Here is a 113,959-nt window from a genome sequence, read left to right as displayed (position 1 = left end):
AGAGCAAGTCCCCGAAAAGCCTCCACCCCAACGCAAGCGCTCTGAGCCTGCGCAGCCGGCACCGCCGCGGGTTCTCTCGTGGTGCTCTCGCGAGGAAGGCCCGACGTTGTGTAGGTGCCTACCCGATGTCGGGCCTCCCCGGAGCGAGAGCCCGCGAGAGGTTCCGCCACGCAACCACCCACGACAAGCCAGTCCCCGAAAAACCTGTCACTCCAACGCAAGCGCTCTGATCCCGAGCAACCGGCACCGCCGCGGGTTCTCAGTCGAGTGCCCGGCGAGGACGGCCCCGACGTTGTGTAGGTCGCTACCCGATGTCGGGGCACCCGCAGCCGGGCGCCGACTGAGGTTCCGCCACGCAACCACCCGAGCAACAGGACCCCCACACACCCGCGAACTCAAATTAGGCGGCGATCGGAGGCCCACTTCGACAACTCGTACCTGTTCGACAGCTGCGTCTTGCGCAGGACGCTGGAGACGTGGGTTTCGACCGTCTTCACCGAGATGAACAGCTCGGAGCCGATCTCGCGGTAGGCGTAGCCGCGCGCGAGCAGCCGCAGCACCTCGCGTTCCCTGCGGGTCAGCTGGTCCAGCTCGGGGTCGCCCACCGGGGCGGAGTTCGGGCCTTCCGCGAAGGCGTCCAGCACGAAGCCGGCCAGCCGGGGTGAGAACACGGCGTCCCCGTCGGAGACCCGGCAGATCGAGTCGGCCAGCTCCCGCCCGGAGATCGTCTTGGTGACGTAGCCGCGCGCTCCACCGCGGATCGTGGTGATGACGTCCTCGGCCGCGTCGGAGACGGACAGCGCGAGGAAAACCACTTCGGGGCACCGCTCGCGCACCCGCCGCAGCACCTCGACACCGCCGCCGTCCGGCATGTGCACGTCCAGCAGCACTACCTCGGGACGCAGGTGCTCGATCCCGGCCACGGCCTCGGCCACCGAACCGGCCTCGCCGATCACCCGCACCCTGTCGTCGGCCGTGCCCAGTTCGGCGCGAACCCCGGCGCGGAACAGCGCGTGGTCGTCGACGATGTAGACCCGCACCGCGGACCGCTCCTGCTCCGCCTCCCGGCTTTCCGGGGACTCGTCGTGCTCTTCGGTCATGGATCGAGCTCCTTCACTGTCACCTCTCGGGGGAGCGCGGGAGGTCGAGGTGTATCTCGGTCCCCGCTCCGGGTGAGGTGCGCAGGCGCACCCGCCCCCCGTTGCGTTCCATCCTGCCCCGGATCGAGTCGGCCAGACCGTGCCGATCCTCCGCGACCTCGTCCGGGTCGAATCCCGCTCCTCTGTCCCGCACGAACAGCTCGGCCCGTTCCGGTTGCAGTTCGGCGTAGACGCTGACCTCGTCGACCCCGGCGTGCTTGGCCGCGTTGACGACGGCTTCCCGCGCGGCCGCCAGCAGCGCCCGCAGCGAGTCGTCCAGCCGACCGTCCCCGACGACCACCGGTCGCACCGCGACGTCGAAGTCGTCCTCGATCTCGCCGCAGATGCGCCCCAACTCGGTCGAGACCGTCTCGGCGACCGCGGCTGGTTCCACGGTCTCCTCCGCCCCGGTGTCCGGGCCGGAGGAGGTGGGCATCGCCACCGGGGCCTCGGTCATGCGCCGGGAGGTCCGGCTGTAGCCGCCGGGACCGTAGAGCCACTGGCGCAGCTCCCGCTCCTGGCTCCTGGCGAGCCTGCGAACCTCCCGCTCCGAGGAGGCCTGCTTCTGGATCAAGGCCAAGGTCTGCAGCACGGAGTCGTGCAGGTGCGCCGCTATCTCGGCCCGCTCCTGCGATCTGATCCTGGTGGAGCGTTCCACGTCGAGGTCGCCGACCAGCCTCATCCACCAGGGCACGGTGAGCACGGCCATCCCGACCAGGGTGGCGCTCACCGCGGCGAGAACCACGGGAATCTCGCTGCCCGCCGCTCCCCGGACGAAGAAGAACAGGCCGATGACCACCAGCAGCGCCCCGGCCAGCACCCGGAGTCGCGCGGCGCGCCCGCCGTCGGCCAGCGTGCCGAGCACGCTCGACCTGGCCTCCCGGCGCCACTGGTCGCGCTGGGACTCGTCCGCCTCCCGCCAGAGCACGGCGCCACCGACGAGTATCGAAGCCAGGGTCCCGACCAGCCACGGGGGGACGGCACTGGCCGAGGCAACCACCACGGCCAGTCCGATGCCGAGGACCAGCAGCACCAGCCCCTGCTGACGTTCCCGCACCGAGGCCTGCCCGCCGGTGTCCGCGCGCTGGCGCACGAACACCCACAGCAGGCCGTAGGCCAGCACCCCGGCACCACCGAAGGAGGCCAGCACGGCGAACGCGGCCCGCACCCACAGCACGGGGAGTTCCAGGTGCCGCGCGATCCCCGCGGCCACCCCGGCCACGATCCGTCCGGAGCGCAGGCGGTACAGCCGGGGCTCTTCCTCCACCGAGGAGTGGTAGGGCCGGGTCCGTGCCTCCGGTCCGCTCGCGTCCCCCACACTCGGGGAGCGCTTCTTGGGACGTCTGGATCGGACCTGCACGACATCGATGGTTGCACGCGCTCCCACGGCCCGACATCGGGGAAGCGCGCGATCGTGTGCGGGGGATTTCAGGGGATTCCCCGAGGACGAGGGGACGGATGCGCACGCAGGGTGGAAGCATGAGCGGACCAGTGGGCGACGACGGGACCGAGGCCTCCGGACGGAGCGGCGGCCCCGGGAGAGGTGCCGAATCCGGCGGGGAGGGATTCCAGGACGTGCTGCGGCGGGTCTGGAGCACTCGCCCCACGCGCACGGACGGGAACCGCAAGATCGCCGGGGTCTCGGCCGCGCTGGGTGAGCGCTACGGAATCGACCCCGTGCTGTTCCGGGTCGGTTTCACGGTCGGCACCTTCTACGGCGGGGCCGGGCTGCTGCTCTACGTTCTGCTGTGGCTGGCCCTGCCGAAGCTGGATTCGAGAACGGGCAGGGTCCGGGACAACTCCCCGGTGCTGCTGGTGCTGGCCGCGCTGCTGCTGGTGCCGACCATGTTCGCGATGTTCGACCTCCCCAGCGTGTTCGGTCTGCTGCTCGGCCTGCTCCTGCTGTACCTGCTGCACCAGCACTACAGCGGTCGAACTCCCCCGTCCCCGCCGGCCGGGACGGCCGCGGCGCCGAGCGGTCGCACCACCACGAACGTCGCTCCGAACCCCGCGGCCGACGAACCCGCCACCGCCTGGGTCTACCCGGGCGGGGAAACGACGGAGACGACGGCCGCGCACAGCGCGGCGCCCGCCGCGGAGCCCCCAGCTCCCGCCGCGGCGCACACCCCTCCTCCGGAAGGTCCGCCCCCTTCCACGCCCCCGCCGGTTCCGGAGCCACCACGCTCCCGTCCGTCCGGGAACCGCTCGCGCCGCTCGGTGACGCTGATCACTCTCGGGGTCGCGCTGCTGGCTGGAGGCTTCGCGGTGGCGCTGAGCCTGTCCCCGGTGCAGGTGGGGGCGCTGATGCTCGGCGTGCTCGGTTGCGGAATGCTGGTGGGGGCGTTCCTGCGCGGAGGCAGGGGACTGATCGCCTTCGCGATCCCGCTGGCTCTGCTGAGCACGCTGGCCGGCTTGCTGCCTGCCGATCCGTGGCAGGGGGTCAGCAGGGTCACCGCCACTCCGAACACGGCTGCCGAGCTGGCGCCGAGGTACTCGGAACCGATGGGCAGCATCACGCTGCACCTGGACCACATGAGACTGCGAACGGACGAGCAGGCGCACTCCGCGGTGCACTTGGGTGCGGGAACCACGACCGTCTACCTGCCGCGGAACGCGGACGCGCACGTCACCTGCTCCGCGGACTTCGGTTCGGTGAACTGTCTCGGCCAGCACGGCTCCGGCCGCCACGTGCTGCTCCACAACACCGATCTCGGAGCGGACGGCCCCGGCGGGGGCACGATCGAGCTCGATCTGAGCACGAAGACAGGCACCGTGGAGGTTTTCCGTGACTGACGACCGACCTGACCAGCAGAGCGGCCCCGAGGCTCGGCCCACCGGAGCGCGGCGTTTCGGGCTGGACCCGATCGCGCTGACCGCGGGGATCCTCACCGTGGCGACTTCGGTCTACCTCCTGCTCGGAGGGACGTTGACCGCCCAGCGGATGCTCGCCTTCGGCGCCGTCGCCGTCGGGGTGCTCATGCTCGCCAGCGCGCTGCGGCGGCACTGACGCCGCCTGCCGGTGGTCCGGGCCCGTGCGAGCGGGCCCGAACGCCACCGGCGGTCACTCCCACTCGATCGTCCCCGGCGGCTTGGACGTCACGTCGAGGGTCACCCTGTTGACCTCGGACACCTCGTTGGTGATCCGGGTGGAGACGCGTTCGAGCACCTCGTAGGGCAGCCGGGTCCAGTCGGCCGTCATGGCGTCCTCGCTGGACACCGGGCGAAGCACGACCGGGTAGCCGTAGGTGCGCCCGTCCCCCTGCACGCCCACCGACTGCACGTCGGCGAGCAGCACCACGGGGCACTGCCAGATGTCGTGGTCCAGACCCGCGGCCGTCAGCTCCTCGCGGGCGATCGCGTCCGCGGCGCGCAGCGTGGCGAGGCGCTGCTGGGTGACCTCGCCGATCACCCGGATCGCCAGTCCCGGCCCGGGGAAGGGCTGGCGCTGCACTATCGTCTCCGGCAGGCCGAGCTCGGAACCGACCCTGCGCACCTCGTCCTTGAACAGGGCGCGCAGCGGCTCGACGAGGTCGAACTGCAGGTCCTCGGGAAGGCCGCCGACGTTGTGGTGGCTCTTGATGTTGGCGGTTCCGGTTCCCCCACCGGACTCCACGACGTCCGGGTACAGCGTTCCCTGGACCAGGTACTCGATCCGCTCCCCGGCCTCGCCCGCCTCGGTCTGCAGGTCCCGCGCGGCCTGCTCGAAGGTCCTGATGAACTCGCGACCAATGATCTTGCGCTTCTCCTCGGGGTCGGTCACCCCGGCCAGCGCGTCGGTGAACTGCTGCACGGCGTCGATCACGACGAGCCGGGCGCCCGTGGCGGCGACGAAGTCGCGCTCCACCTGGGTGCGCTCACCGGAGCGCAGCAGCCCGTGGTCCACGAAGACGCAGGTCAACCTGTCCCCGATGGCCTTGTTGACCAGCGCGCCCGCCACGGCCGAGTCCACCCCTCCGGAGAGGGCGCAGATGGCCCGCGCGTCACCGATCTGCTCCCTGATGGCGGACACCGTCTCGTCCACGATCGACGTGGTGGTCCAGCGCGGGCGGATCCCCGCGATCTCGTGCAGGAACCTGCGCAGCACCCCCTGGCCGTGCGGGGAGTGCGCCACCTCCGGGTGGTACTGCACCCCGGCCAGCCCGAGCTCGGGGTTCTCGAAGGCGGCCACCGGGGTGTCGGCGGTCTCGGCGATGACCCGGAAGCCGTCCGGGGCCTCGCTCACGGAGTCACCGTGACTCATCCAAACCGGGTGGTGCTCGGGCAGCTCCTGGTGCAGCGTGCCCCCCGCGGCGCAGACGGTGAGGTCCGTCCTGCCGAACTCCCTGGTCCCGGTTCGCTCGACCGTTCCGCCCAGCGCCTTGGTCATGGCCTGGAATCCGTAGCAGATCCCGAAGACCGGCACGCCCGCGCGGAACAGCGCGTCGTCCACCTCGGGGGCGCCCTCCTCGTGGACGCTGGCCGGACCACCGGACAGCACCACGGCGGCGGGATCCCTGCGCAACATCTCCTCGACCGGGGTGTCGTGCGGGACCACCTCGGAATATACCTGCGCCTCCCGTACCCGGCGGGCGATCAGCTGCGCGTACTGCGCGCCGAAGTCGACCACCAGGACGGGGCCGCTGCCGGATCGTCCTTGCGCGGAATCCTGTCCGGCGGGGTCGATGCCCCCTGCGGTGTCGGACACGACGTCGAACCTCCAGGTGAGAAAACTACGCTGGTCAGCGTATTGTCCCAGGTCCGCCGAATGTGGCGGCATCACCCCCTGCGGTCGACGCGTCCCGCGCGAAGCGCTCCTCCCGGAGGGGTTCCGGGAGGAATCGTTCCGCGCGGAACCGCGCTCAACGGCGCAGCGCGGCCGGCGCCTCGGCCGGCACTGCCGGGTGGCGCGGTTCCACCGGTTCCACCGGGCGGTACTCCGCGGACTGCGCGGCGCGCGGATCCGTCTCGCCCTTGTTCGGCCACATGGAGAAGGCTCGCTCCGCCTGCGCGGTGATGGTCAGCGAGGGGTTGACCCCGAGGTTCGCGGTTATGGCCGAACCGTCCACGATCGACAGATCGGGGTAGCCCCACGCGCGGTGGTACGGGTCGATCACTCCGCTGCTCGGGTCCGAACCGATCGGGCACCCTCCGATGAAGTGGGCCGTCAGCGGAATGTCGAACAGCTCGCCCCAGGTTCCCCCGGCGATCCCGTCGATCTTCTCCGCGGCCAGCTCGTTGGCGCGCTCACCGGCGGGGATCCAGGTCGGGTTGGGAGCGCCGTGCCCCTGGCTCGAAGTCAGCTTGCGCCTGCCGAACAGCCCCTTGCCCAGCCTGGTCCGCAGCGAGTTGTCCAGGCTCTGCATCACCAGCAGGATCACGGTGCGCTCGCTCCAGCGCCGCACCGACAGCAGCCGCAGCGTGGTGAGCGGGCGCGTGACCGCCGAGCGCAGCCACTGCCTCCAGCGCGGAGCGCTCTTCCCGCCGCTGGTCGGCAGGGTCTGCAGCAGCCCCATCGCGTTGCCGCCCTTGCCGTAGCGGACCGGCTCGATGTGCGTGTCCTCGTCCGGGTGGAACGAGGAGGTGATGGCGGTTCCCTCGGAGAAGTTCTGGTTCGGGTCGACCGAGTTCCGCTGTGCCCCGATGATGGCTTCCGAGTTGGTCCGGGTCAGTTCGCCCAACCTGGGGGACAGCGCGGGCAGGTCCCCGTTGTCCCTGCAGCGGTGCAGCAGGTTCTGCGTCCCCCACGTTCCCGCCGCGAGCACGACCTGGTCGGCGGTGAACGTGCAGGGGCGCTTCGCCAGCACGGCCCCGGTCCTGCTGGTGCGGACCCTCCATCGCCCGTCCGCGTCCTTGCGCAGCCCGTCGACCGTGGTCATCGGCCACACCTCGGCGCCCTTCGACTCGGCCAGGTAGAGGTAGTTCTTCATCAGGGTGTTCTTGGCCCCGACGCGGCAACCGGTCATGCAGGCACCGCACTCGGTGCAGCCGGTGCGCTCCGGTCCCGCTCCGCCGAAGTAGGGGTCGCTCGTGCGCTCACCGGGCTTTCCGAAGTAGACGCCCACGGGGGTGGGGTGGTACGTCTCCTCCGCTCCCATCTCCGAGGCGATCTGCTTGATTACGCGGTCGGAGGGGGTCACGGTCGGGTTCGTGACCACGCCCAGCATTCGGCTGGCCTGGTCGTAGTGCCGGTCGAGCTCCTTCTCCCAGTCGGTGATGTGGGCCCACTGGGAGTCGGTGAAGAACGGCTTCATGGGGCGGTACAGGGTGTTCGCGTAGACCAGCGAACCACCGCCCACTCCGGCACCGGCGAGGATCAGCACGTTCCGCAGCATGTGGATGCGCTGGATGCCGTAGCAGCCGAGCCGCGGGGCCCACAGGAAGCGGCGGAAGTCCCAGGAGGTCTTGGGGAACTCCTCGTCGGCGAACCGTCTGCCCGCCTCCAGCACGGCGACGCGGTAGCCCTTCTCGACCAGGCGCAACGCGGCCACGCTGCCGCCGAATCCGGAACCGATCACGACCACGTCGTAGTGCCCGCGAGCCGAGCTCTCCCCGCGAGGGTGTTTCCGATCACTCATGCCGGAGAGAGTAGAGCAACTTACTCGCTAGTAGCCATAGTTCGCGGCAAATGCGTTCACCCGTTGGACACTTCCCGAGGCAGGTTCGGTCACCGAACGATCGGTCCGGCCGCTCGCCACCCCGAGCAGCCGGACCGCCGAGCAAGGGACTCTCCCCCAAGAGCTCCCCACCGACGAAAGTGCTTACGAGCCTACGCAGTCGGCACCGCCGCAAGCGCCCCGAGCCGTCCTAAGCCCCGAACCAGGACTCCCACGCGAAGGGCGTCACCCCAACGCAAGCGCTCTGAGCCTGCGCAGTCGGCACCGCCGCGAGCCAACCAAGCCGACGCGAAATCCCCGACCAGGAACTCCCGACCAGGGCATCACCCCAGCCCAAGCGCTGCGAGCCCGAGCAATCGACACCGCCGCAAGCACCCCGGGCCGCCGGGTCCCCGGACGGGAACTCCCGACCAGGGCGTCACCCCAACGCGAGCGCTGTGAGCCTACGCAACCCAACCGACCGCGGGTTCTCTCGTGGTGCTCTCGCGAGGAAGGCCCGACGTTGTGTAGGTCGCTACCCGATGTCGGGCCTCCCCGCAGCGAGAGCCCGCGAGGGGTTCCGCCACCCGCACCGCCACGCAAACCGAGCCACCGAACCGCCCAAAAACATCAGCGGCACAGCATCAAACCGACCTTCTGAAACTCCTTGAGCTCCGAGTAACCGGTCTTGGCCATCGCACGGCGCAGCGCGCCGAACAGGTTCAGCGTGCCGTACGGATCGCTGCTCGGGCCGAACAGCAGCGTCTCCAGGTCCACGCCCGCGCTGTTGAACCCGACGACCTCGCTGCGCGGCAGGTTCGGATGGGCCGCCGCGGCGGTCCAGTAGTAGCCGTGCCCGGGGGCCTCCGAGGTCTCGGTGAGCGGCTCGCCGAGCATGACCGCGTCCGCGCCGCACGCGATCGACTTGGCGATGTCTCCCGAGTAGGTGAGTCCACCGTCGGCGATCACGTGCACGTAGCGGCCGCCGGTCTCGTCCAGGTAGTCCCGGCGCGCGGCGGCGGCGTCCGCCACGGCCGTGGCCATGGGCACGCCGATCCCCAGCGTCTGCGTGGTCGTCGCCGAGCGGGACTGCCCGAACCCGACGATCACACCGGCGGCTCCGGTGCGCATGAGGTGCATGGCCGTGCGGTAGTCGCCGACACCGCCCGCGATCACGGGGACGTCGAGGTCGCCGATGAACTGCTTGAGGTTGAGCGGATCGCCGTCCCGGGAGACGTGCTCGGCCGAGACGATGGTGCCCTGCACCATCAGCACCTCGACCCCCGCCGCCAGCAGGGTGGGCGTGAGCTCCTCCGCGTGCTGCGGGCTGACCCGCGCGGCGACCGTGACCCCCGAGTCCTTGATCTGCTTGACCGCCTCGGTGAGCAGGTCGGTGCGGACGGGGGCCGCGTGCAGCTGCTGCAGCATGGCGATCGCCGCCTCCGGACCCTCGCCCTCCTCGGCGACGCGCACGATCTGGTTGAGCTCGCCCTCGACGTTCTCGTGGCGCGCCCAGAGCCCTTCCGCGTTGAGCACCCCGAGACCGCCGAGCTCACCGATGCGGATGGCCGTCGCCGGGGACACCACCGCATCGGTCGGATGGGTCACCAGCGGAATGTCGAGTCGGTAGGCGTCGATCTGCCAAGACAACGAGACGTCCTTGGAGGAACGAGTACGCCGCGACGGCACGATCTCGACGTCTTCCAAGTCGTAACCGCGCATGGCCGTCCGGCCCATGCCGATTTCCACAAGATCCCGCACGTGTGTCCTTCCCGCGGTGCCGCTGTACTGTCCGAGGGGTCGGCCGCGCCCCGTCCGACCCGGCGAGGCACGCTACCGCGTCGTGTAGTTGGGGGCCTCAACGGTCATGGTGATGTCGTGCGGGTGGCTCTCCTTCATGCCCGCAGTCGTCACCCGCGCCAGGTACGCCTGCTGCAGCTCCTCGATCGAACCGGATCCGGTGAATCCCATTCCGGAGCGCAGTCCGCCGACGAGCTGGTGCACCACCTGACCGAGCGGTCCACGGTAGGGGACCCGGCCCTCGATGCCCTCCGGAACCAGCTTGTCCTCGGAAAGCACGTCGTCCTGGAAGTAGCGGTCCTTGGAGTAGGACTGCCCGTCGTCCTTGGAGGACATGGCTCCCATGGAGCCCATGCCCCTGTAGACCTTGAACTGCTTGCCGTTGACCAGCACCAGGTCGCCCGGGGCCTCCGCGGTCCCGGCGAAGAGGCTGCCCAGCATCACGCTGCTCGCACCGCTGGCGATCGCCTTGGCGATGTCGCCCGAGTACTGGATCCCTCCGTCCGCGACCAGCGGGACTCCCGCCGGGCGGCAGGCCTGGTCGGCTTCGTAGATGGCGGTTATCTGGGGGACGCCGACCCCGGCCACGACACGGGTGGTGCAGATCGAGCCCGGGCCCACACCGACCTTCACGGCATCGGCCCCCGCGTCGATGAGGGACTGCGCCCCGCTCCTCGTCGCGACGTTGCCCCCGATGACGTCGACCGAGTCCCCGAGCTCCTGCTTGAGGGTCGCCACCGTCTCGGCGACCGCCTTGGAGTGCCCGTGCGCGGTGTCCACGACCAGCACGTCCACGCCCGCCTCGACCAGGGCCATCGCCCGTTCGTGGGAGTCGGCACCCACACCGATCGCCGCGCCGCAGAGCAACCTGCCGTCGGAGTCCTTGGTCGCCTCCGGGTACTGCTCGGTCTTGACGAAGTCCTTGACCGTGATCAGGCCGCGCAGCTTGCCGCTACCGTCCACGATCGGGAGCTTCTCGACCTTGTTCTCCCGCAGCAGGTCGAGCGCCTCATCGGTGGTCACCCCGACCCTGGCCGTGATCAGCGGGGCCGTGGTCATGACTTCCCGGACACGCTTGGTGTGGTCGGTCACGAACCGCATGTCCCGGTTGGTGATGATCCCCACCAGGGCGCCGTCCGGTTCGGTCACCGGCAGCCCGGAGATCCGGTACCGCGCGCAGAGGGTGTCCACATCGGACAGGGTGTCCTCCGGCGAGCAGGTCACCGGATCGGTGACCATGCCGGCCTCGGACCGCTTGACGACCTCCACCTGCGCGGCCTGCTCCTCAGCGGGCAGGTTGCGCTGCAGGATGCCGACGCCGCCCAGCCGGGCCATCGCGATGGCCATCCGGGCCTCGGTGACCGTGTCCATGGCCGCGGAGATCAGCGGCGAGCGCAGCCGTATGTTCCGGGAGAGTCGCGTGCTCGTGTCCACGGCGCTCGGGACGATGTCCGACTCGCCGGGCAGCAGGAGCACATCGTCGAAGGTCAGCCCGAGCGTCGCGAACTTCGTCGGAAAGCCCGGGGCGGTGAGTTCGCTGGTCATAGCGCGAAGGAGTGCCTTCCTCGATCAGTTTGAAGTGCCTGGCGTCCCGTCCGGGAGTGGTCCGTGCCGCTCGGGTGCTCACAAGCGAAGCGGTGAGAACGTTTCACGTCTCACCGAGCATCCACACGAGGGCACTCCCTGAGGCGAGCGGAACCCGCGAGCCCTTCCGACGAAGACGCTCGGCGACCGCGGAAGGACTGCACCACAAACGCCTCGACACGACTCACGGGCGATGTCCTCCCATGGTATCGATTGCGCGCGCCCGGGAAGTCCCCGGCCACGGGACCGGAGGGGTGGACCGTACCGGTACCGTGCGGGTCGTGCCGCATGACCCATTGCCACCAGACCCGTTCGCGGGCGATCCGGAAGACCCGAGCATGGCCCTCGGCGATCAGGACGAGCAGGACCAACAGCTCGGCGACGAGGAACGGGCCGAACTGCTCTCGGACCTGGCCGACCTGGCCGTGTATCAGGCGCTGCTGGAGCCGCGCGGTATCCGCGGGATCGTCGTGGACTGCGCGGACTGCGGCGAAGCGCACTACCACGACTGGGAGCTGCTGCGGTCCAGCCTCGAACAGCTGCTCAACGACGGACGGATGCGCCCGCACGAACCGGCTTACGAACCGAACCCGGGCAACTACGTCAGTTGGGAGTACTGCCGTGGCTTCGCGGACGGAGTGATCGAGACCGAGGACCAGCGCAGCCGCTGATCGAGGTCGAGCACAGCCAGGGCGGCACCGCCACGCGGCGGTGCCGCCGTTCTGATCCTGGAAGGCCCGGCGAACCCGCCGGACGGGCGACCGACCACCGACCGGTGTTGTCGTGTCCCGTCCGACGACTCACAGCGGAACTTCGCGCCGCTGGTCGGCCGGCCCCGGGAACGTGAGCTTCGCCTCCCTGGCGGGCTCGAAGCGCTCGGGCCGCGAGCGGCTCCGTGCGACCCGCGCCGAGCCGCACGGAGCGTCGATCAGTCGAAGATCGAGTTCGTCGAGTCCTCGCTGCTGCTGCCAGAGGTGTTCTCCCCGTCGTCACTGCTCGGACTCTCGCTCCCGGTCGAGCTCGACTCCCCGGACGAGGAAGTGGGCGGCTGCTTCGAGGTACTGCTCGGCACGCTCGAACTCGTGGGCGGCGAGGTCGGCTCGGAGCTCGGGGAGGTGGTGCTCTCCGAGGACTCCTCGGAGGAACCGGACGGGGGCGCACCCTGCTGCTCCGAACTGCTCGACTCCGTGGAGGAGCTCTCCGGCGGTGTCGGCGGTTCCTGGAACTTCGCGCTCAGCGAGGCGTGCGCGGCACGGAGCTCGGAACGCCGCTCACCGGGATCGATGGTGCTGAACTGTTGCTTGGCCTGCTGCAGCGCCGTCTCCGCGGCCTTCTCCTGCCCCTGCTGCCAGGCCTGGCTGGCGTGCTCCAGCTGGGTTTCCGCGCGGGAGGCCGCCGCCGCGGAAGCGGCGCGATCGCTGTAGAGCACCTGGGTGACGCCCCACAGCGCGTCCCCGGGGCCCGCGTCCCGCGCCGCCAGCCCGACCCCGGTGAAGGTGATCATCAGCACGGCCGCGGCCGTGGCCACCGGCACCAGGTGCCTTCGCTTGCGAGCGCGGCGCTTGGGTTTGCCCTCCTCCAACGCAGCGACGGCGCTGTCCGTGTCGACGAGCTCACCGACGGGTGCGGAGTCGACATCGCGTCGCCATGCCAGCAACAGGGCCTCGACATCGACACCTGACTCGTCGGAGAGGGACTCGCTTCCGGACTCCACTCCACCGAGCGTGTTCAACAACTCGTCATCGGCTCGCAGTTGAGCGATGTCCAGCGGTTCCTCGTCCTCGTCGAGGTCCTCGGTGAGATCGAGGTCCTCCCCCGAGTCGACCTCGGCGCGATCCGAACCGTGCTCGTCCGGGGCACCGGACCGATCACCGGCGTCCTGGCGGGGCCGGAACTCGAGCACCTCGGCGCCTTCCGACTCCGGGACGCCCGCCCGGGTCGTGCTCTCCGTCCCACCGGACGAAGTCGTTTCGGCCCCGTCCGACCCACCCGCTCCGGACTGCTCCGAATCGGTTTCCGAACGGGAGAACCGGTCATCCGACTCGGAATCCCCGCCTGCGGGAGCGGTGGAGCTCGTTCCACCTTCCCCGACGTTCAACCGGTCGTCCTGCTGGCCGGGCTCGACGGAGTCACGCTCCTTGTCGTCTCCTCCGGAGCCTCTGTTTTCCGCCATTCAGACCACCTCCTCCGCGGACAGCGTCTTTCGCAGCCGGGCGAGCGCACGGTGTTGCGCCACACGCACAGCTCCCGGCGTCGAACCGACCGCTTCGGCGGTTTCCTCCGCGGACAACCCGACGACCACCCGGAGCAGCAGGATCTCCCGCTGCTTGGCCGGCAGCACACGCAGCAGTTGCGCCATCCTGCCCGAAAGCTCGCCCTGTATCGCTCGCTGTTCCGGTCCGGCCTCGGACTCCGGGGTGTCCGGAGGATCCGCGACCGGTTCGGACCGGTTTCGAGCCGATGCACGGTGCGCATCGGCCACTTTGTGCGCGGCGATGCCGTACACGAACGCCAGGAATGGACGACCCTGGTCCCGGTAGGTCGGTAGCGCCGTCAGCACGGCGAGACACACCTCCTGGGCAACATCGTCAGCCGAAGCGAACGAGCGTTCGTTCCGGCCCACCCTGGCGCGGCAGTACCGCACCACCAAAGGACGGATTTCGGCGAGTAAGCGCTCGATCGACTGGCGGTCGCCGTCGATGGAGGCGCTGACCAGAGCGTCCAGCCCGTCCCCCACGTTGCTCATCGCAGACGCCAGCCTCGGTGTTACGCGTTGACTCGAATCGAAGTTGCCCGGATCCAATGACGTGCCGAGCACGCCGATCCCGTGGTCACACTACCGGCCGGATGTAGCGACCCGTACACCGACTGGACATCATGCGGGGCCGGGGAAGCACCGCGACGTGCGGGCGGTCCCCCGCCCGCAGCCCGGTCCGCTCGACGCCCTCCCGGCGCTCCAGTCGCGCCGGAGGATGCGAAAAAATCCGCTGACCTGCCTCAACGGCAGACGAGGCAGCTCGTGGAGGCGCGCTTCCTGGCGCGCGCACGAGCGCGCGGGGCGCCGCGGAACGCCGCTGCTCCGACGGCCTTCCGCGCCCACCCTCGCTCAGCAAAAGTGAGTGACTTTCAGCACAGATCAGTTGTGCTGCGGAATCCCGCATCGGGAGACTCGTCACAAGTCTCGTCGGGTTTCGATGAGCGACCGAAACCCCACGAGGAGGACGCCCCGAGGAGCACGCGAGGCGATTCGCCCCCGGACGCGGGCGCCCGCGCGTCCCGAACGGAGGACCTCGCTCAGGCGACCAGTCCGCGCCGGAAACCGTGCGCGACGGCTTGAGCCCGGTCACGCACCCCCAGCTTCCGGAACAGCCGTCGCGCGTGCGTCTTGACCGTGTCCTCGGAGAGATAGAGCTCACGCCCGATCTGCCCGTTGCTCTTGCCCTGCGCCATCCCGCGCAGCACCTGGAGTTCGCGGTCGGTGAGCTGCACACCGGGGTCGGAGGGCTGACGCGGAGCGGGCACCGAGGTGCTCGCCAGGGTGTGCGCCAGGGCAGCGACCAGTTCGGGGCGGGAGGCGTCCCAGCGCAGATATCCACGGGCCCCACCGGCGATCGCCGCGGCTATGCTGCCCGCGTCGTCCGGTGCGCCGAAGACGATCACGTTGGCCTGGGGGTGAGCGGACACGAGCCTGCGGGTGGCCTCCACTCCGTTGGGCACCGCGCGCTGGGTGCCCACCAGAACGACATCGACCGCCTGCCGGGCGAACCGGGAAAGCAGCTCGTCACCGTGGGCCACACAATCGATTCGACTCACTCCCGGTACGGCCGACATCACGCGAGTGAGCCCCTCCCGGACGCTCCGCCGGTCATCGCAAATCAAGACCGTCGTCACGGGAACTCCCTTCCTACAGGCGAGTGAACGTTCCACCTCCCCCATCGGACACAAACCGGCGGAGCTTGACCCGCACGACGAAGTCTCTCTCCACTTTCGGTCGATACGCCCACCGCGCAGGCTTCACCGGAACGGAGTAACCGAGCCGTAAAAATTTCACCCGTTCCGGGGTAGGCAGCTCAACACGCCCGATAACCTGCGAGATTCCTCCGCACCACTTCCCATTGATCATCCCTTTAGGACAGAGCGAAGATCCCGAATCACCTCGAGCAGACCTTCGTGTGACTTACATCACCCCCCGGTCTCCTTTCGTCCCCAACGAGCCCGCGCCCCGAGAGGCCGACTCGAGCGACGACCGCCCGCCCCGCGAAGCAGCGCTCCGCCGCACGTCCTAGAAGTCGTCCGCGGGGGCCAAGCTCTCGAGCTGGGTGAGCGCCCCCTCCCAGGAGTCCAGGTGATCGACGTGCTCCGGCAGGGCCTCGGTCGACCATCCCGGTCCAGCGGCGAACACCCGCACGCGCTGCCGGGGACGGGGCAGCCCGGTGAGCACCTGGGGATCGGCGAAGACCGAGTGCGCGGACCAGACGAGCACGGCGGCCGGGGCCGCCCTCCGGATGGCCGCCTCCAGCCCCTCTCTGGGCAGCGCGGAGGCGAACAGGCGGTGCCCCACTCCTCCCCGGGCCAGTGCGGCCGCCAGCGCGACCAGGTCGAGGGACTGCTGCTCTCCCGGAGCGGTCGCCAGCAGCACGGGACGCGGATTGTGCGGCGGACCGGAGTTGGCGATCACCGAGCGCAGCACCGTCAGCGCCGAGTCCTCCAGCAGCTTCGGCATCTCGGCACCGGTCCCCGTGCGCTCCCGCAGCTCGGTCAGCGCCCTGCTCACCGGGCTCAGCACTTCCCGGCGCATCGCACCGACCCCCTGGTCGGTGACGCTTTCCAGCAGGATGCGCTGCGCGCCCGGGGAATCCAGTGCGAGCACGGCCCGCCCCAGTCCCCGCGCCAGCGGAGTCGCCCCCGCCAGGCGCAGGCCACGTCCACCGGTGTTGGCGGTGTCGACGGGTTCCTCCGCGGTTTCCCCGTCGCTGTCGAGCACCCCGGACATCAGCACGGCGCCCTCGGTGTTATCCACCGGGTGCTCCTGGACGGGCTCCCGCCTGGATCCGCGTTGAGCGGTTTCCCCTCCGGACGCCGCCTTCCCGTCCTCGTGCCGCGCGGAGGCCGCGTGAGCGTAGCGGGCCGCCTCCGCCGGGGAGGCTCCGCGCAGCAGGGCGTGCTGCATCAGCTCGAGACGGGCCACGTCCTCCGGTCCGTACCGCCGGTGACTCCCGGAGGAGTGCTCCGTGGGGCCGAGCCCGTACCGGCGATCCCAGGTGCGCAGTGTCGCGGGGGCCACTCCCAGCCGGCGAGCCACGGCCGCGACTGAGAGCTTCGGAGCGGTTTCCGACTCGGTTCCCTCCGAGCACGCACCCCCGTATCCAGCGAAATCACTGCCTTCGGGCTCGTTCGCTGTGGCGGAGCCCGTTCCGCACGCGGACGATTCGGCGTCCACAGCCGACCACCTCGTCACCTCGACCACATCATCACGGGACATGTTCGTGGTAGCGCACGCGTCGAGGCAAGCCGTGCCCGGCCAACTCATTGTCACTCCAACGTGAACCATCTTTACCAGCAAAAAGGGTTGAACAAGCTTTGACTCGGTTTTACTGTGATCCGTGCGAGGCCGCGGTGACACACCGTGGCAGGGAGGGGACCCACCGAATTGGAGGTGGTTGTCGCAATGGCGGACACACGACGTCTTCCGGGGCCGAACGCCGATATCTGGGATTGGCAGATAGAGGGGCTGTGCCGGGGGATGGACAGCGCGTACTTCTTCCACCCGGACGGAGAGCGCGGCCCTGCCAGGGCCCGGCGTGAGGCGAAGGCGAAGGAAGTGTGCCATCGCTGTCCGGTTCTGGAGCAGTGCCGAAAACACGCACTGACGGTTCAGGAGCCCTACGGGATCTGGGGCGGACTGTCCGAGTCCGAACGCGAGGTCATCATCAAGAACAACCGCAAAACGGACGCACCGATGCCCGCGTGATCGGACGCAGCCGGGCGGCACTACCAACTGTGATCGAAGTTGGCCCAGTACCGCTTGACGGTACTTCCAACACGGGGCTCGCCCGACTCGGGTGCTCCGCCGACGCGGTGTGAGCTTCTGGAGTGCGTGGGCTCGGCGGCCTCACGAGGCGCCGAGCGCGCGGGCGGTCACCCGGGCGGGGGCGAGCCGCTGCTGCGAGTTCCCCGGGCCACCGGGAAACGTCCGGTTCGAACCGGTGGCACCGCGAGCCGTGTCGCGGCGCGCAGGGTTTCCGACGTGTCGGAGTCAACGGGGGGAGCGCGTCGGAGACCACCCGAACCGCGACACGAAATCGGGGCGGCACCCACGAGGTGCCGCCCCGATTCTCATGTGTGGCTCTCACAGCCCGCCGAGCAAGTCAGTGGCTGTGGCCGCCGGAGGAGTTCTCCTCCTCTTCCGGCTTGTCGACCACGGCGCTCTCCGTGGTCAGCACCATGCGCGCGATGGACGCGGCGTTGGAAACCGCCGAACGGGTGACCTTCAGCGGGTCCACCACGCCGGGGCCGTTCAGGTCGCCGAACGTGAGGTCGGCGGCGTTGAAGCCCTGGCCCCACTGCATGTCGCGGACCTTGGAGACCACGACGGCGCCTTCCTCGCCCGCGTTGTTGGCGATCCAGAACAGCGGGGACTCCAGCGCACTGCGCACCAGCTGGACACCGGTGGCCTCGTCGCCCGAGAGCCCGAGGTTGTTGTCCAGCGCCTTGGAGGCGTGCACCAGGCTGGAACCGCCACCGGGGATGCTGCCCTCCTCCGCGGCGGCCTTGGCCGCGGAGACGGCGTCCTCGATGCGGGACTTGCGTTCCTTCATCTCGGTCTCGGTGGCCGCACCGACCTTGAGGACCGCGACGCCGCCCGCGAGCTTGGCCAGCCGCTCCTGCAGCTTCTCGCGGTCCCAGTCGGAGTCGCTCATCTCGATCTCGTTGCGGATCTGCTTGACGCGACCCTGGACGTCGTCCTTGTCGCCGCCACCGTCGACGATCGTGGTGCTGTCCTTGGTGACGGTCACGCGGCGGACCGAACCCAGCACCTCGGGACCGACCTCGGAGAGCTTGAGCCCGACGTCGGGGGAGATGAGCTGGGCACCGGTAACGGCGGACAGGTCCTGCAGGAAGGCCTTGCGGCGGTCACCGAAGTACGGGGCCTTGACGGCCACGACCTTGAAGGTCTTGCGCACGGCGTTGACCACCAGCGTGGACAGCGCCTCGCCCTCGACGTCCTCGGCGATGATCAGCAGCGGCTTGCCGTCGTTGGCCACGCGCTCCAGCAGCGGGAGCAGCTCCTGCATGTTGGAGATCTTGTCCTGGTGCAGCAGCACCTGGGCGTTCTCCAGCACGGCTTCCTGCCGCTCGGAGTCGGTGACGAAGTAGGGGGAGACGTAGCCCTTGTCGAACTGGACGCCCTCGGTGACCTCCAGCTCGGTGGCCAGCGTCGAGGCCTCCTCGACGGTGATGACACCGTCGTCGCCGACCCGCTCCATGGCCTCGCCGACCAGGGAACCGATGTTCTCGTCCCTGGAGGAGACCGTGGCGATCTGGGCGATGTTGTCCCTGCCCTTGACCGGAGTGGACTGCTCCTTGAGGGACTCGATCACCGCGTCGGAGGCCTGCTGGATGCCGTTGCCCAGCGAGGCGGGGTTCGCGCCCGCGGCCAGGTTGCGCAGGCCGCCGCTGACCAGCGCCTGCGCCAGCACGGTCGCGGTGGTGGTGCCGTCGCCGGCGACGTCGTTCGTCTTGGTCGCGACGTTCTTGGCGAGCTGAGCACCCAGGTTCTCGTACGGGTCGTCGAGCTCGACCTCACGAGCGATGGTCACACCGTCGTTGGTGATCTGCGGCCCGCCGAACTGCTTGTCCAGTACGACGTGACGACCACGCGGCCCCAGAGTAACCTTCACGGAGTCGGCGAGCTGGTTGACACCGCGCTCGAGCGCGCGGCGCGCCTCCTCCTCGAAGCTGATTTGCTTAGCCATGTTTCAACAGCCCTTCAGCGTGAATGCCAGGATGTCTGTTCGCCGAACGGGCGCGCAGTCGAACGCGAGCGCGCGGTCGTTCCCCGACCGCCTGCCTACGTCCGGCGAGCAGTGACTCGCAGGTAAGCCGCCCCGGAGGTCCGCACCTCGGGACCGCCGGGGCGGCACTTGCCCACGAGGACGTTCACGTCCCCCGTCGATTGGACGAGAAACCCTCGTCAGTCGGACGAGCCGGTCGTCAGTTGACGACGGCCAGCACGTCGCGGGCGGAGAGCACCAGGTACTCCTCGCCGTTGTACTTGACCTCGGTCCCGCCGTACTTGGAGTAGATCACGACGTCACCCTCGTTGACGTCGAGCGGGATGCGGTTGCCTTTGTCGTCCACACGACCAGGACCGACAGCCAGGACCTTGCCCTCCTGCGGCTTTTCCTTGGCCGTGTCCGGGATCACGATGCCGGACGCCGTCGTCGTCTCGGCCTCACTTGCCTGGACAACGATCTTGTCCTCAAGCGGCTTGATGCTCGCCACGGTCTTGACCTCCACCTTCTGGGGCCTTCGAAGCGTTGGCTGGATGTCTGACGGCTCCGTGACTCCCCGCCGTCGCGGGTGCCGGGGCGCTCCGGCGCCGTTCATCTAGCACTCTACCGATGAGAGTGCCAACGTTCAACACGACCCTCCCGAAAGCGCGAAAATTCGCCCGGCGGTGTTCAACCCGCCTGGACACGCGGCCATCCCCGGAACGTTCACCCCGTGCTCACGCAATACATGAACAGAGCTCACTTTTGTTCGGGATCGTGATCCCCGACGCTCGAGCCGGGAGGCCGCGCGGACCGGGCGATCACTGCTCGCTCGGTCGAGTCGTCCCCGGGAAGTCGGCTCCACGGCCTTCCACCCTTCCACCGCGCGACCACCCGCGCGAACCGAACCGCGCACTCTCCGAGGAGGACGCATGAGCGGGCCGCCACACCACCGGGAGCAGTCCCACCTCCCCGACCGCAGAACGCTGCTGAGCACCGCGCTCGGAGCCGCAGCCCTGGGCTCGGGAACGGGCAGGGCCGCCGCCCTCGCCCCGGGAGCGGGGCACGACGGCACCCGCGACCGCGGGAACCCCTTCAACCTGGGCATCGCCTCCGGAGACCCCTCCCCCGACGGATTCGTGCTGTGGACCCGCCTGGCCCACGAGCCGCTGGCCGAGGACGGACGCGGCGGAATGCCTGACCGGGTCATCGACGTGGACTGGCAGATCGCCGAGGACGAGGGGTTCCGGCGGGTCGTGCGCAGCGGAACCGAACAGGCGCTGCCCGCCCGCGCCCACTCCGTCCACGTCGAACCGACCGGACTCAAGCCGGACCGGGAGTACTACTACCGCTTCCGCGCCGGACGGCACACGACGCGGACCGGGCGAACCCGGACCGCCCCGGCCCCCGGCGCCCCGAGCTCCTCCCTGACGGTGTGCACGGCCTCCTGCGCCGCGTGGGAGCACGGCTTCTTCACCGCCTACCGCAGGATCGCCGAGGAGGAACCCGACCTCGTGCTGCACCTCGGCGACTACATCTACGAACTCGGCCACCTGCAGTACCCGGTGCTGTCCGGGATCGCGCGCGACGTCGCCGGCTCCGAGGCGCGGACCCTGGCCGACTACCGCAGGCGGTACGCGCAGTACAGGACGGACCCGGACCTGCAGCTCGCGCACGCGGTCGCCCCCTGGGTGGTGGTCTGGGACGACCACGAGCTCGACAACAACTGGGCCGGACAGCACCCCGAGCTCCCCCAGCTCGGGTTCGACGAGCGGCGCGCCGCCTCGTTCCGGGCCTACTACGAGAACATGCCGCTGCGCTCCGCAGCCAAACCTCAGGGCACGGACATGCGGCTGTACCGCCGGATCGAGTGGGGCGGGCTGGCCAACTTCCACGTGCTCGACACCAGGCAGTACCGCGACGACCAGGCCTGCGGCGGTCTGGTCGGGCCCTGCGGCGCGGAGTCCGCCCCGGAGCGCTCCATCACCGGTGACCGGCAGGAGAACTGGCTGCTGGACGGGCTGCGCCGCTCCGGGGCGCGCTGGGACCTGCTGGCCCAGCAGGTGATGTTCGCCCGGAACGACACTCTGGACGGTCCGCTTACCTCGACCAGCATGGACACCTGGGACGGCTACACGGCGTCCCGCAGGCGGATAACCCGGGGATGGATCGAGGCCGGAGTGCGCAACCCCGTGGTGCTCACCGGCGACATCCACGAGCACTACGCGGCCGACCTCAGGACCGACTACACCGACCCGGCCTCGGAGGTGGTCGGCTCGGAGCTCGTCACCACATCGGTCACCTCCGGCGGGGACGCGGAGGAGGACGAGTTCACCGGAGATCCGGACAACCCGCACATCCGCTTCCACAGTGGAATGCGCGGCTACCTGCGCACCAGGATCACCCCGGAGGAGCTCCGCGCGGACTTCCGCGTGCTGCCGTACGTCTCCCGCGCGGGCGCGCCGGTCGACACGAAGGCCTCCTTCGCCGTGGCCGACGGTGTTCCCGGCCTACAACACGGAACCGGGTGATCGGTATGCGAGAGATCTCATCGCCACCCCGGGTGCGTGCACCGTGATCAACTGTGTGCCCTAGGTTACCGGGTATGCCCGCACCGACCAGGCCGACGAACCAGCCCTGGAAGCGTCGTCCCCGTCCGTCCCGCCCGCCCGGTCCGTTCGGTCCACCCCGGAGGCCCACCAATCAACGAATCTGAGCCGCCGCACCGGAATTCCTCGGCTCGGTTCGCGGGGCGGTGCGCTTCGGGGCTTCGGGGAGGCTTCGGCGGTGCCGCTCCGCGAGGTATCCCGGAACTCGGAACGTTTCGCGCGAAACCGTCACCCCCGCAACCACTCCGGAGAGGACGTTTCGCGCGAAACCGTCACTGCCTCACACCATCGGGTGGCCACACTGCTCATCCTCACCCAAACAGGTGGTGACTTTCCCGTCTCCGAGAGTTAACCCGATGACCACCGGATCGCGGTGGCCCACCCCCTCGGCGCACGAGAGGGTGTCCGCCGGTTGGTTCTCGAACTGCTATCTGGAGGAGCGGGATGTCCGAATCCACCACGTCCGGTTCGCACAGTCCACTCGGTCGTCGCTCGGTGCTGCTGGGCGGGGCCGCCGCGGTCGGCGGTGCCGCGCTCGCGGGCACGACGGCGGGAATCGCGCACGCCGGAAGTCACGGCCGCCCCGGAGCGGGCGTGGGCAGACTGAAGGAACCGTTCGCCCTCGGGGTCGCCTCGGGCGACCCACTCCCGACCGGCATCGTGCTGTGGACCCGTCTCGCCCAGGACCCGACGGCCCCCGACGGCATGGGCGGCATGCCGAACAGGACCTACCCGGTGCTCTGGGAGATCGCCGAGGACGAGAGGTTCGCGCGCCCCGTGCAGCGCGGACGTGCCTGGGCCAGCCCGGAGCACGGGCACAGCGTCCACGTCGAGGTCGACGGACTGCGTCCCGGTGCCGAGTACTTCTACCGCTTCCGCGTGGGCAACGAGGTCTCGCCCACCGGGCGGACCCGCACGGCCCCGCCCCCGGGCCACCTGGGTGATCTGACGCTGTGCTTCGCCTCCTGCTCCCACTTCGGTCAGGGCTACTTCACCGCCTACCGCAGGATGGCCGAGGAGGAGCCGGGCCTGATCATGCACCTCGGCGACTACCAGTACGAGTACGCCGCCGCGGACGACGACGTGCGGACGGTGGCCGGCCCGGAGACGAAGACGCTGGCCAACTACCGGCAGCGGCACGCGCAGTACAAGACCGACCCCGACCTGCAGCTGGCCCACTCGGTGGCCCCCTGGCTGGTGGTCTGGGACGACCACGAGACCGAGAACAACTGGGCCGACGAGGTTCCGGAGGAGCCGCAGGAGAACTTCCTGAAGCGCCGCGCCGCCGCGTTCAAGGCCTACTACGAGAACATGCCCCTGCGCAGCGGTGCCCGGCCCGACGGCATCGACATGCAGCTCTACCGGCGGATCCGCTGGGGCGGGCTGGCCAACTTCCACATGCTCGACACCAGGCAGTACCGCGACGACCAGCCCTGCGGGGACGGTTACAACAAGGAGTGCCCGGAGCGCTTCGACCCGGACCGCACCATCACCGGGCAGCGCCAGGAGAACTGGATCCTCGACGGCTTCCGCAAGACGGACGCGCGGTGGGACGTGCTCGGCCAGCAGGTGTTCTTCTCCAAGCTGGACCTGACCGCAGGCCCGGGCGAGGGCTACAACATGGACTCCTGGGACGGCTACGTCGCCAACCGGGACCGGATCGCCCACGCCATGGCGGACAGCAACGTGCGCAACGGAGTGGTGTTCACCGGTGACGTGCACCAGCACTGGGCCGCCGAGATCCGCGACTCGCACGAGCACCCCGACTCGCCCCCGGCGGGCACGGAGTTCGTCACCACCTCGATCACCTCGGGCGGGGACGGCAGCGGCGAGCCCCAGCAGGGCGTGGTCGACGACAACCCGCACGTGAAGTTCAACCAGGACCTGCGCGGCTACGTCCGCACCCGGTTCAGCTCGGAGGAGCTGCGGGTGGACTACCGGACGCTGGACTACGTCTCCGAGCGCGGGGCTCCCGCCAAGACCGAGGCCACCTTCGTGGTCAACGACGGGGAGCCGAGGCTGAACCGGCGGAAGTGACACGACTCCGGCGGCAGTGACCGCGCTGGTCGCGGGTGCTTTCCGGTTCCGCTCGAGCCGGGAAGCACCCGCGGCGGGTCGAGGTCGCCGGTGCCCTGCGGACGAAGGTCCTGCCCGTCCGCGACGACCTCGCCGATGCCCCCCCAGCTGGGCAGCGACCTCGCTGCGTGCTCGGCCGGAGCGGACTACCCGGCGTCGTTGTCCTCGCGGCTGGCGGAGAAGGCCCCGAGCGCGAACGCGACCACGCCGAACACCACGGAAGTCAGCCAGTGCCCGGTCCACGGGAATCGCTCGGTGAAGCTGTCGGCGACACTCGCGCGGTTTATCACTATCATGAAGAGCATGCAGGCGCACGCCCCGACGAAGGCGAGCCTGCGCGCGAAAGTGGAACGCCGCCGGGGCTGACTCATGGGGTCCCTCCTGACCGAGGTCTTCTGCTCAGCTGGTCACGGGTGCTCACTCGGCGGGGCCTCGGACGTCCCCGTCAGGCACTCGATCGAGTCCCCCACGCCGCCGCGAAACCGCCGCCCGAGATCGGGTCCGCGCACGAACCGTGAGTCTTCACCACGCGAGCATCCGCGTCAACCGACCGGGGGACCCCGTCAGCGCACCACCGCGGTGTCCACCGGCAGGCCGGGCACGGCCGAGATGCCGAGCGGTGAGGGGTCGAGCTCCGTGGCCATCACGTGCGCTCCGACCGCGGCGATCATCGCCCCGTTGTCCGTGCAGAGCCGCGGGCGCGGCACCCGCAGCGTGATCCCGGCCTCCGAACAGCGCTCCTTCGCCAGCGCGGAGATCCGCGAGTTCGCCGCCACGCCGCCGGAGAGCACCATGGTGTCCAGCCCGAGCTCCGCGGCGGCCAGCACGGCCTTCCTGGTGAGCACGTCGGCCACGGCCTCCTGGAACGAGGCCGCGATGTCGGCGATCGGCAGCTGCATCCCCGCCTCGCGGGTCTGCTCCACCCAGCGGGCCACGGCCGTTTTCAGGCCGGAGAAGGAGAAATCGAACTTCGCGTCCCGCGGGCCGGTCAGCCCGCGCGGGAACGCGATCGCGTTCGGATCGCCCTCGCGGGCCATCCGGTCGATCGGCGGACCTCCCGGGTAGGGCAGCTCCAGGATGCGCGCGACCTTGTCGTAGGCCTCCCCGGCGGCGTCGTCGATGGTCGAACCGATCTCGGTGACCTCGCCCGCGATCCCGGACACCGAAAGCAGCTGGGTGTGCCCACCGGAAACGAGCATGGCCAGGCAGCGGGAAGGCAGCGGGCCGTGCTCGAGGACGTCCACGGCCACGTGGCCGAGCAGGTGGTTGACCCCGTAGAGCGGGACGTTCAGCGCGGCGGCGTAGGCCTTCGCCGCGGACACCCCCACCATCAGCGCACCGGCGAGCCCCGGACCGGCCGTGACCGCGACGGCATCCACATCGGACAGGCTCAGCCCCGCCTCGTCCAGGGCCCTGCGGACGGTCGGCTCCATCGCCTCCAGGTGCGCCCGGCTCGCGATCTCCGGCACCACGCCGCCGAACCGCGCGTGCTGCTCGACGCTGGAGGCCACCGAATCGGCCAGCAGCCGCATCGAGCCGTCCGGCTCCAACCGGACCAGCCCAGCCCCGGTCTCGTCACACGACGTCTCGATACCGAGCACGATCCGGCCGGGGCCACCCTTCGCACTCATACCGCTCCACCTTCCTGCTCAGCCGACTGCGCCGGGCGCCGCATGGTGTAAGCGTCGGCCCCGGACGGCTGGTAGTAGCGCTTGCGCACCCCGACCACCTCGAAATCGTGCCGCCGGTAGAGCGCTATCGCCGCTTCGTTGTCAGTGCGCACTTCCAGGAACACCTGCGCACGCTCCTCGTCGGCACGGTCGAGCAGCCTGCGCAGCAGCTTCTTCCCGACGCCCCCGCCCTGCACCTCCGGGGTCACGGCGATCGTGTGCACCTCGGCCTCCGCCCTGGGGCCCTTGGCCACGAAGGCCAGCCCGGCGTAGCCGATCAGGGCGTCGGCGGAGTCGTAGGCGCCGATGTAGAAGTCCCCGCGGTCGAGCGCCGCCGTGAAGGCACCCTCGGGCCAGGGATCGTCCGTGGGGAAGAGTCCGCGTTCCAGCTCGGCGCAACGCGCGACGTCCTTCCTGCGGAGCTTCGCCACGAAGGGGTCGATCCCGCCACGCGCCGTCGAGGTCCGGGCTCCACCGGTGTGCTGATTCTCGGTCACGTCTTCCCTCGCTCGACCGTCACCGTCTTGGGCGGGCCCGGCGTGGCCGCATCCGGCCTGCGCAGGTACATCGGCACCAACGGTTGCGGATCGGCCCCGGACCCGAGCTCCTCCCGCGCGACGGCCACCAGCCCCTCCGGCGTGGGATGGGCGGGTTCGACCACTTCGAGTCCCAGTTCCGCCGCGTGCGCGGCGGCCGACTCCCCCGCTGCGGAGACCACCGGGCTCCCGTCCAGCTTCCCCGGCAGATCGGAGGGGCTGTTCACTGCGGGCGCGGTCAGCCGTTGCCGCGCGCCGTGCTCCCCGGCGGATCCGTAGGTGGCCCAGTAGACCTCCTTGCGGCGCGCGTCGGTCAGCACCAGGACCGGGGAGGTGTCGGCGACCTGGGCCGCCATGGCGTCCAGGCTGCTCACGGGGTGGACCCTCTTCCCCGCCGCGTGGCCCAGCGCCGCGGCGGTGACCATGCCGACGCGCAATCCGGTGAACGGGCCCGGGCCCGCGCCGACGACGATCGCGTCCACATCGGCGAGGCCGTGCCCACCTTCCGCGAGCACCTCGAGCAGTTGGGGGGTCAGCAGTTCACCGTGGGCGCGCGGATTGACCGTTACGCGCTCGGCCAGGGAACGCGGCCAGGAGTTCGCGAGCTCGACCAGCCCCGCGGTTACCGCGGGGGTCGAGGTATCCAGCGCGATGACGAGCACGGTGCTCCAGAGTACTCCTACTCCAGGTCACCGAGGTAACGCGGGTCGGAACCCGGATGCGCCCGCACCGAACCGGCGCGGGCGGGTTCGGTGGGGCGATCGCGCCACCCCACCGAACCCGGCGGCTCACCACGTCCTCCGCTCGGAGTCCCCGCGACGAGGAGAGCGGAGAACCTCGATTACCGGGTGGGCCGCAGCGTCACCGAGTAGGTGTGCGGACGGTCGGCCCGCACCTTGTACTTGTCCATCACCGAGTTCGGCGTGTCACCGAGCCCGGTGACGTCGGCGGAGACGTGCAGGGTGACGAACGGATCGGTGCGCAGCTGGTGCGCGAAATCCGTGCGCTGGGCGTTGGAGTGCCGGTCGGCGGAGACCGCCAGGGAGTCGCCCTCGACGGAGATCCCACCGCTGCTCCCGGACAGCTCGACCCATTCGGTGTCCGTCTTCACACCGTTGTCCTGCGGGGGCAGGAAGTCGAACCACTGCTCCTCCACGCTGCCCGACCAGGTGCCCATGTGCTGCGCGTCCTTGCGATCGGGGTACGACTCGCCGGGACCGCGCCCGTACCAGGTCATCTCCCCGAAGGACTTCGGAACGCGCATCGACATGCCGACCCTGGGCAGCCAGGGCAGCGAACGCATCTGCTCCCCGTAGGCCTCGACCCGGTGCTCGAGCTTCACCCCGCCGGAACCGTCGATCCGGTAGGTCCAGCGGCTGTCGAAGCCGTTGCCCTCCACGTCCGGGGCCGAGGACCGCGTGTTGACCACGACCCGCACCCCGTCGGACGAGGACCGGTCCACCTCGAGGGAACGCACCTCGGTCTCCAGCCGGTCGAGACCGACCGAGCGGAACTTCGCCTCGGGGTTAACCCCGCTCCAGTTGCTCCACTCGTTGCCGAGCGGAGCGCGGAAGACGTCCAGCTTCGGCCCCTGCAGGACCCGTCGCTGCCCCTCCGCGTTCATCGAGCTCAGCGAGCCGGTGGAGCGGTCGAAGGAGTACGCGAAGTCCGCTCCCCGCACGTCGAGCTCGTCCGCGGAGCGCTCCACGGACAGCTCCTCGGTACCGGAGGCCGCTGCGTTGCTTCCCGGCGCGGCCGGCGTGACGCTGCCACCCGCGTCGAACTGCTCCGTGGAGACCGCGTGGCCCTGCGGGATGCTGCGGGACGACTCGGCGAGCCGGGCCCGCAGTTCGAGATGACGTTGCTTCTCGCCCGCTTCCGGCAGGTCGAGGTCGACCTCGCGGCTCTCGCCCGGGGGCACGGTCACGTCGACGGGCCCCTCGGCCACCTTCTTGCCGTGCTCGGTGAGCTTCCAGCTCAGCTCGTAGGCCGAGCTGTCGAGGGTGTGGTTGAAGTTGCGCACCACGAACCTCCCGTCGGCCGCGTCGGAGGCTCCCTCCACCTTCTCGAACCGCACCGGGGCGTGGCTGTAGGCCAGCTGCTTCAGCTCGGGCTGAGGCGTGCGATCGGCGTTGACCAGACCGTTGACCACGAACTGCGAGGAACCGTACGTCTGGTACCGCCCCTGGCGGCGCTGCTCGTCGAAGTTCAGCGCCAGCACGGCGTCCTCGGCCGGGTCCTTGCCCGCCACGATCTGCCCCGGCGGCAGCGCCCGGTCGTAGACGCGGGCGTTGTCCACCACGGCGTGCGCGGTGCGACCGGCGAAGCTGTCGTTGTGCTTCTCCTGGTTGCGGCCGACGGCCACCGTGTACATCGTGTTCTCGGCGATGCCGCCGTCGTAGGCCTCGGAGGCCACCCGCTCACCGTCGAGGAACAGCCGAACCTTGTTCCCGTCGTAGGTGCCGGTGATCCGGTGCCAGTTGCCCCACCAGTCCTCGGGGACCTTCACCTTGGCGGTGTGCCAGTCCCCCTCGCCGTAGACGAAGAACTCCACGTGCTCGCGATCGGACATCTGCAGCGCCCACTGCTTGTCCCCCTTGGCGAGGAAGGTGTTCGACCCCTCCCAGGAGAGCGGTTTGACGTTGATGTCCAGCGACACCGCGTCGCCGGATATGTCCAGCTTCGGATCGCGGTAGGCCTGGGCCCAGTCGTCCAGCCCGGACAGCTTCAGCCCTTTGCCGTCCACTCCCTCCACCAGGGAGGGATTTCCGTTGACGTGCACCGGGATGTCGTTGCCGGAGGAGTCGGGCAACTTGCGCAGGGGTCTGGACAGCCCCTGATCGACCCAGTCCCAGACGAATCCGCCCTGCAGCGCGGGTTCTCGCCTGATGGTCTTCCACATGTCCTCGTAGTTGCCGAGGCTGTTGCCCATGGCGTGCAGCCACTCGCCCATCACCACCGGCTTGTCCGTGGTGCGGGCGTAGTCCTTCAACGCCCCGGGTGAGGCGTAGCGCGGCCCCATCACGTCCGCGAAGGGGGCGTCGCCGTGGTGGCCGTTGGCCTGGTGGTACAGCAACCTGCTCGGATCGTGGGAATCGGCGTAGTCGGCCATCTTGTAGTGGGCCTCACCCAGACCGGCCTCGTTGCCGGTGTCCCAGAAGACCACGCTGGGGTGGTTCTTGTCGCGCTGCACCATCGCGGCGAAGCGGTCGGCGAAGGCCGCCTGCCACTCCGGACGGTCCGCCAGGCAGTCCCGTTCCGGTTCTGCCGAGCAGTCCTCCCTGTAGTGGGTCTCTATGCCGACCTCGTCGGCCAGCAGCAGGCCGTTGCGGTCCGCGAGCCGGTACCAGTACGGATCGTTCGGGTAGTGCGAGGTCCGGACGGCGTTGATGTTGTTGCGCCGCATGAGCTCGACGTCCCGCCGCTGGCTCTCGCGGCTGACCGTCCGTCCCGTCCTGGGGTCGTGCTCGTGGCGGTTGACCCCGCGCATGTAGACGGGTTCGCCGTTGAGCAGGATCTGCTCGTTCTTCGTGGTGACCTCGCGGAAACCGACCGGCTGCTGGGTGGTCTGCAGCACGTTCCCGTCGGGGCCGAGCAGTTCCAGCACCACCGTGTAGAGCGCGGGGTTCTCGTCGCTCCACAGCTCCGGCGACTCGATCTTGCGCTGCAGCTCGACTTCGGCCGAGTCACCGTCGATCCCGGTGCTCTTCCCGAAGCGGGCCACCCGCTGGCCGTCGGGACCGTGCAGGCTCGCGCGCACCCGGTGCTCACCGCTGGTGCCGCCGGTGACGCGGCTGAGCTCCACCCCGACCCGGAAGTTCGCGTCGGTGTAGGAGTCATCCAGTTCGGTGTGGACGGTGGCGTCGGACATGTGCGTGCGCGGCACGCTGTACATCTTGACGCTGCGGAAAATCCCGGACAGGTGCCAGAAGTCCATGTTCTCCAGGTAGCTTCCGGAGCCCCACCGGTGCACCCGCACGGCGATGGTGTTCTTGCCCGGCTCGAGGTGCTCGGTCACGTCGTACTCGGCCGGGCTGTAGCCACCCTGGTCGTAGCCGATGTACTCCCCGTTCACCCACACGAAGGTCCCGCTGGTGGATCCTTCGAAGCGCAGCAGCTGTCGTCTGCCGTCCCAGTTCTCGGGTACCTGGAACTCGCGCACGTAGGCGCCAGTCGGGTTGACGTCGTCGGGGACCTTCGGAGGATCGTAGGGTGAGACCTCCGAGGGCACGTTGCGGTATATGGGGTTTCCGTGCCCCTGTTGCTGCCACACGCCGGGCACCGAGATGTTGCCCCAGTCGTTCGTGGAGCTTCCCGTCTGCCAGTTGTCTCCCAGCTCGCGGTAGTGCTTCGCGTACTGGAACCGCCACTCGCCGTCCAGGGACTTCGTCCACTGCGTCGGGCGGTCCTCCTTAGCAGCGGTGTCCTCCCTGGCGCTGCGCAGTGCCTGCTGCGCGTTGTCGTACGGCCGCAGATAGGCGTGATGCGGCTGCTGGTTCTCCCCGACCATGGTCGGGTCCTCCAAGTAGGACTCGACCGTCTTCGGGTCGACGGGTCCGTTCGGTGGCTGCTCCGCCTGAGCCGCGGCTGGCAGCAGCGGAAGGATTATCGCCACTGCCGCGGCGGGGACCAGCCAACCGGAAGGACGTAATCGACGCGTCCTGTCCATGTGTCCTCCTGCCCGAAAACACAGTGTGATCTTGTTGTTTCTTGTTTGGAACTGTGTTTTCAGCAGGATCTTGTAGGGGAGCACCCCTTCGATCAATACCTACTGGTCGGTAACCTCCAAACAGGGTAGTTCACCCGAAGCGGGCGAAATTCGCGGAGAGGCGCTCCGCCGCTTCCCTACCCCGCGGCCACGTGCTCGGCGAAGGTCGGCACGACCTCGCGCAACGCGTAACGCATCCCGGGGACCGAACCGCTGGAGAAGGCCTTGACCAGCCGCGGGTCGTCGATCACCACGAGGTTGCCGGACCGAGCGGCCCCGGTCCGCTGCAGCAGCGGGTCCGCGCGCAACTGGCTCGAATCCCCGTTCACGGCGAAAACGACGGTGAGATCGGCGCTGAGCACGTCCAACCGCTCCTGCGAGATGTCCACGTAGAAGCTGCCCGAACCGAGCTCGGCTATCTCCGGCTTGTTGCGCATCCCCAGCTCGCGCATGAAGCGCACCCGCGAGTCCTCGCCGAGGTAGGCGCCGTAGCCGTTCCCGTAATGGGCCCCCACGCCAACGGTCTTGCCCTCCAGCGCCGGGTGCTCGGAGACCGCTCGCTCGAACGCCTGCTCCGTCTCGGCCAGCAACTGCTCCCCGCGCTGCTCCTCACCGACGGCGGTGGCCACCATCCGCAGCTGCTCCCGCCAGCCGGTTCCGTACGCGGCGGTGTCCTTCGGGGGACCGACGGTGGGAGCGATCCCGGACAGCGTGCTGTGCGTCTTCGCGGAACCGGCCGAACGCGTGTTCAGGATCAGGTCCGGTTCGAGAGCGGCAACTGCCTCGTAGTTGATCTCGTTCGTGCCGACCAGCTCCGGCGACTCGGTGTACTCGTCCGACGACCAGGGCCCCACGCCGTTGCCCCCGAAGTCCAACCAGTCGCTGGCCCCGACCGGCTGCACCCCGAGTTCCAGCGCGGTCGCCGCGTCCGACCAGCCGAGCGCCACGACGCGCTCCGGTCGTTCGGGTATGCGCACCTCGCCGAACTTGGTGGAGACGGTGAGCGGGAACGGACCCGCCCCCTCCGCCGCGTCGTCGGAGCCCGCCCCCGAAGGACCGCAGCCGACCAGCACCAGCCCCAACAGCGCGGCGCCGAGCAGCGCGCCGACCCTCCGTGCGCGTCCGTGCATCCTTGCCCCTCCCCTGCTGGACCGCGGCCTCCCGCGTGCACGGGGCGTGCAGGGGGACGACGGCCCACGATGAACCGAATTAAGGCTAGCCTAACCTATTCGGTCGAGCGGGGAAGGGCGCAGGGGGCGGACACCGGCGGCACAGCGATTCCGCGAGAAGTCGACATCCGTACTCGCACCGGCACCGCCCCCTGCTGAAGGCCCGGATCAGACCTCCAGCAGCTCCCACAGCTCGCGCGGGAGCCCTTCACCGGCCGCGAACGGCCTGCGCGCGAGCAGCTCCTCGACGGCGGTCCCGTCGAGTCCGCCCTCGGCGGTGAGCACCGCCCGCGCGTGCTCCGGAGGCAGCCGGTCGAACCAACGTGCCGCCAGCTCGCGCATCCCGCTCTCGGCGGCCCGCCCGTACAACCGCAAACGGGCCATGCCGCCGTCGGGGAAGACGTCCAGCCGCACGTGGGTCACCTCGCTGCGCACCGGAAGCCTGAACCGGTGCCGGGTGTCCGGCTGCAACCGGGTCCGCGGCAGCAGCTCGGTCCACGAGCCGGGATCGTCCGGATCGGACACGCGCGCGTCGCACCCGGACAGCGCGGCCCACCCCGGAGAGTTTCCCTTGAAGTGACTGGTGTCCAGCTCCGCCCGGTCGACGGTTCCGACCGCGGCGAGCCGCACCGCGACCCAGTCGTTGCCGTCGTCCCTGCGGCGCGAGGTCTCCCACCCCTCGCCCATCACCCGGGCGAGACCCGGGGCCAGCAGGTTCGCCGGGGAGGAGAAGAACATGTTGCTGCACCCGGTGACCGTGCCGCCGTTCTCCAGCGCGGCCAGGTCGAACCGGTCCGAGGTCCACCGCGGATCGGCGACCGGCTCGCCGTGCACCCGCAGTCGCGCCACGCCGCCGTCCGGGTGCATGCACAACCGCACGTGGGTGTAGCGGTGCTCGGGGTCGACGTCGAAGACGTTCCTGGTGTGCCCCTCGACCGGCGTGGGCGGCAGGATCTCCGCCCAGCCCGCCTCGTCGAACCCGGCCGGATCGGGGTGGTCCTCGGCTGCCCGCGCCTGCACCGAGACCTTCGGCGGGTAGTTGCCCTTGAAGAACGAGGTGTCCACCACGATCCTGCGGATCAGCCCGGGCAGCCCCAACCGGACGACCGCGTGGTCGAATCCGGGCTCCCTGCGCCTGCGGGTCTCCCAGCCGTCGTAGATCTGCCCCTTGTGCCCGAAGCTGTAGGGCTGGAAGACGGGTTCCTCCGGCTTGACGAGGTTCTCCCGCTCGGCGAACAGCTCGTCGTTGGCGTGTCCCACCGATCCGCCGAAGGCTCGCGAGGCCAGATCGGGCAGTGCCGAGCGGTACGAGTCGTCGGCCGCGGCGGAGTCCTGGTGCTGAGTCATGCTTCTCCTCGGTTGAGCAACTTGCCCGTCGGGGTTCCCCCGGCTTCCGGGCCCGCGATCGGTGTGCCGCGCAACCAGGTGGAGCGCACCACACCGGCCAGCGCGCGACCGTGGTAGGCGGTGACCGCGTTGCGGTGGTGCAGCTGGTCGGCGTCGACCACGTAGGCGGAGTCCGGCGCGAACACGCACAGGTCCGCGTCCCCTCCGACGGCGATGGCCCCCTTGTTCCGCAGCCCGGCCACCCGGGCGGGACCCGCCGACATCCACGAGACGACCTCGGCCAGCCCGAAGCCGCGCGTCCGGGCGTGGGTCCAGACCGCCGAGAGCCCCAGCTGCAGGCTGGAGACGCCGCCCCAGGCGACGCCGAAGTCCCCGCTGTCGAGCCGCTTGAGCTCCGGGGTGCACGGCGAGTGGTCGCTGACCACGCAGTCGATCGTCCCCTCGGCCAGCCCGCGCCAGAGCAGCTCGCGGTTGCCCGCCTCCCGCACCGGCGGGCAGCACTTGAACTGGGTGGCCCCGTCCGGGACCTCCTCGGCGATGAAGGACAGGTAGTGCGGGCAGGTCTCCACCGTCACCCGCACCCCGTCGGCCCGCGCCGAGGCGATCATCGGCAACGCGTCCGAGGAGGACAGGTGCAGGATGTGCACCCTGGCCCCCGTGCGCCTCGCCGCCTCCAGCACCTGCGCGATCGCCGTGTTCTCCGCCCCGCGCGGGCGCGAGGCCAGGAAGTCGCGGTAGTTCTCGCCGTGCGCGCTCGGAGCGTGCTCGATCGCTGTCGAGTCCTCGGCGTGCACGATCATCAGCGCGTCCAGCTCGGCCACCGTGCGCAGGGCCTGCTCCAGCTCGCTCGGGTCCAGCGGCGAGAACTCGTCCACTCCCGAGTGCAGCAGGAAGCACTTGAAGCCGTAGACGCCGCTCTCGTGCAGCCCGCGCAGCTCGTCGAGGTTGCCGTGCACGGCTCCGCCCCAGAACCCGACGTCGACGTGCACGTTGCCGCTCGCGACGCCGCGCTTGGTCTCCAGGGCCCCGGAGTCGATCGTGGGCGGCAGGCAGTTCAGCGGCATGTCCACGATCGTGGTGATGCCGCCCGCGGCCGCGGCGCGGGTCGCGGTGGGAAAGCCCTCCCACTCGGAGCGTCCGGGGTCGTTGACGTGCACGTGGCTGTCGACCATGCCCGGCAGCAGCACTTCGTCCTCGGCGAGCTCGACCGTGCGGTCGCCCCGCATGGGGGTGTCGAGGGCTTCCACGGCCGCTATGCGACCGTCCCGGACCCCCACGCTGCCGGAGCCCTCCCCGTTAGGGCCGATCAGCCTCCGCGCGCGGAACACGACATCGAATTCCGGAGCGGAGGGGTTGGCGGATTCGACCACCGCGGCTACCTCCCAACTCGATTTTCAACAAAATGTTGAACCCGGGCGTGGTGTCCGGTCAACCCCGGATTTCACGCGGACCGGCGAAACCAGCAGTGCTCCGTCAGGTTTGCTCGTTCGGCCGCCCCGGCACCGGAACGGCCAGCTGAGCAGCTCGCGGCCGCCGCGGGAGCCGCCCCGCGCACCGCTGCGCGAACCGAGACGGCGAAGTCCCGCTAGAGCCAGTCCTCGGCCAGGTGCTCGCCCAGGACGCGCAACAGCCCGGAGGCCTCGCGCAGCGAGCGCCGCGCGTCCGGCTGCACATGGGAGAGCGCGTACACCGCCGAGAACCCGCCCTCGCCCAGCTCGCGCGCCGACAGCGAGCACCTGCCGGTCACCGCCACGGCCGGCACCCCGCCCTCCACCGCGCGGGAGGCCACCGCAGCGGGCACCTTGCCGCGCAGCGTCTGCTCGTCCAAGGCCCCCTCGCCGGTGACCACCAGGTCGGCCCCGTCGAGGTGCCGGTCGAATCCCGCCAGCTCCAGCACCACGTCGCTGCCGGGCCGGGAAACCGCCGACAGCACCGCCATCGCCCCGTACCCGACGCCGCCCGCAGCTCCCGCACCGGCAGCCTCCGCGAGCGAGCGCCCGGTGGCGCGGTCCACCACGGCAGCGAAGCGTTCCAGCGCCGCGTCGAGCGCACGCACCTCCTCCGGACCGGCCCCCTTCTGCGGACCGTAGACCCGCGCCGCCCCACCGTCGCCGCACAACGGGTTGTCCACATCGGAAGCCAGTATCAGGTCCACCTCGGACAGGCGGGAATCCAGCTCGCTCAGGTCCACTTCGGCCAATCGGCCGAGCGAGCCCCCACCCCTGGGCAGCGGCTCCCCCGCCGCATCGCGGAAACGCGCCCCCAGCGCGGCGAGCATGCCCGCTCCCCCGTCGGTGCAAGCGCTGCCGCCCACCCCGAGCACGATCGTGCGCACCCCGCGGTCCAGCGCCGCCCTGATCAGCTCCCCGGTGCCGAAGCTCGAAGCGGCCAGCGGGTCGAACTCCCCCGGTGTGAGCAGCTCGAGCCCGGAGGCGGCCGCCAGTTCCACCACGGCGGTGTCCGCGTTCACCGCGGCCTCGGCGCGGACGCGCCTTCCGGTCGGCCCGGTCACCCGGACCCGCAGTCCCTCGAACATCCCGGTGGCCAGCGCGGCCCGCACCGTGCCGTCCCCGCCGTCGGCGACGGGCACGCACCGCACCTCCACGTCCGGGACCCTGCCGCGCACCCCGGAAGCGACCGCCTCGGCCACCTCGGGGGCCGTGAGCGAGCCCTTGAACTTGTCCGGCGCGACGAGAACATGACCAGTCACAACACGCTCCGCATCCTCGGCTGGTGGGGCAACGGGACGGGCACCCCCTGCCATTGAGCCCGGCACCGCGGCAGGGGGCACCCTGGGGTTGCGCGCCGCTGGGACGAACAACCCGGTCGAGGCGTCCCGCCGCGGCGCACGCGGGACGCGGGACGTAGGCGACGCTCAGTCGAGGGGTTCCGGCTCCTTCACGGCGTCGATGCGCACCCCGTTGGCGGTGTCCGCCTCCCGCTCGATCATCACCTCGACCAGCACCGGCCTGCTCGTGGACACGGCCTCCTCGCGGGACCACTGGATGGCCTCGCCCAGCTCACCCGGCTTGTACACGCGCCGACCGGAGCACCCGTAGGCCTCCATCACCTTCACGTTGTCCGTGCCGTGATCGTCGTAGTGCAGGTCGACCTCGGTGTTCATCCCGTAGCCCCGCTCGGCCATCCTGATCAGTCCGAGGTACTCGTTGTTCAGCATGATGATCACGAATCCGACGTCGTACTGCGCGGCCACGGCCAGCTCCTCGACGAGGAACTGGAACGAGTAGTCCCCGACCACGGAAACCACCTCGGCCTCCGGGCGGGCCGACTTCACCCCGATCGCGGCGGGCACCTCCCAGCCGAGCGGTCCGGCCTGACCGCAGACCTGGTAGTGCCGCGGCCGGTAGGTGCGCTGGAACTGGCCGGACCAGATCTGGTACAGCCCGATGGCGGTGGTGAAGTAGGTGTCCGGCCCGAAGATCTCGTTGATCTCCTTGAACACCCTGGGCGCCTTGATCGGGACGCTGTCGTAGTCGTCCGGCCTGGTGCCGGTCCTCTTCAGCTCGTTGACCCGCTCCACCCACGAGCGGTGCCGCGGCTGCGCGCCGCGTCGCCTGGCCGCGTCCAGCAGGGCGTCCAGGAAGGGGCCGGTGTCGGAGACGATCCCCAGATCGGGCTCGAAAACCTTGCCCAGCTGGGTCGGCTCGATGTCGACGTGGATGAACTGGCGCTCACCCCGGTACACGTCCAGCGCCCCGGTGTGCCGGTCCCCGAAGCGGGCGCCCAGCGCCAGCACGAGATCGGACTCCAGGAAGGACCGGTTGCCGTAGCGCTGGCTGGTCTGGATCCCGGTCATGCCCGCCCACAGCTCGTGGTCCTCGGGGAAGGTGCCCTTGCCCATCAGCGTGACCTGGACCGGGATTCCGAGCAGCTCGGCCAGCTCCCGCAGCTCCTCGTGCGCCCGGCCGAGCACCACACCCCCGCCGGCCAGGATCAGCGGGCGCTCGGCAGCGCGCAGCATGTCCAGCGCGCGTTCCACGCGCGGCCGGTACGGTTCGACGCGCTGCACCGGCAGCGGCGCGTCGATGCTCGGGTCCCACTCGATCTCCTGCTGCTGGACGTCCAGCGGGAGATCCACCAGCACCGGCCCCTGCCGTCCGGAACGGGCGACGCGGAAGGCCTCCCGGAAGATCCACGGGGCCTGGGCGGCCTCCTTCACCTGCACCGACCACTTGGTCACCGGCCGGGCGACGTCGACGATGTCCACGGCCTGGAAGGCCTCCTGGTGCAGCTTGGCGGAGGCGGCCTGGCCGGTGATGCACAGCATCGGCACCGAGTCGGCCTGCGCGGTGTAGAGCCCGGTGATCATGTTCGTTCCGGCCGGGCCGGACGTTCCTACGGCCACACCGACCTTGCCGTTGGTGCGCGCCCAGCCGTCGGCCATGTGGGTCGCGCCCTCCTCGTGGCGCACGGTCAGGTGCTCGATGTCGCGGTGTTCCAGGGCCGCGTACAGCGGCAGGATCGCCGCTCCGGGACAGCCGAACGCGATGTCCACCCCCTCGGACTCGAGGACATCGACGACGGCCTGCATGACGGGAACCTTGGGCATGTTGGATCCGACCTCTTTCGCAGCGGGGCCCGCACTCGAGGGCGCGCTGTTGCTTCCGCGCGCCCTCGGGTGCGAAGCTCACCGCGGTAACGCTCGGTGCGGGTTGTTTCTCGACAACGCCGGTGCGGTCGGTGACCGCACCGTTTGGACCGCGGGCGACGGCCCGCGGCGGCCTGTCCGGGTGTTTCCGGCGCACGGGTGGCCCTGGTGCTTGGCGGCGCGGAGCCACCCGCTCGCCCGCCGGACTCACGTTCCGGGGGCGCCCCGGAAGATCCGCCGCGGCGCTCGGGTCATTCCATTCCGTTGAGCTTGGCCAGCTGCTTGAACAGCCCGGAGTGGTCCAGCGAACCGTCGCCCTGCACCACGGCGGCCTCCATCAACTGCGCGAGGAGACCGCTCAGCGGAGCCGAGACCCCGGCCTCGCGCGCGGCGCTCTGCACGATCCCGAGGTCCTTGTGGTGCAGCTCGATGCGGAACCCCGGTTCGAAGGTGCGCTCGCGCATCCCCTCGTTCTTGGCGTCGAGCACCTTGCTGCCCGCCAGTCCACCGCCGAGGACCCGGAAGGCGGACTCGGTGTCCACTCCGTGCTTCTCCAGGAAGACCAGCGCCTCGGCCACCAGGGCGATGTTGCCCGCCACGATCAGCTGGTTGGCCGCCTTGACGGTCTGGCCCGATCCGGCGGGGCCGACGTGCACCACGGTCCTGCCGACGACGTCGAGCACCTCCCCGGCCGCGGCGAAGGCAGCGGCGTCACCGCCGACCATGATGGACAGCGCACCGTCGATGGCGCCCTGCTCCCCACCGCTGACCGGGGCGTCGAGCGCGCGCACCCCCTGGCGCTCCGCCTGCTCGGCCACCTCGCGGGAGACCTCGGGGCGGATGGTGCTGCAGTCGATCAGCAGCGCGCCCTGCCGCGCGTTGGCCAGCACTCCGTCCTCGCCGAGCACTGCGCTCTCGACGTCGGGGGAGTCCGGCAGCATCGTCACGATCACGTCGGCTCCGGAGACGGCCTCCGCGATGCTGCCCGCCGCCTTTCCGCCTTCGGCGGCCAACTTCTCGGCCTTGGCGCTGCTGCGGTTGTAGCCGGTCACCTCGTAACCGGCCGCAACCAGGTTGGCCGCCATCGGGCCGCCCATGATGCCGAGTCCGATGAATCCGATCCTGGTCATCGAAGGTCCCTTCTTCTCGTCGAGGTTTCTTCGTTCGCGTTGTCGTGGGTGTTCACCGGCCGGACCCTGCTGAGCCACCAGGCGAACCGAGCCACCGAGCCCCGGCCGGAAACTCCCAACCAGAGCCTTCACATCAACGCAGGCGCTTTGAGCCTGAGCAGTCGGCACCGCCGCCAAGCGACCCGCCAAGCAACCGGCACCGCCGACCTACCCCTCACATCCAGGTGAAGCTGTCGTTGGTGGTCCTGCTCGGCTTGTACTCCAGGGCCACGTGCCCGCGGTATCCTGCCTTCTCCAGCGCGGCGAAGTGGCCGGCGAAGTCCACCTCACCGGTTCCGGGTTCGTTCCGGCCGGGGGCGTCGGCGATCTGCACGTGCCCGATCCTGTCCGCGTACCTGTCGATGGCGGCGCTCGGGTCGTCGCCGTTGGTGATCAGGTGGTAGAGGTCGAACAGCAGCCGCAGGTTCCGCACGTCGCCGGCTTCGCGCACCCTGTCGATGACGGTCACCGCGTCGGCGGCGGTCTTGAGCGGGTAGCTGGGTGTTCCGCTGACCGGTTCGATCAGCACGGTGCCGTCGATCCGGGCGGCCGCCCGCGCGGCCGCGGTGAGGTTCTCCACGGCGGTCACGTCCTGGTCGGCGGGCAGCATCCCCTCGATGCGGTTGCCGTAGAGGGCGTTGAACGCCGTGCAGCCCAGCCGGGCCCCGATCCCCACGGCCACGTCCACGTTGTCCCGGAACTCGGTGGAGCGCTTCGGGTGCGAGAGCACACCGCGGTCTCCGGCGGGCATGTCACCGGCGAAGAAGTTCAACCCCACCAGGGAGACCCCGGCCTCGTCGACCGCGCGGACGAACTTGTCCACCTCACCGTCGGTGGGCACCGCCTCGCCGAAGGGCCACCAGAACTCGATCGCGTCGAACCCGGCCGCCTTCGCCGCGGCCGGACGCGCGAACACGTCCAGTTCGGTGAACAGGATCGAGGTGTTGACGGCGTACGGGAACCGATGCATCCATACCTCTTTGGTTTCGCGAAGTGAAATTTTTATTTCGTACAGCGATAGATTAATGAGTGTCCGCCACAGGGTCAACACCACGAGCGCGGTCACGGGCTACCGTGACGGACGAGCACGCGGAATCGAACCGGAAGCGGCAGGTGTCCGATGAACCTCAGGGCCGAGTTCACGACGGAACCGTTCGAGGGCGAGGGCGAGCCGCCCACCCACGCCGCCGTCGCGCGGGACGTGCTGCGCGAGTCCGGTCTGAACCCCGAGTTCGGGCCGCTGGGCACCGCGATCAGCGGGGAACGCGAAGTGGTGCTCGACGCGCTGTCGAACGTGCTCGAACGGACGCTCGACGCGGGCGCGGACCGGATCACCATGCAGGTCAGCGTCGACGACACTCCCGAGGACAGTTGAGGTTATCCGCGTGCACCCGCTGACTTCAGCGATTCAGCCCCTGCTCAGCCGCATCGGCGCCACGACCGTTCCCGTCGAGGAGCGCGAGCCCGGTGACGTGCTGCTCTACTGGGAGGGCAGCCCCGCCGTGGCCGTGCGACTCCCCGGGGAGGAGCTCACCAGCGCCCTGGACAGGCTGATCGCCCAGGTGGAGTCCGAGCTCGGCGCGAAGCTGTCCGAGCTCTCCCGCGCGGACAAGCAGCGCGCGGTCCGCCTGCTGGAGGAGCGCGGCGCCTTCGCGCTGCGCAAGTCCGCCGAGTCGGTGGCCAAGGCCCTCGGCGTCAGCCGCTTCACCGTCTACAACTACCTCAACCGCGAGCGCTCCTGAGCGAAAGGGGCGCCGCACCCCCACGGTTCCCGGCGGGCCGCCCGCCTCACGCGTCCGGCTGCGAACGAGGTCGATCCGGGGCACACTGCGGCCGTTGTGCGAGTGCACAACCTCCGAGCCGCAAATTTCAACAAACTGTTGACACCTCTGCGGGGCCGGACTTAGCTTTTCCCATCAACCGCTCCGAGGGGTCATCCAGGTGAACCCGAGGAGAACGACCACGCGAACCGTGGGGTTTTGCCAATGTCAGCACCATCTTCCACCGAGGCCGATCCGGGGCTGGCCAAGCTGAACGGTCTTCCCCGTCCGGAGCTGATCAAACAGCTGCTGGCCTGCCTCGACGTCCAGCGCTGGGCCGACGAGATCGCCGACCGGCGCCCCTACCGATCGGACGACGAACTCTACGAAGCCGCCGACCGCGCCGCGGCCGAGCTCACCGAGGAGGAGATCCACGCGGCGCTGGCCGCTCACCCGCGCATCGGGCAGCGCTCCACGGGCAAGGGCACCTCGGCGTCCTGGTCCCGCAGCGAGCAGTCCGGGGTCGACGCCGACGACACGAAGCTGGCCGTGGAGCTCGCCGAGGCCAACGAGGAGTACGAGCGCCGCTTCGGGCACGTGTACCTGGTGTGCGCCAGCGGTCGCAGCGGGCCGGAACTGCTGGAGATCCTGCGCTCCCGACTGGACAACGACCCGACCACCGAGATGCGCGTCGTCGCCGACGAGCTGCGCAAGATCGCACGACTGCGACTGGCGAGGGTGATCGAAGCGTGAGCGCAACGAGCAGGAGCGCCGTCACGACGCACGTCCTCGACTCCTCCCGGGGGCTGCCCGCGGCGGGGATCGCCGTCGCCCTGGAACGGGCCACCGACAACGGGTGGAGCCGGGTCGGCGAGGCCGTGACCGATGACGACGGCCGGGTCGGTCAGCTCGGACCGAGCCGCCTGGACGCGGGGACCTACCGGCTGACCTTCGAGACCGGCGACTACTTCCGACGGCTGAACGTCGACTCCTTCTACCCGCAGGTGCAGATCGCCTTCCACCTAGCGGACCCGGAGCAGCACTACCACGTGCCGCTGTTGCTGAGCCCGTTCGCCTATTCCACATACCGAGGGAGCTGATCAGCTCATGGGCATCGTCATGGGCCCGAACCAGTACGGAAAGTCCGAGTGCCGAATCGTCACCGTCGACAGGGGCAGCAGCAGGCACAGCATCAAGGACCTCAACGTAAGCACCTCGCTGCGCGGCGACTTCGACGACACCCACCACACCGGTGACAACGCCAAGGTGCTGCCGACCGACACCCAGAAGAACACCGTCTACGGGCTCGCCAAGGAGCAGCCGGTCGGCGAGATCGAGGACTTCGCCACGCGCCTCGGCCGCCACTTCGTCGACACGCAGCAGCCGGTGACCGGAGCGCGCGTGCTCATCGACGAGTACTCCTGGGAGCGCATCCCGGTCGGCGGGGCCGGGCACGACCACTCCTTCGCCCGCTCCAGCGACGAGAAGCGCACCACCGCGGTGACCATCGACGGCTCGGAGACCCACGTCGTCTCCGGTCTCAAGGACCTCGTCGTGCTCAAGTCCACGGGTTCGGAGTTCTGGGGATATCCCAAGGACCGGTTCACCACCCTCGCCGAGACCGAGGACCGGATCCTGGCCACGGCCGTGACCGCGCGCTGGCGCTACCTCGGCACCGACGTGGACTGGGCGAAGAGCTTCGCTGCGATCCGCGAGATCATGCTCGAAACGTTCGCCACCACCCACAGCTACGCTTTGCAGCAGAGCCTGTACGAAATGGGGAGGGCCGTGCTGGAAAAGCGTTCCGAGGTCGCCGAAGTCCGGATGTCACTGCCGAACAAGCACCACTTCCTGATGGATCTCGAACGATTCGGCATGGAGAACGACAACGAAGTGTTCTTCGCGGCCGACCGCCCCTACGGCCTCATCGAGGGCACTGTGACCCGCGACGACGTTGATCCGGCCCCCGCGGCCTGGTACAGCCTCCCCGAATTCTGATTTCCCGCGGGGCCGTCGGAACGAGAACCGGCGGCCCCGTTGTCACCCGCCATTCCCGGCACTTTTCCCGGAAACAAAAACTTCACTCGGCAGCAACACCTGATCCGAGATCCGGAAGCAGAATTGATTTAGCAAATCTCATTCCTTCTCCGCCACAGGAGTACCTATTATGCCCCTGTTCATCAGCAGGCGAAATCGCGGCACGAGAAGCGGAAGAAGCGACGTTCACCCCGTGGACGAGGTACTGCCGCCGGGGAAGCTGCTCGCCTACGGTGTGCAGCACATCGCCGCGATGTACGCGGGGGTGGTGGCTCCCCCGCTCATCATCGGACAGGCCCTGGAGCTCGGGCCGCTCGACATGACGCTGTTGATCGGGGCGAGCCTGCTCACCGCGGGGCTGGCCACCCTGCTTCAGGCGGTCGGGGTGTGGCGCGTCGGCGCCAGGATGCCCTTCGTCAACGGTGTCACCTTCGGCTCCGTCGCACCGATCCTGGCCATCGTCGCCCAGCACGACCAGCAGAACGCCCTGTCCATCGTGTACGGATCCGTGCTGGTGGCCGGTGTGCTCGCCTTCCTGGCCGCACCCTACTTCTCCCGGCTCGTGCGGTTCTTCCCGCCGCTGGTCAACGGAACCGTGATCACGCTGATCGGGTTGTCGCTGTTCCCCGTCGCCATCGGCTGGATAGCGGGTGAGGACTCCGAGGCCCCCGACTTCGCCTCACCGCTGCGCATCGGCCTCGGAGCGGGAACCTTCCTGCTGGTGCTGGTGCTGAACCGGGTGCTGACGGGCTTTTTGAACCGAGTCGCGCTGCTGATCGGCCTGATCATCGGAACCCTCGTGGCCTGGCCCCTCGGCGCGGTGGACACCAGCACCTTCGCCAGCGCCCCCGTCTTCGACGTGCCGATGCCGTTCGAGATGGCGGCCCCCTCGTTCAACCTCTCGGCGACCATATCCATCTGCATCGTGATGCTGGTGGCCATGATGGAAAGCACCGCCGACATGATCGCGCTGGGCGAGATCGTCGAGCGCCCCGCAGGCGAGCGGACCATCGCGGCCGGGCTGCGCGCCGACGGCGCGGGCAGCGCGCTCAGCGCGGTGTTCGGCGGTTTCACCTGCAGCGCGTTCGCGCAGAACATCGGTCTGGTCGCGCTGACCAGGGTCAAGAGCCGCTTCGTCGTGGCAGCTGCCGGCGGGGTGCTGATCGTGATGGGGCTCTTCCCGATCGTGGGCGGCGTGGTCTCCCTGGTGCCCAAGCCCGTGCTGGGCGGGGCCGCGCTGGTGCTGTTCGGCTCCGTGGCTGCCAGCGGGATGAAGACCCTGGGCAAGGCCGACCTGGGCAACTCGCTCAACTCCCTGGTTGTGGCCGGTTCCCTCGGCATCGGCATGATCCCGATCGTCTCCCCCGACTTCTACGAGCACTTCCCCGCCGCGCTGCGCACCGTGCTGGACTCCGGCATCAGCACCGGCTGCCTGGTGGCGCTGGCGCTGAACCTGCTGTTCAACGGCGCCCGGTCCGCGGGAGCGGAGCAGGAACCGTCCTCCGCGGAGGAATCCCCGGACACCGCTTCCGAGGCGGAGGAGGCGGAGGGCGCCCGAGCGGAGTCCCTGCCCCTGCCCCGCTCCGGCGAGGCGCACGGCGAAACCGAACCGAGCGAGCGCCCCCTGTAGCGCGGGCGGAGCACTTCCCCCCGCGGGCCCGATCGAGTGCGACCGGGCCCGCCTCGCGCGGGCGCTCGCCCCTCCGGACCACTCCTCCGGGACCGAACGACCGAGAGCGCTCGGCCGGGCGCCCGAAAAATCGGACCACTTTCGGACACTCACTTGTTCGTCCCATTCGATTCCGGGAAGAATCCGCTTCCGTCGGCCGCCGAGCTGAAAATCATCCACTCCCGACCTGGCTGGACCGCGCGACTTCCCGGAAAACCGCTTCCGGATCCAGCCGCCGGTGCCAGAGCGCGAAAGAGACGCATGTCGGATCCGTCCCGTGAATCAGCGCCACGTTCAACGACCGACCCGAGCAGGCGGAGCCTGCTCGGTGCCGCCCTCGGAGGCGGCGCCGGACTGCTGCTCCTCGACCGGCGAACGGCCACCGCGGCCGCGGTGCCGCGCGACTCGGCGATCGCGGACACCGCGACCTGGGGTGCCAGGGATCCGAGAGCGACGATCGACGTGCTCGACCACGCCCCGTCCAAGATCGTCGTCCACCACACCGCCACCCCCAACGGCACCGACTACTCCCGGGCGCACGCCTTCGCCCTGGCACGGTCCGTCCAGGACCACCACATGGACGTCAACGGCTGGATCGACACCGGGCAGCACTTCGCGATCAGCCGCGGCGGGTACGCGACGGAGGGCAGGCACCACAGCCTCGCGGCGGTGCGGGACGGCTCGCGGCACGTGGTCGGGGCGCACACCGCCGGGCAGAACCGACTGGCCGTCGGCATCGAGAACGAGGGCACCTACGACGAGCTCGACCCGAGGGACGCGCAGTACACGAGGTTGGTCGAGCTGTGCGCGCGGCTTTGCCGCCGGTACGACATCGCGCCCCACGAGATCTACGGTCACCGGGACTTCAACGCCACCGACTGCCCCGGTGATCGGCTCCACGCCCTGCTGGGGCGGTTGCGCTCGGACGTGGCGGCCGAGGTCGGCGGGGACCCGACCGGCGTGAGCTGGCCACTGCTGCGCTCCGGGGACGCGGGCGATCCGGTACGCGTGCTGCAGTACCTGCTCAGCGAGCACGGAGCCTCCCTGGCCGCCGACGGGGTGTACGGCCCCGCCACCGAGAGCGCGGTGGGCGACTTCCAGCGCTCCACCGGTGCCGTCGTGGACGGTCTGGCGGGGAACCAGACCTGGAACCAGGCCGTCCGGGAACGCGGCAGCGGTGATCGCGGTCCGGCCGTGCGGGCGGTGCAGCACCGGCTCGGCACGGCGGTGGACGGGATCTTCGGGCCGAACACCGCGACGGCGGTGCGCTCGTTCCAGGCCGACCGCGGGATCACTACCGACGGAGTCGTCCGGGTCCGCACCTGGCGGGCGTTGCTCCGCTGAGTCCCGCCGAAGCCGCGGGTCCGCCACCGCAGTGGACTCGCGAACCGAACCAACCCGATCGTGGAGGTATCCGTGGGATCGAGACGAACAGCACGTGGCGCGATGAGCCTGCTCGGCGCGTTCGCGCTGAGCCTCGGCCTGGCCAGTGGGGCCGGCCTGGTCGAGCCGGCACCCGCCGCGGCCGACTCCTGCTACACCTGGGGGCAGACCCTGTCCCGGGGTGACAGCGGAAGCGACGTGCGCGAGCTGCAGGTCCGCGTGGCGGGCTGGGCCGCCTCCGGAGACCCGGTCAACATCGACGGGGTCTACGGTCCGGAGACCGCGAACGCGGTGGAGCGGTTCCAGCGCGGCTACGGCCTCTCGGTCGACGGGGTCGCTGGCTCGGAGACCTACGGGCAGATCTACGCCCTGCAGGACGGTGACTGCACCCCGGCGCACTTCGCGTTCTCCGAGTTCACCTCCGGTGACGGCAGCGGCTTCTCCGGAGGCAACACCAGTGCCTCCAACGTGCGCACCAACGTGCTGCGCAACATGTGGAAGCTGGAGGCGATGCGGCACAAGCTCGGCGACAGCCCGCTCTACGTCAGCTCCGGCTTCCGCAGCGTCGCGCACAACGACGCCGTGGGCGGAGCCCCGAACAGCAAGCACACCTACGGAAGCGGCGTCGACCTGACCGGTGCTCACTCGCTGTGCGACCTGGCCCGCGCGGCCAGGAGTTCCGGCTTCAACGGCATCATCGGCCCCGGAGCCTCCGGGCACAACGACCACACCCACCTGGCCACCCGTTCGGGGCGGTACTGGAACGCACCCGACTGCTTCTGACCGAGGTTCGCCGTTCGGGTTGACCGGAGCGGTCGCTTGGCCGAACCTCTCGCGGGCTGTCGCCGCGGGAATCCCGGCAGCGGGTGGCCGCGAAGCGCCTCGAAACGACCGTGCCGCACCGGGCGGCGCGGTCGTCACCGCCCCGGATCGTCGATAGTGTCAGTTCTCGTGAAGAGCACCGCGCGGCACGACGGGCACCTGCCGCACCACCTGGCTCTGGCGTGGGCCCTGCTGTTCGCCGCGCTGAGCGTGTTCTGGGCACTCGGCGGGGAGACCGGCCTGCACCCGCTGGAAACCCCCGATCCGACACCGCTGTTCACACTGGTCAACATCGGCGCCGCCGCGCTCAAGGCCGGCCTCGGCCTCGTCGCCTGGCTGGCCGCCCGCGAGTGGCGGCGGCGCGCGGTGCGCGGTCTGCTGGCGCTGGCGCTGTGGGCCTCCGGGGTGGTGTGCGCGCTGTACGGCGTGTTCGGCCTGGTGGGCAACGGCCTGGTGCTGGCCGGGGTCGTACCGGTCGCGGGCGGGGTCAGCAGCTGGTACTGGTACTACGTGCTGCTCTGGGATCCCTTCTGGGTGCTGGGCGGAGCGCTGCTGCTCGCGGCGGCGCTGCGCTCCGGCCAGCCGCGCGAAACCGGGGAGGCCGGATCCGGGTGGCGCATGTTCTGAAGGGCGCTCCGGGTGCCCGTCGTCCGGGGGCGTAGGGCCCGACTTTCCGTAGAATCCGCGTCGACCGGCAGCACCGACGATCCGGAGCGGACGCCCATGCCGACGGACTCGATCGCGGAGATCACCAATCCACTGCGGAGTCTCGATCCCGCTTCCGACGACGCCGACCTGGAAGTGCTGCGCGAGGTGGTCGGGCGGGCCAGGGTCGTCTTCCTGGGCGAGAGCGCGCACTTCACCGCCGAGTTCAACCGGATCCGGGACCGGGTGCTGCGGTTCCTGGTGCGGCGGATGGGGTTCTCGGCACTGGTGCTCGAGTCCGGATTTCCCGAGGGGATCGCGGTGGACCGGTGGGTCCGGGGCGGGCCGGGTGAGCTCGCCGACGTCGCCCGCGAGGGCATCACCTACGAGTTCGGTCGCTGCGTCGAGATGCACGAGCAGCTGAGCTGGATGCGGCGGTGGAACGTCGAGCACGAGCAGCAGGTGGGCTTCCACGGCATGGACGTTCCCGGGTGGTGCGCTTCGCCCGGCCCCGGGGTCGCGGCGTGCCTGGACCGGCTGCCCGCCGAGCCCGGGGACCGCGAACTGCTGCTGGCGGCCCACCTGGCCCCCTCCGGCAAGTCTGCTCCCGCCCCGGACGCTTCCGGGGCACCGAGCGTGCCCGCGGGCCTGGCGGAGTCGATCGACGGACTGATCGGGCGCGCCACGGCGGTGGGAGACGTCGTGGCCGCGCAGTGCGCCCGTGGCGCGGCGCGGGTCGTGGAGTTCCTGGAGCGCGGGCTCTACCCCGGTGCGGACCGAAACCTGCGCAACGAGGTGATGGCCGAGAACCTGGAGCGGATCCTCGAGCACGAGCAGCGCGTCCTGGTGGCGGGGCACAACGTCCACCTGCAACGCGCGCTCTCCTTCGACGGCACCACCACGGTCGGCGGCCTGCTGGCCCCCGCGCTGGGCGAGGACCTGGTCGTCATCGGCGGTACGCACGCCTCCGGGCGCGTGCCGGACCTCGCTCCGGAGGCGCCCCCCGAAGGGCGTTACTTCGCGGCGGGAGAGCAGCCCCCGCCTCCGGAGGGGCACACCCTGGAGGCCGCGCTCGACGCGGCCGGGCACCGGGCGCACCTGGTCGACCTGCGCCGCCTGCCGGAGGAGACCCTCGCGGGCACCACCGCCCTCCGGGCGCAGACCCCGCACCACACCGTGCTGCTGGACACCGCCCCGCGCGAGGCCTTCGACGCCGTCTGCCACGTGCACGCCGTCCACCCCGCCCGAGGGGCCGCGGACCTCCCCTGACGACGCGGCAGCGCCGGCCCGGGAACCCGCGCTTGGGGCCACTCGACCGGGGGAGACCGGAGCCGTCGAACGAACCCATCCGCCGAACTCCTACTAGGGTGTCGAACGTGAACCCGCTGCCGGCAGGCAACACGTTCGCACCGTACGGCCCTTCCCACTGGACGATCCTGGGCGTGGTTCTCGTGGGGGCGCTGCTGCTGGTCTGGTGGGGACGCCGGAGCGGTGGTGTGGCGTTCGCACGCGGGTTCGCCTGCGTTCTCGGGGTGTTCGCACTCGCCATGCAGGTCTACCGACTGCTGCCCTCGCAGTGGAACATCGGCGACTCGCTGCCGCTGCACCTGTCGGATCTGGCCTGGATCGTGGCCGTGTACGCCCTGTGGTCCCGCCGGCGATGGGCCTGTTCGCTGACGTACTACTGGGGCCTCACGCTGAACACCCAAGCCATGCTCACCCCCGCCTTGGACTCCCCCGGTTTCCCGCATGTCGATTTCCTCGACTTCTGGGTGCAGCACACCCTGGTGCTCTGGGCGGCCATTTATCTGACCTGGGGGCTGGGGATACGGCCGGACTGGCGCAGCTACGCCACGACCGCCTCGGCCACCGTCGCGTGGGTGCTGGTGATCCTGGGGTTCAACACGTTGGCCGGCACCAATTACGGCTTCCTCAACGCCAAACCGGCCAACCCCTCACTGCTGGACCTCCTCGGCCCCTGGCCGTGGTATCTCGGGGTCGAGCTCGCCGTTGGACTCGCCGCGTGGGCCCTCATCACCTGGCCGTGGACGCGGACCGCGCGAAGCACCGCCGCCGGCGGTGGTGCGCTGACGCAGCGGTGGCGGTGAAACGAGCCCGGGGTGACGGCCCCGGTGCCTCGGCGGTTCCGGGGGTGGCCCGAGAACACGTGCGGACCGCGACAACGGGGGCGGGAAGGCCGGGGAACCCGCGCTCGTGGTCAACGGAGGCGGTGGAGCCCGTCGAGAACGCGGCGCATGAGCACCAGCTCCGGGTGATCGGGACCGTGGTCGGCGCCGCCCCGGTTCGCCGCCGGGTCCGGAACTACCGGTTCCCGCGGCTCCTGCGGGGTTCCGGCACGCGGTGGATCGAGTCCGAACAGATGCGGGTGCCGATCGGGGTCGTGCGGCGGCCAGCGGATGAGCTCGGTGGTGGGCTGCTCGGGGCGGAGGAGCGATTCCGGCTGGAGCGCTGCCAGGCGGCGAGCCGCGCCCCCGCTGCCGCACGCGTGACGCGGTCGGTAGCTGACGCGGTTTCCCCAGGTACCGAGCACGATCGCCGTTCCCGCCAGCAGCACCACCGTGCTCAGCAGCATCGCGGGATGCGTGCTCATTCCGGCTCACCTCGCCCGCCCGGCTCGTCCGGCTCGTCCGGGTCCACTGTGGTGGGCGGCTGACCGCCGCCGAACGAGAGCGTCGCCGCGTAGTCGCGGAGCTCCCGGGCCAGGCGTTCCAGCACCCCGGCCGTCTCGGCGCACCCCTTGGCCGTGGCCCTGCCCGCCGCGATGTCGTAGGAGGCCTGCTCAAGCTCCCACTGCTCGTGGGCCAGCACGATCGCCAGCTTTCCCGCGTGCGTGGTCACGACGCCTCACCTCCGGCCCGCAGCGCCGCGTCCAGCACATCGCGCAGCTCGCGCGCCTGCTCCACCGTCCACAACGTCCGGTGGTAGATCGTCGGCGTCCGAATCCGGATCCGCTCACCCACCCGGGAGACCCACAGCGCCGACGGGCCGGACTCGTCCCGGCAGGGCACCCGCACCCCCGGGCCCGACAGGTCTCTGGATCTCGACGACATGACGCGACCTCCTCGCAGTGCTGTATCGCTGTATCTCAATCCAGAGTGCTGGATTGAGTTACATCCGTGCAATCGCACGTTCGAGTGATGATCTCCGCAGCCGCCATCGGCTACGGTTGGTTCATGAACCGATCCAAACCGAGCAGCCCGAAAGCGCGTTCATTGGCCGCTGAACTGCGTAAAGTTCGTCAAGACACCGACGTTGGCGTCCGCGAACTGGCTCGCAGGATCGGAACATCACACGGCTGGGTAACCAGAACAGAATCCGGCAGCCGTTCGATCAGCGTCGATGACGTGACCAGCATCCTGGCAGCGCTGGAGATTTCCAGCGGCGAACGCGAACGTCTCGTCGACATGGCGCGCGAGGCGGACCAGCCGGACTGGCTGCGCCCCGGTATCCCCGGAGTCAGGGAAGAACTGGTGACGCTGATCGAGTACGAACGCACGGCTACCCACATGATCCAGGGCGCTCCCCTGCTGATCCCCGGCATCCTTCAAACAGCCGACTACGCGCGGGCGATCATGGCCGGGCTACCGGTGGGCGAACGTGAGGCCAAGGTCGGAATGCGCGCCGCTCGACGCGATGTGCTCACCAAAGTGCAAGCACCGGTCTTCGAAGCGTTCATCCTGGAACACGTCCTGCGTGACTCGGTGTGCGATCCGGCGGCCCATGCCGACCAGCTGCGTCACCTGATCAAGATGTCCGAGCTGCCGAACGTCTCGATCCGGGCGCTGTCCAAGGAATCGGGCTGGACTCCCCTGCACAGCGGTCACTTCATCCACTTCGAATTCGGCGACGCGGCACCGATCGTGCACCTGGAGACGCTCGGTTCCGGGGTGTTCCTCTCATCTCCCGGAGCTATCTCCAGTTACGCGGGGGCCGTAGGTAGCCTCCGGCAGGCAGCGATGACCGAGCAGGAGACGATCGAGTTCATCACTTCCCGGCTTGAGCAACTGGAGGAGGAGACCGCATGACGACACGTGTCGAAGGATGGCGCAAAGCGAGCTACTCGTCCCGCGAAACGGATTGCGTCGAAGTAGGACGGTTATCCGACGGCGCTGCCGTCCGGGACACCAAGAACCGCGCGGCGGGCCACCTCACCACCACAGCGCAGCAGTGGGCGGCGTTCATCACCGCCGTCAAGGCCGAGCGCTTCGGCTGAACCGACCCGGCCCCAGCCAACCATGGCCGGAACGCGGCGAGCACGGACGAGGCGCCTCCGGCAGAACCACGAAAACTCCGGAGGCGCCGTCCGTCCCCGCCGAACCTCCGCCCCGGGCGCGGCGGCGAACCGGGAGAGCTACACCCGACCGAGCTGCCGCAGCTCGGACTCGGAAGCACCGGTCATCCGGGCGGCCTCCGCCGCGTCGGTGGCGCCGTTGTCCAGCGCCCGCACGAAGGACGCGGCCAGCGCCCGCGCGGTGGCGGGCTCGTCCAGCACCGCTCCCTCGGCGGCCGAGAAGTAGGCCGCCAGCCGGGCCGCCGCGGAATCGGCCGAGTCCCGGAACTCGGCGAACACGGCCGCGTAGCGCGTCACCAGCTGCGCCGGGTGCAGGTCCCACCCCTGGTAGAAGCCGTGCTCCAGCGAGCGCCGCACCAGCCCGTAGTGGGTCCGCCAGCCGTGCCGCACCTGCTCGGCGTCGCCCACCGGCAGGACGTTGGTGGACCCGTCGGACAGGAAGATCCCCGTCCCCGCCGCCGAAACCTGCATCACGTGCCTGGCGAAGTCGCAGGCCCGGTGCGCCAGGTGCTGGTGGGCGGCCGTGAGCCCGCACCCGGCCGTGTAGTCGTAGGTCCCGAAGTGCAGCCCGCTGATCCTGTCCTCGCCCGCACCGATGAACTTCGGCAGCGCCAACCTGCCCTCCGTGTCCACTATGGACTGCGTCGTCTCCACCTGGATCTCGAAGCGCAGCGCCCCCGCGGCGAGCCCGAGGCTCCGCTCCAGCATCCCGAGGACCCCGACGAACGCCTCCACCTGGCGCACGTCGACGACCTTCGGGAAGGTCAGCAGGACCCCCTCCGGCAACCCGCCGTGGCGGTCGATCAGCTCGGTGAGGAAGACGTCCAGCGTGCGCACCGAGCGGGCACGCAGCTCGGGATCGTCGAAGGACTTCACGCGCAGCCCGAAGTTGCCGGGGGCGGTTCCGCGCTTCAACCACTCGGCGACCACCCCCGCGGTGCGCTCGGCGTCTGCGTCCTCCGCCTCGTCGCCGGGCGCGCCGTAGCCGTCCTCGAAGTCGATCCGCAGGTCCTCGACCGGCGAGTCGTGGAGCTTGGCCCGCACCCGCGGCAGCACCTCGGCGGCGCGCTCGGGCGGCAGTTCGAGGATCGCGGCGAACTCCTCCGGAGCGGGAGCGTGCTCGTCGAGCGCGGCCAGGGCCCCGTCTCCCCAGTTCCGCAGGACGTCGGCGTCGACCCGGCCCGCCGGGACGTAGCAGGTGTGCACCGGTTGGCGCGTCGCTGCGGTCCTGCGGAACCTGGCCGCGACCCGGGCATCCACATCGGCCAGCGGAGCCAGCCGCGCGTCCACATCGGACTGGTTCAACGAGGTTCTGGGCACTTGTCCTCCTCCGAATTCTTGGCCCCACAGCGGAGCTCTGCGTGCGTGCTCGGGTAGCCGTCACGTGAGTCGGCGCCTTGCTGCGTTGGAGGGCACCTCGAGTAGCGACCTACGCCACGTGCCCTCCCGCCTTGCAATGCATCCGACTCACGCACCGGAGCTCCTCGTCCTGCCTGGGCTGAAGCGCTCGCGTCGAACGGATCCCCTGTTCGGGGGAGTTCCGGGGCGAGTTCTTCCGGCCCGGCGCTGACGGGCGCGCTCGGTGGCCGCCGGAGCCCGGGGACGGCCACCGCAGCGCTCGGTTCAGTCGATCTGCTCGTAGGCGGGCAGCGTCAGGAAGTCGACGAACTCGTCGGCCACCGCCACCCGCTCGAACAGCTCCACGGCCCGGTCGAGGTTCTCGCTCGGGAAGCCCTCCTCGTCCCGCAGCTGCTTCTCCGTGTCGGCCAGCACCTGACGCACCAGGTCCTTGGTGACCTGCCTGCCGTCGTTGAGCACGATGTCGTTGTGCAGCCACTGCCAGATCTGCGAACGCGAGATCTCGGCGGTGGCGGCGTCCTCCATCATGTTGTGGATGCCGGCCGCACCGTTGCCGCCGAGCCAGGACGCGATGTAGCGCACCCCGACGTCCACGGCCGAGCGCAGTCCCTCGAAGGTCTTGTCACCGGGGGTCTCGGCGGTGTTGAGCAGGTCGGCCGCGGACACGGAGACGTCCGCGCGGTCGCGGTCGAGCTGATTGGGCTCGTCCCCCAGCACCGCGTCGAACTCCTCCTTGCACACCGACACGGTGTCCGGGTGGGCCACCCAGGAGCCGTCGAAGCCGTCGTTGGCCTCGCGGCGCTTGTCGTCGTGGATCTTGGCCAGCGCCCGTTCGGTGACCTCGGGGTCGCGCCGGTTCGGGATGAACGCGGCCATGCCGCCGATCGCGAAGGCACCGCGCTTGTGGCAGGTGCGCACCAGCAGCTCGGTGTAGGCCCGCATGAACGAGGCCGTCATGGTCACGCTGTTGCGGTCGGGCAGCACGAAGTCCGACCCCGCCGAGCGGAAGGTCTTGATCACGCTGAACAGGTAGTCCCAGCGCCCAGCGTTGAGCCCGGCGCTGTGCTCGCGCAGCTCGTAGAGGATCTCCTCCATCTCGAAGGCCGCGGGGATGGTCTCGATCAGCACCGTGGCGCGCACCGAGCCCTGCGGCACGCCGAGGTCCTGCTGGGCCTGCACGAACACGTCGTTCCAGAGCCTGGCCTCGAGGTGGCTCTCCATCTTGGGCAGGTAGAAGTACGGCCCGGTGCCGCGGCGCTGCCCCTCCTGCGCGTTGTGGAAGAAGTACAGCCCGAAGTCGACCAGCGCACCGACGACGGGCTCGCCGTCGACGAGGATGTGGCGCTCGTCGAAGTGCCAGCCGCGGGGACGCACCAGCGGAACCGCGTGCTCGACGTCGTCGCGCAGCTTGTACTGCTTGCCGTTCGAGTTCAGCTCGACCTGCTTGCGGATCGCGTCGTACAGGTTGACCTGGCCGGACACGACGTTCTCCCAGTGCGGGGTGTTGGCGTCCTCCAGGTCGGCCAGCCAGACCTTGGCTCCGGAGTTCAGCGCGTTGACCGCCATCTTGCGGTCGGTCGGGCCGGTGATCTCCACGCGGCGGTCCCGCAGCGCGGGCGGGGCCTCGGCGACCTGCCAGTCGGACTCGCGGATGTGGCAGGTCTCCTCGAGGAATTCGAGCTTGCCGGTGCGGGCGGCCTCGTCGCGACGCTGCTGGCGGCGGGCGAGCAGCTCGTCGCGCCTGGCGCCGAAGGACCGCTGCAACCGCGCGACGAACTCGAGCGCTTCCGGGGTGAGGATCTCGTCGCCGCGCTCCACTGGACCGCCGCGGACCTCAACGCCCTGTGCCGGGGTCGTTCGGGACATGAGTCCACCTCTTTCTGGTGCCGGGTTACAGACGGTGGCCGGGGGCACAGCTTGCCGTGCCGAGGGCTCCCTCGCACCCCTCGGAGCGAGTTCGCTGCTGGCTGGCGGTACACCCGTTATGTTTTTTGCATCGTGGAGGTTAGTTTCCACATAACGTCACAGACAAGGTGAACTGGACCACCCGGGGAGGCGGGAACACGCGGAGCACCGGTCACCGAGCACTCAGCGGGGCCTCCGCCGAACGGCGGACGGCTACACTGGTTCATCGCCGTACGGTGGGCGGAACCGAGCCACCGACGAGGCCGAGCACCACACGGGAAGAGGAAAACTGGGATGGCGGCTGGACAGGACGCGAACGGCACCGGCACCGATCGCGCCAAACCCACTCAGGGCGGCGTTCAGTCGGTCGAACGCACCTTCGAACTGCTGGAACTCATGGCCGACGCGGGAGGCGAGGCGACCCTCAGCGACCTCGCCGAGGCCTCCGCGCTGCCGCTGCCCACCATTCACCGGATCATGCGCACCCTGGTCCGCGCCGGGTACGCGCGCCAGCAGCCCTCCCGCAGGTACGCCCTGGGGCCGAACCTGATCCGACTCGGCGAGACGGCCAGCCGCACGCTCGGTTCCTGGGCTCGCCCCTACCTGGCCGAGCTGACCGAGGCCACCGGCGAGACGTCCAACATGGCCGTGCTCGACGGGGCCCAGATCGTCTACGTGTCGCAGGTGCCCTCGGGGCACTCCATGCGGATGTTCACCGAGGTGGGCAGGCGGGTGGACGCGCACGCCACGGCCGTGGGCAAGGCCGTGATGGCGACCATGCCGGAGGAGAACGCGGTCCAGGTGCTCAACCGCACCGGCATGCACCCGCAGACCGAGCGCACCATCACCGACGTCGAGGCGATGCGCGCGGAGCTCGAGCGCATCCGCGAGCTCGGCTACGCCCTCGACGACGGCGAGCAGGAGGTGGGGGTGCGCTGCTACGCGGTGGCGATTCCCGACGCGCCCACGGCCGCGGCGATCTCCATCAGCGGCCCCGAGGCGCGGATGAAGCGGATCGCGGCCGAGGACGTGGTCCCGCTGATGCGCAGGCTGGCCACCGAACTGGGCGACGAGCTCAGCGCTGCGGGGGAGCCGACCTGAGCACGGCGCCCCGAGATCCGCGGGCGGTCTCGGGGCGCCGTCGTGGCAGTGCTCTCCGTCGGACGAGCGACGGAGGTGGCGGAGTCAGGCCTGGCTGACCGGGGTGACCTTCAGATCGGCACCGTGCACCGGCTCGTCGGGCCAGGCCACCTCGACGTGGTTCCGCTGGACACCGGTGGGCGCCCGGAACTCGACCGAGCCGACCGCGTTGTGCTGTCCGGTCGCGGGCTGGAGGAAGTAGGACACCCCCGAGTGATCGGCGTCGATGGTGACCGGCTCGGCCACGGTGTGCTCCGCGGTGGCGAAAATCCCCGTCGCGATCTCACCGTTGGGCTGGTAGAACCTCACGCTGGTGGGAAATCCCTGCATCACGCAGTGGGTGTCCGCGTCGGCTGCGGTGTAGTGCACCGCGAAGGCCTGCTGCCCGGCCCCGCCGTGCGGGTCCTTGGTGATGTCGATGGACAGATCCCCGGCAGTGCACGAGGAAACCGGCGCGGCGGACCGCGAGGAATCCTGCTCGTTCTGCGTCGCGGCCGTGGAACCGAAGGCCGTGCTCACCATCGCCCCCGTTGCCAGCAGGGCAGCGGCGATACTGGTGGTAATCGTCGAACGTCTCACGAAAAGAACTCCCTGTCGCGAAATTTCGGAACGATCTGTTCGATCGAATTTCGCCCCGGAGGACGCCAATTCGAGCAGAATGGTTCATCGATGGTGAAACAAGTCACATCAAAACAACCCGATCGGGCAATCGATTTTCGCGGCAAAAAACAGGGACGCCGCGATACGATTCGTCCCTTTTCGGGGAGAATCATTCCGCGACGCCCCCGTCGCACTCCTCCACCTGAGGGAATCGACTCACTCGAAGGCGGGCGGCAACCGGTCCCACCAACGCCGCCCCTGCGGCAGCAGGGAGAGCTCGCGCGTGTCGTCCCCGCGGCGGCTCATCCGAACCAGCAGGTGGTCCTCGGACAGCCGCTCGGCGAAACCACCACCCCACTCCACCACCACGGCGGCCTCGGTCAGCTCCGTGTCCAGGTCCAGATCGTCGAGCTCGGCCAGGGAAGCGAGCCGGTAGGCGTCCACGTGAACCAGCGGGGTGCCCCGCCAGTCCGCGGGGTGATGTTCCCGGGCCAGCACGAAGGTGGGCGAGGTGATCCGCCCCTCCACCCCCATGCCGGTGGCTATCCCACGCACGAGCACCGTCTTGCCCGCCCCGAGCGGACCGTCCAACAGCACGAGGTCGCCCGGAACGAGCAGCGCCCCGAGCGCGGCGCCGAAGCGCCCGGTCTCCTCCTCGGTCGCCAGCTCGAAAGTCCAGGTCGCAGAATCGGAAGTCAACTGCCGCTCACCTTCTCCGCGGAATCCGCGGCCCGCGCTCTCCGCGCCGCGCGCCGCACCAGATCTCCCAACCGGGCGGTGACCAGCTCCGCCCGCTCGAGAACCACCATATGCCCGGCCCCCTCGACCCGGACCAGCTCGGCCTCGGGCAGCTCGGCCGCTATCGCCTCCGAGTGGGCGAAGGGGGTGAGCCGGTCGGCGTCACCGGCGAGGACCAGCACCTCGCAGCACCGCAGCCCGGCCAACGCGGCCCTGCGGTCGTGCGAGCCGAGCGTGTCCAGGAAGTCCGTCACGGTCTCCACCGTGGTGCCCGCGATCATCGCGTCCGTCAGGTCGACCAGCTCCGCGCTCACCTCCCGACCCCCGAAGGCCAGCCCGCGAACCAGGCTCCGCGCCACCCCCGCACCGGTGCGGCGGACCTGCTCCACCAGGCCGGGCTGCCAACCGGCCAACGCCCCCAGCGTCCTGGTGACCGGGTTGTGCTTGGACAACCACGGCCGGGGCAGCCCGCTCGCGCCCACCTCACCGGCCGAGGTCCCGAGCAGAGCCACACCGCGCACCCACCGGCGGAACAGCTCGGGGCGCTGCTCGGCCAGCGCCATGATCGCCATTCCCCCCATGGAGTGGCCGACCAGCACGACCGGCCCACCTCCCGCAGTCGCGCGCAGCACCGCGTCCAAGTCCCTGCCCAGCTGCTCGATCGTGCTGTTGGCCCGCGTGGAACGGCCGGAGCGGCCGTGGCTGCGCTGGTCGTAGAGCACCAGCCGCACCCGGGGATCGGTCGACAGCGGCATCTCCGCGCACTGGAAGCGCCAGCAGCGCGAGTCCAGGCTGTAGGCGTGCACCAGGACCACGGTCAGCTCGGCCCGCCCCCCGTCGGCAGGCTTCACCTCCCACACCGACAGCGGAACCCCGTCGTCGGCGGCGACCGTGGACCTGCGGACGGAGTCCGACTCGTCCGGCGGCACCGCACCGCGGTCGTCCCCGCCCGGTGCCGTTCCCCGCGCGCCCCGGGAGGCGAGGCTCACCGCGGTGCCGGTCACCGCGGCACCGAGCACGCCGGCGGACCAGGCCAGCGCCCGCCGGGTCCTCATGCCGCCTCCTCCGCGACCAGCGTCCTGCTCACCCTGGGGCGATACATGCCGGTGACTATCTCGTAGTGGATCGTGCCCACCTCACGAGCCCACTCGGCGACCGTGGGCTCGCCGTCGTCCCCCGGGCCGAACAGCACGACCTCGTCGCCCTCCTCGACCTCGTCGTCATCGCAGCAGACCACGAGCTGGTCCATGCACACCTTGCCGACCACGGGACGACGCTTGCCCCGCAACCAGACGGACATGCGCCCGGACAGCGAACGGGGAACCCCGTCGGCGTAGCCGACCGGGACCAGGGCGAGGTTCGTCTCCGCGGGAGCCACCCACACGTGCCCGTAGGAGACTGCCTCCCCCGCCTGGATCCGCTTGGTCAGCACCACGGTGGACCGGAAGGTCATGGCCGGGCGCAGGTCGTGGGCCCCCGCCTGGGGAACGGGATCCAGCCCGTACAGCGCTATGCCGGGACGGACCATGTCGAAGTGCAGGTCGGGCCGGGTGAGCAGCGCGGCCGAGTTCGCCAGGTGGCGCAGCGGGCGCAACCCCGCGTCCACCGCCTGCTGGTGGGCCAGCCGGAACCGCTGGGCCTGCATGTCGATGGAGGGGTGCCCGGGTTCGTCGGCGCAGGCCAGGTGCGACCAGACCGCGAAGACCTCCACCGACCCGTCGGCCTCGGCCTTGGCCGCCTCCTCGACCAGCCGGCCCCAGTCCTCGGGGAGCGCGCCGTTGCGGTGCAGACCGGTGTCGATCTTGAGGTGGATCCGGGCGGGTCCGCCGACGGCACCGACCGCCTCCACGACCGCGTTCAACTCCCGCGAGCTGGACACGGAGAGGTCCACGCCGGCGGACACGGCGGCGGCGACGTCGTCCTCCCGGAGGTAGAGCCAGCACAGCACGGGGGCCTCGACACCGTCGGCGCGCAGTTGCAGCGCCTCGGCTATCGAGGCCACGCCCAGCCACTCGGCCCCGGAGCGCAGCGCCGCCGAGGCCACGGCCGACGCTCCGTGCCCGTAGCCGTCGGACTTGAGCACGGCCATCGTCCGGGCCCCGGAACGTCGAGCGCGGTCGGACAGCGTCCCCACGTTGTGCCGGATCGCGGCTAGATCGATGCGCACATCGGCACGGTGCGCGGCCTGGTCGTTCATCGCGGCTCATGGTCGCACAACACCGGTGCGCTGTCGGTTTCTACCTCGCCGAACCGGTCGCGGCGGCACGAACCTCGCGAATCGCGGCCGGCACGGCGGCCAGCAACGCCGAGGCGCCGATCGGAGCCCCCACCGGCGGCTCCGCGAGGTCCCGCTCGGCACCTCCCACGCGGGGAGCCCGCCCACCGCGCTCGACGCCCCCGGCGGCCGCGATCTCGGCGGCCCTGGCGTGCACCAGCACGGCGCAGCCGCAGGCCCACAGTGGGTCCACACCGGCGGCCAGCAGCTTGCCGAGCACGCCGGTGAGCACGTCCCCCGAACCGGCCGTGGCCGGCCAGGCCTGCCCGGAGGGGTGCACCAGCACCCGCCCGTCGGGCGCCGCCACGACCGTGGAGTTGCCCTTCAACAGCAGCAGCACGTCGTAGCGCCGGGCCGCCTCGCGCGCGGCCGCCACCCTGTCCTCGGGGTGCTCCCCGGCCAGCCTGGCGAACTCCCCGTCGTGCGGGGTGAGCACCAGCGGGGCGTCCGGGTCCCGCGCGTCCCACAGGGCCGCGTCGCGGGCGAGCAGGGTGATCGCGTCCGCGTCTGCGACCACCGGTCTGCCCTCCTCCAGGACCCTGGCCAGCACCTCGCGCCCGTTGCTCCCCGTGCCGATCCCCGGTCCGACGGACCACGCCTGCACGCGCCCCGCGTCCCCGACCGACCCGGTGGCCACGACCTCGGGCCAGCTCCCCCGCACCGCGTCGGCGGCGGGCCCCGCGTAGCGGACCATCCCGGAGGCGGCCCGCACGGCCCCTCCGGCGGTGAGCACCGCGGCCCCGGGGAAGTTGGCCGAACCGGCGGCCACCCCGAGCACGCCCTGGCTGTACTTGTCGTCCTCCGCGGAGGGGACGGGCCACGCACCACCGGCGTCCTCGGGGTCGAGCACCCCGAGGTCCGGCTCGTCCAGGTAAGGGGTCAGGCCGATATCGACGAGCCGCACCCGGCCGGAGCGCTCCCGCCCCGCCTCGAGCACGTGGCACGGTTTGAGCCCACCGAAGGTGACCGTCACCTCGGCGGAGACCGCGGTTCCCCCGACCAGCCCTGTGGTCGGATCCACCCCGCTGGGCAGGTCCACCGCCACCACCGGGGCCGCGACGTGTTCCACCGCTTCCGCCGCGAGCGGCCGCAGCCCGCCGCGCGCGGAGAGCCCCACCACCCCGTCGACGACCACGTCGCCACGGTGCAGCGCCCCGACGGCCTCCGCGGTCAGACCGGACTCGCCCTCCGCTTCCAGGGCGCGACCACCAGCCGCGCGCAGCGCGCGCAGGCCTTCGCCGTGCGTCCTGTCGGGGGCGAGCAGCACCGCGGTGACCCCGACCCCGCGACCGCGCAGCAGCGCACCGGCCCAGAGCGCGTCACCACCGTTGTTGCCCGCCCCGACGAGCAGCGTCACGTGCCTGCCCGCGACGGCGCCCGCGCGCTCGCCGAGCAGCCGCCGCACGTGCAGGGCCACCCCGTGCGCGGCGCGGCGCATGACCACCGGTTCCGCCACGGTTTCGAACAACCGCTCCTCCGCGGCCCTGATCCGGTCCGGTGTCCACACTCCGCGCATGGGCTGCTCCTTCAGATCCTTCCGAGGCGCTTCGGGCGAGTCCCCGACCCGACCGCTCTCGCTCGGGTCGTCCTGGAAGTTTAGTGTCCGCGCGGGCAGGGCGAGTGCTCACCAGGCCGGGTGATCGACGGGCCAGCGAAGCAAGCGCTTACGAGCCCGAGCAGTCGGCGCCGCCACGCAAAGCTCCGCCGTGAATCGCGGAAAGGACTACTCCACGGTCACCGACTTGGCGAGATTGCGCGGCTTGTCCACGTCATACCCGCGGTTGCGCGCGACCTCGGCCGCCAGCACCTGCAGCGGGACCGCCGAGACCAGCGGTTGCAGCAGCGTGGGCACGGCGGGCACCTCGATGAGCTCGTCGGCGAACGGGCGGACCGCGTCGTCGCCCTCCTCGGCGATGACGATGGTGTGCGCGCCGCGCGCCTGGATCTCGCGGATGTTGGACACGAGCTTGGCGTGCAGCTGCGAACTCCCCTTGTTCGAGGGCATGTTCACCACCACGGGCAGCCCCTCCTCGATCAGCGCGATCGGCCCGTGCTTGAGCTCGCCCGCCGCGAACCCCTCCGCGTGCATGTAGGCGAGCTCCTTGAGCTTGAGCGCTCCCTCCAGAGCCACCGGATACCCCACGTGCCTGCCGAGGAACAGCACCGCCTTCGACTCGGAGAACCGCGCGGCCAGCTCGCGCGTCTTCCCCACCGTCGACAGGGCGGAGCGCACCGCCTCCGGCATGGCCGCCAGCTCCTCGAACTCGCGCTCGAGCTCCTCGGCGTACTTGGTGCCCCGCGCCTGGGCCAACGCCAGCCCCACCAGGTAATTGGCCGCGATCTGGGCCAGGAACGTCTTGGTCGCCGCCACCCCGATCTCCGGACCGGCGTGGGTGTAGAGCACGGCGTCCGACTCGCGCGGGATCTGCGCCCCGTTGGTGTTGCTGATGGCGAGCACCCTGGCGTGCTGGGTGCGCGCGTGGCGAACGGCCTCGAGGGTGTCGGCCGTCTCCCCGGACTGGGAGATGGCCACGACCAGCGTGTCCCGCCCGAGCACCGGGTCGCGGTAGCGGAACTCGCTGGCCAGCTCGACCTCGACGGGGATCCGGCACCAGTGCTCGATCGCGTACTTGGCGAGCAACCCGGCGTGATAGGCGGTTCCGCAGGCCACGACGAACACCTTGCCGATGTCCCTGAGGTCCTGCTCGCTGAGCCGCTGCTCGTCGAGGACGACCCCGTCGGAGAAGTGCCCGCGCAGCGTGTTAGCCAGCGCCTCCGGCTGCTCCTCGATCTCCTTGAGCATGAAGTAGTCGTGACCGCCCTTCTCCGCCGCGGACAGGTCCCAGTCCACGGTGAAGGGCTTGGTCTCCACCTCGGCGCCTGCGAAGTCGGTGACCCGGTAGCCCTCCCTGGTGATGGTGACCACCTGGTCCTGGCCGAGCTCGACCGCGTCCCTGGTGTGCTCGATGAAGGCGGCCACGTCCGAGGCCAGGAAGGTCTCACCCTCACCGACCCCCACCACCAGGGGCGAGGAGCGCCGGGCCGCGACGATCCGCTCCGGCTCGGCGGCGTGCGTGACCACCAGGGTGAACGCACCGGTCAGGCGATCGGCGATCCTGCCGAGGGTGGCGGGGAGATCACCGGCGGTCTCGCCCGCCTCGTAGGCCCGGGCGATCAGGTGAGCGACGATCTCGCTGTCCGTGTCGCTGCTCAGCTCGACCCCGTCGGCCTCGAGCTCGGCGCGCAACGCCGCGAAGTTCTCGATGATCCCGTTGTGCACCACCGCGACCCGTCCCGAGTGGTCGCGGTGCGGATGGGCGTTGCGATCGTTCGGGGCCCCGTGCGTGGCCCAACGCGTGTGCCCCATGCCGCCGCTCCCCGCGAAGTGTTCGCGGTCGGAGGCGGCGAGCCGCTCCTCCAGGTTCGACAGCGCTCCCGCGGAACGCTCGACCGCCAACGAGTCGGAGCCGTTCAGCAGGGCGATGCCCGCGGAGTCGTAGCCGCGGTACTCCAGTCGCCGCAGCCCTTGAAGCACCACGTCGAGAGCAGGGCGATGTCCTAGGTAACCCACAATGCCGCACACTCGACTCAGCATAGCCACGAGATGTGGTCTGAACCTGATACGCATCCACCAGCCGGGTGACGGAGCACCCGTCCGACCGGTCGCTGGCACGGTGCGCGAGCAACATCCGCTACCGTTGCGAGCCATGGCCCACAACGCCAAGAAGGTGCTGCACGAGCTCGCCGAGCGCGGACCGCACGACGTACTGCACGGGGATCTCGCGCTGATCGGACTGCCCGGCGTCGTGTGCGCACCGCGCAGCGGGCGCGGGCTGGCCGCCATCGCGTTCGGGCACGGCTGGCTGCAGCCACCCCGGCGCTACGTCCGGCTGCTGCGCCACCTGGCCTCCTGGGGATTCGTGGTGGCCGCTCCCGCCACCCACACGGGGCCGTTCGCCTCGCACCGGATGTTCGCCGCCGATCTGCGCACCGCGCTCGACGTCTGCGTCGGGGTACGACTCGGCGAAGGCGGGATCAGCGTCGACGAGCGCAAGCTCGGAGTCGCCGGACACGCGATGGGCGCGGGCTGCGCGGTGCTGGCGGCCGCCGAGGACCCCCGCGTCCGCGCGGTGGCCGGCATGGCCCCCGCCGAGACCATGCCCTCAGCGATCGGAGCGGCACGGCAGGTCACGGTGCCCGGACTGCAGCTGGCCGCCGAGAACGACCTGCTCGCCCCCGCCCGGGGCAACGCGGAGCCGATCTCCTCCGCCTGGGGCGGGCCGGTGCAGCTGCGGAGCCTGCGCAAGGCCGGGCACCTCGGTTTCACGGAAGGCAGGCACTGGAGCGAACTGCTGCTGCAGGGCAAGTCGCACTACGGCACGCAACGGCTGTCCCGAGCGCTGCTTACGGCGTTCTTCCTGCGCACGCTCGTCGGGGACAAGCGGGGGCAGGTGCTGCTGTCCTCCGACGTCGGAGGGTCGAGCATCGACGAGCAGCACAGCACGGGAGCACTGGCCGCGGCCTGAAACCGGTGGCGGTGATTCGGGAGGATCGTCCCGGAATCCGAAGCGATTCATCCACAATGGCCAACTATGAGCACGCCGCAATCACCTCACGGACCACACGGCCCGCAGCAGCCACCCGCCGGTGGTATCGCCCCTCATCCACAACCGTGGGGTAGAGCACAGCCTCCCCCAGGGCAGGCACCCCTCCCTGGGGATTTCCACCCCGGCCGAGCGCACGACGGGTCAGATCACCGCGTTTCCGAGCAGCAAAGCGCTCCCCCGGAAACGGCCGGACCACTGCTCCTGGTCGCCGCGGTCTGGGGTGCCGTAGCAGGACTACGCGAGTTGTCCATGTCCCTCTACGACACGGTGTTGAACTACTGGATCAACTACAGTGACCGTGAGTACCACCGCTCCGTGTCAACGGAGATCTTCAACCACTTCCAGAGCCTGCTCCTGCTGGCGAGCGGAATCGCGCTGATGACGCTGTCCTTCCTACTGCTCAAACGTTCCAAAAAGGCACTTCTCCTCGCCACGGCCGGAATCATCGTTCTCGTGCTGTCCTACGTGAGCCATGCAGGCGAAATGATCTTCCACTGGTACTCGGACAGGAGCACAGTTCTGCTGAACAGCCTGGTCACACAGCTGCTCAACGTGACGCTCTTCCCACTCGTCCCCGCTCTGTTGGTGTTCGTCCCCGGAGTGCGGAATGCGCTGCGCGGAGCAGAACCTCCGCCTGCTCCTGCCGTTCCCCTCGACCGGCCCCAAAACTGAGAAACTGAAGGAGCACGGGAGAGCTCCCGATCCGGCGCCACCCATTCCGCACGACTCCTTGGAACGGCCAGACCATGAACACACCACAACCGCGGTACGGATCACCACAACCGCTACCGAACGATCCCGCGAGACACCAGCAGCCCCCGCCGTACCCAGCAGCGGGTCAGCAGCAGTGGCCACACTACCCCGGAGCCGTCCCCCCGGCGGCGCAGTACGGACAGCAGCCCTGGCACACCCCCACCGGAGCGCAGAATCGCCCCCAGTCCAGGAGGAAAACCCCGGGCAGAGCCCGAACCGTGATAATCGCGAGCATCACGCTGCTCAGCGCGCTCTGCCTGAGCGTGCTCAGCGTCCCGAGAATCGCAGGCCTCATACAGCTGATCAGTCGAGATTCCGGCACACTGCTCTACGATGTAACGCAATCCGTGCTGGTCATCGGCTGGGTGCTGAACGGACTGCTGTTGTTCGTGCTGGCGGCCCTGCTGCTGACACGTAGGCGTTCCGCACTCGTACCCGCTGTCGCGGTGCTGATCAGCACGGGGACAGCGCTGCTGGTGGTTAGCATGGGGCCCGGAGTCCTCCGAGGTTTCTGGTACTCCCTGTTCCGTCCTCCGCTGGACCTCCTGGAGAGTGTGATGTTCTATCTCTGCACAGGACCACCGATACTGGCACTGCTCCCGTCCACCCTGCGGGCATTGCCTCCGAAACCGGTGAAAGCCACGCCGTGGTCCCCTTACGGGGGCTCCACCGGATACTGATCCGAAGCGCCTCCGTAGCACGCCAGGACCAGCTTCCGAGCGCTCTTCGGGTTCCCGGTCCGCGAAGCAGGAGCTCGCGAACCGGGAACCACGCGGCCCCCGAACTCACTGCAACCAGCTGCGCTGGGAGAAGTCCTCGTCGTCGTCCCAGTCGTCCTCGAAGGAACGACGCCGCCGCGGAGGCGTCGGGGCGGCGGGCGGAGGAGTAGCCGTCGCCGGAGCTGGTGGTGGAGCGGAAACCGATTGTCCCGTTCGCGGCCCCTCAGCTCCTTCCGGAGCTCTGCCGAAGCGGCCGGCCTGGACGCTCCGATCCGCAGGCGGTTCCGCAGTGGCACGCTCACCGGTAGCCCCGGGTGCGGTCCCGTCGAAACCACTTCTCAACACCTGATCGGCGAACGGATCTTCCTCCTCCTGCTCACCGATGAGGATCTGCTCCTGACGAGCACGCGCCCCCAGAGCAGCCTGCTCGGCAGCACGCTGCTCCTCCCGTGCACGTGCGGCCTCTTCTTCCTGCTCCCGAAAAAGCCGTTCTCGCTCGTCCACCTCGGCCTGAACGGCAGCAGCTTCCGCCTCGTACTCGCTTTCCAGCTCCCGCCTGCGAAGCCGTGACTTCTCCAGCACGGCTTCGAGCTCGGCGGTCGACATTCCCGAACTGTCCATCACGAACTCCACATGATCAGTGGCAATACCTGGCGGTCACTTGCCCTCCTGGTCCCCCAGCACGGCGCTGTACTTCCAGTTGGCCGAGGTGTCGATGCCGTCGTCGAACAGGTTCCCCTCGGTGCGCCACGGGCTGTCGTTGCTGCGTTCCTCGTCGCCACCCTGCTGTCCAGCACCGCCACCCATGCCTCCCATGGGCATCATTCCGCCACGTCCGGACCCCTGATCGTTCTGTCCCGACCCACCGGACTCGCCCATGGAGGCCAGACCGGTCGATCCCTGGGATTCCGTCCGGCTCGAACCGTCCTCCATACCCGGCAAGCCCGCCGATCCGGAGACCTCGCCCACCTTGTTGTTCGGGCGCTCGCCCCACACGCTGCCCCCGCTGTCCTCCGGGGAACTGAACAGATCGCCGGAGAAGGCGGTGAACGTGCGGCGCGGACCGGAATCGGACTGGGACTCGGTGAACATGTTGTCCCCGGCCCACTGCGAAGTGGTCTGCGCGGGCGTGTCGAGCGGATCCGCGCTCTGCGATCCGTTCGGTGTCGCCTGAACACCCCCGTCCGAGGGCGCGGAGGTCGGCTGCGCGTAGGTCTCGCCTCCGCCCGTCTCCCCCGCTGAGCTCGGCATCCCGCTCGCGGCGTCCACCGCCGGGCCCGCGGCGCCACCCGCACCGCTCGCGGCGGAAGCAGCCGCGCGCTGTGCGCCGTCGCCGCTCGGCTGCGCGGTCGTGCCGTTCGCTTGCTGCGCGTTCTGGCCGGAAGCAGCGGGCTGCTCTGCCGCCGCGTTGGCGGATGCGGAACCGGGCGCTTCCGCGGAACCGCTGTCCTGCCCGAAGTCCACGGTCCTGGTCTCGGGGGGCTGATCGCCTCCGTCGTCCACGGAGAGCTGCAGCTGCCCGTCCGGGGTCCGCTCCACTTCAATGGTCCGGTCACCCTGCTCGATGACCGCGGTTCCGTCCTCGTTCGGGCGAATCGTGGTCACCTCCTCGACAGCGTCCGGGACGGAACCACCGGGCTGATCTCCGATCGTTTCCCTCGACTGGCCAGGCATCGTCCGCTGCCCCTCGCTCTCATCCGGAGTCGGGGCTTCCGCTCCGCCGGGAGTCAACGGCGTCCCGGCGCGCATCCCCTCTCCCCCACCTCCTGAGGTGGTTTCCCGCACCGTTCCTGCCTCCGAGGTGGGCCGTTCCTCCTGGGAGTCGTCGAAGGCGATCTCGTAGGTCCGCTCCCTTCCCTGCTCGTCGAGCAGGGTGACCTGAGCGTTCCCCTCCGGGGATGGTTCCCGAACCGTTATCCGATCCGTTCCCTCACCGAAAGTCACCTCATCCCGGGAGAGAGCGTCTCCGGAGTTCGCCGAACCGCTCGAAACGCCGGGTCCCTGTTGTTCCATCCCCTGTTCGGAGTCGGCACCGGCGTCCGTTCCAGCACCGGCACCCGATCTCGGCACGTCGCCCGGGGACACTCCACCCCGCTCCGTGGCACCGGACCCGCCCGGTGCTCCGGCGGTCCCGGCGGTGCCGCCGCTGCCAGAACCGTTTCCGACACCACCGGAGCCGTCGGTACGAGAGTCGCTCCCCGGTCCGGATCCGGTTCCCCGCGTATCCTGCCGGTCCTGCCCTCCCTCGTTCCGGGACTTCTCCGTGGCTCCGGAGTCGGAGTCGTCCAGGTTCGTCAGCGTCTCCCCGTCAAGTTTGTCCAGCTGCTTCTTCAGCTCCGTGAAGGCGCTCTCGGTATTCGTGTAGGCTTCGTGAATCTGTTTGCGCAGCTGCTTGACGTCGTGCGCGTACCAACCGCAGAAAGTGTCCAGCCACTTGATCCGCTCATTGCTCGGAGTCTGGCTCCAAAATGTCCCCCGGCACGCCGGCGCCCCGGAAAGTCGGAGATCTTCCCAGGTCAAGGATATCGTCTTGTCATCATAACTACTGTCACCCTCCCCCATCTTCTCCCGTACTTTTCTTTCCGCGAGCTGATCGAAGGGAGTTTTTTCCGAGTTCACCAGAGCACTCAAGGAAATCGAGTACCCTTCGTTTATCACCTTCTCCATCCCCGCGATGTCCTGAAGAATGTCCTCGGACTGGTCGTCATTGCCGTAGTGCTGGAAGAACCTGCTCTTGTCCTTGAAATCGGACAGGCCACCGGGGCCGATCTCCTCGCGCGGAACCCGCACCGCCGTGTCCAGAGCCCTGCTGGTCCTTTCCAGGATGTCGCAGTACTCGTTCAGCGGCTTCTTGACGGCCAGGTACTGCTCGCGAGCCGCATCCGCGGCCTTGCCCTGCCAGGCCTGGTCCAGCTGCTTGTCCAGCGAGCTCAGATGCCCCTCCCAGGCCTCCCTGTTGCTCGCCAGCTCCGAGAGCTTCCCCGAGGCGGACTCGAGCATCCCCCACTTTATGCCGCGCAGTCTCGGCAGCTCGTACGCCTCGTTGGACCCGGTACCGTAGACCGCGTACTCCGAGGCGGGGTACTTCCTGGCCGCACCCTCGTGCTCGCGCCACTTCTTGAAAACCCTGCCCCACGCCTCGTGGCGCATGGAGTCCTCGAGCTCTTTCAGCTTGTCCAGATGAAAATCGGAGGTTTCGGGAGACCCCGACCCCGAATCGGACCGGTTCGACGACTCGGAATCATCCTTCGACTGGCTTTCATCGAGATTTCTGGCGTGTACTGTGCTGTCGCCTCCCGCTACCACGGTTTACATCCCCTCCCCGGACTTGGATATACCCTCTGCCGCCGACTCGTCCCGTGATTGCATTTCCTTCAACGAGGATTCGACGTTGTCCGCCAAATTCTCCATGTGCGCACGGGCCTGCCCCAACGAGTGCTCGAATCCGCTGCAGGCAGTCTCGAAGGCCCTGTCCACTCCGATTTCCTCACCTATCCGACCGAAAGTACCGTTTCCCGATTCGATCGACTTAGCAAGCTTCATCCCTGTGTTCAGGGCGTCGGCCAAGTTGCGCGTACTGCCCGCGACGTGCTTCATCAATCCGTCGTCATAACTCGCGGGTTTTTCCGGTGACCCCATAACGTCCTCCCCCTAGACAACTCACGCGCTCGTCACGACTTCGTGCTCCGAATCACGGATTACACCGAATACTTCCCGCTGATCATCCCAGATCGCCAGGATTCGGTGTTTTCACTTGGACAGGCGATTGCACGAGCAAAGGCTTCGAAATGCAGGAGCGACTCGATGCCGCCGTGGAGGGGGCAGGGCTCGGCCCGTTCTGCTGGTTCGCCCGCCAGCGGGGTTGCTGCCACTGTTGGGCAGGCTGCTGCTGATACGGCGACGCGACCTGGGGAACATCCCCGGACTGGTAGTAGTACCCGGGCTGGCCGCAGTACTGGGCCGGCTGGACTCCGCAGTACTGGGCCTGCTGAGGCCCGTTGCTCAGCCACTCGCTCCTTCGCTCCCAGCGCACCACGAGCGCGAGCACCGTTCCCGGAGTCCCCAGCACAACCAGGGGCAGCAGTAATTCCCGGCCGTCCATCACGCACCCCCTCCGAGAGCTTCACGCAGTGCGCAGCATCCTATCGGAAACGAGGGAACTGATGATCAGACGAGCACGACCACGAGGATCGCGCCGATCACCATCACGGCGACGGGCAGGAAAAGTACGTAGAGCAGGTCACCGAGGAAATAGCGCATGGCCGAGCGACACCTCCGCCGAAACGGGAGCAGCGGAAACGACTCGGCTCTCAGTGTTTCGCACGACGCGGCCAGTGCTCAAGCACCCAGGTTCCGCCGTCCTGCGCCAAGGTCGCCGCCTTGGCACCGGCCACGGCGAAAGCCGCCAGGACCACGAGGCCCACTACCAGCCCGACTGCGAACAGTGCGATCAACATGGTGAAAACGATGGCACCCATGTGTGAAGGGTCTCACACAAAAGCCCGCCAAGCGAGACTTGGATCACATATTCATCAGATCGAGCCAACGACCTCGGCCAACTGCTCGGCCGTGCTCCGCGCGCGGTCAGCCGTCGGCGCCTCCACCATCACGCGCACGAGCTGCTCGGTTCCCGAGGGGCGCAGCAGCACCCGACCGTGCTCACCCAGCTCAGCCTCCGCGTTCGCCACGGCCTCGGCGACGGCGGGGGCGTGGACAGCGGTCGTCTTGTCCGTCACCGACACGTTGACCAGGCTCTGCGGCAACCGGGTCATGGACGCGGCCAGTTCGGCCAGCGAACTACCCGTGCTCACCATGCGATCCATCAGGCGCAATGCCGTGAGCAGGCCGTCTCCGGTGGTCGCGTGCCCGGGAAGCACGATGTGACCGGACTGCTCCCCGCCGAGAGCGAATCCGCCCGCGCGCAACTCCTCCAGCACGTAGCGGTCCCCCACCGCCGTGGTGCGCAGCTTGAGCCCGTTCTCGCGCATGGCCAGGTGCAACCCGAGATTGCTCATCACCGTGGCCACCACGGTGTCCTCGGTCAGCTCACCCGCGTCGCGCATGGCCAACGCCAGCACGGCCAGGATCCGGTCACCGTCGACCAGCGCACCGGAGGCGTCCACCGCCATGCACCGGTCGGCGTCCCCGTCGTGCGCGATCCCCAGGTCGGCCGCGTGCTCGACCACGGCTTCCTGCAGCCGCTCGGGGCGGGTGGAACCGACCCCGTCGTTGATGTTGACCCCGTCCGGTTCGGCGTGCAGCGCGACGACCTCCGCACCGGCCCTGCGATAGGCCTCCGGAGCCGCCTGCGCGGCAGCACCGTGCGCGCAGTCCACCACCACGCGCAGCCCGTCCAGGGAACGCGAGGTCGAGCTCAGCAGGTGATCGACGTAACGGTCCAGCGCATCGGGCAGCTCGCGGATCCTGCCCACGTGCTCACCCGTCGGCCGGCCCCACGTCTCGTCCAGGCGCGCGGCGATCTCGTCCTCGATCGCGTCGGGCAGCTTGTGCCCGCCCGCGGCGAACAACTTGATGCCGTTGTCCGGCATCGGATTGTGCGAAGCCGATATCATGACCCCGAGATCGGCACCGGTGTCGGCGACCAGCTGCGCCACGGCCGGGGTCGGCAGCACACCGACCCGCAGCACGTCCGCACCGGCCGAGGCGAGCCCCGCGGTCACGGCCGCGTCGAGCATCTCACCGCTCGCCCGGGGATCCCGCCCCACCAGCGCGACGCGCCGCCGGGAGTCGTCCCGCTCGTAGAGAACCCGCGCGGCGGTGCTCGCCAGCGACATCGCCAGCTCCGGGCCGAGATCGGCATTGGCGAGACCACGTACACCGTCGGTGCCGAACAGACGGGACAACCGTTTCCTCCTGCTGAATCACGGCGCGCCCACGCGGCCGGGTGCCTCCGGACCAAATACTGCGGGAGCAGCCTCCCGCCCGACGGGCGGAGACTGCTCCCACAGAGTTCCTCGTCTTCCGGAGAGCCGCAACACGAGCGCGCCCGACCGGAAGGGGCGGGCCCGCCGACCACGACGGGCCCGGAAAAGTCACCGCTTGCTGTACTGCGGGGACTTCCTGGCCTTCTTGAGGCTGTACTTCTTACGTTCCTTGGCCCTGGGGTCGCGGGTGAGCATGCCCGCCTTCTTCAGCGTGGGACGGTCGTCCGGCTGGTAGGCAACCAGGGCGCGGGCGATGGCCATCCGCAGCGCACCGGCCTGACCGGAAGGCCCGCCACCGGTCAGGTTGGCGAAGACGTCGAAGCCCTCTGTGCGCTCCAACAGCTCCAGCGGCTCGCGGGCGATGTTCTGGTGCACCCGGTTCGGCATGTACTCGTCCATCGACTTGCCGTTGAGGACGAACCGACCGGTCCCGGGAACCAGCCGAACCCGCACGATCGCCGTCTTGCGCCGCCCGACGGTCTGGATCGGCCTGCCGGACGGAATCGGTGCCATCTCCTGCGGGAAGGCCTCAGGAGCCGGCTCGTCCGCCGGGACCTCTGCATCGAGGACCTCGGGAGCCGGGGCTTCGTCGGTCTCTGGAGTGCTCACGTGCTCTTCCTCGTATCCCTCGGTCACTTCTTGGCCCTCGTTTCGATCTCGAAGGGCTGCGGCTGCTGCGACTGGTGCGGATGCTCCGGCCCGGCGTACACCCTGAGCTTCTTGCCCATCGCGCGGCCGAGCTTGCCCTTGGGCAGCATGCCCTTGATCGTCCTCTCCAGCAGACGCTCGGGCTTGTTGTCGAGCATCTCGCCGAAGGAGTGCTTCTTCAGGCCGCCGGGATAACCACTGTGCCGGTAGACGAAGGCCTGATCGCGCTTCTTCCCGGTGAGGGCGACCTTGTCGGCATTGACGATGACGACGAAGTCGCCGGTGTCCATGTGCGGAGCGTAGGTCGGCTTGTGCTTGCCACGCAGCAGCGTGGCGGCCTGGGTGGCCAGCCGGCCGAGCACCACGTTCTCGGCGTCGATCACATGCCAGGCGTGGGTCACCTCGCCGGCCTTCGGGCTGTACGTGCGCACGGGTCTACCTCGTCGTCGTTCGCGTTGGAATCTCGGTGCGGCAGTCGTGTCCCGTCGCCCATTACGTCGGGGCGGATCGCGATCCGATTCACCCCGTGGGAACCAAGCACATCCCACAAGTGACCGAGACCGCAACCTCCGGCGGGTCACCCCCGGGGCATACCGCGTCAGTCGGTCGTCGAATCATCTCGCGGTCGTGCACACCCACCGCACAACAACGGATGAGAGTACTCGGTGGCTGACGAACGGGTCAAAACGGGTCCCCTCAAAGCCCCGCGAGGGGCTCTCGCTGCCGACGGTACCGCTTGGACCTGCCTTCAGCACCGAACTCATGGTATCGGACGGTGTCACCGGACGAGACGTGCCCCCTGGATCCCGTTGCGATCCAGGGGGCACGCGCGGCGGTCACCGATGCTTTCCGCTCGGATCCTCGGTCGGCTCGGGCCTTCCTTCGGCGCGGGCAGCGCCGAAACAACCACGCTGCCAGGCCGAGTGACCGCGGGTTCTCCCGTGGTGCTCTCGCGAGGACGGCCCCGACGTCGTTCCGGGACGCCACCCGATGCCGGGACACCCGCTCACGAACCCGCGAGCGGAGAAGAGCCCCGGTCGTCAGCCGCCGAACTTCGCGGCGTTGGCCCGCTCCCCGGCCTGGTAGGACTCGTTGGCCGCGTTGACGGCCATCCCCATCTTGGCCGCGATCTCGCGCATGTTCTGCGCGGACTCGGTCCACTTGCGCTGGGCCTCGTAGTACTGCTCCTTGGCCGCACCGTCCCAAGTCTCGATCAGCGGCTTGAGCATCTGCTCCAGCTCGTCCAGCTCCGACTGGATCTTGGTAGCGGCCTGGTTCAAGCTCTCCGCACCCGCGCTGAGCTGGCCAAAGTTAACCTGAATTTCCGGCATGGTTACACCCTCTCCTCTACGTGATCAACCCGACGGACGAAAAATCTCCGGTGAGGTGACAGGGAATCGCTCAGCCGTTGAGCATGCCCTCGATCTTGGAGACCTCGGCGGCCTGCTCCTCGTCGCGCTGGGCGTAGTCCTGCCCGGAGCTCTTGATGTTGTCGCTGATTTCCTGCAGCTGCGTGGTGATGGTGCTCGCGTTCTCGCGGAACTGGTCCATCAGCTTCTGGAAGGTCCGGCTCGCGTTGCCGTGCCAGGAGGCGATGACCGGGTCGATCTCGCTCTGCAGCTTGTTCACGGCCTGGTCGACGTTGTTGCGGACCTCCTCGACCTGAGCCGCGGACTTCTGCATCAACTCCGAGTCGGTACCGAATCCCTCGGCCATGTGGACAACCCCCTTCGAACTGTGGTCAAAAGATCGATCGAACTTCCGACGCAAACATTGCCAGACACGGTTCCGTCGTGTCCCGGTTTTCGTTCGATCACGTTGCTCATGTAAATACTTCCGGTCCCGGGCGACCCCGTGCGAGCGCGGTCCCGCGTCCGGAAGTGAGCAACGCCTCACCGGACGGCCACGGTGCGCACGACCTGCGCGCAGGCGCTCCGAACCGGCTCCCCGCGCGACGGCCCGTACTGGCACCCGACGCTGATCCGGATGTGCCCGCGGTGCAGCAGATACCAGTCCACAACGGCCTCTCCGAGGCGCTCCTCGTAGTGGACGACCCGCTGCCCCGCGAACTCACCGTCCGGCTCGAACCCGGACAGATCGTCCCCTTCGGACACGCGCCTGTCGAAGCTGCCGCGCAGTTCACGTACCGAGCGCTCACGTCCGGCCTCGACGTCGTAGTTCAGCTCACCCGCGCGAACCGAGATCAGCCGGTTCGGATCCGGCCCCGATCCGGGAGGACGGATGCGCGTTTCCCACAGCTCGGGAGATCCCCCGCCCTGGTGCCAACCCTTCGGGTACTCGAACTCGTAGCCGTAGCGCACCGCGCGGCCGTTCGGCCCCCCGCTCTCCCGACTCGCGGGCGAGCGCTCCGCACCACCCCAGAGGGTCCCGCCCCCGAAGCGGGGCAGGAACACCCAGCTCAGCGCGGCCGTGATCCCGAGCAGCAGCACGACGGCGGAGCCCCCGATCCACCGCGCGGTCCTGGAGCGCCGCCCGGAACCGGTTCCGGCGGGCACTCGCGTGGTCGGGTCTTCCGACCCCGCGACGTTCGGCCCTCCCGGTGCGCCCCGAGCGCTCGGGAGATGCCGAAGGGGCGGGCTCGTGGGAGCCGCTCGGGTCGGTCCCGATGCCGCGGGCACCGCGCGGGCCGCGGATCCGCGCCCTCGTCCATCGCGCACCGGTGGAGCGGGCCCGCCCCGCGGGGACTCCGCGCCCGTCGCGGAGCCACCCGGTATCCGCAACGTACTGGTCCGCCCGTGACCTGGATCCGTGCGCACCGCGCGCAGCGCGCCGCGTGCGACCACGGTCTCCGGTTGGTCCAAAGTGGTCGGTACTGTTCCGAGCCGCTCGTGGATCAACCGCGCCACCAGCGGCACCCTGCTCGACCCGCCGACGAGGAACACCCCGGCCCGCTCGTCCGCGGTCACCCCGCCCTCCCGCAGCACCTCCCGAACCAGCTCGACGACCCCGCCCAGCGAATCGACGATCAGCGATTCCAGGTCCGAGCGGGTGACGTGGGCGTCGGAGAACGGCGGAGGCAGCGGAACATCGGTGTAGCTGTGCCTGGACAGCGTTTCCTTGGCTCCCCGAACGTCCTGACGCAGCACCCTCCTGCGCCTGCGGTCGACCATGTCCCCGCCCTCGACGAGCTCTCGCCAGGCCTCCGGATCGGAGGGCTCCGCGATGCCGCCGATGTGCTCGAGCAGGGCCTGGTCGATGTCCGCCCCGCCGAAGTCCGGTTCACCGCGGGTGGCCCGCACCCGGAAGCCGTCCCCGGACCTGCGCACCAGGCTGGCGTCCACCGTCCCTCCGCCGAGGTCGAGCACGGCCAGCGCCGCCCCCTCGGGCAGCCCGTAACCGGCGGAGTGGAACACCGCGGCCCCCACCGGCTCGGGAACCAGCACGACCTCGGAGCCCATGCCGCCTGCGGCCCTGCGCAGTCGATCGGTCCGCACGGCACCCCACTCCGCGGGGTGGGTCAGCACCAGCAGGTCCACCCCGGCACCGCCCGCGTGGCGCCGCGCCTCCTCCACGACCCTGTCCAGCACGGCTCGAACGGCGTCGACGACGGTGAGCACGGTTTCACCGAGCAGCAGCTCCCCCTCGTCGATCCGCCGCTTCGGGTGCGGTTCGAAGCGGGCCGGGTCCACGGCGGCCTGCCGCTCCGCCTCCTGCCCCACGAACAGCGCGCCGTCCTCCGCGGCGAACACGGCCGAGGAAACCAGCGGCTGCCCGTCGACGGCCACGACGTGCGGTTCACCGCCGTCGCGGGAGACGACGGTGCAGGTGCTCGAGGTGCCGAAGTCCACAGCGACGTGCAGGGTCACGCGCAACTCCTTCCACCGTCGCCCGTCCGGTGCCTGCGACACCGCCACGTGGCGAAGTGTCGACCCGTCGGAACTCTACAGAGCTCGTCGGTGCGGGACGGTGGCCGACTGGCGCGATCCGACCCGGATCCGAGCGACCGCGCCGCGCCGAACGGAACCCGCGCCCGTGCCGCGTTCCGGCGGAAAGCGGGCAGCGGGCCACCGGGACGCGCACCCGGCGGCCCGCACCGCGAAGCCCGTCAGTCCGGCTCGATGTAGGCGGTCTGGATGAGCTGGGGACCGCCCTTGAGACTGCGACTGACCAGGGTCCCCCGTCCCGGGGGAAGCTGGCGGGACTTGATGTTGCCCACCAACTGCCCGTCTTCCTTGTTCGCGCTCATCGCCAGGCCGGGAGCCGAGGCCTCCCGCATCTTGCCCAGCACCGGCTCGAACAGCGCCCTGCTCGCACCACCGGAGTTGCGGGCGATAACCACGTGCAGCCCGACGTCACTGGCCTGGGGGACGAACTCGGACAGCTGCTGCATGGGGTTGTTGCCCGACGTGGGAGCGACCAGGTCGTAGTCGTCGGCGACCACGAACAGCTCCGGACCCGACCACCAGGAGCGGTTCTTCAGCTGCTCCTGGGTGACGTCCGGCCCCGGGAGGCGCTTCTTCAACGCGTTGCACACGTCGTTGATGTTGCTGCGCAGCTGATCGGCCGAAACCGCGTACTCGAGCAGGTGCCCCGAGTCGAGGAAGCCGAGCATGGTGCGCCGGTAGTCCACCAGCAGGATCAACGCCTCCTGCGGGGTGTAGCGGGTGGCGATACCGCGCACGATGGTGCGCAGCAGCGCCGTCTTGCCCGCTTCCCGCTCCGCGAACGCGTAGAAGTGCGGCTCCGCGTCGAAGTCGAGGTAGACCGGGTGCAGGCCGTCCTCGTTGATGCCGATCGGAACCAGCCGCGACTTGGGCTGCTGCTCCGGGGTGGGCAGCTGGTCGTAGGACAGCACGTCGGGCAGCAGCCGGACCTTGGGGGCCGGTTTGCCCTGCCAGGAACTGCGCACCCTGTTGACCAGGTCGGCGACGCCGTCGGAGAGGTCCTCGTTGTAGGCCTGCCAACCGACGCGGTCCCCGAGGTTCTCGCTGTCCACCCGGGGCACGGCGGTCAGGAAGTGCAGCTTGCTCGGGTGCAGCCCGCGACCGGGCCTTCCGGAGGGCACGTTGACGGCGACCTTGCGGTCCACCTCGGACTCGCTCGGGTCACCGAGCCGGAGCTCGAAGCGGGTCCCGATCAGGTCCTTGAGCGCGGGACGGATCTCGGCCCACCTGTTGGCGGAGACGAACACGTGGACCCCGAACGTCAGGCCCTGCGAGGCGAGCTCCAGCACCTCCTGCTCCAGGGTCTCGAAGTCGTTCCGGAAGGCGCCCCAGCCGTCGATCACCAGGAAGACGTCCCCGTAGGCGTCGTCGGTGATCTTGCCCTGACGCTTGCGGTTGCGGAAGTCGGCCATCGAGTCGATGCCGAGCTGCTGGAAGCGAACCTCGCGCTCGGTGACCAGCTGCTTGAGCTCGGCGACGGTGCGCCGCACCACGTCCTGGTCCCTGCGCCCGCCGAACCCACCGACGTGCGGCAGGTTCTGCAGCGCGGCCATCGAGCCACCGCCCAGGTCGATGCAGTAGAACTGCGCCTCCTGCGGGGTGTGCGTCAGCGCCATCGAGGCGACCAACGTGCGCAGCAGGTTGGACTTGCCCGACTGCGGACCGCCCACGACGGCGCCGTGCCCGTTGGCGCCCCCGAGATCGACGATCATGTGGTCCTGGCGCTGCTGGTAGGGCATGTCGATGATGCCGACCGGAACCTGCAGCTTGCCGTTGCCGGCATTGCCCACGGGGGTGTAGCCGCGCTCCTCCGTGGCGGACAGCGGGGGAAGCACACTGTCCAGAGTGGGCGGAGCGTCCAGGGGCGGCAACCACACCTGGTGCGCGGGCGGCCCCTGCCCCTGCATCTTGTTGATCACCAGCTGGAAGTCGGTGTCCGGGAGCCCGTCACCGTCGTTGTCGACACCGGTCTCGCCCTCCGGCTCCGGTTCCGGCTCGACGGGCTGCTCCGGCTCCGCCGGGGGTTCGATGTAGTCCGGCACGAAGAACCGCGGCCGCTTCTCACCGGTCACCGGGGAGGCCGCCACCGTGCGGCGCCGTCCACCCCCCTGGTGCATGTGCCCCGAGACGTAGGCGGCCCGGAACCGGTCCATGCCCCCGGGATGCTTCAGGTAACCGTGCCCACCGGTGGCGGGCAGGTCGCCCGCGTCGGGAACACCGATGGCCGCCCTGGACTCCGAGGCGTTGAAGGTCTTCAGACCGATCCGGTAGGACAGGTGCGACTCCAGACCGCGCAGCTTGCCCTCCTCCAGGCGCTGCGAGGCCAGCAGCAGGTGCACCTGCAGCGAACGACCGAGCCGCCCGATCATGTTGAACAGCTCGGAGAACTCCGGCTTGGTCGTCAACAGCTCGGAGAACTCGTCGATCACCACGAACAGGGCCGGCATGGGGGCCAGATCGGCCCCGGCCTGCCGGGCCTCCTCGTAGTCCCAGACGTTTTTCACCTTCGCCTTGTTCAGCTCCTCCTGCCGCCGGTTCATCTCCCCGGCGAGGGCGTCCTGCATGCGGTCGACCTGGGTCAGGTCGTCGGCGAGGTTGGTGATGGTGGCCGAAACGTGCGGAGCCGCCTCGAAACCGTTGAACGTGGCACCACCCTTGAAGTCGACCAGCACGAAGTTCAGCGCGGTCGACGAGTGGGTGGCCATCAACCCGAGCACGATCGTGCGGAGGAACTCCGACTTGCCGGAACCCGTCGCCCCGATGCACAGCCCGTGGGGGCCCATGCCGCCCGAAGCGGTCTCCTTGATGTCCAGGGAAACCACCTGACCGTCCTCGCCCGGACCTATGGCCACCTTGTAGCGCTCGGGAATCGGGCGCGGACGCCAGGCCTCGTTGAGGTCGAAGGAGATCGGGTCCCCGCTCAGTCCCAGCTGCTCGATGTAGTTCAGCGGGGTGGTGAGCGGTTCCTGACCGCCGCTCTCCGTCTCCGTCTGGGTGCGGGCGACCATGCGGTACGGCGAGAGCTGCCGCGCCAGCGCCGTCGCCTCCTCCTTGCTCATCGAGTCGGGCACGCCGAACCACTCGACGTTGTTGCCGCTGCGCGCGCCGACCCTGTCCTGCTCCACGACCATGCGCATGCCGCGCTTGGTCGTGACAGCACCGAGCACATCGGACAGATCGATGAGGGTCACACCGGTCATCCCGCCTTCCAGCATGATCTGCTCCTCGCGGCTGATCTCCGCGTCGTCGAGCACGATCACCACGTGCGGTCCGTCCGGGGGCGCGTTGTTCCTGTTGAACCGCGGCCTGCCCTCCAGCTGGTCGGCGAGCATGTCCTCGATGGCCCGCAGGGAACCGGCCATCAACCGCTGCTGGCCGATCCCGTCGGTCAGCTCCGGGTGCTGCGAGTGCGGCAGCCACTTGACCCAGTCCCACTCCGCGCGGGAACGCCCCCCGCTGGCCACGGCGATGACCACGTCGTCGGGAGTGTGGAAAGTGGCCAGCTGGGCGATCAACGCACGCGTCAGACCGCGGGTCAGCTCCCGCTCCCCCTGCAACCCGACGGCGGCGAAACCACGCAAGGAGGTCGCCACGGGCAGCTCCGAGACCAGCGAGTGGGCCCGGACGAAGCGACGCAGCGCGAGCGTGGTGATCGGCTCCAACTCGTCGACGGGACCGGTCTGCGGCGGAACCAGGCGCGTCTCCAACCGTTGCGACCCCAGTCCGACGCGGATCTGGCAGAAGTCACCGTCCCCGGTTCGGCGCTCCCACATCCGGCGACTCGTCGCGATGGACCACAGCGTGGACGGTTCGGGATGAACCCAGGTGCGAGCCAGCCGCTGCTCCTCCGCGGCCTGCCTCGCCCGCTCCCTCATCTGACCGAGGTACCGCAGGTAATCCTTGCGGTCCTCGTTCATCTCCGCCTTGCTCTGGCCGCCTCCCTGATTGCCACCGGCCATCATGCCCACGGTGGAAACCAGCATCATCATCGGCATCATCATCATCATCGGGTTGCTCTTGGCCCGCTGAAGCATGAAAACCATCATTCCGAGAGATGCCACGATCATGATGGCCGGAAGGAGTTTCTGCACGATGTTTCCCGGCACCGCCCGCGGAATCTCCGGTGGCGGTTCGAGATGCACCTCTCCGCCCGGCGGCTTGGGAGCGGCCATGCGTGGCGGTCGCTTGAACTGCAGCGTGCTCACCGGACGCGGCACCCTTCCATGTTGTCGGCGATCTGACGTCAACTGCGCAAGCAGCATTCTGTAACCGGCAGTGTTCCCAGCCCCGCCGGGGTGGAGGTTCGCGGCACAGCCGCAGGGCAGCCGCGCACGAGAAGCCGTGCCGGACCCGAGTCGACGAGTTCGACCAAACCCACCCCGCGAAGCGGCTGTTGCCGCCATACTAGAAGGGTCGCGCGGCAGGATGGGGCGATTTCGCGGAAATCGACCCCGGTTGGTTGGATCGGACCGAACGCGCACAGACACGTATCGACCGAACGGAACGAAAAACGAGGGAGTAGGGGGCCCAAGTGGCGACCGGGACCACGGTGTTCAGCCGCGTGACGGTGGTGGCGCCGAAGACTCGCATCGACCTCGCGCTACCCGCTGACGTCTCGGTGGCGGACCTGCTACCGATGCTGCTGGACATGGCTCACGAAGCCACTCCGGACGGCGGGGCGCGACACGGCGGCTGGTGTCTGGCCAAGTTGGGGGACGCGCCGCTGGACACCAGCCAGACCCTGGCCGCGCTCGGCATCGTCGACGGCGACATGCTGCAGTTGCGGCGCAAATCGGACAATCCGCCACCACCGCTGTACGACGACGTCGTCGACGCGCTGGCCGAGGCCGAACCCGGGAGCTACCGCCCCTGGACGAAGGAGACCGCGGCCAGGACCGGCCACGCCGCCGGCGCGATCGCCATGATCGCCTCGGCCGTGGCCCTCGGAATGGCGACGCTTCCGCAGGGAATCATCTTCCACGTCATCGCCGCGGTCACGGGGCTGGCCGTGGCCGTCTTCGCCACCGGCATCGGCGCCATAGTCACCAGGGCATACGGGGCGGCGACCACCGGAACGGTCATCGCGGCGGCCGGTGGCCTGCCGATGGCCTTCGTGGCGGGACTCAACATCGTTCCCGGCGATGAAGTACGCCCCAAATTACTGCTGGCCAGCGCACTGGTACTCATATTCTCGGCGGTGTCGATCATGGTGATCGGCGCGGGGATCATCACCTTCATCGCCGCCGCTACGTTGGCGTTCTTCGCCGTCATCGGCTTCGTGGTCGCCACGCTGGTGCCGGTCGCCACGCTGCCCGGGATAGCGGCCGGGGCCTCGGCGGTGGGACTCGCCGGGATCTCGCTGCTCCCCCGCATAACCATCCAGCTCGCCAAGCTCCCGCTGCCGCACGTGCCGGGCAGCTCCGAGGACCTCAAGGAGGACGGCGGCTTCCCCGACTACTACGAGATCCAGCGCCAGTCCGGGCTCGCGCACAAGTACATGACCGGGCTGATCGTCGGTTGTGGAGCCACCGCCGCGCTCGGCGGGATCCTCGCCGCCGCCGCCCCCAACATCTGGGGCGGAGTGCTCGCGATCGTCGTGGCCGCCGTGCTGATGCTGCGGGGACGCAACTACGCGAACGGCAGCCAGGCGATCGCCCTGCTGCTCAACGGGCTGCTCGCCGCCGTCGGCGTGACCGCCGGGCTGCTGCTGCCGACCACCACCACTCCCACGCAGAAGCTGACCTGGGTCTTCTGGCCGCTGCTGCTGCTCGGCGTGGCCGCGCTCGTGTTCGGCGTCGTCTTCCCGAACAGGCGCTTCTCCCCGGTGCAGCGCCGCAGCGTGGACATCCTCGAAGCGGTGCTGATCGCGCTCGTGCTGCCCCTCGCGCTGGGAGTCATGGACGTGTACATGGCGATCCGCGACCTCAACATCAGCCTCTTCTGACGTGGTCGTTCCGGACAGCCGCGCTCCCGTTCGAACGGTTTCCCGACACCGGCGGCCCCACGTTCCTCACTCGGCTCCGCGGGCACGCAGGAGGACGTGCCCGCGGCGAGTGGGTCGATCGCCCCGTCGCCGTGACCTCTCGACCACTCCCGGAGGGGACAAGTGATGCGCTCAACGACATTCGCGCGTCGTGACGGCCTGCGGCGCACACTGGCGATGTCGGCCGCACTCGGCACGTTCCTGCTGTGCGGCGCGGTACCGCCTGCCGCGGCCCAGGACGCGGGCAGCACCGAGACGAGTGACCAGCCCTACGCACCGCCACCGCTGAACCCGGGGATGACGGCAGGAAGCGGACTGCAGGTCGACGAGGGCTTCCAGCAGCAGCAGGCCTGCATGCAGGCCAGCAATTCCGGGACCACCATCGAGGAGCAGCCCTGGAGCCAGCGACTGCTGGGCTTCCAACGCGCCCACGAGCAGGGGCTGCTCGGCGCCGGCCAGACGGTCGCGGTGATCGACACGGGGGTGAACGAGCACCCGCGTCTCCAGCCCGGGCTCGAGGCCGGCGGCTCGAAGCTGTCCGGCGGGGCGCTGCAGGACTGCGACGGTCACGGCACGATCGTCGCCGGGATCATCTCCGCAGAAAGCTCCGACGAGACCGGCTTCGTCGGCATCGCCCCGGAGAGCACCATCCTGTCCCTGCGGCAGTCCTCCGCGCTGTACAAGAAGCAGGGCGACGGAAGCACACCCGGCACCACCGAGACGATGGCTCGGGCCGTCAACAGCGCGGTGGACAGCGGTGTCGAGGTGATAAACATCTCGCAGTCCTCCTGCCAGTCGCTGGCCCGGGCGAGCAACCCGGCCGACAGGGGCAACCAGAAACTGCACAACGCGGTGAAACGCGCCTACGAGCAGGACGTGGTCGTCGTGGCCGCCGCGGGCAACACCGGCGGGCAGTGCCAGAAGAACGCCCCGGGCAGCCCGAGCACGGCCGTGCTCCCCGCTTGGTTCGACGAGTACGTGCTGACCGTGGCCTCGGTGAACGAGCACGGCGCCCCGTCCGAGTTCACCGTCCCCGGCCCGTGGGTGGACGTGTCCGCTCCCGGGGAGAACCTGGTCTCGCTCGATCCGGGCGTGAACGCCTCCGGGCTGGTGAACCGGGTCGCGCACGGCTCGGACAGCGAGCCGCAGCCGATCCAGGGCACCAGCTTCGCCGCACCCTACGTGTCCGGCCTGGCCGCGCTGATCAAGGAGAAGTACCCGAGCCTGACCGCGGAGCAGGTCATGCACCGCATCATCGACACGGCCCAGCGCACCGGAAGCGACAACGACATCGTCGGGCACGGGATGATCAACCCGATGGCCGCCATCAACAACGTGATCCCGGCCGAGCACGACGCCGCCGCCCCACCGACGCAGCAGCGGCAACTCCAGGCCCACGTCTTCCCCGAGCGCAACTGGGCCGCGGTCGCGGTGGCGCTGGGCGGAGCCGTCGGCGGCCTCGCGACCGTCCTGTTCACGGCTTTCCTCGTCAACGCGGTGCGCAGGGTACGCGCCCGCAACGCGGGAACCACCCCGGAGTGAGGCCCCGGGCGGATCCCGATCCGCCGCGGGAGCCTGCTCCGCAGCGGGTGGTCGCCGCGAACGCGACCGCCCACTGCCTGGCGGGGCACCACGCCCCGGGCAGCGAGTGCTCTCCCGAGCGGTGTCCCGCACCGAGCCGGTGGAGCACTCGCTCGGCACCACCCCGGGACGCCGCCGCGGACCGCCCCGGCGACGCGAGCACGCGGTCCCCGCGCCAGTGACGCGGGGACCGCATCTCGCTCAGCTCCCGGGGCTCAGCTCCCGGCGGAGACCGAGTTCCCCGCCGCGGACTCCGAGTCCTCCTCCGGAGGCCGGTTCACCCCGGCCTCGGAGTCCATCGGAATGGAGTCGTACACGAGACTGGCCTGAGCCGGATCCAGGAAATCCCCGGACGGCAGGGCACCGAGCACCGAAGCCGGAGCTGACTTGATGTCACCGGCACCGTTCACGACGCCGAGCCCCTTCGCCGTGGCGAGGTCCTTGATCCCGTAGGTCACACCGCGGTCGGAGACCAGGTAGATCGGCCCGCCCTCGGCGGTGTCCGGCCCCGTCGTGCCGCGCACCACGGCCGCCTTCCCCGGGGGCATGTAGAAGTAGTCCACCCGCGGTCCCTGGCCGTCGTACTGCGCCAGTTTGACCGGGGCCTTCGGCGCGGGAGAGCCCGATCCCACGGTCACGGTGACCTGCTGCTCACCGGAGCGGTCGCTCCAGCTCAGGCAGGAGCTGTCCGCCTCGGAGAACGGAACCGGCTCCGGCACCCCCTTCGGGAAGTGCTGAACGGCGAGCTCGTCACTCGCGTCCGCGTCGTCCACCTCGGTCAGCATCCCCGTGGCATTGGGAATCTCCTCGGAGGAGTACCGGGACGCGTGCAGCACGGCGGCGGCACCGCGAGTGATCCGCTGCTTACCGCTGTCCAGCAGCACGAAGTACTCGTGCTCGTTCTCGTTCTGCCCGGGAACGCTCCGGGAAACCACGTCACCGAGCTGGTAGGTCCCGCTGCGGTAGTCCGGGCTCCCCTCCGGGAGGTCCGGGACCTCCAGGGAATCGACCTCGGGGATCGCGTTGAGCATGTTCGTGCTGATCGCTCGCGGCTCCGCACCGCTCAGCCCGAACATCTCCAGCACGGCGGGATCCGCGTCGGTGACGTTCGCGCGGACCACGCGGGTTGCCGAACCGTTCCGCGAGTCGTCGCGGTAGACCAGGTAGCGCTGCTGCGAGCTGTTGTCCTCCACGTACAGCGCCTGGTCGACCCCGAGCTCCTCACCCCGATCCGCGACACCGCCGACGACAGTGGTCTCCACAGTGGCCGCCGCCTGCATCTTCGACGGACTCAACGCCTTGTTCAGCTCGGCCACGTCACAGATGGCCCAGGCCGGGGAGACGGTCTCGTCCGGGGAGGGGAGAAGGTTCGGTGCGTTGGGAATCCCCGTTTTCGGACCGCGGGGCAGCTCGGCCAGCGCGGCCTCCTTGACCTTCGTCGGCTCGATAGCCTGTCCTTGACCACCTCCATTGGCCATGACCAGCAGTTTGGCCGAAGCCATGTTCAGCATCGGAATCAACCGCTTGTCGGTCCGATCATCGGAAGTGACGACGTAAACGCTGCCGCTGCCCTTCGCGATGACCACCGAACCCGGTTTGGGAACGGTTCCCTGCCCACTGAACAGTCCCCAGACCAGGAAGCCGATCATTCCGATGCAGGCGAGGATCGCGCCTGCGATCGTCGCTCGTTTGTGCGAGCCCAACGGATCGTGCAACATCACCGCGTCCTTGCGGGCGAGCGCGGACTCCATGCGGCGTATGACGAACTTGTAAGCCTGGACTTGTGATTTCGTCGTGGGTGTTGATGCCATTCTTCGCCTAAAGCTCTCCCGTCCGAGGTACCGTTCAGCAGGGTAGCCGGGAAAGGGTGCCGCGTGGGTACGGTTCGACCGACTCAGCGCAGTATTCTCTTCGATCGGTTACCGGTACCTACACTCGCCCGCACCCACAGTGGGCAGACGCATCTACCTGCGAGGGGGAGAGACCCAACGGATGTCCGTGACCACACAGCATCCGGCCCAGCCGAAAGCGTCAGGATCATCAGGCGCCGGGCCCACGAACACACCGCGGGCGCGAGTCCGGGCACGGCGACGCACCAACGGAGCAAGCCTCGGCGCGCTGCCCGTGTCGAACCTAGTTGTCATGGAAATCGGCCTGGCGGCTGGTCTCGTCATCATCGCCGTCGACCAGACGCTGTGGCCGGTCGCTGCCGGAGTCGCCGGGTTCATGCTGATCCTCGCGCTGCTGCGCAGGCGCGGCCGCTGGTTCACCCAGTTGTTCGGGCTGGTGCTGGAGTACAACTTCCGCAACCACACCAGTGCCGTACAACCCGTCACCCCCGGTCTGACCGAAGGCGGGGACGAGAACGGCGACGGAGTGATCGGCCCCGAGGAGAACCACCGCGTGTCGCTGCTGCGGCTGGTCGTTCCCGACCTGGTCGTCGCGCACGGCCAGGACCACGATCGCAACCACGTGGGAATGGCGTTCAACGACGGGAAGTGGACCGCCGTGCTCATGGTGGAGCCGACGCCGTCGCTGGTGAACGAGATCGGCAAGGACCCGAACCTGCCGTTGGGAGCGCTGACCCCCTGCCTGGAGGACCGCGGGGTGGTTCTCGACGCGATCCAGGTGATCTGGCACTGCTATCCCGGAAGTGCGACGCTGCCTTCCAACTCACCGGCGCTGAACTCCTACCTGGAGGTTCTCGGGCCGCTTCCCGCCGCCGCGCGCCGCACCACCTGGGTGGCGGTTCGCCTCGACCCGAAGCGCTGCGCCAAGGCCGTCGGCGAGCGCGGTGGCGGCATCGTCGGCGCCCACCGGGCGCTGATCGGGGCGCTGTCCCGCGTGCGCAGCGCGCTGGAGCAGGAGTCCGTGCCCACCCGGCCGCTGGACCCGGACGAGTTGCTGCAGGCCGGGATCGCCTCGGCCGAGCTCCAATCGGTGCTCGGTTCCCAGCGTTCCGTCGGACTCAAGGAGCGGTGGGACGGCGTCACCGCGGGCGGAGTCGGGCACTCCAGCTACGCGATAACCGGCTGGCCGTCCCAGATGAGCCACAGCCTCAACGCGCTGACCGGTGTCCGGGCGCTTTCCTCCACCGTCGCGATCTCCATCTCCCCCACCGGTGAGGAGAACGAGGTCGGCATGCGTGGTCTCGTGCGCGTCAGCGCCCGCACCCCGGCCGAACTCGACGCGGCCGACGAAAGGCTGCGCACGATAAGCAACAGACTCGGAGTGACCTTGACCCCGCTGCGTGGAGTACAGCTGGCAGGGTTCACCGCCACTCTCCCGTTCGGAGGTGCGGTATGAGCCGCAGCAGGACCATCGACACGCCGGACGACCTGCGCGACGCTGTTCCGGAGTTCCTCGTACCGCCCGAGACCCTCGACACGGTGAGCCCCTCCGGGGACCGCGGCGGGATGATCATCGGTTCCGGCCCGCAGGGCGAGCCGATGTCCACCTCGATCCTGCGTCCGCAGCCGACTCGCATGGTCACGGTGGGCGGGCTGTACCTGGCCCGTCAGATCGCGCTGCGCGCGATGGCGACGGGGGCCTGGGTGATCGTGGCCACCGGCCGTCCAGAGCCGTGGAAGATCCTGGAGCAGGCCGCGGGGGAAACCCCCGACGGGCAGCCGGTCCCGCTCGTGCAGATCAGGCGTCTGACACCGTTCGACCTTCCGCGTTCCAGCGAGGACGCCCCGCTGCTGGTCATCCACGACGGCGGTGCGGTTCCGCAGGAGCTCTTCCCGCCGCGTTCGGCCTGGCAGACCACCATGTACGTACTGCCCTACCTGCACCCGCAGGTGGGCAACGGTACGGCTGCGAACACGGCGGACCTCGTGCTGCTGCAGCGCCTTCCCGCCAACCAGGCGCAGTTGGCAGGCCGGATATGGCACCTGCACCCGCCGCAGGTCCAGCAGCTGACCACGCTCAAGGACGACGGAGTCATCGCGCTCGGCAACATGGTCTGGAACCCCATCCAGCTGGTCACGAACAAACGCGAGCAGGAGATCCTGGGGCCCATCCGCCGCGGGGACTGAGCGGTTCACACAGTTTTGCCTAAAATTGGGACTTTCCCCAGGGGCCCAATTTTAGGCAAAACTGGACGACCGTTCGTGCAGCTTCGCCCGCACCCGCTGAACCAGCTCCCGAGGACTGCGCGTCAGCTCCTCGGAGGTAACCACCATCACGTGCCACCCGCTCGCGCGCAGCGCGGCCAGTCTGCGCTGGTCCCGGTGGTAGTGCGCGGCCCTGAGGTCGGAGTCGGTCAGCCCGCTGCGCAGCGCCTGCACCCGGGTGAACAAACCGCTGGACTCGGGTTCGAGGATCTTCCGCTCCATGGGCCCAGCATGCTGCGAGCGGGCCCGGCGGGCACTACCCGATCGACGGTTCTGTGGAGGAACGACGTCGCTGGGGACAACTGCCAATTATGGGCAAAATCGGAAAAGCTCAGAGGGAGCGGCGCACCCGCGTGGTCCGCGCGCGCTCCGCGAGCTCCTCGTCCGGCGGGTACTCGACCTCGGCCAGCGTCAGCCCGTGCGCCGGGGCCACGGCGCTGGTACGCGTCTCTGAACGAAGCATCTCGCCCGGCCACTCCTGAGCGCGCCTGCCGTCACCGACCATCAGCACCGATCCGACCAGACTCCGCACCATCGAGTGGCAGAAAGCGTCGGCGCTGACGCGCGCCTGCAAGGAGTACCGCCCGACGCGTTCCCACTCGAAGGACAGCAGCTCCCGGATCGTGGTCGCCCCTTCGCGCTTCTTGCAGAAAGCCGCGAAATCGTGCAGCCCGAGCAGCTCGGAGGAGGCCCGGTTCAACCGATCCACGTCCAGGGGCCTGTTCCAGGCGAGCGTGTCCCGCCTGCGCAGCGGATCGACGCCCCACGGCGCGTCGGAGACCCGGTAGAGGTAGTGCCGCCGCGCAGCGGCGAACCGCGCGTCGAACCCCTCGGCCGCCACGCGAGCCCGCAACACCCGCACGTCCGGGGGGAGAATGCGGTTCCACCGCCCGCACAGCCGCTCCAGGTCCGGAACACCGTGCTCGTCGAGCGCCAGCCTCCCGGCCTCATCCGGGGCCAGCGGGACCGCGTCGACGTGCACCACCTGGTGATCGGCGTGCACCCCGGAATCGGTACGACCCGCGACCACCACGGAACCGACGACCTCCCGGCCGGGAGGTTGCTTGCTCAGCGCGTCCTCGAGCAGCCCCTGCACGGTACGCAGCCCGGGCTGACGAGCCCACCCCGAGAAGTCGGTGCCGTCGTAGCACAGATCGATGCGAATACGAACGAACCCGCCGTTCCCGGAGGAAGTGGCGGGTTCGTTCACAGCGTGTTCGGAAGAGATCAGGACTCGTCCTTTTTCTCGTCCTTGTCTTCCAGGCTCTCCTCGACGGTCTCCCTGGACCCCTCGGCGGGTTCCATGTCGGAGGTCTCCTCCTGGGAGACCTCGGAGGACTCGGCGGGAGCCTGCTGCTCCGCGTCCGCCGCGGACTGCTGGTCCTTGGCGAACTTGGTGCCGCGCGCCGCTTCCGCCTCGGAAGTGGCCGTCTTCTCGTTGACCAGCTCGATGACCGCCATCGGGGCGTTGTCGCCCTTGCGCGGCATCGTCTTGACAACCCTGGTGTAGCCACCGGGGCGGTCCGAGAAGAACGGACCGATCTCGGCGAAGAGCTTGTGCACGACGTCCTTGTCCCGGATCGTCTTCAGCACCTCGCGACGATTGTGCAGGTCACCCTTGGTGGCCTTGGTGATGAGCCGCTCGGCGAGCGGTTGAACCCGCTTCGCCTTCGCCTCGGTCGTGGTGATCCGCCCGTGCTCGAAGAGCGCGGAGGCCAGATTCGCCAGGATCAGCCGCTGGTGCGACGGCGACCCGCCGAGACGCGGCCCCTTCGTTGGGCTGGGCATCGGTTGCTCCTCTCAAGGTGCGGCCGGAAACCAGTCCGCGAAGCGGTTAGAGCTGTTCCGTCTCCGCGTAGTCCTGACCGTCGTCGTCATAGCCGTTGTCGAAGCCGCTGTCGTATCCACTGTCGAGACCGGTGTCGAAACCGCCCGTGGACATCTCCTGCGGCATGCTCGTCTCTTCGGACCAGCCCTCGGAGGGGTACTCGGCGGCAGCGGCCGACGGGTCGAATCCGGGCGGGCTGTCCTTCAGGGTCAGCCCCAGGCCGACCAGCTTCATCTTGACCTCGTCGATGGACTTCGCACCGAAGTTGCGAATGTCCAGCAGGTCGGCCTCGCTGCGCGAGACCAGTTCCCCGACGGTGTGGATCCCCTCACGCTTGAGGCAGTTGTAGGAACGCACCGTCAGATCGAGGTCCTCGATCGGCATGGAGTAGGCGGCGATCGTGTCCGCCTCCGCCGGCGAAGGACCGATCTCGATGCCCTCGGCGTCGACGTTGAGCTCCCGAGCCAGCCCGAACAGCTCGACCAGGGTGCGCCCGGCCGAGGCGACCGCGTCCCGCGCGGTCATCGAGGGCTTGGTCTCGACGTCGAGCACGAGCCGGTTGAAGTCCGTACGCTGTTCGACGCGAGTAGCCGTCACGTCGAACGAGACGTTCCGCACCGGGGAGTAGATCGAGTCCACGGGAATCCGACCGATCTCGGCACCGGACTCCTTGTTCTGCGCCGCGGGCACGTAACCGCGTCCCCGCTCGACCACGAGCTCGATCTCCAGCTTGCCCTTCGAGTTGAGGGTAGCGATGTGAAGATCGGGATTGTGTACGGTCACACCGGCGGGCGGAACGATGTCGGCGGCGGTGACGTCACCGGGGCCCTGCTTGCGCAGGTACATGGTGACCGGTTCGTCCTCTTCGGAACTGACCACGAGTTCTTTGATATTCAGGATGACGTCGGTAACGTCCTCCTTGACCCCCGGAATCGTGGTGAATTCGTGGAGCACACCGTCGATACGCAGGCTGGTCACGGCCGCACCCGGAATCGAGGACAGCAGGGCACGGCGGAGCGAATTGCCGAGGGTGTAACCGAAGCCGGGCTCCAGCGGCTCGAAGGTGAACCGGGAGCGCGTCTCCGAAATAGGCTCCTCGGACAGTGAGGGTCGCTGGGAGATGAGCACTGTCGTTTTTCCTTTCCACACGGCGCCCGCCATTTTACGCCGAAGGGATGGCGTGCCCGCTGCGAACAGTGGGCGAGGCGGGGACGCCTTCGCGCCCCCACCCGTACCGGGCTACGGAGCAGCCATCGACACGGTAGCCGCTCCGTCCGGTATCACTTCGAGTAGAGCTCGACGATGAGCTGCTCGGTGACCGGCGTATCGATCTGCGCCCGCTCGGGCAGCTGGTGCACGAGAATGCGCAGCGAGGACGGCACCACCTGCATCCAGGCCGGACAGGGCCGCTCGCCCAGGGTCTCCTTGGCGATGATGAACGGCGTCGTGTTCAACGACTTCGGCTTGACGTCGATGATGTCGAACTTCGATACCTGGTAGCTCGGAATGTCGACCTTCCTGCCGTTGACCAGGAAGTGACCGTGGTTCACCAGCTGACGGGCCTGCCTGCGGGTACGTGCGATCCCCGAGCGGTAGACCACGTTGTCCAGCCGGCTCTCCAGCAGCTGCAGCAGGTTGTCACCGGTCTTGCCGGGCCTGCGGTTGGCCTCCTCGTAGTAGGAGCGGAACTGCCGCTCCAGCACCCCGTAGGTGAAGCGGGCCTTCTGCTTCTCCTGCAGCTGCAGCAGGTACTCGGTCTCCTTGATGCGACCGCGGCCGTGCTGCCCCGGCGGGTACGGACGACGCTCGAACGACTGGTCGCCGCCGATGAGATCAACCTTCAACCGGCGGGACTTGCGGGTCGCGGGACCGGTGTAACGCGCCATTGGTGTCTACTCCTTTCCCGCTGTCAGACCCGGCGCCGCTTCGGCGGGCGGCAGCCGTTGTGCGGCTGGGGGGTCACGTCCTGGATGGTGCCCACTTCGAGGCCTGCCGCCTGCAGTGAGCGGATCGCCGTCTCACGTCCGGAGCCCGGTCCCTTGACGAAGACGTCGACCTTCTTCATGCCGTGCTCGGCGGCCTTGCGGGCAGCGTTCTCCGCGGCCATCTGAGCCGCGAACGGCGTCGACTTCTTGGAGCCCTTGAAACCGACGTGCCCGGCGGAGGCCCAGCTGATCACCGAACCGACGGTGTCGGTGATCGAAACGATCGTGTTGTTGAAAGTGCTCTTGATGTGCGCCTGTCCGTGCGCTACATTCTTTTTCTCTTTACGCCGGACCTTCTTGACGGCGCCGGCGCGCCCCTTCGGTGGCATCGCTGTTCAACTCCTCGCGAGGCTTACTTCCTGGCCTTCTTCTTGCCTGCGACCGTCTTCTTCGGTCCCTTCCGGGTACGGGCGTTGGTCTTGGTCTGCTGCCCGTTCAGCGGCAGGTGACGACGGTGCCGCATGCCGGCATAGGAACCGATCTCGATCTTCCGGCGAATATCGGCCTGGACCTCGCGGCGAAGGTCACCCTCGACCCGGTAGTTGTTCTCGACCTCGGCACGCAGCGCCGAGATCTGGTCGTCGTCGAGGTCCTTCGCACGGGTGTCGAAGGAGATACCCGTCGTCTGCAGAATCGTCTTCGACCTGCTGCGGCCGATGCCGTAGATGTAGGTCAGCGCGACCTCGACGCGCTTGTCGCGCGGGAGGTCGACGCCAGCGAGCCTTGCCATTTGGCAGGTACTCCTCACTCGTCGTTCCAGGTCTTCTCCCCGACCGTCCTCGTGCGCCCGGTTCCCGTCGGACGTCCGCGCTGGAGCGCCCGTCGGGACCACGCCTTGCACGAAGCCCCGGCCTGGTTCCGGAGGTGAACCGACCCAACTCCCGGGCCGGCAGGTTACGGGGAGGTCCCTTGTCGGTCTGTGGTTTTGTCCGCGACCGCGTTACTGCCCGGTCAGCCCTGGCGCTGCTTGTGCCGCCCGTTGCTGCAGATCACGAGGACCCGTCCGTGACGACGGATCACCTGGCAGTTGTCGCAGATCTTCTTCACACTCGGTTTGACCTTCACGGCCGTGCTCTCCTGATCGCGAAGCGTGTCCGTAAACCCGGACACCGTGGAGGTCACTTGTAGCGGTAGACAATGCGCCCACGGGAGAGGTCGTAGGGAGACAGCTCCACGACGACCTTGTCCTCGGGCAGGATGCGGATGTAGTGCTGGCGCATCTTGCCACTGATGTGCGCGAGGACCTTGTGGCCGTTCTCCAACTCGACACGGAAGGTCGCGTTGGGGAGCGGCTCGATCACCCGACCCTCGACCTCAATGGCCCCGTCCTTTTTGCCCATGTCCTCCGCGTTTCGTGACGGTGACAGTTCATCTTCTCGGTAGCGTGTACCGCTTCATTACCGCTGGACGCCGGAGCCGGCACCTAGGGCAGACCCACTCCACGCGCGGTCCGCAGGCCCCACCGCCCCCGACGCGTTAGCCTCGACGGCACAGCAGGAACCACGGCCGTTCCGTAGCGAAACCGTGCCCTGACCCGCCCAGCGGACCATGGCCGCCCCTGCGAGCAGAACGGCATGACGAACCGACGCCACGAGTGCGCCGGTACTCCACTGTACGCGCACGCGCGAATGCCACCCAAATCGGGGCTGGACATCGCCACGCGCCGCACCAGGAGTCGCCCCACGACCACGAAGAGTATCAGCCGAAAAGGCCCCAAAACATTTCTCACCACGGCACGGCCTGTCGGTATGATCGAGTTTCGGCCGGCACATCGCGCCGGGGACGCGTATCGAGGAGAACAGTGACCGCCCAGCACCACGGCCGACGCGCACCGGAACGTCGCACACCCGGCGGAACCCCCCTGGCGGAGTACGGGCGGTTCTTCCGCACCGCGCTACGCAGCCCCACCACCGTGGGAGCGGCCACCCCCACCTCGCAGGTCGTGGGCAGGACCGTGGCTCAAGTCGTCCCCCGCTCCGGCGCTCCCGTGGTGGTCGAGCTGGGCCCCGGCACCGGCTCGCTCAGCGGGGCCATCCACCACCGGCTCCCGGGAGCGGGCAGGCACATCGGAATCGAACTCGACGAGGGGCTCGTGCGGCACCTCCGCACCAACTACCCCCGGATGGAAACCGTCCACGCCGACGCGCGCGACCTGCGCGGCGTCCTGGACCGGCTCGGGGTCGAAGCGGCCGATGTGATCGTCACCAGCATACCCTGGTCCCTGCTTCCGGAAAATGCGCAGGGCGACATCCTGCGGCAGTGCCACGAGGCGCTGACTCCCGCGGGGGTCTTCACGGCCCTCACCTACCTGCCGATGCAGCACACCCCGACGGGGCGCCGATTCGGCACCCGGCTGCACTCCGACTTCGACGAGGTGCTCACCCACGTCACCTGGCGCAACCTCCCCCCGATCCTGCACTACACCTGCAGACGCCCGCTGGTGACGAACGAGGGGTGAGCCGAGAAAGCCCCCGGCGCGCCGCGGAGCTGCGACCGCGGTAACTCCGCGGCGGGGATCGCGCACGTCTCCGGCTCTTCTCCCCGCGAGGACGCGGCAGGCGCTGCTCGAGCTCCGAAAAACCCGCTCACGAGTCCGCCCGCCCCGCCCCGCGGCGGGGAGGGCGGCGAACTCAGTCGGCCGCGGTGAGCACCCAGGGACCGTCCTCGGTGATCGCCACCGTGTGCTCCCAGTGCGCGGCACGCGAGCCGTCGACCGTGACCACGGTCCACTCGTCGTCCAACTCCTCCGTGTCGGGCGGGCCGAGCGTGAGCATGGGCTCGACGGCCAGTGCCATGCCCGTCCGGAGCTTCGGCCCCTTGCCCGGCTTGCCCAGGTTCGGCAGGAAGGGCTCCATGTGCATCCTGGTGCCGATCCCGTGACCGCCGTACTCGGCGATGATCCCGTAGTCGATCCCGTCCGAGGAAGCAGCGGCCCGCGCGGCCGACTCCACCGCGTGCGAGATATCGGTCAGCCGGTTTCCCTCGGCCACCTGGTTTATGCCCGCCCACATGGCGCGCTCGGTGGCCGCGGACAGCGCCAGCTCGCGGGAACCGACCGAACCGACCGGGATCGTCACGGCCGAGTCACCGTGCCACCCGTCCAGGATCGCCCCGCAGTCCACCGAGATCAGGTCGCCGTCAGCCAGCACCTCCGTCTCGGAGGGGATGCCGTGCACGATCTTCTCGTTGATCGAGGCGCAGATCGAGCCGGGAAAACCGTGATAGCCCTTGAAGGAGGGGATCGCACCCGCGTCGCGGATCACGCTCTCGGCCACGGAATCGAGTTCAGCGGTGCTGACACCGGGCTCGGCCCGCTCGGTCACGGCCGAGAGGGCCTTCGCGACCAGGAGCCCCGAGGCGCGCATCGCCTCGATCTCACCCCTGCTCTTGAGTTCGATTCCCTTACCTCGACGCAACATTGCGCCCCCTCCCGTCAAGTCGACGGCTTCTCACGAACATTTTTCTGCTTGAGCGCGTGTCGTCCCGGAGACCGCGAGCGCGGGCTCGGACGAACCGAGTGGCCGGGTCCGTTCCGCGGCAAGCCGGCATCCGCTCGCGAAGGCCCGGTTGCCGGGTGCCGGTCCCCGCACCACCCGGTCGTCCGCACCGAGGACGATGCCCCGGAGCAATCAGCCGTCAGCTGCGAGCGCGCAGGGCTTCCAGCGCCCGCGAGGTGACTTCCTCCACCGGGCCGAACGCGTCGATCGTGAGCAGCTTGTCCCGGTAGTAGTCCAGCAACGGGGCCGTCTCCGAGTCGTACACATCCAGCCTGCGCCGGATGAGCTCCTCGGTGTCGTCGGACCGCCCGCGCTCCAGCAGTCGACGAACGAGCTCTTCACGCGGGACCTCGAACTGTACGACAGCTGTCAGCTGCATGCCGTTCTCGGCGAGGATGCCTCCGAGGACGTCGGCCTGCGGAGTGGTGCGCGGGAATCCGTCGAGCAGGAAGCCCTCGGCCGCGTCGGCCGCGGTGAGTCGCTGACGCACCATCTCGTTGGTGACCTCGTCCGGTACCAGTTCACCGGCGTCGAGGTAGCTCTTGGCCTCCTTGCCCAGCGGCGTGGCGTTGTCGATGTTCTCCCTGAACAGGTCGCCACTGGAAATGTGGGGGACCGCGAGATGTTCACTCAGCACGGCCGCTTGGGTGCCTTTGCCCGCACCGGGCGGGCCGACCAGAACCAATCGCACCAAGGGTCTGCCTCCGAATCCGTGATGATGGCTTGCGCCACCGTTTGGCGGGCGCTTGCGTCCCGTCTGTCATCGCACGTCCGCATCACCGTTGTCGCGGGATGGACTCCGCGGCAGTAGCCGGTTGTGCGGACATCGAGCGATCGACACCGTAACCGAACCTGCCGATTCCGCCATGGGTGCCGCTCGAAGTGTGGGAAACCACTCCCGTGGTCACCATCACTCGCGGGACGAGCGGCACGCCCGGAGAACGGAGGGGAAACCACCCGCACGGACTTCCCGATCCTACCGGAGGAACCCTTCGTAGCTGCGCTGCGTGAGCTGGCTCTCCACCTGTTTGACCGTGTCCAGCCCCACGTTGACCATGATCAGCACCGCGGTGCCGCCGAAGGGGAAGTTCTGCGCACCACCCTGTCCACCGGTGACTCCGAGGAAGAAGTTCGGCAGGACCGCGATGATGCCCAGGTACAGCGCACCGGGAAGCGTGATCCGGGACAGCACGAAGCTGAGATACTCCGCCGTCGGGCGCCCCGGACGGATGCCGGGGATGAAGCCCCCGAACTTCTTCATCTCGTCGGCACGTTCCTCGGGATTGAACGTGATCGAGACGTAGAAGTAGGCGAAGAAGATGATCATCGCCATGTACAGCAGGATGTGCACCCAGCTGGACGGGTCGACGATGTAGGTCTGGATGAACCGCGACCACCAGGTGTTCTGGTTGCCGGCGAGCTGGCCGAGCAGCTGCGGCAGGTAGAGCAGGGAGGAACCGAAGATGACCGGGATGACACCGGCCTGGTTCACCTTCAGCGGCAGGTAGGTGGAAGTGCCGCCGTACATCCTGCGCCCGATCATGCGCTTGGCGTACTGCACCGGTATGCGCCGCTGCGCCTGCTCGACGAACACGACGCTGGCGATGATGACCAGTCCGAAGGCGCAGATGACGGCGAAGACGAAACCGCCGCTGTTGTTCAGGATCTTGCCGCCCTCGGAGGGGATGCGGGCCGCGATCGAGGTGAAGATCAGCAGGGACATCCCGTTGCCGACACCGCGTTCGGTGATCAGCTCGCCCAGCCACATCAGCAGCACCGCGCCCGCGGTCATCGTGACGACGATGACCACCATGTTCAGCACGGAGTTGTCCGGGATGACCTGCGCCTGGCAGCCGGGGAAGAGCTGTCCGCGTACGGCCAGCGCGACGATGCCCGTCGCCTGCAGCACAGCCAGCGCCACGGTGAGGTAGCGGGTGTACTGCGTCAGCTTCGCCTGGCCGGACTGCCCCTCCTTCTTCAGCTGCTCGAACCGCGGGATCACCACCTGCAGCAACTGCACGATGATGCTGGCGGTGATGTAGGGCATGATCCCGAGGGACAGCACCGACAGCTGAAGTAGTGCTCCGCCGCTGAAGAGGTTCAGCAGCGAGTAAACGCTCTGGTTCTCGCCTTCCAGAGCCTGCACACACTGCTGGATGTTCGGGTAGGAAACCCCGGGGGAAGGAATCGTGGCACCGAGCCGGTACAGCACGACGATCCCCAGTGTGAACAGGATCTTGCGGCGCAGATCCGGCGTTGTCAGAGCCGAGCGGAATGCGCCGAGCACGCAGACCTCCTGTGCGCGAGCCGGTAGTCACCGGCCGGTGTCGGTGGCCGACTCACGAGTCGCCCACGGCTGGATTCCGTCAACAGTGCCGTCTAGCACGGAACTGCCGCACGGACTCTAACAGCATTCGGCCGATCTTTCGTAGCCACCTACACACAGCGGCGACAAACCGACAACCGTCCGATACCGACAGTGTTCACCGAGTCCGCGGCCGACGGTTCCACCACCGGGACGTCCGGGCGGGGAACGGGCGCGTTCCCCGCCGCGCACCGGCCGCGGCAACTCGGTCGTGCGGACACGAAAACGGGGCCGGCCACCCATGAGGTCGACCGGCCCCGTTCGAGACCGACGATCACGCGCCACCGATTCGGGCGGGCGCACCGCCCGAATCGCGGTCGCGGATCTTCAGCGCTCCACCTTGGTGGCACTGCCACCGGCCGAGGTGATCTTCTCCCTGGCGCTGCCCGTGAACGCGTGCGCGGTCACGTCCAGCTTCACACCATCGAGATCACCATCGCCGAGGATCTTGACGCGCTCGCCCTTCTTCACCAGACCGACCCCGATCAGCTCGTCGATGCCGACCGTGCCGCCCTGCGGGAAGGCCTGGGCCAACCTGCCGACGTTGATCCCCTGGTACTCGACCCGGCTGGGGTTCTTGAAGCCACGCAGCTTCGGCAGCCGCATCTGCAGCGGCATCTGGCCACCCTCGAAGCCGGGAGCCACTGTCTTACGTGCCTTCGTGCCCTTCGTACCGCGGCCCGCGGTCTTGCCCTTGGAAGCCTCACCACGGCCGACACGAATCTTGCCGCGATTGGACCCCGGGGCAGGCCGCAGATCATGAATCTTGATGACCATTACTCGACCTCCTCGACCGAAACAAGATGGCCAACCGTGTCGACCTGGCCGCGAACCGTGGAAGTGTTCGGACGGGTGACGGTCTGGCCGATCTTACGCAACCCGAGAGTACGCATGGTCTCCCGTTGATTGGGCTTGCGACCGGCCAGCCCACGCAGCTGGGTGATCTTCAACTGGCTCATCGGTTCAGACCTCCTGACCCGCGCGCTGACGCAGCATCCGGGCCGGAGCGACGTCCTCCAGCGGCAGACCGCGCCGAGCGGCGACCTCCTCGGGGCGCTGCAGTTCCTTCAGCGCCGTGATGGTCGCCTGCACGATGTTGAGCGAGTTACCGCTGCCCAACGACTTGCTCAGCACGTCGTGCACGCCTGCGCACTCCAGCACCGCACGGACGGGACCACCGGCGATGACACCGGTACCCGGACTGGCCGGACGCAGCAGCACCTTGCCCGCGGCATCCTCACCCTGCACCGGGTGAGTGATCGTGCCGGCGACTCGCGGAACACGGAAGTAGTTCTTCTTGGCTTCCTCGACGCCCTTGGCGATGGCGGAAGGCACTTCCTTGGCCTTGCCGTAGCCGACGCCAACGAGGCCGTCGCCGTCGCCACAGACGACCAGCGCGGTGAAGCTGAAGCGCCTACCGCCCTTGACGACCTTCGCGACCCTGTTGATGGTCACGACACGCTCGAACTGCGGGGATTTTTCCTGGGCCGCCCCGCCACGGCCACCGTCGCGGCGGTCCTTGCGGTCTTTGCCGCCGGATTCCGAACCGCCTTCACGCCGAGTGCGTCCAGGCATCAGGCGTCCCTTCCGTTACGTGCTGTCATCCTTCGTGCGACGACGATGTGGTTATTGCGCACTTCTCAGAACTCCAGACCGCCGTCGCGTGCGGCGTCCGCGAGGGCGGCCACGCGGCCGTGGTAGGCGTGACCTCCACGGTCGAAGACCACCTTCTCGATCCCCGCTTGGCTCGCGCGCTCGGCGACCAGCTCGCCGATCCGTGTGGCCTTGGCCTTCTTGTCGCCCTCGAACGTGCGGAAACCGGCTTCCATCGTGGTGGCCGACGCCAGGGTGTGCCCGATCGTGTCGTCGATGACCTGCGCGACGATGTGCCGCGTCGAACGGCTGACGACCAGACGGGGGCGCTGCGGCGTGCCGCTGATCTTCTTGCGAATCCGGACGTGCCGCTGGGTGCGGGCACGGCGACGCACGGTCGCGATGCTCTTGCCCACCGGCTTGCGCTTCCTGGTGGCTGTGGTGCTCTCGCTCATGGTCACTTACCCGTCTTCCCGACCTTGCGGCGAATGGTCTCACCCGCGTAACGCACGCCCTTGCCGTTGTAGGGCTCGGGCAGGCGCAGCTTGCGAATCCTGGCGGCTACCTCGCCGACGAGCTGCTTGTCGACACCCTTGACCGACAGCTTCGCCGGACCGTCCGTGGCGAACTCGATGCCCTTCGGGGGATCCATGACCACCGGGTGGCTGTACCCCAGCGAGAACTCGAGACTCTCGCCCTTCTGGACCACGCGGTAACCCACACCCTGAATCTCGAGGTCCTTCTGGAAGCCCTGACTGACCCCGAGGACCATGTTGTTGATCAGGCTGCGCGAAAGGCCGTGCAGCGAGCGGTTGGCCCGCTCGTTGTCCGGACGCTTGACCAGCAGCGAGCCGTCGGAGTCCTTCTCGACCCAGATCGGCTCGGAAATACGCTGGTTCAGTTTTCCCTTGGGACCGCTCACCGTAACCGCCTGGCCGTCGATATCGACCTCGACGCCGGAGGGAACGGTGATCGGCAACTTACCGATGCGCGACATACCGTGGTCTCCTCCTTCACCAGACGTAGGCGAGGACTTCCCCGCCTACACCATTCCGCATCGCTTGCCGGTCCGTCTGCAGACCGCTCGACGTCGAGATAATGGCGATGCCGAGCCCCCCCAGAACCTTCGGCAGGTTCGTGGACTTGGCATACACCCGCAGTCCGGGCTTGGAAACCCGGCGCAGCCCGGTAATGGACTTCTCGCGGTTGGGCCCGAACTTGAGTTCCACGACCAGTTCCTTGGTCTTGGCCCCTTGCTGCACGCGAGAGCCAGCCACGTAGCCCTCGCGCTGAAGAATGTCGGCGATGTTCGCCTTGATCTTGGAGTGCGGCATCACGATCTCGTCGTGGTAAGCGCGACTCCCGTTGCGCAGACGTGTCAACATGTCTGCGATCGGATCGGTCATCGTCATGGTGACCTTGTCAACCTTTCTCGTTCGGTTCCCCGGACCCGGATACCGCGTTTCCCGCACGATCGGTGAACGTGCCCAGGTGCACGCGGTCTGGATCCTGGCCTAAACGAAGTCGTGGATACTGGCTCCACCCGCTCGGAACCTCGTCCCGGGAACGAGCGGACCGTTGTCGTCGCGAGCCTGTTGCCGGGCTGCCGCCACTGGTTCGGAAGGACTCGACGAGACACCCCGCACACGGGTCGTCCCGTCGTCACGACCTCACCAGGAAGACTTGCTGATCCCCGGCAGTTCGCCGCTGTGGGCCATCTCGCGGAAGCAGATCCGGCAGAGGCCGAATTTGCGAAGGACCGCACGGGACCGCCCGCAACGCTGGCAACGAGTGTAGCCACGCACCCGGAATTTCGGCTTGCGTGCCGCCTTGTTTATCAGTGCTTTCTTGGCCATCGGCTCAGTTCTCCTAGTCTCGATCCGCAGCGACGGCCACGAGTCACTGTTCCCGGAACGGGAAGCCAAGCTGCCGCAGCAGCGACCTGCCTTCTTCGTCGGTGGTGGCCGTTGTCACTACCGTGATGTCCATACCACGCGCCCGATCGATCGAGTCCTGATCGATCTCGTGGAACATCGACTGGTCGTTGAGACCAAACGTGTAGTTGCCGTTACCGTCGAATTGCTTCGGCGACAAGCCCCGGAAATCACGGATACGCGGCAGGGAGATCGAGATCAGGCGATCGATGAACTCCCACATCCGCGCGCCGCGCAGCGTGGCCCGTGCGCCGATCGGCATGCCCTCGCGAACCTTGAACTGCGCGATGGACTTGCGCGCCTTGCGTACTTCCGCACGCTGACCGGTGATGATCGCGAGATCGCGGACGGCACCCTCGATCAGCTTGCTGTCCCGCGCGGCATCGCCCACACCCATGTTGACGACGACCTTGACCATACCCGGAACCAGCATCGGGTTGGAGTACCCGAACTCCTCGTTCAGGGCCGGGACGATCTCGTCGCGGTAGCGGGCCTTCAGCCGCGGGACATTCCTCTCGGTGTTCTTCTCCGTGGTAGTCACGAGTTAGATGTCCTTACCGTTGCGGCGAGAGATCCGAACCTTCTTGCCGTCCTCGCCGGTGCGATAACCAACGCGAGTGGGCTTACCGTCCGAGTCCAGGACCATCACGTTGCTGACGTGGATCGGCGCTTCCTGCGTCACGATGCCGCCGGACTGCGCGCCCCGCTCGGTCCGGGAGACGCGGGTGTGCTTCTTGATCTGGTTCACGCCCTCGACCAGCACGCGCTCCCGGCTGGGGAAAGCCTGGATGACCTTGCCCCTGGCGCCCTTGTCCTTTCCGGCGGTAACGACGACCGTGTCGCCCTTCTTCACCTTCATCACAGCACCTCCGGCGCGAGCGAGATGATCTTCATGAACTTCTTGTCACGCAGCTCGCGTCCGACGGGACCGAAGATACGGGTACCGCGCGGATCACCGCCCGGCCTGATCAGGACGGCGGCGTTCTCGTCGAAACGGATGTAGGAACCGTCCGGACGACGCTTTTCCTTCTTCTGGCGGACGATGACCGCCTTGACCACATCGCCACGCCGGACGCCGGCGGCCGGGATGGCCTCCTTGACCGTGGCCACAACCACGTCACCGATGCCCGCGTAGCGTCGACCCGACCCACCGAGGACCCGGATCGTGAGGATCTCCTTGGCCCCGGTGTTGTCGGCGACTCGCAGTCGCGACTCCTGCTGGATCACGTTTACTCCTGACCCTAAGTTTCCGCGCCTCGTGCGCGGAGACACTCTGGCATGCCCGATTTCCGACCCGACATGCGCGGTCACAACAACCTGCGGGGGGCTTTGGCACCGCCCCCCGCAGGTGGCGTCACTTGGCCTTTTCCTGGATCTCGACCAGTCGCCAGCGCTTCGTGGCCGACAGCGGGCGAGTCTCCATCAGCAAAACCCGGTCACCGACACCCGCTTCGTTGTTCTCGTCGTGCGCCTTGACCTTGGTGGTCTTGCGCATGATCTTGCCGTAGAGCGGGTGCTTCTTGCGGTCCTCGAGAGCCACCACGACCGTCTTGTCCATCTTGGACGAGACGACATGCCCCTCGCGGGTCTTGCGCTGGTTGCGCTGCTGGTTCTGCTCTTGGGTCACTGTTTCGCTCATGCCGCGCCCTCCTCGGCGCCCTCAGGAGACACCGACAGGCCCAGTTCACGTTCACGCATGATCGTGTAGATCCGAGCAATGTCCCTGCGAACGACGCGCAACCGTCGGTTGTTCTGCAACTGCCCAGTCGCCATCTGGAAGCGAAGGTTGAACAGTTCTTCCTTCGACTCACGCAACCGGGAAACGAGCTCCTCGTCGTTGAGTTCCCGGAGCTCCGTAGCGGTGACACCAGCCGCCATCAGAAGTCACCACCCTCGCGGGACACGATCTTGCACTTCATAGGAAGCTTGTGGACCGCGCGCCTCAGTGCCTCGTAAGCGATTTTCTCGTTCGGGTAGTTCAGCTCGAATACGATCCGACCCGGCTTGACGTTCGCGATCCAGTATTCCGGCGAACCCTTGCCCGACCCCATGCGGGTTTCCGCGGGCTTCTTCGTCAGCGGGCGGTCCGGGAAGATGTTGATCCAGACCTTGCCGCCACGCTTGACGTGCCGGGTGATCGCGATACGTGCCGATTCGATCTGCCGGTTCGTCACGTAGGCTTGTTCCAGCGCTTGGATGCCGTACTCGCCGAAGTTGATCCGGGTGCCGCCCTTGGCGAAGCCCTTACGCTTCGGCGCGTGGCTCTTGCGCCACCTGACCTTGCGTGGGACGAGCACGTCTCAGTCCTCCGTCTTCTGTTCAGCGTGCGGCTCGCTGACAGCCGGAGCGTTCTCGACGGCGGCGTCCGTCGCCGTCTGCTCCTGCTGCGGGCTCTCCGAGGATCCACCGGACTTCGAGCCGCCCTTGGCGGCACGGCCGCTCTCGGTACCCACGTTCGTCGTGCCGGAGGCACCCGAACGACGCCGGCCACCGCGCTCGGAGCGGCCACCACGGCCACCCTCGCGGCCGCCACCGCCCTCACCGCGCGGCGGGCGCACCTCGGACTCCTGCTGCTTCTGCTTCAGGCCGCCGATGAGCTCGCCCTTGTAGATCCAGACCTTCACACCGATGCGGCCGAAGGTCGTGCGGGCCTCGAAGAACCCGTAGTCCATGTCCGCACGCAGCGTGTGCAGCGGCACCTGGCCCTCGCGGTAGAACTCCGAGCGGGACATCTCGGCCCCGCCGAGCCTGCCACTGCACTGCACCCTGATCCCCTTGACCTGGGACGAGCGCATGGCCGACTGGATGCCCTTGCGCATGGCCCTGCGGAAGGACACCCGGTTGGACAGCTGCTCGGCGATGCCCTGCGCGACCAGCTGGGCATCGGCCTCGGAGTTCTTGACCTCGAGGATGTTGAGCTGAACCTGCTTACCGGTCAGCTTCTCCAACGAACCGCGAATCCGGTCCGCCTCGGCACCACGCCGGCCGATGACGATTCCCGGACGAGCGGTGTGAATGTCCACCCTCACCCGCTCGCGGGTGCGCTCGATCTCGACCTTGGAGATCCCGGCGCGCTCCATCCCGCGGGAGAGATGACGGCGGATCTTGACGTCCTCCGCGACGTACTCCGCGTACTGCTTGTCGGCGTACCAGCGAGACTTCCAGTCCGTGGTGATGCCGAGCCGGAAGCCGTGCGGGTTGATCTTCTGACCCACTACCGGGCACTCCCCTTCTGGCTGCGCTTACGAGACTTGCCCTGCCCCTTCGGCTGGCGCGACTCGACCTCGACCGTGATGTGGCTGGTCCGCTTCCGGATACGGAAAGCACGGCCCTGGGCGCGCGGACGGAACCGCTTCAGCGTCGGGCCCTCGTCCACATACGCGCGGTGCACCCACAGCGTGCTCGGATCGAGCGCGTTGTTGTTCTCCGCGTTGGCCATCGCACTGGCGAGCACCTTCGACACCTGACCGCTGGCGGTCTGCGGAGCGAACTTGAGCACGTCCAGGGCTTCACTGGCGCTACGGCCCCTGATGAGATCGACCACGCGGCGCGCCTTCATGGGCGCCACGCGGACGAAGCGGGCCCGCGCCACCGCACGCGGGTTTTCCGCGGCACTGTCGTCGGTACGGGCATTCATCCTGTTACCCCTTTGCCCCGGGTCGTCGAGCTCTGCAGACGACCCGGCTCGTTCGTGTCACAAACCCGCTCAGCGGCGGCGAGACTTCCTGTCGTCCTTGACGTGACCCTTGAAAGTGCGGGTCGGGGCGAACTCGCCGAGCTTGTGTCCAACCATGTTCTCGCTGATGAACACCGGCACGTGCTTGCGGCCGTCGTGGACGGCGATCGTGTGCCCCACCATGTCCGGAATGACCGTGGACCGGCGCGACCAGGTCTTGATCACCGTCTTCTTGTTGGACTCGTTCAGGGCGTCCACCTTCTTGAGCAGGTGGTCGTCCACGAACGGGCCCTTCTTCAGGCTACGTGGCATCGGTCGTTACCTCCTGGCTCAGCGCCGCTTCTTCTTACCAGTGCGACGACGCCGAACGATGAGCTTGTCACTGGACTTGCTTCGGCGACTGCGGCCCTCGGGCTTGCCCTTCGGGTTGACCGGGTGCCGGCCACCGGAGGTACGTCCCTCACCACCACCGTGCGGGTGGTCGATCGGGTTCATGACGACACCGCGAACGGTGGGACGCCTGCCCCTCCAGCGGCTACGTCCAGCCTTGCCCCAATTGATGTTGGAGTGCTCGGAGTTGCCGACCTCGCCCACCGTGGCCCGGCAGCGCACGTCGACGTTGCGGATCTCGCCCGAGGGCATCCGCAGCTGGGCGTGCGGCCCTTCCTTGGCCACCAGCTGGACCCTGGTGCCCGCCGACCGCGCGATCTTCGCTCCGCCGCCCGGCCGCAGCTCGATCCCGTGGATCACGGTGCCGGTGGGGATGTTGCGCATCGGCAGGTTGTTGCCCGGCTTGATGTCGGCACGCGGACCGCTCTCCACCATGTCGCCCTGGCGGACCTTGTCCGGGGCGATGATGTAGCGCTTCTCGCCGTCCCGGTAGTGCAGCAGCGCGATGCGCGCACTGCGGTTGGGGTCGTATTCGATGTGGGCGACCTTGGCCGGCACACCGTCCTTGTCGTTCCGGCGGAAATCGATCACGCGGTAAGCGCGCTTGTGACCGCCACCCTGGTGCCGGGTGGTGATCCTGCCGTGTCCGTTCCGACCGCCCTTGCCGTACAGCGGACGGACCAGCGACTTCTCCGGGTGAGATCGGGTGATCTCGGAGAAATCGGCCACGCTCGAACCGCGACGACCCGCGGTCGTCGGCTTGTACTTGCGAATGCCCATCTCTATCGCAGTCCTCAGTCTCCTTCGACGTGCCCTCTACCGCCCGGTTCAGGCGGTCTGGCCGCCGAAGATCTCGATCGGCTTGCTATCGGGGGACAGCGTCACGATCGCCCGCTTGGTGTCCTTGCGCTTGCCGAAGCCCGTGCGGGTGCGCTTGCGCTTACCCTGTCGGTTGATCGTGTTGACACTCTTGACCTGCACGCCGAAGATCTTCTCGACCGCGATCTTGATCTCGGTCTTGTTCGAGCTCGGGCGGACCAGGAACGTGTACTGGTTCTCCGAAAGCAGTGCGTAGCTCTTCTCGGAGATCACCGGCGCGATCAGGATGTCTCGCGGATCGGGGATCACTGGTCTGCCTCCTCAGCCTGACTCGAAGTCGCGTCGGGGGTGACCGCGGTCTTGGCCGACCGCTTCGGCGACCGCTCGGCGACGAAGCGCTCGAAGGCGGCCTTGCTGAACACGACGTCGTCGTTGACCAGGACGTCGTAGGTGTTCAGCTGACCCGGGTCGAGGATGTGCACGTGAGGCAGGTTCCGCAGGCTCAGCCACGCGGTCTCCTCGGTGCTGTTGAGCACCACGAGCACACGCCTCGCGTCGGTCACACTCCGCAGCGTCGCTTTGGCTTCCTTGGTGGACGGCTTCTCGCCGCTGGTCACCTCGGTGACGACGTGGATCTGGTCCGCGCGGGCACGGTCGGACAACGCACTGCGCAGCGCGGCCGCCTTCATCTTCTTGGGCGTGCGCTGCGAGTAGTCCCTCGGGGTGGGGCCGTGCACGGTACCGCCACCGACGAACTGCGGGGCACGGATCGAGCCCTGCCGGGCGTTGCCGGTGCCCTTCTGCCGGTAGGGCTTCTTGCTGCCGCCTGCGACCTCACCGCGGGTCTTGACGGAGTGCGTTCCCTGGCGGGCCGCGGCCAACTGCGCCGTGACGACCTGGTGCATCAGCGGGACGTTCGCCTTCGCGTCGAACAGCTCCGCCGGCAGGTCGACCTGCCCGTCGGTGTTCCCGTCCGGTGTGCGGACGTCGAGCTTAGCGGCCATCACGCACCACCCTTCGTAGAGCTCTTGACCAGCACGAGGCCGCCGTTCGGACCGGGGATCGCTCCCTTGATCAGCAGCAATCCGGACTCGTCGTCGACCCGGTGCACCTTGAGGTTCTGGGTGGTCACGCGCTTGCCGCCCATGCGACCCGGCATCTTCTTGCCCTTGAACACCCGCGCGGGGTAAGCGCAACCACCGATGGACCCGGGCTTGCGGTGCACGGCCTGCGTACCGTGGCTCTGCCCCTGGCGGGCGAAGCCGTAGCGCTTGACCGTACCGGCGAAGCCCTTGCCCTTGCTGGTGCCGACCACGTCCACGTTCGCGCCGGACTCGAACACGTCAGCGTTGAGCTCCTGACCGAGTTCGTAGTCCTTGGCATCCGAGGTACGCAGCTCGACCAGGTGACGCCGCGGCGTCACACCCGCCTTGGCGAACTGGCCGCTGCGCGGCTTGCTCACCTTGCGCGGATCGATGGCGCCGAACGCCAGCTGGACGGCCTGGTAACCGTCGTTCTCCTTGGTACGGACCTGGGTAATCAGGTTGGGCCCGGCCTGCACGACCGTCACCGGGACCACCCGGTTCGAGTCGTCGAAGACCTGGGTCATCCCGAGCTTGGTGCCCAGAATCCCCTTCATCTGCCTTTCAGACATGGCTCTCGTTCTCTCCGCCGCCTGTCACTGAACCGAATGCGCGTCGACCGCTCACTGGATATTCACATCGACACTGGCCGGAAGATCGATGCGCATGAGCGCATCCACCGTCTTCGGCGTCGGCTCGACGATGTCGATGAGCCGCTTGTGTGTGCGCATCTCGAAGTGCTCCCGCGAGTCCTTGTACTTGTGCGGAGAGCGGATAACGCAGTAGACGTTCTTCTCGGTGGGCAGCGGCACCGGCCCGACAACCGAAGCGCCGGTGCGCGTCACGGTCTCGACGATCTTACGCGCGGACGCGTCGATCGCCTCGTGGTCGTAGGCCTTGAGCCGGATGCGGATCTTTTGTCCCGCCATAGTGGCTTGCCGTTCCTCTAGTCTCGTGCCGCTAGTACCTAGCGCGGTGCGTAGACCCGACGTCGCTGCTTTCTCACCTGCGACCACGTGTGGAACACACGCGTCCGGCTATCTCACAGCGCGGCGCCACGGTCCGCAGCCCGCCCCTGTTCAGGTGTCTGGGTGCCCGGTACACGCGGTCGGGCGTGTCGCCCTCGCGATGCAAACCGGTCCCATCGATCCACGCCGATGAGATGGATCCACAGGGATCCGTACACCTCGGGTTGCCACCTATATCGGCCCCGGCCGGAACGTCTGTCCGGCGGCACCCGCGCAACCGGAACGCCGGTCCGCGAAGTGAATCACGGGCACGGCGTGCCCACATCAGGGCGGCCGGTCCGAATCACGATCCCGCTCTCACGGATTCGTCACCTCGGCCCAGCCGCCCTGAGAGGCAACCCATTCAGGGTGACACACCGGATGTGCCACCCCGAACCGGGGGTGGGGTTTCGAGCCGGTGCCGTTCACCGGTCGAACCCCAGCCCGTCACTTATTGATCTTGACGACGCGGCCCGCGCCGACCGTGCGGCCACCCTCGCGGATCGCGAAGCGCAGCCCTTCCTCCATCGCGATGGGCTGGATGAGCTGCACGGACATCTCCGTGTTGTCACCGGGCATGACCATCTCGGTGCCCTCGGGCAGGGTCACCACACCGGTCACGTCGGTGGTACGGAAGTAGAACTGCGGGCGGTAGTTGTTGAAGAACGGCGTGTGCCTACCGCCCTCGTCCTTGGACAGGATGTAGACCTGCGCCTCGAACTCGGTGTGCGGGGTGGTCGTCCCCTGCTTGATGACGACCATACCGCGCTCGACGTCCTCGCGCTTGACGCCGCGCAGCAGCAGCCCGACGTTGTCGCCGGCCTGACCCTGGTCGAGCAGCTTGCGGAACATCTCGACACCGGTGACGGTGGTCTTGATCGGCTTCTCCTTGATGCCGACCATCTCGACCTCCTCGTTCACCTTGATGACACCGCGCTCGACACGGCCGGTGACCACGGTCCCGCGGCCGGTGATGGAGAAGACGTCCTCCACCGGCATCAGGAACGACTGGTCGGTGGCCCGCACCGGGTCCGGGATGTTGGCGTCAACGGCGTGGAGCAGCTCCATGATCTTCTGGCCCCACTCGTCGTCGCCCTCGAGCGCCTTGAGCGCGGAGACCCGGACGATCGGAACGTCGTCGCCGGGGAAGTCCTGCTCGCTGAGCAGCTCGCGGACCTCCATCTCGACGAGGTCCATGATCTCGTCGTCGTCGACCATGTCGGCCTTGTTCAGGGCGACGAGGATGTACGGCACGCCGACCTGCTTGGCGAGCAGCACGTGCTCACGGGTCTGCGGCATCGGACCGTCGGTCGCAGCCACAACCAGGATCGCACCGTCCATCTGGGCGGCGCCGGTGATCATGTTCTTCACGTAGTCCGCGTGGCCCGGAGCGTCCACGTGGGCGTAGTGCCGCGCCTCGGTCTGGTACTCGACGTGCGCGATCTGAATCGTGATCCCGCGGTCCTTCTCCTCCGGCGCCTTGTCGATGTCCTCGAAAGGCGTGTAGGGGTTCAGGTCCGGGTGGTTGTCGTGCAGGACCTTGGTGATAGCCGCGGTCAGCGTGGTTTTGCCGTGGTCAACGTGACCGATGGTCCCGATGTTGACGTGCGGCTTGTCCCTCTCGAACTTCGCCTTCGCCACTGGAATGTCCTCCTGGACTTGTCATCATTTCCGCCGTACGACGAGCTCCGACCGCGCGCCCTCCCGCGCGGCGACCACGTATCGGGCGGAGTCCTGTCGGGTTGTCACACCGCTCCACTCCTGCCGACGCGGAGGTGGACCGGTGCCGGACTACGTCGGGAGTTACTCCCCCGTAGCCTTCGCGATGATCTCCTTGGCCACGTTCGCCGGAACTTCGCCGTAGGAGTCGAACACCATCGAGTAGTTCGCGCGGCCCTGCGTCTTGGAACGCAGATCGCCCACGTACCCGAACATCTCGGACAGCGGCACCAACGCCTTGACGACGCGGGAACCGCCACGCTCCTCCATGGCCTGGACGTGACCACGGCGGGAGTTGAGGTCGCCGATGACTTCACCCATGTATTCCTCGGGTGTCGTCGTCTCGACCGCCATCAACGGTTCGAGCAGCGCCGGGCTGGCCTTGGCGGCCGCCTCCTTCATCGCCATCGAACCGGCGACCTTGAACGCCATTTCCGAGGAGTCGACCTCGTGGTACTGGCCGTCCACCAAGGTCATCTTGACACCGACCATCGGATAGCCCGCCAGCACACCGATCTGCATGGCGTCCTGGGCGCCTTCGTCCACCGAAGGAATGTACTCGCGGGGGATGCGCCCACCGGTGATCTGGTTGTCGAACTCGTAGGTCGCACTGTCCGCGGACTGCTCGATCGGCTCGAGGTTGATCACCACGCGGGCGAACTGACCGGAACCACCGGTCTGCTTCTTGTGGGTGAACTCGTGCTTCTCGACCGTCTTGCGAATCGTCTCGCGGTAGGCGACCTGCGGCTTGCCGATGTTGGCCTCGACCTTGAAATCGGTCTTCATCCGATTGACCAGGACCTCGAGGTGGAGCTCACCCATGCCCTTGACAATGGTCTGACCGTTCTCCTCGTCGTACTTGACCTGGAAGGTCGGGTCCTCTTCGGCGAGTTTCTGGATCGAGGTCGACAGCTTCTCCTGGTCGGCCTTGGTCTTGGGTTCGATCGCGACCTCGATGACCGGATCCGGGAAACTCATGGACTCCAGGATGACCTGGCTCTGCGGATCGCAGAGCGTGTCACCGGTGCTGGTGTCCTTCATCCCGACCACCGCGTAGATGTGCCCGGCCTGTCCCTCGTCGACCGGGTTCTCCTTGTTGGAGTGCATCTGGAAGAGCTTTCCGATGCGCTCCTTGCGGCCCCGGATCGGGTTCATCACCTGGGCGCCCTGCGAGATCTTGCCGGAGTAGACCCGGACGTAGGTGAGCTTGCCGTAGAAGGGATGGACAGCGACCTTGAACACCAGCGCGGAGAACGGCTCCTCGGTGCTCGCCTTGCGGGAGGTCTCCTCACCGGAGTTGGGCAGCGTGCCCTGCACGGCGGGGATGTCCAGCGGCGAAGGCAGGTACTCGACCACGGCGTCCAGCATCGGCTGCACGCCCTTGTTCTTGAACGCCGTCCCGCACATCACGGGGAACGCCTCTTGGTTCAGCGTGAGCGTGCGGATGCCCTGCTTGATCTGCTCGGTGGTGAGCTCCTCACCACCGAAGTAGGCCTCCATCAGCTCTTCGCTGGACTCCGCGACGGACTCGAGCAGCTCGCTGCGGTACTCCTTGGCCGTCTCGAGGAGGTCCGCGGGGATGTCCTCGATGTCGTAGGTAGCCCCCTTGGCCACGTCACCGCGCCAGGTCAGCGCCTTCATGCTGACCAGGTCGACAACGCCCTCGAAGTCGGACTCGCTACCGATCGGCAGCTGCAGTACCAGCGGCTTGGCGTCGAGCCGCTCCCGGATGGTGCCGAGCGTGAAGTAGAAGTCGGCGCCCATCTTGTCCATCTTGTTGACGAAGCAGATGCGCGGAACTCCGTACTTGTCCGCCTGGCGCCACACCTGCTCGGACTGGGGCTCGACCCCCTCCTTGCCGTCGAAAACGGCGACGGCACCGTCGAGCACGCGCAGCGAACGCTCCACCTCAGCCGTGAAGTCGACGTGCCCGGGGGTGTCGATGAGGTTGATCTGATGCTGTTGCCAGAACGTCGTGGTAGCAGCCGAGGTGATGGTGATACCCCGCTTCTGCTCCTCCGACATCCAGTCCATCGTCGCGGCGCCGTCGTGCACCTCACCGAGCTTGTAGTTGATCCCGGTGTAGTACAGCACACGCTCGGTCGTGGTGGTCTTGCCCGCGTCGATGTGGGCCATGATGCCGATGTTGCGGACCTTGGTCAGGTCGGTCAGCACGTCGCGTGCCACGAGTTCGTCCCCGTTCCTACAGCAAGCCTGAAGCTGTCGAATCGGTGAGCCGAGGCGGGCAATATAGCCGACCCGGCGTCACCACCGATAATGAGCGAAAGCCTTGTTCGACTCCGCCATCTTGTGCGTGTCCTCGCGCTTCTTGACACTCGCACCGAGACCGTTGCTGGCGTCGAGCAGCTCGTTGGTAAGGCGCTCGATCATGGTCTTCTCACGACGCTGACGGGCGAAACGCACCACCCAGCGCAGGGCCAGCGTGGTCGAACGACCGGCGCGCACCTCGACCGGAACCTGATAGGTCGCGCCACCGACACGGCGGCTGCGCACCTCCAGCGAGGGCTTGACGTTGTCCAGCGCGCGCTTGAGCGTCACGATCGGGTCGGTGCCGGTCTTCTCACGGCAGCCTTCCAGCGCCGAGTACACGATACGCTCGGCCAGCGAACGCTTCCCGTCCACGAGAATCTTGTTCACCAGCTGGGTCACCAGCGGCGAACTGTAGACTGGATCGGAATCGACTGACCGCTTGGGGGCGGGGCCCTTGCGGGACATCAGCTCTTCTCCTTCTTCGCTCCGTACCGGCTGCGAGCCTGCTTGCGATTCTTCACACCCTGGGTGTCGAGCGAACCGCGAATGATCTTGTAGCGGACGCCGGGGAGGTCCTTCACACGGCCGCCACGGACGAGCACGATCGAGTGCTCCTGCAGGTTGTGCCCCTCACCGGGAATGTAGGCGGTGATCTCGACGCCGCTGGTGAGCTTGACACGCGCAACCTTGCGCAGCGATGAGTTGGGCTTCTTCGGAGTAGTCGTGTACACGCGTGTGCACACTCCGCGGCGCTGCGGGCTTCCCTTCAGCGCCGCTGTGGTGACCTTCGAGGCCTTGTCGTGGCGGCCCTTACGGACCAGCTGCTGGATGGTGGGCATGGACCGGCTTTCTTCTCGAGCGTTCGTGTCTTGGTGGTACTCGTTCACGGCAGCGCTCGTCCGAGCACCGTTCGCACCCCTGGCGCCGAGCACCGCTTACCCAGGTCTTTGTTGTACTTGGGTCTCCTCACGCCCCACATCCGCGACACGAGGTCGGGCGTGTCGCCCGTTCCTCGGCCGTTTTGGCGGGGCGGCGTCCCAGCGGGTGCGCACCCCGGTGGGCCGTCAGGAGAGTTCCGCACCATCCACGGGCGCTCCCCCGCCGACCACGCGGGCGGTTCTCGCGCACGGACATGCGGAGTGACCCGAGGGGTTGCGGGTCCAAGTCATAAAGATACCTGCCCCGTTTGCAGGGGGTCAAAACGGGGGTGTCCACCTGCGCCACGAACGTCTCTCCCGCGACTCTACCCACCGGGGCAAGAGTCGCCCCGCCGCCACCACCGGCGGTCCCGGACACCCGTCGCTGCGGAACGCAGACCGGAACCGAGCGGTGACGGTCACTTCTCCGTCGGCTCCCCCGTCAGGTCGAGTTCCCCGGTGCTGACGCTGTTTATCCTGCGGGGAGCGGGTTTGGGATGACGCTCCTCGGCCGGCATCGGCTCGGACTCCCCGCTGTGCCACCCCTCCGCAGGAGGACCCGCCGACTCCGCCACCGGCTGCGCGGAGTCCTGCCGTCCGTCAGGAGCCGCGGGGGGCTCCGCACCGCTCCGCTCCCGCGCACCGAACTCCTCCGCGACGGGGTGGTCCTCCTGAGCAGCGGCGCCGGGCGCAACTTCCTCCTCCGCCTCGGCGGGCTCGTCCCCCAGTGGTTCGGTCACCACGGGGAGGACGTTCGTCTCCCGCGCGTCACCATCCGGAGCGCCCTTCGGAGGAGCACCGTCCGCACTCACACCTTCCGGTGAACTCGCTTCGGGCGGAACCGCTGCCGCGGCAGCGCTGCCCTCCGTGGTGTCCTCCGGTTCCGTGAACGACCCCGGTTCCGTGAACGATTCCGGTTCCACGGCCTCCGCGCGTTCCTCGACGACCGAGTTCGCAGCCGCGCCGCCCCGCTCCGCGGGCTCCTCCGGCTCC

General features: G+C 68.8%; 112 protein-coding genes (1 of these 112 cut by a window edge). 28 read left to right on the top strand and 84 right to left on the bottom strand.

The annotated features are described in order from the left end of the window. Positions 1 to 395: 395 nt before the first annotated feature. Positions 396 to 1,100, bottom strand: a complete 705-nt coding sequence (locus G9Q41_RS06485; RefSeq protein ID WP_092526227.1) for a response regulator transcription factor — start codon at positions 1,098 to 1,100, stop codon at positions 396 to 398. 19 nt (positions 1,101 to 1,119) lie between these two features. Further along, positions 1,120 to 2,499, bottom strand: coding sequence for an ATP-binding protein (locus tag G9Q41_RS06480; RefSeq protein WP_245695905.1), 1,380 nt, complete (start codon positions 2,497 to 2,499; stop codon positions 1,120 to 1,122). 119 nt (positions 2,500 to 2,618) lie between these two features. Between G9Q41_RS06480 and G9Q41_RS06475 the strand changes: the two genes are divergently transcribed. Next, complete coding sequence (locus G9Q41_RS06475) at positions 2,619 to 3,932, top strand: PspC domain-containing protein (protein WP_242687140.1); 1,314 nt, start codon at positions 2,619 to 2,621, stop codon at positions 3,930 to 3,932. Then, on the top strand, positions 3,925 to 4,146 hold the full coding sequence (locus G9Q41_RS06470; RefSeq protein WP_165631804.1) for a hypothetical protein: 222 nt from the start codon (positions 3,925 to 3,927) through the stop codon (positions 4,144 to 4,146). The genes G9Q41_RS06475 and G9Q41_RS06470 overlap by 8 nt, the downstream gene beginning before the upstream one ends. Positions 4,147 to 4,200: 54 nt before the next feature. Here G9Q41_RS06470 and guaA read toward each other — a convergent pair whose 3' ends face one another. The 4 genes from guaA to guaB all read right to left on the bottom strand — a co-directional run bounded on the left by guaA (position 4,201) and on the right by guaB (position 11,056). Beyond that, the gene (gene guaA / locus G9Q41_RS06465; RefSeq protein WP_165632099.1) at positions 4,201 to 5,802 is read right to left on the bottom strand and encodes a glutamine-hydrolyzing GMP synthase; all 1,602 of its coding nucleotides are present in this window, start codon (positions 5,800 to 5,802) and stop codon (positions 4,201 to 4,203) included. Positions 5,803 to 5,977: 175 nt separating this feature from the next. Further along, complete coding sequence (locus G9Q41_RS06460; RefSeq protein ID WP_165631805.1) at positions 5,978 to 7,693, bottom strand: GMC family oxidoreductase; 1,716 nt, start codon at positions 7,691 to 7,693, stop codon at positions 5,978 to 5,980. A gap of 648 nt (positions 7,694 to 8,341) precedes the next feature. Beyond that, positions 8,342 to 9,472: a GuaB3 family IMP dehydrogenase-related protein gene (locus G9Q41_RS06455; protein WP_092526207.1), complete on the bottom strand. Its 1,131-nt coding sequence runs from the start codon at positions 9,470 to 9,472 to the stop codon at positions 8,342 to 8,344. A gap of 72 nt (positions 9,473 to 9,544) precedes the next feature. Next, positions 9,545 to 11,056 carry an IMP dehydrogenase gene (gene guaB / locus G9Q41_RS06450; protein WP_092526204.1) on the bottom strand — a complete coding sequence of 504 codons (1,512 nt, stop codon included), beginning with the start codon at positions 11,054 to 11,056 and terminating at the stop codon, positions 9,545 to 9,547. Between the two features lie 311 nt (positions 11,057 to 11,367). Between guaB and G9Q41_RS06445 the strand changes: the two genes are divergently transcribed. Beyond that, positions 11,368 to 11,766, top strand: coding sequence for a DUF5319 domain-containing protein (locus tag G9Q41_RS06445; RefSeq protein WP_165632100.1), 399 nt, complete (start codon positions 11,368 to 11,370; stop codon positions 11,764 to 11,766). A 257-nt stretch (positions 11,767 to 12,023) separates the two neighbouring features. Here the strand turns inward: G9Q41_RS06445 and G9Q41_RS06440 are convergent, their stop codons facing one another. The 4 genes from G9Q41_RS06440 to G9Q41_RS06425 form a co-directional block, all read right to left on the bottom strand. Further along, positions 12,024 to 13,268: a hypothetical protein gene (locus tag G9Q41_RS06440; RefSeq protein WP_165631806.1), complete on the bottom strand. Its 1,245-nt coding sequence runs from the start codon at positions 13,266 to 13,268 to the stop codon at positions 12,024 to 12,026. Beyond that, positions 13,269 to 13,841, bottom strand: a complete 573-nt coding sequence (locus tag G9Q41_RS06435; protein WP_017976715.1) for a sigma-70 family RNA polymerase sigma factor — start codon at positions 13,839 to 13,841, stop codon at positions 13,269 to 13,271. A 548-nt stretch (positions 13,842 to 14,389) separates the two neighbouring features. Then, entirely contained in the window at positions 14,390 to 14,986 is a 597-nt protein-coding gene (locus tag G9Q41_RS06430; protein ID WP_026152733.1) for a response regulator transcription factor, read from the bottom strand. A 391-nt stretch (positions 14,987 to 15,377) separates the two neighbouring features. Continuing rightward, the gene (locus G9Q41_RS06425; protein ID WP_217637979.1) at positions 15,378 to 16,535 is read right to left on the bottom strand and encodes a MerR family transcriptional regulator; all 1,158 of its coding nucleotides are present in this window, start codon (positions 16,533 to 16,535) and stop codon (positions 15,378 to 15,380) included. Between the two features lie 228 nt (positions 16,536 to 16,763). On the opposite strand from G9Q41_RS06425, the gene G9Q41_RS06420 reads away from it, so the two are divergent. Then, positions 16,764 to 17,066, top strand: coding sequence for a WhiB family transcriptional regulator (locus G9Q41_RS06420; RefSeq protein ID WP_026152734.1), 303 nt, complete (start codon positions 16,764 to 16,766; stop codon positions 17,064 to 17,066). 397 nt (positions 17,067 to 17,463) lie between these two features. On the opposite strand, the gene groL is transcribed toward G9Q41_RS06420, so the two are convergent. Both groL and groES read right to left on the bottom strand, forming a co-directional pair. Beyond that, a complete protein-coding gene (gene groL / locus G9Q41_RS06415) occupies positions 17,464 to 19,071 on the bottom strand; it encodes a chaperonin GroEL (protein WP_092526193.1) in 1,608 nt (535 codons plus the stop codon). A 238-nt stretch (positions 19,072 to 19,309) separates the two neighbouring features. Continuing rightward, positions 19,310 to 19,615, bottom strand: coding sequence for a co-chaperone GroES (gene groES, locus G9Q41_RS06410; RefSeq protein WP_092526190.1), 306 nt, complete (start codon positions 19,613 to 19,615; stop codon positions 19,310 to 19,312). Between the two features lie 406 nt (positions 19,616 to 20,021). Here groES and G9Q41_RS06405 point away from each other — a divergent pair, with 406 nt between their 5' ends. Both G9Q41_RS06405 and G9Q41_RS06400 read left to right on the top strand, forming a co-directional pair. After that, complete coding sequence (locus tag G9Q41_RS06405) at positions 20,022 to 21,620, top strand: alkaline phosphatase D family protein (protein ID WP_165631807.1); 1,599 nt, start codon at positions 20,022 to 20,024, stop codon at positions 21,618 to 21,620. A gap of 522 nt (positions 21,621 to 22,142) precedes the next feature. Next, positions 22,143 to 23,735 carry an alkaline phosphatase D family protein gene (locus G9Q41_RS06400; protein ID WP_092526185.1) on the top strand — a complete coding sequence of 531 codons (1,593 nt, stop codon included), beginning with the start codon at positions 22,143 to 22,145 and terminating at the stop codon, positions 23,733 to 23,735. A 185-nt stretch (positions 23,736 to 23,920) separates the two neighbouring features. Here the strand turns inward: G9Q41_RS06400 and G9Q41_RS06395 are convergent, their stop codons facing one another. The 12 genes from G9Q41_RS06395 to G9Q41_RS06340 form a co-directional block, all read right to left on the bottom strand. Further along, positions 23,921 to 24,145: a hypothetical protein gene (locus G9Q41_RS06395; protein WP_165631808.1), complete on the bottom strand. Its 225-nt coding sequence runs from the start codon at positions 24,143 to 24,145 to the stop codon at positions 23,921 to 23,923. Between the two features lie 192 nt (positions 24,146 to 24,337). Continuing rightward, positions 24,338 to 25,405 carry a tRNA (adenosine(37)-N6)-threonylcarbamoyltransferase complex transferase subunit TsaD gene (gene tsaD, locus G9Q41_RS06390; protein WP_165631809.1) on the bottom strand — a complete coding sequence of 356 codons (1,068 nt, stop codon included), beginning with the start codon at positions 25,403 to 25,405 and terminating at the stop codon, positions 24,338 to 24,340. Further along, entirely contained in the window at positions 25,402 to 25,887 is a 486-nt protein-coding gene (rimI, locus tag G9Q41_RS06385) for a ribosomal protein S18-alanine N-acetyltransferase (RefSeq protein WP_175455206.1), read from the bottom strand. Before rimI ends, tsaD begins: the two co-directional genes overlap by 4 nt. Positions 25,888 to 25,937: 50 nt before the next feature. After that, the gene (gene tsaB / locus G9Q41_RS06380) at positions 25,938 to 26,642 is read right to left on the bottom strand and encodes a tRNA (adenosine(37)-N6)-threonylcarbamoyltransferase complex dimerization subunit type 1 TsaB (protein WP_165631810.1); all 705 of its coding nucleotides are present in this window, start codon (positions 26,640 to 26,642) and stop codon (positions 25,938 to 25,940) included. A gap of 179 nt (positions 26,643 to 26,821) precedes the next feature. Then, entirely contained in the window at positions 26,822 to 30,649 is a 3,828-nt protein-coding gene (locus G9Q41_RS06375) for a glycoside hydrolase family 2 TIM barrel-domain containing protein (RefSeq protein ID WP_165631811.1), read from the bottom strand. Positions 30,650 to 30,825: 176 nt separating this feature from the next. Then, positions 30,826 to 31,818, bottom strand: coding sequence for an iron-siderophore ABC transporter substrate-binding protein (locus tag G9Q41_RS06370; RefSeq protein WP_165631812.1), 993 nt, complete (start codon positions 31,816 to 31,818; stop codon positions 30,826 to 30,828). 207 nt (positions 31,819 to 32,025) lie between these two features. Further along, a complete protein-coding gene (gene alc, locus G9Q41_RS06365) occupies positions 32,026 to 33,204 on the bottom strand; it encodes an allantoicase (protein WP_165631813.1) in 1,179 nt (392 codons plus the stop codon). After that, complete coding sequence (gene allB / locus G9Q41_RS06360; protein ID WP_165631814.1) at positions 33,201 to 34,574, bottom strand: allantoinase AllB; 1,374 nt, start codon at positions 34,572 to 34,574, stop codon at positions 33,201 to 33,203. The genes alc and allB overlap by 4 nt, the downstream gene beginning before the upstream one ends. Positions 34,575 to 34,789: 215 nt before the next feature. Continuing rightward, a complete protein-coding gene (locus G9Q41_RS06355; RefSeq protein ID WP_165631815.1) occupies positions 34,790 to 35,914 on the bottom strand; it encodes a glycerate kinase in 1,125 nt (374 codons plus the stop codon). A 165-nt stretch (positions 35,915 to 36,079) separates the two neighbouring features. Then, entirely contained in the window at positions 36,080 to 37,774 is a 1,695-nt protein-coding gene (gene gcl / locus G9Q41_RS06350; RefSeq protein ID WP_165631816.1) for a glyoxylate carboligase, read from the bottom strand. Positions 37,775 to 38,064: 290 nt separating this feature from the next. Next, a complete protein-coding gene (locus G9Q41_RS06345) occupies positions 38,065 to 39,021 on the bottom strand; it encodes a 2-hydroxy-3-oxopropionate reductase (protein WP_347568688.1) in 957 nt (318 codons plus the stop codon). A gap of 136 nt (positions 39,022 to 39,157) precedes the next feature. Then, entirely contained in the window at positions 39,158 to 39,952 is a 795-nt protein-coding gene (locus tag G9Q41_RS06340; RefSeq protein WP_092526150.1) for a TIM barrel protein, read from the bottom strand. 150 nt (positions 39,953 to 40,102) lie between these two features. Between G9Q41_RS06340 and G9Q41_RS06335 the strand changes: the two genes are divergently transcribed. The 11 genes from G9Q41_RS06335 (at position 40,103) to G9Q41_RS06285 (ending at position 49,406) form a co-directional block, all read left to right on the top strand. Further along, positions 40,103 to 40,357 carry a thiamine-binding protein gene (locus G9Q41_RS06335; protein ID WP_092526147.1) on the top strand — a complete coding sequence of 85 codons (255 nt, stop codon included), beginning with the start codon at positions 40,103 to 40,105 and terminating at the stop codon, positions 40,355 to 40,357. A gap of 10 nt (positions 40,358 to 40,367) precedes the next feature. Further along, a complete protein-coding gene (locus G9Q41_RS06330; protein WP_092526145.1) occupies positions 40,368 to 40,724 on the top strand; it encodes a helix-turn-helix domain-containing protein in 357 nt (118 codons plus the stop codon). Positions 40,725 to 40,967: 243 nt separating this feature from the next. Next, the gene (gene uraD / locus G9Q41_RS06325) at positions 40,968 to 41,495 is read left to right on the top strand and encodes a 2-oxo-4-hydroxy-4-carboxy-5-ureidoimidazoline decarboxylase (protein ID WP_092526142.1); all 528 of its coding nucleotides are present in this window, start codon (positions 40,968 to 40,970) and stop codon (positions 41,493 to 41,495) included. Further along, entirely contained in the window at positions 41,492 to 41,842 is a 351-nt protein-coding gene (uraH, locus tag G9Q41_RS06320) for a hydroxyisourate hydrolase (protein WP_092526139.1), read from the top strand. The genes uraD and uraH overlap by 4 nt, the downstream gene beginning before the upstream one ends. Positions 41,843 to 41,849: 7 nt before the next feature. Continuing rightward, positions 41,850 to 42,740 (top strand): factor-independent urate hydroxylase, encoded by an 891-nt coding sequence (gene pucL / locus G9Q41_RS06315; RefSeq protein WP_165631817.1) that lies wholly within the window; start codon positions 41,850 to 41,852, stop codon positions 42,738 to 42,740. Between the two features lie 169 nt (positions 42,741 to 42,909). Continuing rightward, complete coding sequence (locus tag G9Q41_RS06310; RefSeq protein ID WP_242687139.1) at positions 42,910 to 44,409, top strand: nucleobase:cation symporter-2 family protein; 1,500 nt, start codon at positions 42,910 to 42,912, stop codon at positions 44,407 to 44,409. Between the two features lie 300 nt (positions 44,410 to 44,709). Next, positions 44,710 to 45,792, top strand: a complete 1,083-nt coding sequence (locus tag G9Q41_RS06305) for an N-acetylmuramoyl-L-alanine amidase (RefSeq protein ID WP_165631819.1) — start codon at positions 44,710 to 44,712, stop codon at positions 45,790 to 45,792. Between the two features lie 102 nt (positions 45,793 to 45,894). Then, the gene (locus G9Q41_RS06300) at positions 45,895 to 46,614 is read left to right on the top strand and encodes a D-Ala-D-Ala carboxypeptidase family metallohydrolase (RefSeq protein ID WP_165632102.1); all 720 of its coding nucleotides are present in this window, start codon (positions 45,895 to 45,897) and stop codon (positions 46,612 to 46,614) included. Between the two features lie 168 nt (positions 46,615 to 46,782). Then, entirely contained in the window at positions 46,783 to 47,280 is a 498-nt protein-coding gene (locus G9Q41_RS06295) for a DUF3995 domain-containing protein (RefSeq protein WP_165631820.1), read from the top strand. A 96-nt stretch (positions 47,281 to 47,376) separates the two neighbouring features. Continuing rightward, positions 47,377 to 48,567 carry an erythromycin esterase family protein gene (locus G9Q41_RS06290; protein ID WP_165631821.1) on the top strand — a complete coding sequence of 397 codons (1,191 nt, stop codon included), beginning with the start codon at positions 47,377 to 47,379 and terminating at the stop codon, positions 48,565 to 48,567. Between the two features lie 107 nt (positions 48,568 to 48,674). Beyond that, on the top strand, positions 48,675 to 49,406 hold the full coding sequence (locus G9Q41_RS06285; RefSeq protein ID WP_165631822.1) for a TIGR02206 family membrane protein: 732 nt from the start codon (positions 48,675 to 48,677) through the stop codon (positions 49,404 to 49,406). 110 nt (positions 49,407 to 49,516) lie between these two features. Here G9Q41_RS06285 and G9Q41_RS06280 read toward each other — a convergent pair whose 3' ends face one another. Genes G9Q41_RS06280 through G9Q41_RS06270 form a run of 3 tightly spaced genes read right to left on the bottom strand, consistent with a single transcriptional unit; the run spans position 49,517 to position 50,369 of the window. Continuing rightward, entirely contained in the window at positions 49,517 to 49,909 is a 393-nt protein-coding gene (locus G9Q41_RS06280; RefSeq protein WP_092526119.1) for a hypothetical protein, read from the bottom strand. Next, on the bottom strand, positions 49,906 to 50,157 hold the full coding sequence (locus G9Q41_RS06275; protein ID WP_092526116.1) for a hypothetical protein: 252 nt from the start codon (positions 50,155 to 50,157) through the stop codon (positions 49,906 to 49,908). The genes G9Q41_RS06280 and G9Q41_RS06275 overlap by 4 nt, the downstream gene beginning before the upstream one ends. Continuing rightward, a complete protein-coding gene (locus G9Q41_RS06270) occupies positions 50,154 to 50,369 on the bottom strand; it encodes a hypothetical protein (RefSeq protein WP_092526113.1) in 216 nt (71 codons plus the stop codon). The genes G9Q41_RS06275 and G9Q41_RS06270 overlap by 4 nt, the downstream gene beginning before the upstream one ends. Positions 50,370 to 50,456: 87 nt before the next feature. Here G9Q41_RS06270 and G9Q41_RS06265 point away from each other — a divergent pair, with 87 nt between their 5' ends. Both G9Q41_RS06265 and G9Q41_RS06260 read left to right on the top strand, forming a co-directional pair. Further along, the gene (locus G9Q41_RS06265) at positions 50,457 to 51,344 is read left to right on the top strand and encodes a helix-turn-helix transcriptional regulator (RefSeq protein ID WP_347568687.1); all 888 of its coding nucleotides are present in this window, start codon (positions 50,457 to 50,459) and stop codon (positions 51,342 to 51,344) included. Then, on the top strand, positions 51,341 to 51,532 hold the full coding sequence (locus tag G9Q41_RS06260; RefSeq protein ID WP_165631823.1) for a DUF397 domain-containing protein: 192 nt from the start codon (positions 51,341 to 51,343) through the stop codon (positions 51,530 to 51,532). Before G9Q41_RS06265 ends, G9Q41_RS06260 begins: the two co-directional genes overlap by 4 nt. Before the next feature lie 138 nt (positions 51,533 to 51,670). Here G9Q41_RS06260 and G9Q41_RS06255 read toward each other — a convergent pair whose 3' ends face one another. Beyond that, entirely contained in the window at positions 51,671 to 52,930 is a 1,260-nt protein-coding gene (locus tag G9Q41_RS06255) for an aldolase (RefSeq protein ID WP_165631824.1), read from the bottom strand. Between the two features lie 303 nt (positions 52,931 to 53,233). Then, entirely contained in the window at positions 53,234 to 54,835 is a 1,602-nt protein-coding gene (gene aceB / locus G9Q41_RS06250) for a malate synthase A (protein ID WP_165631825.1), read from the bottom strand. Between the two features lie 333 nt (positions 54,836 to 55,168). Between aceB and G9Q41_RS06245 the strand changes: the two genes are divergently transcribed. Then, positions 55,169 to 55,975, top strand: coding sequence for an IclR family transcriptional regulator (locus G9Q41_RS06245; protein ID WP_165631826.1), 807 nt, complete (start codon positions 55,169 to 55,171; stop codon positions 55,973 to 55,975). Between the two features lie 84 nt (positions 55,976 to 56,059). On the opposite strand, the gene G9Q41_RS06240 is transcribed toward G9Q41_RS06245, so the two are convergent. From G9Q41_RS06240 to glmS, 6 genes are all read right to left on the bottom strand, one after another. Continuing rightward, a complete protein-coding gene (locus G9Q41_RS06240) occupies positions 56,060 to 56,593 on the bottom strand; it encodes a hypothetical protein (RefSeq protein ID WP_165631827.1) in 534 nt (177 codons plus the stop codon). Between the two features lie 237 nt (positions 56,594 to 56,830). Further along, entirely contained in the window at positions 56,831 to 57,313 is a 483-nt protein-coding gene (tsaE, locus tag G9Q41_RS06235; protein WP_165631828.1) for a tRNA (adenosine(37)-N6)-threonylcarbamoyltransferase complex ATPase subunit type 1 TsaE, read from the bottom strand. Next, positions 57,310 to 58,407 (bottom strand): alpha/beta hydrolase, encoded by a 1,098-nt coding sequence (locus G9Q41_RS06230; protein WP_165631829.1) that lies wholly within the window; start codon positions 58,405 to 58,407, stop codon positions 57,310 to 57,312. The genes tsaE and G9Q41_RS06230 overlap by 4 nt, the downstream gene beginning before the upstream one ends. Next, positions 58,404 to 59,549, bottom strand: coding sequence for an alanine racemase (alr, locus tag G9Q41_RS06225; protein WP_165631830.1), 1,146 nt, complete (start codon positions 59,547 to 59,549; stop codon positions 58,404 to 58,406). The genes G9Q41_RS06230 and alr overlap by 4 nt, the downstream gene beginning before the upstream one ends. 40 nt (positions 59,550 to 59,589) lie before the next feature. Next, on the bottom strand, positions 59,590 to 61,143 hold the full coding sequence (locus tag G9Q41_RS06220; RefSeq protein WP_165631831.1) for an NAD(P)H-hydrate dehydratase: 1,554 nt from the start codon (positions 61,141 to 61,143) through the stop codon (positions 59,590 to 59,592). Between the two features lie 207 nt (positions 61,144 to 61,350). Continuing rightward, positions 61,351 to 63,210, bottom strand: coding sequence for a glutamine--fructose-6-phosphate transaminase (isomerizing) (gene glmS / locus G9Q41_RS06215; protein WP_165631832.1), 1,860 nt, complete (start codon positions 63,208 to 63,210; stop codon positions 61,351 to 61,353). A gap of 124 nt (positions 63,211 to 63,334) precedes the next feature. On the opposite strand from glmS, the gene G9Q41_RS06210 reads away from it, so the two are divergent. The 3 genes from G9Q41_RS06210 to G9Q41_RS06200 all read left to right on the top strand — a co-directional run bounded on the left by G9Q41_RS06210 (position 63,335) and on the right by G9Q41_RS06200 (position 65,667). Further along, positions 63,335 to 64,153 (top strand): dienelactone hydrolase family protein, encoded by an 819-nt coding sequence (locus tag G9Q41_RS06210; protein ID WP_165631833.1) that lies wholly within the window; start codon positions 63,335 to 63,337, stop codon positions 64,151 to 64,153. A 330-nt stretch (positions 64,154 to 64,483) separates the two neighbouring features. Next, positions 64,484 to 64,906: a hypothetical protein gene (locus tag G9Q41_RS06205; RefSeq protein ID WP_165638170.1), complete on the top strand. Its 423-nt coding sequence runs from the start codon at positions 64,484 to 64,486 to the stop codon at positions 64,904 to 64,906. Positions 64,907 to 65,205: 299 nt separating this feature from the next. After that, positions 65,206 to 65,667, top strand: coding sequence for a hypothetical protein (locus G9Q41_RS06200; RefSeq protein ID WP_165631835.1), 462 nt, complete (start codon positions 65,206 to 65,208; stop codon positions 65,665 to 65,667). Positions 65,668 to 65,772: 105 nt separating this feature from the next. On the opposite strand, the gene G9Q41_RS06195 is transcribed toward G9Q41_RS06200, so the two are convergent. The 10 genes from G9Q41_RS06195 to eccCa form a co-directional block, all read right to left on the bottom strand. Then, complete coding sequence (locus G9Q41_RS06195; RefSeq protein ID WP_165631836.1) at positions 65,773 to 66,327, bottom strand: hypothetical protein; 555 nt, start codon at positions 66,325 to 66,327, stop codon at positions 65,773 to 65,775. A 36-nt stretch (positions 66,328 to 66,363) separates the two neighbouring features. Beyond that, positions 66,364 to 68,856 (bottom strand): WXG100 family type VII secretion target, encoded by a 2,493-nt coding sequence (locus G9Q41_RS06190; protein WP_165631837.1) that lies wholly within the window; start codon positions 68,854 to 68,856, stop codon positions 66,364 to 66,366. Between the two features lie 1,160 nt (positions 68,857 to 70,016). Continuing rightward, positions 70,017 to 70,184, bottom strand: coding sequence for a hypothetical protein (locus G9Q41_RS06185; RefSeq protein ID WP_165631838.1), 168 nt, complete (start codon positions 70,182 to 70,184; stop codon positions 70,017 to 70,019). 54 nt (positions 70,185 to 70,238) lie between these two features. Further along, on the bottom strand, positions 70,239 to 71,570 hold the full coding sequence (gene glmM / locus G9Q41_RS06180) for a phosphoglucosamine mutase (protein ID WP_092526056.1): 1,332 nt from the start codon (positions 71,568 to 71,570) through the stop codon (positions 70,239 to 70,241). A gap of 189 nt (positions 71,571 to 71,759) precedes the next feature. Further along, positions 71,760 to 72,287, bottom strand: a complete 528-nt coding sequence (gene rpsI / locus G9Q41_RS06175) for a 30S ribosomal protein S9 (protein ID WP_092526053.1) — start codon at positions 72,285 to 72,287, stop codon at positions 71,760 to 71,762. Next, positions 72,284 to 72,730 carry a 50S ribosomal protein L13 gene (gene rplM / locus G9Q41_RS06170; RefSeq protein ID WP_017976767.1) on the bottom strand — a complete coding sequence of 149 codons (447 nt, stop codon included), beginning with the start codon at positions 72,728 to 72,730 and terminating at the stop codon, positions 72,284 to 72,286. Before rplM ends, rpsI begins: the two co-directional genes overlap by 4 nt. Before the next feature lie 609 nt (positions 72,731 to 73,339). Next, positions 73,340 to 73,630, bottom strand: a complete 291-nt coding sequence (locus G9Q41_RS06165) for a WXG100 family type VII secretion target (RefSeq protein ID WP_092526049.1) — start codon at positions 73,628 to 73,630, stop codon at positions 73,340 to 73,342. A gap of 70 nt (positions 73,631 to 73,700) precedes the next feature. Next, positions 73,701 to 74,015, bottom strand: coding sequence for a WXG100 family type VII secretion target (locus tag G9Q41_RS06160; protein ID WP_092526046.1), 315 nt, complete (start codon positions 74,013 to 74,015; stop codon positions 73,701 to 73,703). Between the two features lie 176 nt (positions 74,016 to 74,191). Next, positions 74,192 to 76,126: a type VII secretion-associated protein gene (locus G9Q41_RS06155; RefSeq protein WP_165631839.1), complete on the bottom strand. Its 1,935-nt coding sequence runs from the start codon at positions 76,124 to 76,126 to the stop codon at positions 74,192 to 74,194. A gap of 239 nt (positions 76,127 to 76,365) precedes the next feature. After that, positions 76,366 to 80,409, bottom strand: a complete 4,044-nt coding sequence (gene eccCa / locus G9Q41_RS06150; protein WP_165631840.1) for a type VII secretion protein EccCa — start codon at positions 80,407 to 80,409, stop codon at positions 76,366 to 76,368. A gap of 326 nt (positions 80,410 to 80,735) precedes the next feature. Here eccCa and eccD point away from each other — a divergent pair, with 326 nt between their 5' ends. Together eccD and mycP are read left to right on the top strand one after the other, a co-directional pair. Continuing rightward, positions 80,736 to 82,148, top strand: coding sequence for a type VII secretion integral membrane protein EccD (gene eccD / locus G9Q41_RS06145; RefSeq protein ID WP_092526037.1), 1,413 nt, complete (start codon positions 80,736 to 80,738; stop codon positions 82,146 to 82,148). 165 nt (positions 82,149 to 82,313) lie between these two features. Continuing rightward, positions 82,314 to 83,729, top strand: a complete 1,416-nt coding sequence (gene mycP / locus G9Q41_RS06140; protein ID WP_165631841.1) for a type VII secretion-associated serine protease mycosin — start codon at positions 82,314 to 82,316, stop codon at positions 83,727 to 83,729. A 254-nt stretch (positions 83,730 to 83,983) separates the two neighbouring features. On the opposite strand, the gene eccB is transcribed toward mycP, so the two are convergent. Continuing rightward, a complete protein-coding gene (gene eccB, locus G9Q41_RS06135) occupies positions 83,984 to 85,579 on the bottom strand; it encodes a type VII secretion protein EccB (protein ID WP_165631842.1) in 1,596 nt (531 codons plus the stop codon). 313 nt (positions 85,580 to 85,892) lie between these two features. Here eccB and eccE point away from each other — a divergent pair, with 313 nt between their 5' ends. Further along, positions 85,893 to 87,074, top strand: coding sequence for a type VII secretion protein EccE (gene eccE / locus G9Q41_RS06130; RefSeq protein ID WP_165631843.1), 1,182 nt, complete (start codon positions 85,893 to 85,895; stop codon positions 87,072 to 87,074). Continuing rightward, positions 87,071 to 87,805 carry a hypothetical protein gene (locus G9Q41_RS06125; protein ID WP_092526025.1) on the top strand — a complete coding sequence of 245 codons (735 nt, stop codon included), beginning with the start codon at positions 87,071 to 87,073 and terminating at the stop codon, positions 87,803 to 87,805. Before eccE ends, G9Q41_RS06125 begins: the two co-directional genes overlap by 4 nt. 51 nt (positions 87,806 to 87,856) lie before the next feature. Here the strand turns inward: G9Q41_RS06125 and G9Q41_RS06120 are convergent, their stop codons facing one another. From G9Q41_RS06120 to infA, 9 genes are all read right to left on the bottom strand, one after another. After that, positions 87,857 to 88,105, bottom strand: a complete 249-nt coding sequence (locus G9Q41_RS06120) for a hypothetical protein (RefSeq protein ID WP_165631844.1) — start codon at positions 88,103 to 88,105, stop codon at positions 87,857 to 87,859. 109 nt (positions 88,106 to 88,214) lie between these two features. Next, on the bottom strand, positions 88,215 to 89,093 hold the full coding sequence (gene truA / locus G9Q41_RS06115; protein ID WP_165631845.1) for a tRNA pseudouridine(38-40) synthase TruA: 879 nt from the start codon (positions 89,091 to 89,093) through the stop codon (positions 88,215 to 88,217). A 17-nt stretch (positions 89,094 to 89,110) separates the two neighbouring features. Next, positions 89,111 to 89,671, bottom strand: a complete 561-nt coding sequence (rplQ, locus tag G9Q41_RS06110; RefSeq protein WP_165631846.1) for a 50S ribosomal protein L17 — start codon at positions 89,669 to 89,671, stop codon at positions 89,111 to 89,113. Positions 89,672 to 89,717: 46 nt separating this feature from the next. Next, entirely contained in the window at positions 89,718 to 90,839 is a 1,122-nt protein-coding gene (locus G9Q41_RS06105) for a DNA-directed RNA polymerase subunit alpha (RefSeq protein ID WP_092526019.1), read from the bottom strand. 152 nt (positions 90,840 to 90,991) lie between these two features. Beyond that, entirely contained in the window at positions 90,992 to 91,597 is a 606-nt protein-coding gene (rpsD, locus tag G9Q41_RS06100; protein WP_092526015.1) for a 30S ribosomal protein S4, read from the bottom strand. Positions 91,598 to 91,620: 23 nt separating this feature from the next. Continuing rightward, positions 91,621 to 92,025, bottom strand: a complete 405-nt coding sequence (gene rpsK, locus G9Q41_RS06095) for a 30S ribosomal protein S11 (protein WP_017976782.1) — start codon at positions 92,023 to 92,025, stop codon at positions 91,621 to 91,623. Positions 92,026 to 92,048: 23 nt separating this feature from the next. Further along, a complete protein-coding gene (rpsM, locus tag G9Q41_RS06090) occupies positions 92,049 to 92,426 on the bottom strand; it encodes a 30S ribosomal protein S13 (protein ID WP_092526012.1) in 378 nt (125 codons plus the stop codon). Positions 92,427 to 92,647: 221 nt separating this feature from the next. Next, positions 92,648 to 92,761 carry a 50S ribosomal protein L36 gene (gene rpmJ / locus G9Q41_RS06085; protein ID WP_026152744.1) on the bottom strand — a complete coding sequence of 38 codons (114 nt, stop codon included), beginning with the start codon at positions 92,759 to 92,761 and terminating at the stop codon, positions 92,648 to 92,650. 53 nt (positions 92,762 to 92,814) lie between these two features. Further along, positions 92,815 to 93,036, bottom strand: a complete 222-nt coding sequence (gene infA / locus G9Q41_RS06080; protein ID WP_017976785.1) for a translation initiation factor IF-1 — start codon at positions 93,034 to 93,036, stop codon at positions 92,815 to 92,817. A 461-nt stretch (positions 93,037 to 93,497) separates the two neighbouring features. Between infA and G9Q41_RS06075 the strand changes: the two genes are divergently transcribed. Beyond that, positions 93,498 to 94,154 carry a methyltransferase domain-containing protein gene (locus G9Q41_RS06075; protein WP_165631847.1) on the top strand — a complete coding sequence of 219 codons (657 nt, stop codon included), beginning with the start codon at positions 93,498 to 93,500 and terminating at the stop codon, positions 94,152 to 94,154. Positions 94,155 to 94,326: 172 nt separating this feature from the next. Here the strand turns inward: G9Q41_RS06075 and map are convergent, their stop codons facing one another. From map to G9Q41_RS05930, 29 genes are all read right to left on the bottom strand, one after another. Continuing rightward, the gene (map, locus tag G9Q41_RS06070; RefSeq protein ID WP_165631848.1) at positions 94,327 to 95,115 is read right to left on the bottom strand and encodes a type I methionyl aminopeptidase; all 789 of its coding nucleotides are present in this window, start codon (positions 95,113 to 95,115) and stop codon (positions 94,327 to 94,329) included. Between the two features lie 217 nt (positions 95,116 to 95,332). Beyond that, a complete protein-coding gene (locus tag G9Q41_RS06065; protein WP_092526003.1) occupies positions 95,333 to 95,887 on the bottom strand; it encodes an adenylate kinase in 555 nt (184 codons plus the stop codon). A 282-nt stretch (positions 95,888 to 96,169) separates the two neighbouring features. After that, a complete protein-coding gene (gene secY / locus G9Q41_RS06060; protein WP_092526000.1) occupies positions 96,170 to 97,480 on the bottom strand; it encodes a preprotein translocase subunit SecY in 1,311 nt (436 codons plus the stop codon). A gap of 405 nt (positions 97,481 to 97,885) precedes the next feature. Continuing rightward, a complete protein-coding gene (rplO, locus tag G9Q41_RS06055; RefSeq protein WP_092525997.1) occupies positions 97,886 to 98,335 on the bottom strand; it encodes a 50S ribosomal protein L15 in 450 nt (149 codons plus the stop codon). Next, positions 98,335 to 98,517 (bottom strand): 50S ribosomal protein L30, encoded by a 183-nt coding sequence (rpmD, locus tag G9Q41_RS06050; RefSeq protein ID WP_017976791.1) that lies wholly within the window; start codon positions 98,515 to 98,517, stop codon positions 98,335 to 98,337. Before rpmD ends, rplO begins: the two co-directional genes overlap by 1 nt. A 4-nt stretch (positions 98,518 to 98,521) precedes the next feature. Next, entirely contained in the window at positions 98,522 to 99,133 is a 612-nt protein-coding gene (gene rpsE / locus G9Q41_RS06045; RefSeq protein WP_092525994.1) for a 30S ribosomal protein S5, read from the bottom strand. 65 nt (positions 99,134 to 99,198) lie between these two features. Continuing rightward, the gene (gene rplR, locus G9Q41_RS06040) at positions 99,199 to 99,606 is read right to left on the bottom strand and encodes a 50S ribosomal protein L18 (protein WP_165631849.1); all 408 of its coding nucleotides are present in this window, start codon (positions 99,604 to 99,606) and stop codon (positions 99,199 to 99,201) included. A gap of 2 nt (positions 99,607 to 99,608) precedes the next feature. Continuing rightward, the gene (gene rplF / locus G9Q41_RS06035; protein WP_165631850.1) at positions 99,609 to 100,148 is read right to left on the bottom strand and encodes a 50S ribosomal protein L6; all 540 of its coding nucleotides are present in this window, start codon (positions 100,146 to 100,148) and stop codon (positions 99,609 to 99,611) included. A gap of 16 nt (positions 100,149 to 100,164) precedes the next feature. Further along, on the bottom strand, positions 100,165 to 100,563 hold the full coding sequence (gene rpsH / locus G9Q41_RS06030) for a 30S ribosomal protein S8 (RefSeq protein ID WP_092525984.1): 399 nt from the start codon (positions 100,561 to 100,563) through the stop codon (positions 100,165 to 100,167). 258 nt (positions 100,564 to 100,821) lie between these two features. After that, complete coding sequence (locus tag G9Q41_RS06025; protein WP_092525981.1) at positions 100,822 to 101,007, bottom strand: type Z 30S ribosomal protein S14; 186 nt, start codon at positions 101,005 to 101,007, stop codon at positions 100,822 to 100,824. A gap of 43 nt (positions 101,008 to 101,050) precedes the next feature. Next, positions 101,051 to 101,626, bottom strand: coding sequence for a 50S ribosomal protein L5 (gene rplE, locus G9Q41_RS06020; RefSeq protein ID WP_017976796.1), 576 nt, complete (start codon positions 101,624 to 101,626; stop codon positions 101,051 to 101,053). A 3-nt stretch (positions 101,627 to 101,629) separates the two neighbouring features. Continuing rightward, positions 101,630 to 101,944: a 50S ribosomal protein L24 gene (rplX, locus tag G9Q41_RS06015; protein WP_017976797.1), complete on the bottom strand. Its 315-nt coding sequence runs from the start codon at positions 101,942 to 101,944 to the stop codon at positions 101,630 to 101,632. Continuing rightward, a complete protein-coding gene (rplN, locus tag G9Q41_RS06010) occupies positions 101,944 to 102,312 on the bottom strand; it encodes a 50S ribosomal protein L14 (RefSeq protein WP_017976798.1) in 369 nt (122 codons plus the stop codon). Before rplN ends, rplX begins: the two co-directional genes overlap by 1 nt. Before the next feature lie 127 nt (positions 102,313 to 102,439). Then, complete coding sequence (gene rpsQ / locus G9Q41_RS06005; RefSeq protein ID WP_165631851.1) at positions 102,440 to 102,724, bottom strand: 30S ribosomal protein S17; 285 nt, start codon at positions 102,722 to 102,724, stop codon at positions 102,440 to 102,442. Continuing rightward, positions 102,721 to 102,963, bottom strand: coding sequence for a 50S ribosomal protein L29 (rpmC, locus tag G9Q41_RS06000; RefSeq protein WP_017976800.1), 243 nt, complete (start codon positions 102,961 to 102,963; stop codon positions 102,721 to 102,723). The genes rpsQ and rpmC overlap by 4 nt, the downstream gene beginning before the upstream one ends. Further along, the gene (gene rplP / locus G9Q41_RS05995) at positions 102,963 to 103,382 is read right to left on the bottom strand and encodes a 50S ribosomal protein L16 (protein WP_017976801.1); all 420 of its coding nucleotides are present in this window, start codon (positions 103,380 to 103,382) and stop codon (positions 102,963 to 102,965) included. Before rplP ends, rpmC begins: the two co-directional genes overlap by 1 nt. Positions 103,383 to 103,385: 3 nt before the next feature. Next, positions 103,386 to 104,300 (bottom strand): 30S ribosomal protein S3, encoded by a 915-nt coding sequence (gene rpsC / locus G9Q41_RS05990; protein ID WP_092525977.1) that lies wholly within the window; start codon positions 104,298 to 104,300, stop codon positions 103,386 to 103,388. Beyond that, complete coding sequence (rplV, locus tag G9Q41_RS05985) at positions 104,300 to 104,722, bottom strand: 50S ribosomal protein L22 (RefSeq protein ID WP_017976803.1); 423 nt, start codon at positions 104,720 to 104,722, stop codon at positions 104,300 to 104,302. Before rplV ends, rpsC begins: the two co-directional genes overlap by 1 nt. Before the next feature lie 69 nt (positions 104,723 to 104,791). Beyond that, positions 104,792 to 105,073, bottom strand: a complete 282-nt coding sequence (gene rpsS, locus G9Q41_RS05980) for a 30S ribosomal protein S19 (RefSeq protein ID WP_017976804.1) — start codon at positions 105,071 to 105,073, stop codon at positions 104,792 to 104,794. An 18-nt stretch (positions 105,074 to 105,091) separates the two neighbouring features. Next, positions 105,092 to 105,931 (bottom strand): 50S ribosomal protein L2, encoded by an 840-nt coding sequence (gene rplB / locus G9Q41_RS05975; protein ID WP_092525975.1) that lies wholly within the window; start codon positions 105,929 to 105,931, stop codon positions 105,092 to 105,094. Between the two features lie 48 nt (positions 105,932 to 105,979). Beyond that, positions 105,980 to 106,279 carry a 50S ribosomal protein L23 gene (rplW, locus tag G9Q41_RS05970; protein ID WP_017976806.1) on the bottom strand — a complete coding sequence of 100 codons (300 nt, stop codon included), beginning with the start codon at positions 106,277 to 106,279 and terminating at the stop codon, positions 105,980 to 105,982. Then, positions 106,276 to 106,974, bottom strand: coding sequence for a 50S ribosomal protein L4 (gene rplD, locus G9Q41_RS05965; RefSeq protein WP_092525973.1), 699 nt, complete (start codon positions 106,972 to 106,974; stop codon positions 106,276 to 106,278). Before rplD ends, rplW begins: the two co-directional genes overlap by 4 nt. Continuing rightward, the gene (rplC, locus tag G9Q41_RS05960) at positions 106,974 to 107,624 is read right to left on the bottom strand and encodes a 50S ribosomal protein L3 (protein ID WP_092525971.1); all 651 of its coding nucleotides are present in this window, start codon (positions 107,622 to 107,624) and stop codon (positions 106,974 to 106,976) included. The genes rplD and rplC overlap by 1 nt, the downstream gene beginning before the upstream one ends. Positions 107,625 to 107,675: 51 nt before the next feature. Then, positions 107,676 to 107,981, bottom strand: a complete 306-nt coding sequence (gene rpsJ, locus G9Q41_RS05955; protein ID WP_017976809.1) for a 30S ribosomal protein S10 — start codon at positions 107,979 to 107,981, stop codon at positions 107,676 to 107,678. Positions 107,982 to 108,506: 525 nt separating this feature from the next. Next, on the bottom strand, positions 108,507 to 109,700 hold the full coding sequence (tuf, locus tag G9Q41_RS05950) for an elongation factor Tu (protein WP_092525968.1): 1,194 nt from the start codon (positions 109,698 to 109,700) through the stop codon (positions 108,507 to 108,509). Positions 109,701 to 109,862: 162 nt separating this feature from the next. Beyond that, positions 109,863 to 111,965, bottom strand: coding sequence for an elongation factor G (fusA, locus tag G9Q41_RS05945; RefSeq protein ID WP_165631852.1), 2,103 nt, complete (start codon positions 111,963 to 111,965; stop codon positions 109,863 to 109,865). 78 nt (positions 111,966 to 112,043) lie between these two features. Further along, on the bottom strand, positions 112,044 to 112,514 hold the full coding sequence (rpsG, locus tag G9Q41_RS05940) for a 30S ribosomal protein S7 (RefSeq protein WP_092525964.1): 471 nt from the start codon (positions 112,512 to 112,514) through the stop codon (positions 112,044 to 112,046). After that, positions 112,514 to 112,888: a 30S ribosomal protein S12 gene (rpsL, locus tag G9Q41_RS05935; RefSeq protein WP_017976813.1), complete on the bottom strand. Its 375-nt coding sequence runs from the start codon at positions 112,886 to 112,888 to the stop codon at positions 112,514 to 112,516. Before rpsL ends, rpsG begins: the two co-directional genes overlap by 1 nt. Before the next feature lie 497 nt (positions 112,889 to 113,385). Beyond that, positions 113,386 to 113,959: the 3' portion of an ADP-ribosylglycohydrolase family protein gene (locus G9Q41_RS05930; RefSeq protein ID WP_165631853.1), read on the bottom strand. 3,875 nt of this gene lie beyond the right edge of the window; only the last 574 of its 4,449 coding nucleotides appear in the window; the start codon falls outside the window, past its right edge; the stop codon is at positions 113,386 to 113,388.

This window comes from Actinopolyspora sp. BKK2 (assembly GCF_011291845.1).
In the GTDB taxonomy this organism is placed as follows: domain Bacteria; phylum Actinomycetota; class Actinomycetes; order Mycobacteriales; family Pseudonocardiaceae; genus Actinopolyspora; species Actinopolyspora saharensis.
This window is presented reverse-complemented; position numbering and strand designations above follow the sequence as displayed.

Coding starts and splice junctions, on each gene's coding strand:
- G9Q41_RS06485 (WP_092526227.1), bottom strand. CDS start 1,100: ATGACCGAAGAGCACGACGAGTCCCCGGAAAGCCGGGAGGCGGAGCAG.
- alc (WP_165631813.1), bottom strand. CDS start 33,204: ATGACTCAGCACCAGGACTCCGCCGCGGCCGACGACTCGTACCGCTCG.
- rplQ (WP_165631846.1), bottom strand. CDS start 89,671: ATGCCCAGCCCAACGAAGGGGCCGCGTCTCGGCGGGTCGCCGTCGCAC.
- G9Q41_RS06460 (WP_165631805.1), bottom strand. CDS start 7,693: ATGAGTGATCGGAAACACCCTCGCGGGGAGAGCTCGGCTCGCGGGCAC.
- rpsL (WP_017976813.1), bottom strand. CDS start 112,888: ATGCCCACCATCCAGCAGCTGGTCCGTAAGGGCCGCCACGACAAGGCC.
- G9Q41_RS06160 (WP_092526046.1), bottom strand. CDS start 74,015: ATGGCCGAGGGATTCGGTACCGACTCGGAGTTGATGCAGAAGTCCGCG.
- rpsS (WP_017976804.1), bottom strand. CDS start 105,073: ATGCCACGTAGCCTGAAGAAGGGCCCGTTCGTGGACGACCACCTGCTC.
- G9Q41_RS06265 (WP_347568687.1), top strand. CDS start 50,457: ATGATCTCCGCAGCCGCCATCGGCTACGGTTGGTTCATGAACCGATCC.
- G9Q41_RS06205 (WP_165638170.1), top strand. CDS start 64,484: ATGTCCCTCTACGACACGGTGTTGAACTACTGGATCAACTACAGTGAC.
- groL (WP_092526193.1), bottom strand. CDS start 19,071: ATGGCTAAGCAAATCAGCTTCGAGGAGGAGGCGCGCCGCGCGCTCGAG.
- G9Q41_RS06165 (WP_092526049.1), bottom strand. CDS start 73,630: ATGCCGGAAATTCAGGTTAACTTTGGCCAGCTCAGCGCGGGTGCGGAG.
- G9Q41_RS06435 (WP_017976715.1), bottom strand. CDS start 13,841: ATGAGCAACGTGGGGGACGGGCTGGACGCTCTGGTCAGCGCCTCCATC.
- G9Q41_RS06420 (WP_026152734.1), top strand. CDS start 16,764: ATGGCGGACACACGACGTCTTCCGGGGCCGAACGCCGATATCTGGGAT.
- rplF (WP_165631850.1), bottom strand. CDS start 100,148: ATGTCGCGCATCGGTAAGTTGCCGATCACCGTTCCCTCCGGCGTCGAG.
- rplX (WP_017976797.1), bottom strand. CDS start 101,944: ATGAAGGTGAAGAAGGGCGACACGGTCGTCGTTACCGCCGGAAAGGAC.
- rpsE (WP_092525994.1), bottom strand. CDS start 99,133: ATGCCTGGACGCACTCGGCGTGAAGGCGGTTCGGAATCCGGCGGCAAA.
- G9Q41_RS06370 (WP_165631812.1), bottom strand. CDS start 31,818: ATGCACGGACGCGCACGGAGGGTCGGCGCGCTGCTCGGCGCCGCGCTG.
- rpsJ (WP_017976809.1), bottom strand. CDS start 107,981: ATGGCGGGACAAAAGATCCGCATCCGGCTCAAGGCCTACGACCACGAG.
- G9Q41_RS06260 (WP_165631823.1), top strand. CDS start 51,341: ATGACGACACGTGTCGAAGGATGGCGCAAAGCGAGCTACTCGTCCCGC.
- uraD (WP_092526142.1), top strand. CDS start 40,968: ATGTCAGCACCATCTTCCACCGAGGCCGATCCGGGGCTGGCCAAGCTG.
- G9Q41_RS06185 (WP_165631838.1), bottom strand. CDS start 70,184: ATGGGTGCCATCGTTTTCACCATGTTGATCGCACTGTTCGCAGTCGGG.
- rplO (WP_092525997.1), bottom strand. CDS start 98,335: ATGGTCATCAAGATTCATGATCTGCGGCCTGCCCCGGGGTCCAATCGC.
- G9Q41_RS06405 (WP_165631807.1), top strand. CDS start 20,022: ATGAGCGGGCCGCCACACCACCGGGAGCAGTCCCACCTCCCCGACCGC.
- alr (WP_165631830.1), bottom strand. CDS start 59,549: ATGAACGACCAGGCCGCGCACCGTGCCGATGTGCGCATCGATCTAGCC.
- rplR (WP_165631849.1), bottom strand. CDS start 99,606: ATGAGCGAGAGCACCACAGCCACCAGGAAGCGCAAGCCGGTGGGCAAG.
- rpmC (WP_017976800.1), bottom strand. CDS start 102,963: ATGGCGGCTGGTGTCACCGCTACGGAGCTCCGGGAACTCAACGACGAG.
- G9Q41_RS06195 (WP_165631836.1), bottom strand. CDS start 66,327: ATGGACAGTTCGGGAATGTCGACCGCCGAGCTCGAAGCCGTGCTGGAG.
- rplB (WP_092525975.1), bottom strand. CDS start 105,931: ATGGGCATTCGCAAGTACAAGCCGACGACCGCGGGTCGTCGCGGTTCG.
- rpsQ (WP_165631851.1), bottom strand. CDS start 102,724: ATGAGCGAAACAGTGACCCAAGAGCAGAACCAGCAGCGCAACCAGCGC.
- G9Q41_RS06300 (WP_165632102.1), top strand. CDS start 45,895: ATGAGCCTGCTCGGCGCGTTCGCGCTGAGCCTCGGCCTGGCCAGTGGG.
- rpsH (WP_092525984.1), bottom strand. CDS start 100,563: ATGACGATGACCGATCCGATCGCAGACATGTTGACACGTCTGCGCAAC.
- guaB (WP_092526204.1), bottom strand. CDS start 11,056: ATGACCAGCGAACTCACCGCCCCGGGCTTTCCGACGAAGTTCGCGACG.
- G9Q41_RS06220 (WP_165631831.1), bottom strand. CDS start 61,143: ATGCGCGGAGTGTGGACACCGGACCGGATCAGGGCCGCGGAGGAGCGG.
- mycP (WP_165631841.1), top strand. CDS start 82,314: ATGCGCTCAACGACATTCGCGCGTCGTGACGGCCTGCGGCGCACACTG.
- G9Q41_RS06290 (WP_165631821.1), top strand. CDS start 47,377: ATGCCGACGGACTCGATCGCGGAGATCACCAATCCACTGCGGAGTCTC.
- G9Q41_RS06310 (WP_242687139.1), top strand. CDS start 42,910: ATGCCCCTGTTCATCAGCAGGCGAAATCGCGGCACGAGAAGCGGAAGA.
- G9Q41_RS06440 (WP_165631806.1), bottom strand. CDS start 13,268: ATGGCGGAAAACAGAGGCTCCGGAGGAGACGACAAGGAGCGTGACTCC.
- G9Q41_RS06210 (WP_165631833.1), top strand. CDS start 63,335: ATGGCCCACAACGCCAAGAAGGTGCTGCACGAGCTCGCCGAGCGCGGA.
- rplC (WP_092525971.1), bottom strand. CDS start 107,624: ATGTCTGAAAGGCAGATGAAGGGGATTCTGGGCACCAAGCTCGGGATG.
- G9Q41_RS06335 (WP_092526147.1), top strand. CDS start 40,103: ATGAACCTCAGGGCCGAGTTCACGACGGAACCGTTCGAGGGCGAGGGC.
- G9Q41_RS06475 (WP_242687140.1), top strand. CDS start 2,619: ATGAGCGGACCAGTGGGCGACGACGGGACCGAGGCCTCCGGACGGAGC.
- eccB (WP_165631842.1), bottom strand. CDS start 85,579: ATGGCATCAACACCCACGACGAAATCACAAGTCCAGGCTTACAAGTTC.
- tsaD (WP_165631809.1), bottom strand. CDS start 25,405: ATGAGTGCGAAGGGTGGCCCCGGCCGGATCGTGCTCGGTATCGAGACG.
- G9Q41_RS06400 (WP_092526185.1), top strand. CDS start 22,143: ATGTCCGAATCCACCACGTCCGGTTCGCACAGTCCACTCGGTCGTCGC.
- aceB (WP_165631825.1), bottom strand. CDS start 54,835: ATGTCCCGAACGACCCCGGCACAGGGCGTTGAGGTCCGCGGCGGTCCA.
- rpmD (WP_017976791.1), bottom strand. CDS start 98,517: ATGAGCCAGTTGAAGATCACCCAGCTGCGTGGGCTGGCCGGTCGCAAG.
- G9Q41_RS06340 (WP_092526150.1), bottom strand. CDS start 39,952: ATGCATCGGTTCCCGTACGCCGTCAACACCTCGATCCTGTTCACCGAA.
- gcl (WP_165631816.1), bottom strand. CDS start 37,774: ATGCCCAAGGTTCCCGTCATGCAGGCCGTCGTCGATGTCCTCGAGTCC.
- G9Q41_RS06395 (WP_165631808.1), bottom strand. CDS start 24,145: ATGAGTCAGCCCCGGCGGCGTTCCACTTTCGCGCGCAGGCTCGCCTTC.
- rpsK (WP_017976782.1), bottom strand. CDS start 92,025: ATGCCACCGAAGGGGCGCGCCGGCGCCGTCAAGAAGGTCCGGCGTAAA.
- infA (WP_017976785.1), bottom strand. CDS start 93,036: ATGGGCAAAAAGGACGGGGCCATTGAGGTCGAGGGTCGGGTGATCGAG.
- G9Q41_RS06230 (WP_165631829.1), bottom strand. CDS start 58,407: ATGAGGACCCGGCGGGCGCTGGCCTGGTCCGCCGGCGTGCTCGGTGCC.
- pucL (WP_165631817.1), top strand. CDS start 41,850: ATGGGCATCGTCATGGGCCCGAACCAGTACGGAAAGTCCGAGTGCCGA.
- G9Q41_RS06125 (WP_092526025.1), top strand. CDS start 87,071: ATGAGCCGCAGCAGGACCATCGACACGCCGGACGACCTGCGCGACGCT.
- G9Q41_RS06025 (WP_092525981.1), bottom strand. CDS start 101,007: ATGGCCAAGAAAGCACTGATAAACAAGGCGGCACGCAAGCCGAAATTC.
- rpsD (WP_092526015.1), bottom strand. CDS start 91,597: ATGGCGCGTTACACCGGTCCCGCGACCCGCAAGTCCCGCCGGTTGAAG.
- G9Q41_RS06245 (WP_165631826.1), top strand. CDS start 55,169: ATGGCGGCTGGACAGGACGCGAACGGCACCGGCACCGATCGCGCCAAA.
- G9Q41_RS06190 (WP_165631837.1), bottom strand. CDS start 68,856: ATGCGCCACGAGGCGTGGGGCAGGGTTTTCAAGAAGTGGCGCGAGCAC.
- rpsM (WP_092526012.1), bottom strand. CDS start 92,426: ATGGCAAGGCTCGCTGGCGTCGACCTCCCGCGCGACAAGCGCGTCGAG.
- map (WP_165631848.1), bottom strand. CDS start 95,115: ATGTTGCGTCGAGGTAAGGGAATCGAACTCAAGAGCAGGGGTGAGATC.
- G9Q41_RS06270 (WP_092526113.1), bottom strand. CDS start 50,369: ATGTCGTCGAGATCCAGAGACCTGTCGGGCCCGGGGGTGCGGGTGCCC.
- G9Q41_RS06280 (WP_092526119.1), bottom strand. CDS start 49,909: ATGAGCACGCATCCCGCGATGCTGCTGAGCACGGTGGTGCTGCTGGCG.
- G9Q41_RS06120 (WP_165631844.1), bottom strand. CDS start 88,105: ATGGAGCGGAAGATCCTCGAACCCGAGTCCAGCGGTTTGTTCACCCGG.
- rplD (WP_092525973.1), bottom strand. CDS start 106,974: ATGGCCGCTAAGCTCGACGTCCGCACACCGGACGGGAACACCGACGGG.
- rpsG (WP_092525964.1), bottom strand. CDS start 112,514: ATGTCCCGCAAGGGCCCCGCCCCCAAGCGGTCAGTCGATTCCGATCCA.
- G9Q41_RS06375 (WP_165631811.1), bottom strand. CDS start 30,649: ATGGACAGGACGCGTCGATTACGTCCTTCCGGTTGGCTGGTCCCCGCC.
- G9Q41_RS06305 (WP_165631819.1), top strand. CDS start 44,710: ATGTCGGATCCGTCCCGTGAATCAGCGCCACGTTCAACGACCGACCCG.
- rplV (WP_017976803.1), bottom strand. CDS start 104,722: ATGAATGCCCGTACCGACGACAGTGCCGCGGAAAACCCGCGTGCGGTG.